81 protein-coding genes and 1 pseudogene (2 of these 82 running past the window's edge) are annotated in these 115,343 nt (G+C 72.0%); 45 read left to right on the forward strand and 37 right to left on the reverse strand.

Annotated features, from left to right (window positions below; translation table 11 throughout):
- From KHP12_RS44915 to KHP12_RS44975, 13 genes are all read left to right on the forward strand, one after another.
- On the forward strand, positions 1-566 hold the end of the coding sequence (locus tag KHP12_RS44915) for an eCIS core domain-containing protein (protein WP_246648886.1). It extends 6,169 nt beyond the left edge of the window; only the last 566 of its 6,735 coding nucleotides appear in the window; the start codon falls outside the window, past its left edge; the stop codon is at positions 564-566.
- Between the two features lie 37 nt (positions 567-603).
- Complete coding sequence (locus KHP12_RS44920) at positions 604-1,182, forward strand: HEAT repeat domain-containing protein (protein WP_208653269.1); 579 nt, start codon at positions 604-606, stop codon at positions 1,180-1,182.
- Positions 1,179-1,865, forward strand: coding sequence for a hypothetical protein (locus KHP12_RS44925; protein WP_211834553.1), 687 nt, complete (start codon positions 1,179-1,181; stop codon positions 1,863-1,865). The genes KHP12_RS44920 and KHP12_RS44925 overlap by 4 nt, the downstream gene beginning before the upstream one ends.
- A 6-nt stretch (positions 1,866-1,871) precedes the next feature.
- Complete coding sequence (locus KHP12_RS44930; RefSeq protein WP_210608974.1) at positions 1,872-2,261, forward strand: LysM peptidoglycan-binding domain-containing protein; 390 nt, start codon at positions 1,872-1,874, stop codon at positions 2,259-2,261.
- Complete coding sequence (locus KHP12_RS44935; RefSeq protein WP_210608972.1) at positions 2,254-3,393, forward strand: hypothetical protein; 1,140 nt, start codon at positions 2,254-2,256, stop codon at positions 3,391-3,393. The genes KHP12_RS44930 and KHP12_RS44935 overlap by 8 nt, the downstream gene beginning before the upstream one ends.
- 18 nt (positions 3,394-3,411) lie before the next feature.
- Positions 3,412-3,945 carry a phage baseplate assembly protein V gene (locus KHP12_RS44940; protein WP_086883652.1) on the forward strand — a complete coding sequence of 178 codons (534 nt, stop codon included), beginning with the start codon at positions 3,412-3,414 and terminating at the stop codon, positions 3,943-3,945.
- A gap of 58 nt (positions 3,946-4,003) precedes the next feature.
- The gene (locus tag KHP12_RS44945; protein WP_086883651.1) at positions 4,004-4,351 is read left to right on the forward strand and encodes a hypothetical protein; all 348 of its coding nucleotides are present in this window, start codon (positions 4,004-4,006) and stop codon (positions 4,349-4,351) included.
- Positions 4,348-4,776 carry a GPW/gp25 family protein gene (locus KHP12_RS44950; RefSeq protein WP_246643287.1) on the forward strand — a complete coding sequence of 143 codons (429 nt, stop codon included), beginning with the start codon at positions 4,348-4,350 and terminating at the stop codon, positions 4,774-4,776. Before KHP12_RS44945 ends, KHP12_RS44950 begins: the two co-directional genes overlap by 4 nt.
- Complete coding sequence (locus KHP12_RS44955; protein WP_086883649.1) at positions 4,773-7,961, forward strand: putative baseplate assembly protein; 3,189 nt, start codon at positions 4,773-4,775, stop codon at positions 7,959-7,961. The genes KHP12_RS44950 and KHP12_RS44955 overlap by 4 nt, the downstream gene beginning before the upstream one ends.
- Positions 7,958-11,899, forward strand: a complete 3,942-nt coding sequence (locus KHP12_RS44960; protein WP_211834554.1) for a putative baseplate assembly protein — start codon at positions 7,958-7,960, stop codon at positions 11,897-11,899. The genes KHP12_RS44955 and KHP12_RS44960 overlap by 4 nt, the downstream gene beginning before the upstream one ends.
- A complete protein-coding gene (locus tag KHP12_RS44965) occupies positions 11,896-14,097 on the forward strand; it encodes a hypothetical protein (protein ID WP_086883647.1) in 2,202 nt (733 codons plus the stop codon). Before KHP12_RS44960 ends, KHP12_RS44965 begins: the two co-directional genes overlap by 4 nt.
- A gap of 126 nt (positions 14,098-14,223) precedes the next feature.
- A complete protein-coding gene (locus KHP12_RS44970) occupies positions 14,224-15,759 on the forward strand; it encodes a DUF6519 domain-containing protein (protein WP_211834555.1) in 1,536 nt (511 codons plus the stop codon).
- A 79-nt stretch (positions 15,760-15,838) separates the two neighbouring features.
- A complete protein-coding gene (locus KHP12_RS44975) occupies positions 15,839-16,711 on the forward strand; it encodes a peptidoglycan-binding protein (protein ID WP_086883645.1) in 873 nt (290 codons plus the stop codon).
- 214 nt (positions 16,712-16,925) lie between these two features.
- On the opposite strand, the gene KHP12_RS44980 is transcribed toward KHP12_RS44975, so the two are convergent.
- Positions 16,926-17,555 (reverse strand): TetR/AcrR family transcriptional regulator, encoded by a 630-nt coding sequence (locus tag KHP12_RS44980; RefSeq protein WP_244203060.1) that lies wholly within the window; start codon positions 17,553-17,555, stop codon positions 16,926-16,928.
- 262 nt (positions 17,556-17,817) lie between these two features.
- Here KHP12_RS44980 and KHP12_RS44985 point away from each other — a divergent pair, with 262 nt between their 5' ends.
- From KHP12_RS44985 to KHP12_RS44995, 3 genes are all read left to right on the forward strand, one after another.
- Complete coding sequence (locus tag KHP12_RS44985; RefSeq protein WP_086883643.1) at positions 17,818-19,131, forward strand: UDP-glucose dehydrogenase family protein; 1,314 nt, start codon at positions 17,818-17,820, stop codon at positions 19,129-19,131.
- Positions 19,132-19,218: 87 nt separating this feature from the next.
- Positions 19,219-20,436: a glycosyltransferase gene (locus KHP12_RS44990; RefSeq protein WP_210608970.1), complete on the forward strand. Its 1,218-nt coding sequence runs from the start codon at positions 19,219-19,221 to the stop codon at positions 20,434-20,436.
- A 148-nt stretch (positions 20,437-20,584) separates the two neighbouring features.
- Positions 20,585-22,210, forward strand: coding sequence for an MDR family MFS transporter (locus tag KHP12_RS44995; protein ID WP_086880086.1), 1,626 nt, complete (start codon positions 20,585-20,587; stop codon positions 22,208-22,210).
- Between the two features lie 77 nt (positions 22,211-22,287).
- Here KHP12_RS44995 and KHP12_RS45000 read toward each other — a convergent pair whose 3' ends face one another.
- Entirely contained in the window at positions 22,288-23,004 is a 717-nt protein-coding gene (locus KHP12_RS45000) for an SDR family oxidoreductase (protein WP_086880085.1), read from the reverse strand.
- Between the two features lie 81 nt (positions 23,005-23,085).
- Between KHP12_RS45000 and KHP12_RS45005 the strand changes: the two genes are divergently transcribed.
- Positions 23,086-23,928, forward strand: a complete 843-nt coding sequence (locus KHP12_RS45005; RefSeq protein WP_086880084.1) for a helix-turn-helix transcriptional regulator — start codon at positions 23,086-23,088, stop codon at positions 23,926-23,928.
- Here the strand turns inward: KHP12_RS45005 and KHP12_RS45010 are convergent.
- From KHP12_RS45010 to KHP12_RS45035, 6 genes are all read right to left on the reverse strand, one after another.
- Positions 23,917-24,183 (reverse strand): GlsB/YeaQ/YmgE family stress response membrane protein, encoded by a 267-nt coding sequence (locus KHP12_RS45010; RefSeq protein ID WP_037947522.1) that lies wholly within the window; start codon positions 24,181-24,183, stop codon positions 23,917-23,919. The genes KHP12_RS45005 and KHP12_RS45010 overlap by 12 nt on opposite strands.
- A gap of 217 nt (positions 24,184-24,400) precedes the next feature.
- Positions 24,401-25,915, reverse strand: coding sequence for an LCP family protein (locus KHP12_RS45015; RefSeq protein ID WP_208652855.1), 1,515 nt, complete (start codon positions 25,913-25,915; stop codon positions 24,401-24,403).
- A gap of 132 nt (positions 25,916-26,047) precedes the next feature.
- Positions 26,048-26,695 (reverse strand): NADPH-dependent F420 reductase, encoded by a 648-nt coding sequence (locus KHP12_RS45020; protein WP_086880082.1) that lies wholly within the window; start codon positions 26,693-26,695, stop codon positions 26,048-26,050.
- A 32-nt stretch (positions 26,696-26,727) separates the two neighbouring features.
- Positions 26,728-27,552 carry an inositol monophosphatase family protein gene (locus KHP12_RS45025; RefSeq protein ID WP_211834556.1) on the reverse strand — a complete coding sequence of 275 codons (825 nt, stop codon included), beginning with the start codon at positions 27,550-27,552 and terminating at the stop codon, positions 26,728-26,730.
- Positions 27,553-27,761: 209 nt separating this feature from the next.
- On the reverse strand, positions 27,762-29,156 hold the full coding sequence (gene dctA, locus KHP12_RS45030) for a C4-dicarboxylate transporter DctA (RefSeq protein WP_086880080.1): 1,395 nt from the start codon (positions 29,154-29,156) through the stop codon (positions 27,762-27,764).
- The gene (locus KHP12_RS45035; RefSeq protein WP_086880079.1) at positions 29,153-30,271 is read right to left on the reverse strand and encodes a PrpF domain-containing protein; all 1,119 of its coding nucleotides are present in this window, start codon (positions 30,269-30,271) and stop codon (positions 29,153-29,155) included. The genes dctA and KHP12_RS45035 overlap by 4 nt, the downstream gene beginning before the upstream one ends.
- 146 nt (positions 30,272-30,417) lie before the next feature.
- Between KHP12_RS45035 and KHP12_RS45040 the strand changes: the two genes are divergently transcribed.
- Entirely contained in the window at positions 30,418-31,377 is a 960-nt protein-coding gene (locus tag KHP12_RS45040) for a LysR family transcriptional regulator (RefSeq protein WP_086880078.1), read from the forward strand.
- Positions 31,378-31,414: 37 nt separating this feature from the next.
- On the opposite strand, the gene KHP12_RS45045 is transcribed toward KHP12_RS45040, so the two are convergent.
- The 3 genes from KHP12_RS45045 to KHP12_RS45055 form a co-directional block, all read right to left on the reverse strand.
- On the reverse strand, positions 31,415-32,377 hold the full coding sequence (locus KHP12_RS45045; protein ID WP_211834557.1) for an alpha/beta hydrolase fold domain-containing protein: 963 nt from the start codon (positions 32,375-32,377) through the stop codon (positions 31,415-31,417).
- A gap of 433 nt (positions 32,378-32,810) precedes the next feature.
- Positions 32,811-36,608, reverse strand: a complete 3,798-nt coding sequence (locus KHP12_RS45050) for a tetratricopeptide repeat protein (RefSeq protein ID WP_211834558.1) — start codon at positions 36,606-36,608, stop codon at positions 32,811-32,813.
- A 199-nt stretch (positions 36,609-36,807) separates the two neighbouring features.
- Positions 36,808-37,743 carry a D-alanyl-D-alanine carboxypeptidase family protein gene (locus KHP12_RS45055; RefSeq protein WP_086880073.1) on the reverse strand — a complete coding sequence of 312 codons (936 nt, stop codon included), beginning with the start codon at positions 37,741-37,743 and terminating at the stop codon, positions 36,808-36,810.
- 213 nt (positions 37,744-37,956) lie between these two features.
- Between KHP12_RS45055 and KHP12_RS45060 the strand changes: the two genes are divergently transcribed.
- The gene (locus KHP12_RS45060) at positions 37,957-38,883 is read left to right on the forward strand and encodes an SDR family oxidoreductase (protein WP_086880072.1); all 927 of its coding nucleotides are present in this window, start codon (positions 37,957-37,959) and stop codon (positions 38,881-38,883) included.
- 21 nt (positions 38,884-38,904) lie between these two features.
- On the opposite strand, the gene KHP12_RS45065 is transcribed toward KHP12_RS45060, so the two are convergent.
- Positions 38,905-39,873 carry a CPBP family glutamic-type intramembrane protease gene (locus KHP12_RS45065; protein WP_244202547.1) on the reverse strand — a complete coding sequence of 323 codons (969 nt, stop codon included), beginning with the start codon at positions 39,871-39,873 and terminating at the stop codon, positions 38,905-38,907.
- Positions 39,874-40,051: 178 nt separating this feature from the next.
- Entirely contained in the window at positions 40,052-40,441 is a 390-nt protein-coding gene (locus KHP12_RS45070) for a TraR/DksA family transcriptional regulator (protein WP_086880092.1), read from the reverse strand.
- A 159-nt stretch (positions 40,442-40,600) separates the two neighbouring features.
- On the opposite strand from KHP12_RS45070, the pseudogene KHP12_RS45075 reads away from it, so the two are divergent.
- A pseudogene (locus KHP12_RS45075) lies at positions 40,601-41,623 on the forward strand (glycoside hydrolase family 5 protein); the annotation flags it as partial.
- Positions 41,624-41,756: 133 nt separating this feature from the next.
- Here the strand turns inward: KHP12_RS45075 and KHP12_RS45080 are convergent.
- Positions 41,757-42,875 carry an NADH:flavin oxidoreductase gene (locus KHP12_RS45080; RefSeq protein WP_086880070.1) on the reverse strand — a complete coding sequence of 373 codons (1,119 nt, stop codon included), beginning with the start codon at positions 42,873-42,875 and terminating at the stop codon, positions 41,757-41,759.
- Between the two features lie 178 nt (positions 42,876-43,053).
- Here KHP12_RS45080 and KHP12_RS45085 point away from each other — a divergent pair, with 178 nt between their 5' ends.
- Positions 43,054-43,503, forward strand: coding sequence for an RrF2 family transcriptional regulator (locus tag KHP12_RS45085; RefSeq protein ID WP_037947811.1), 450 nt, complete (start codon positions 43,054-43,056; stop codon positions 43,501-43,503).
- Positions 43,504-43,608: 105 nt separating this feature from the next.
- Here KHP12_RS45085 and KHP12_RS45090 read toward each other — a convergent pair whose 3' ends face one another.
- Positions 43,609-44,562, reverse strand: coding sequence for a LysR family transcriptional regulator (locus KHP12_RS45090; protein WP_086880069.1), 954 nt, complete (start codon positions 44,560-44,562; stop codon positions 43,609-43,611).
- An 84-nt stretch (positions 44,563-44,646) separates the two neighbouring features.
- Here KHP12_RS45090 and KHP12_RS45095 point away from each other — a divergent pair, with 84 nt between their 5' ends.
- A complete protein-coding gene (locus KHP12_RS45095; protein WP_086880068.1) occupies positions 44,647-45,408 on the forward strand; it encodes a sulfite exporter TauE/SafE family protein in 762 nt (253 codons plus the stop codon).
- A gap of 46 nt (positions 45,409-45,454) precedes the next feature.
- Here KHP12_RS45095 and bla read toward each other — a convergent pair whose 3' ends face one another.
- Positions 45,455-46,402, reverse strand: coding sequence for a class A beta-lactamase (gene bla, locus KHP12_RS45100; protein WP_086880067.1), 948 nt, complete (start codon positions 46,400-46,402; stop codon positions 45,455-45,457).
- A 177-nt stretch (positions 46,403-46,579) separates the two neighbouring features.
- Between bla and KHP12_RS45105 the strand changes: the two genes are divergently transcribed.
- Together KHP12_RS45105 and KHP12_RS45110 are read left to right on the forward strand one after the other, a co-directional pair.
- Entirely contained in the window at positions 46,580-47,524 is a 945-nt protein-coding gene (locus KHP12_RS45105) for a LysR family transcriptional regulator (protein WP_244202546.1), read from the forward strand.
- A complete protein-coding gene (locus tag KHP12_RS45110; protein WP_086880066.1) occupies positions 47,521-48,423 on the forward strand; it encodes a serine hydrolase in 903 nt (300 codons plus the stop codon). Before KHP12_RS45105 ends, KHP12_RS45110 begins: the two co-directional genes overlap by 4 nt.
- A 56-nt stretch (positions 48,424-48,479) precedes the next feature.
- On the opposite strand, the gene KHP12_RS45115 is transcribed toward KHP12_RS45110, so the two are convergent.
- Both KHP12_RS45115 and KHP12_RS45120 read right to left on the reverse strand, forming a co-directional pair.
- Positions 48,480-49,235 (reverse strand): dienelactone hydrolase family protein, encoded by a 756-nt coding sequence (locus KHP12_RS45115; protein WP_086880065.1) that lies wholly within the window; start codon positions 49,233-49,235, stop codon positions 48,480-48,482.
- 289 nt (positions 49,236-49,524) lie between these two features.
- Entirely contained in the window at positions 49,525-50,133 is a 609-nt protein-coding gene (locus KHP12_RS45120) for a 3'-5' exonuclease (RefSeq protein WP_086880064.1), read from the reverse strand.
- A gap of 198 nt (positions 50,134-50,331) precedes the next feature.
- On the opposite strand from KHP12_RS45120, the gene KHP12_RS45125 reads away from it, so the two are divergent.
- Positions 50,332-51,888 (forward strand): alpha-L-arabinofuranosidase B, encoded by a 1,557-nt coding sequence (locus KHP12_RS45125; protein WP_107471668.1) that lies wholly within the window; start codon positions 50,332-50,334, stop codon positions 51,886-51,888.
- Between the two features lie 50 nt (positions 51,889-51,938).
- On the opposite strand, the gene KHP12_RS45130 is transcribed toward KHP12_RS45125, so the two are convergent.
- The 3 genes from KHP12_RS45130 to KHP12_RS45140 form a co-directional block, all read right to left on the reverse strand.
- On the reverse strand, positions 51,939-52,709 hold the full coding sequence (locus KHP12_RS45130) for an SDR family NAD(P)-dependent oxidoreductase (protein ID WP_086880063.1): 771 nt from the start codon (positions 52,707-52,709) through the stop codon (positions 51,939-51,941).
- Between the two features lie 144 nt (positions 52,710-52,853).
- The gene (locus tag KHP12_RS45135) at positions 52,854-53,735 is read right to left on the reverse strand and encodes an aldo/keto reductase (protein ID WP_086880062.1); all 882 of its coding nucleotides are present in this window, start codon (positions 53,733-53,735) and stop codon (positions 52,854-52,856) included.
- A gap of 207 nt (positions 53,736-53,942) precedes the next feature.
- Positions 53,943-54,806 carry a helix-turn-helix transcriptional regulator gene (locus tag KHP12_RS45140; RefSeq protein WP_244202545.1) on the reverse strand — a complete coding sequence of 288 codons (864 nt, stop codon included), beginning with the start codon at positions 54,804-54,806 and terminating at the stop codon, positions 53,943-53,945.
- Between the two features lie 200 nt (positions 54,807-55,006).
- Between KHP12_RS45140 and KHP12_RS45145 the strand changes: the two genes are divergently transcribed.
- Genes KHP12_RS45145 through KHP12_RS45155 form a run of 3 tightly spaced genes read left to right on the forward strand, consistent with a single transcriptional unit; the run spans position 55,007 to position 57,000 of the window.
- A complete protein-coding gene (locus KHP12_RS45145; RefSeq protein WP_211834559.1) occupies positions 55,007-55,774 on the forward strand; it encodes an SDR family oxidoreductase in 768 nt (255 codons plus the stop codon).
- 45 nt (positions 55,775-55,819) lie between these two features.
- Positions 55,820-56,728: an SDR family NAD(P)-dependent oxidoreductase gene (locus KHP12_RS45150; protein ID WP_211834560.1), complete on the forward strand. Its 909-nt coding sequence runs from the start codon at positions 55,820-55,822 to the stop codon at positions 56,726-56,728.
- Between the two features lie 56 nt (positions 56,729-56,784).
- Positions 56,785-57,000 (forward strand): tautomerase family protein, encoded by a 216-nt coding sequence (locus KHP12_RS45155; protein WP_037947464.1) that lies wholly within the window; start codon positions 56,785-56,787, stop codon positions 56,998-57,000.
- 126 nt (positions 57,001-57,126) lie between these two features.
- Here KHP12_RS45155 and KHP12_RS45160 read toward each other — a convergent pair whose 3' ends face one another.
- A complete protein-coding gene (locus KHP12_RS45160) occupies positions 57,127-58,467 on the reverse strand; it encodes a cytochrome P450 (protein WP_211834561.1) in 1,341 nt (446 codons plus the stop codon).
- A 642-nt stretch (positions 58,468-59,109) separates the two neighbouring features.
- Here KHP12_RS45160 and KHP12_RS45165 point away from each other — a divergent pair.
- From KHP12_RS45165 to KHP12_RS45190, 6 genes are all read left to right on the forward strand, one after another.
- Positions 59,110-59,895: a trypsin-like serine peptidase gene (locus KHP12_RS45165; protein ID WP_143677831.1), complete on the forward strand. Its 786-nt coding sequence runs from the start codon at positions 59,110-59,112 to the stop codon at positions 59,893-59,895.
- A 109-nt stretch (positions 59,896-60,004) separates the two neighbouring features.
- Positions 60,005-60,307 carry a hypothetical protein gene (locus KHP12_RS45170; RefSeq protein WP_086880057.1) on the forward strand — a complete coding sequence of 101 codons (303 nt, stop codon included), beginning with the start codon at positions 60,005-60,007 and terminating at the stop codon, positions 60,305-60,307.
- 18 nt (positions 60,308-60,325) lie between these two features.
- Entirely contained in the window at positions 60,326-61,621 is a 1,296-nt protein-coding gene (locus tag KHP12_RS45175) for a sensor histidine kinase (RefSeq protein WP_143677829.1), read from the forward strand.
- A complete protein-coding gene (locus tag KHP12_RS45180) occupies positions 61,618-62,268 on the forward strand; it encodes a response regulator (RefSeq protein WP_037947457.1) in 651 nt (216 codons plus the stop codon). The genes KHP12_RS45175 and KHP12_RS45180 overlap by 4 nt, the downstream gene beginning before the upstream one ends.
- A 226-nt stretch (positions 62,269-62,494) precedes the next feature.
- Positions 62,495-63,259, forward strand: a complete 765-nt coding sequence (locus KHP12_RS45185; protein ID WP_086880055.1) for an ABC transporter ATP-binding protein — start codon at positions 62,495-62,497, stop codon at positions 63,257-63,259.
- Positions 63,260-63,376: 117 nt separating this feature from the next.
- Positions 63,377-65,908 (forward strand): ABC transporter permease, encoded by a 2,532-nt coding sequence (locus KHP12_RS45190; RefSeq protein WP_211834562.1) that lies wholly within the window; start codon positions 63,377-63,379, stop codon positions 65,906-65,908.
- 28 nt (positions 65,909-65,936) lie between these two features.
- On the opposite strand, the gene KHP12_RS45195 is transcribed toward KHP12_RS45190, so the two are convergent.
- From KHP12_RS45195 to KHP12_RS45215, 5 genes are all read right to left on the reverse strand, one after another.
- A complete protein-coding gene (locus tag KHP12_RS45195) occupies positions 65,937-67,154 on the reverse strand; it encodes a serine hydrolase domain-containing protein (RefSeq protein WP_211834563.1) in 1,218 nt (405 codons plus the stop codon).
- A 96-nt stretch (positions 67,155-67,250) separates the two neighbouring features.
- On the reverse strand, positions 67,251-67,961 hold the full coding sequence (locus tag KHP12_RS45200; protein ID WP_086880052.1) for a response regulator: 711 nt from the start codon (positions 67,959-67,961) through the stop codon (positions 67,251-67,253).
- Positions 67,958-69,103 carry a sensor histidine kinase gene (locus tag KHP12_RS45205; RefSeq protein ID WP_211834564.1) on the reverse strand — a complete coding sequence of 382 codons (1,146 nt, stop codon included), beginning with the start codon at positions 69,101-69,103 and terminating at the stop codon, positions 67,958-67,960. Before KHP12_RS45205 ends, KHP12_RS45200 begins: the two co-directional genes overlap by 4 nt.
- A gap of 18 nt (positions 69,104-69,121) precedes the next feature.
- On the reverse strand, positions 69,122-69,721 hold the full coding sequence (locus KHP12_RS45210; RefSeq protein WP_208652854.1) for a TetR/AcrR family transcriptional regulator: 600 nt from the start codon (positions 69,719-69,721) through the stop codon (positions 69,122-69,124).
- A gap of 42 nt (positions 69,722-69,763) precedes the next feature.
- Complete coding sequence (locus KHP12_RS45215) at positions 69,764-70,237, reverse strand: nuclear transport factor 2 family protein (protein WP_086880050.1); 474 nt, start codon at positions 70,235-70,237, stop codon at positions 69,764-69,766.
- Positions 70,238-70,479: 242 nt separating this feature from the next.
- On the opposite strand from KHP12_RS45215, the gene KHP12_RS45220 reads away from it, so the two are divergent.
- Entirely contained in the window at positions 70,480-71,811 is a 1,332-nt protein-coding gene (locus tag KHP12_RS45220) for an FAD-binding oxidoreductase (RefSeq protein WP_244202548.1), read from the forward strand.
- Between the two features lie 53 nt (positions 71,812-71,864).
- Entirely contained in the window at positions 71,865-72,671 is an 807-nt protein-coding gene (locus tag KHP12_RS45225) for an alpha/beta fold hydrolase (RefSeq protein WP_086880048.1), read from the forward strand.
- On the opposite strand, the gene KHP12_RS45230 is transcribed toward KHP12_RS45225, so the two are convergent.
- Complete coding sequence (locus KHP12_RS45230) at positions 72,611-73,990, reverse strand: MFS transporter (protein WP_086880047.1); 1,380 nt, start codon at positions 73,988-73,990, stop codon at positions 72,611-72,613. The genes KHP12_RS45225 and KHP12_RS45230 overlap by 61 nt on opposite strands.
- 239 nt (positions 73,991-74,229) lie before the next feature.
- Positions 74,230-75,021, reverse strand: coding sequence for a thioesterase family protein (locus tag KHP12_RS45235; RefSeq protein WP_037947425.1), 792 nt, complete (start codon positions 75,019-75,021; stop codon positions 74,230-74,232).
- A gap of 110 nt (positions 75,022-75,131) precedes the next feature.
- Here KHP12_RS45235 and KHP12_RS45240 point away from each other — a divergent pair, with 110 nt between their 5' ends.
- The gene (locus tag KHP12_RS45240; protein ID WP_086880046.1) at positions 75,132-75,788 is read left to right on the forward strand and encodes a YceI family protein; all 657 of its coding nucleotides are present in this window, start codon (positions 75,132-75,134) and stop codon (positions 75,786-75,788) included.
- An 87-nt stretch (positions 75,789-75,875) separates the two neighbouring features.
- Here the strand turns inward: KHP12_RS45240 and KHP12_RS45245 are convergent, their stop codons facing one another.
- Positions 75,876-76,250, reverse strand: a complete 375-nt coding sequence (locus KHP12_RS45245; RefSeq protein ID WP_037947419.1) for a winged helix-turn-helix transcriptional regulator — start codon at positions 76,248-76,250, stop codon at positions 75,876-75,878.
- 138 nt (positions 76,251-76,388) lie between these two features.
- Between KHP12_RS45245 and KHP12_RS45250 the strand changes: the two genes are divergently transcribed.
- From KHP12_RS45250 to KHP12_RS45270, 5 genes are all read left to right on the forward strand, one after another.
- The gene (locus KHP12_RS45250) at positions 76,389-77,357 is read left to right on the forward strand and encodes an NADP-dependent oxidoreductase (RefSeq protein ID WP_372455275.1); all 969 of its coding nucleotides are present in this window, start codon (positions 76,389-76,391) and stop codon (positions 77,355-77,357) included.
- A 65-nt stretch (positions 77,358-77,422) separates the two neighbouring features.
- Positions 77,423-77,743: an NIPSNAP family protein gene (locus KHP12_RS45255; protein WP_086880045.1), complete on the forward strand. Its 321-nt coding sequence runs from the start codon at positions 77,423-77,425 to the stop codon at positions 77,741-77,743.
- A gap of 360 nt (positions 77,744-78,103) precedes the next feature.
- Positions 78,104-78,244 (forward strand): hypothetical protein, encoded by a 141-nt coding sequence (locus KHP12_RS45260; RefSeq protein ID WP_167442362.1) that lies wholly within the window; start codon positions 78,104-78,106, stop codon positions 78,242-78,244.
- A gap of 216 nt (positions 78,245-78,460) precedes the next feature.
- Positions 78,461-79,735, forward strand: coding sequence for a glucarate dehydratase family protein (locus tag KHP12_RS45265; RefSeq protein WP_086880044.1), 1,275 nt, complete (start codon positions 78,461-78,463; stop codon positions 79,733-79,735).
- Positions 79,736-79,964: 229 nt separating this feature from the next.
- Positions 79,965-81,827: a glycoside hydrolase family 9 protein gene (locus KHP12_RS45270; protein ID WP_086880043.1), complete on the forward strand. Its 1,863-nt coding sequence runs from the start codon at positions 79,965-79,967 to the stop codon at positions 81,825-81,827.
- A gap of 77 nt (positions 81,828-81,904) precedes the next feature.
- Here the strand turns inward: KHP12_RS45270 and argG are convergent, their stop codons facing one another.
- From argG to KHP12_RS45290, 4 genes are all read right to left on the reverse strand, one after another.
- Complete coding sequence (gene argG, locus KHP12_RS45275; protein ID WP_086880042.1) at positions 81,905-83,353, reverse strand: argininosuccinate synthase; 1,449 nt, start codon at positions 83,351-83,353, stop codon at positions 81,905-81,907.
- A gap of 228 nt (positions 83,354-83,581) precedes the next feature.
- The gene (locus KHP12_RS45280; protein WP_211834565.1) at positions 83,582-90,142 is read right to left on the reverse strand and encodes a type I polyketide synthase; all 6,561 of its coding nucleotides are present in this window, start codon (positions 90,140-90,142) and stop codon (positions 83,582-83,584) included.
- 71 nt (positions 90,143-90,213) lie between these two features.
- Positions 90,214-93,603, reverse strand: a complete 3,390-nt coding sequence (locus tag KHP12_RS45285) for a type I polyketide synthase (protein ID WP_372455276.1) — start codon at positions 93,601-93,603, stop codon at positions 90,214-90,216.
- A gap of 90 nt (positions 93,604-93,693) precedes the next feature.
- Positions 93,694-107,559: a type I polyketide synthase gene (locus KHP12_RS45290; protein ID WP_211834566.1), complete on the reverse strand. Its 13,866-nt coding sequence runs from the start codon at positions 107,557-107,559 to the stop codon at positions 93,694-93,696.
- 257 nt (positions 107,560-107,816) lie between these two features.
- On the opposite strand from KHP12_RS45290, the gene KHP12_RS45295 reads away from it, so the two are divergent.
- Together KHP12_RS45295 and KHP12_RS45300 are read left to right on the forward strand one after the other, a co-directional pair.
- Positions 107,817-108,197 carry a YybH family protein gene (locus KHP12_RS45295; protein WP_086883383.1) on the forward strand — a complete coding sequence of 127 codons (381 nt, stop codon included), beginning with the start codon at positions 107,817-107,819 and terminating at the stop codon, positions 108,195-108,197.
- A 107-nt stretch (positions 108,198-108,304) separates the two neighbouring features.
- Positions 108,305-108,724 (forward strand): YybH family protein, encoded by a 420-nt coding sequence (locus KHP12_RS45300; protein WP_086883382.1) that lies wholly within the window; start codon positions 108,305-108,307, stop codon positions 108,722-108,724.
- Between the two features lie 288 nt (positions 108,725-109,012).
- Here the strand turns inward: KHP12_RS45300 and KHP12_RS45305 are convergent, their stop codons facing one another.
- Complete coding sequence (locus KHP12_RS45305) at positions 109,013-109,552, reverse strand: flavin reductase family protein (RefSeq protein ID WP_086883381.1); 540 nt, start codon at positions 109,550-109,552, stop codon at positions 109,013-109,015.
- 509 nt (positions 109,553-110,061) lie between these two features.
- Here KHP12_RS45305 and KHP12_RS45310 point away from each other — a divergent pair.
- Positions 110,062-112,239 carry an ATP-binding protein gene (locus KHP12_RS45310; protein WP_308289533.1) on the forward strand — a complete coding sequence of 726 codons (2,178 nt, stop codon included), beginning with the start codon at positions 110,062-110,064 and terminating at the stop codon, positions 112,237-112,239.
- Positions 112,240-112,309: 70 nt separating this feature from the next.
- Here the strand turns inward: KHP12_RS45310 and KHP12_RS45315 are convergent, their stop codons facing one another.
- Entirely contained in the window at positions 112,310-112,966 is a 657-nt protein-coding gene (locus tag KHP12_RS45315; protein ID WP_210608966.1) for a hypothetical protein, read from the reverse strand.
- A gap of 26 nt (positions 112,967-112,992) precedes the next feature.
- On the reverse strand, positions 112,993-115,343 hold the 3' portion of the coding sequence (locus KHP12_RS45320) for an ATP-binding protein (RefSeq protein WP_210608965.1). The gene runs 187 nt beyond the window's last position; the window shows 2,351 of its 2,538 coding nt (coding positions 188-2,538); the start codon falls outside the window, past its right edge; it ends in the stop codon at positions 112,993-112,995.

Below are 115,343 nucleotides of genomic sequence, written 5' to 3' on the forward strand. Positions count from 1 at the left end.
TCACCATCGACCAGCAGGAGACCGAACGCGACCCAATCGCCATGGTCACCAACCTCATGATGGCCCAGCGGCTCGAGAGTGCGACGGAATGGGAGATGCACGGAATTGGTCCGCAGAACTACAAGGGAATATTACTGTCCACACCCGCAGCCTTCCGTGGATCGGAAAGAGCCGGCACTGCCCTCAATGACGCGATAGCTTCGAACCGATCTTTTGAGGAGCTGTACGAGGAGCGCCAACTGCAGCGCGACCTGGAACTTAGTATCCTGAAAAGGGGTGAGGACCCGGCCCAGACGGATCCTTCGCTCGCCGCCACCCGCGAAGAGTCGGACAGAAAATACGACGCACGCAAGAGAGGGATTGACAGCGCACCCAAGCTGGCGAAGCGGCACATACAACAAATTTCGGCCTGGATCAGAGAGTTCGGGATTGAGGACGAGATCCGCAAACATATCCCTGCCGACGGATTCGACACCAAAGAGGAACGCGCGGAATCCATCAAGATGAAACTCTTTGAGATCATTGCGAAGAAGGTACGGGAAGCATATCTGAGCTCCTTGCGCTGACGCCGGGGAAGAGTGAGAAGGTGGTCCCATCACATACATGAGCGATCGACATGTACTCCGTCCGGGGGTGGGCAAATTCGCGGTGCGCGAATTTGCCCAGCTGCTCCGCTGGCCCATGGTTGAAGACATTCCACGAAACGAGGATGAGGGCGTCGACGGCCTGACCGAATGGGAACTCCCGGGCGAAACTTCGTTCTTCTGCTGCGAAGATGCCGACTTCGGAATTCCCTACTTTGCCTTCACGGGTCTGCACCGGCATGCGGTGGCTCCTTTCGTGGCGCAGGTGGATGCTGCCCTAAATCCGTGGAAGCTTGAGGAACTCTTCAAGAAGTACGACAAGACCCAAGATGGGCAGGAAATCGCGGAGGCCACCCTGCTCATCGGAATCGCCGCACCCAACGACTTCCATGATGGCGTCTTTGCGAGAATTAGTGCGTCCTTGGAGAGCGACAATGAGAATGTGCGTTGGATCGGGGTGTGGTCCACGACATACGCAGGATATGAAGAGTTCCTGCCGGGAATTCGGCGGATGTGTGCATCAGATCCGGTCGACTGGGTGAGGAAACGAGCCGAAACCGTATTGGCAGCCTTTGCCGAAGTGGATGGTGAGCAGTGACCCGCTACCCCGATATACCCAAACCCATCCGCTCCGGAATAGTCCTCGTAGACCCCGAACGCGGCACCCCCCAACGCATCATCATCCTCCAGTTCAACCCCGACACGCTGGAGCGGTCATTGGCTCCCCAATCCGCCGGAGACCAAGCCGACAGCGGCGGAGGTGGCAGCGGAAGCGGGGACAAGAACGAGGCGCTGCGCCTCAAGGGGCCCGCACAGGAGACGTGGAAGTTCACCGCCGAGATCGACGCGACCGATCAGTTCGAGGTGGCCGCGCCCGACGGGATACACCCGCAGCTCGCCACGCTCGAAATGCTCGTGCAGCCGACCACGGCCAAGTTGCGGGACGCCATGCGGCTGTCCAAGAAGGGGACCATCGAGATCAGCCCCATCGAGATGCCGCTGACCCTCTTCACCTGGGGGAGTAAGCGGGTCATGCCCGTGCGGATAACGGAACTCTCGATCAACGAATCGGCGTTCGACGTCAACCTCAACCCCATCCGCGCATCCCTCAGCATCGGGCTGAAGGTGCTCACCGTGAGCGATCTGCCCGCCGGCCACCGCGGGGCCGAGCTCTATCTGGCGCATCTCGCGCAGAAGGAGCGGCTCGCGGCGGCGGCGCGCGGCGGTGCGCTCAGCGCGCTGGGGTTGAACAGCGGGGACATCGGGCTGGGGAGGGTGTAGAAGCAGATGGCCGGGTCACAGCCACAGCCGTACGAGAGCGCGCTCGACGCGATTCCGGGGTCGCACCCCTACCCCCGCTCCAGCCGCTACCACGACGCCGAGATCGGGATCCACATCCAACCCGACGGCACGCCCGTCCGGTACGTCAAGCGGCGACTGCTGCCGCCCCTCGGCGAGGTGGCCGAGGACACCGCCACCCACACCGTCAGCAGCGGCGAGCGTCCCGACCACCTCGGTCAGCGCTACTTCGGCGACCCCGCCGCCTGGTGGCGGATCGCCGACGCCAACCCCGTCCTCGACCCCCGCGAGCTGACCGCCGAGCCGGGCGAGGAGATCGAGATCCCCAACGGATTCCCAGGCGGCGGAGGCGGCGGAGGCGGTGGGCGTCATGGCTGATGAGCCCGTCGGACAGGGGCCCATCCACCTCGAATTACGGATGGGGCCCAAGCTCACCCGGCCCGTGCCTCCCGAGGTCACCGACGCGCTGCTGTCCGCGCAGATCACCACCACCGCGGGCGAACGCAGCGGCTTCCAGATGGCGTTCGACCTCACCAAAAGGGGCGCGATCATCGATCGACTGCTCCCCGAGGGGTTCTTCGACCCCCGCACCCGCGTCATCGTCACGGCCGCCGTCAAGGGCACGCCGATCGTCCTCCTCGACGGGCTCATCGTGCGCCACGAGGTGGGGGCCAGCAATCAGCCCGGGCAGACGACCCTCACCGTCACCGGCGAGGACCTCACCCTCCTTATGGACTTGGAAGAGCGGGCCGACCGTTACCCCAACCTCTCACCCTGGCAGCGCGTCACCCGCATCCTCGCCAAGTACACCGACTACGGGATCGACGCCCACGTCGTCAAAGAGAAGATCCTCCAACCGCCCAACGCACAGCGCCGCGTGGACTACCAGACCGGCACCGATCTCCAGTACGTCACCGATCTCGCCCAGGCCAACGGCTATGTCTTCTACCTCATCCCCGGGCCCGTGGCCGGCGTCTCCACCGCCTACTGGGGGCCCGAGAAGCGCGTCGGCACGGCCCAGCACGCCCTCACCGTCAACATGGACGTCAACTCCACCGTCGACCAGCTGACGTTCGCCTACGACGGGACCGCCCGCGAGGAGCCCCAGGCCCGCTGGCAGGACCCCACCACCCGTACCTCCACCCTCCTCGCCCAGCCCGACATCAGCCCCCTCCGGCCGCCCCTCGGCAAGCGGGCCACCCCGGCCCTCAAGCGCAAGACGCTCTCCGGCACCGCCAAGAAGGACCGGGCGCAGGCCGAGGCCGAGGCCCTGGCGAGGGCCGCCACCACCGCCGACGCCATCTCCGGATCCGGCTCGCTCGACGTCAACCGGCACGGGTACATCCTCCAGCCGCGCCAGCTCGTCGGCGTCCGGGGCGCCGGGGTCACCTACGACGGGGAGTACTACGTCAAATCCGTTACCCACCACCTCCGGCCCGGCTCGTTCCTGCAGAACTTCACGCTCACCCGCGAAGGGCTGATCGCCCGGAGCGACACCGTTCGGCCCTAAGCCCTCAAGGAGCCCCCTATGGCGGCCACGTCCAACAACCGCTTCCTCGGCAAGTTCCGGGGCCGGGTGCGGGACAACCAGGACCCGCTCGGCATCGGCCGGATCACCGTCGAGGTGCCCGATGTCCTCGGCGATGAGCCGTCGACCTGGGCCATGCCCTGCTTCCCCTTCACCGGGGAGCAGCAGCGGCCCGCCGGGCAGTACGTCGTGCCGTCCGTCGGGGCCGGGGTGTGGGTGGAGTTCGAGCAGGGCGACCCCAGCTTCCCCATCTGGACGGGGTGCTGGTTCGGGGCCAGGGAGCAGCTCCCGGAGGACGCGCGGACCGGTCCGGCGACCGCGCACCCCGTGGTGATCCAGACGCCGGGGAAACACAAGATCGTGATGTCCGACGTTCCGGCCGAGGGCATTTTGCTGCAAGCGCCCGGCGGCGCGTTCATACGGATCGACGCGACCGGAGTGCACATCGACAACGGCCAGGGGGCGTCCGTTTCCCTGGTCGGAGACCAAGTCGACCTGAACCAGGGCCGGTTGACCGTGCCCAAGAAGCGATAGCCACAAGAGATAGCCACAAGAAGCGATAGTCAGCAGCCAACGGGGAGGGACAAGCGACGTGTCCGGGAATTCCGGGAACCTCGTCAGCCATACCGCCGTGATCAGTTGCCCGCACGGCGGACGCGTACAGGCGGCATCCGGTGCGTCGTCGTCCGATGTGCGGCTCGACGGGCAGCCCGTGCCGACCGCCGACGACGTCTTCACGGTCGTCGGCTGCCCGCACACCGTCGACCGTGTCCCGCTGCCGTGCACCACCGTCCGGTGGACTCCGGACCGCGACACGGTGCTGATCGACGGCGTGCCCGTCCTGCTCGACACCTCCTCGGCACAGTGCTTCAGCGCGGGGCTCGTGCCGCAGGGGCCACCCGTCGTCTCCGCCGCGCGGCAAGGAGTCATGTGCGGATGAGGACACCGACAGGCAGGACACCGACAGGCAGGACACGGACCGGCAGGACACACACCGTACGGACCGATATCGCCTTCCCGTTCCGTATCGACCGGCGCGGGCGCACCGCGCACGCCGACCACGACGACCACATACGCGATCTGATCGAGCAGTTGCTCTTCACCAGCCCCGGCGAACGCGTCATGCGGCCCGACTTCGGCTGCGGGCTGCTCGACCTCGTCTTCACACCCAACAGCCCCGAACTGGCCTCCGCCGTCGAGCTGTCCGTCCAGGCGTCGCTCCAGCGCTGGCTCGGTGAGCTGATCGAGGTGGAGTCCCTGGACGTGGTCAGCGAGGAGAACGTCGTACGCGTCCATCTGCGGTATGTGGTGCGCGCCACCGCCGGGCTGCGCGATGAGGTGTTCGAGGGGAGGGGCGCCGCGTGAGTCACCCCTCCACCGCGTCACGGCGCGATCGCATCAGGGCCGCCCACCTCAACGGGGTGGACGCCGTCGAGGTCGGCGACGACGGCATCACCCTCGCCGTCACCTTCCTCGGCAAGGCCCCGCACGGCCTGTGCCCGGAGAACGTACGCATTGACGGCGGCCGCCGGATCACCGGCATCGAGGTCATGGAGATCTCCGTCGAGCGCGAGGAGGACCCCGAGCTCGACGACAAGCTGTACGTCACGGTGGACCGGGCCGGGGACACCTCCGTCTACCGGCTCTCCCTCGTGGACACCGACCCCTACGGGCGGCCCGGTACCGAGCCCTTCCCCGGCTTCGACCAGCGGTACTTCTCCGCCGAGTTCACCTTCCGGCCCGATTGCCCCAGCCCGTTCGACTGCAAGGACGAGACCCCGAACCTCCCCGCCACCTTCCACCCCGCCCCCGTCATCGACTACACCGCCCGTGACTACGAAACGCTCCGCCAGGTCGTCCTGGACCGGCTCCGCCTCACCACCCCCGACTGGGCCGAGCGCAACGCCGCCGACCTCGGCATCACCCTGGTCGAGCTGCTCGCCTACACCGCGGACCAGATCAGCTACCAGCAGGACGCGGTGGCCACCGAGGCGTATCTCGACACCGCCCGCCGCCGGGTGTCCGTACGCCGCCACGTACGGCTCATCGACTATCCGATGCACGACGGCTGCAACGCCCGCGCCTTCGTCACCGTGGAGACCGTCGAGCCGCTGACGCTCAACCCGGGGGAGTACCGCTTCGCCGCCGTGGACATCCGAACCCTCGGCCCGCTGGACCGGCCGGACATCGGGGCCGTGCTGGACGACCGGGAGCTGGCCGTGCTCGATGAGCGCGGATCGGTGGAGGTGTTCGAGCCCGTCGTCACCGGCCAACCCCTCCACCTGCGGCCGGAACACCACCGCATCCGCCTGTGGACCTGGGGCGGCGAGGTGTGCTCGCTGCCCGTGGGCGCCACGTCCGCGACGCTGCGCGACGCGTGGGCCGACGAGGAGTGCCGGGACCGCGTGATCGATCTGCGCCCCGGCGATCTGCTGCTCTTCGAGGAGGTGCGGGGGCCGCGCTCCGGGACGCCCGGCGACGCCGACCCCTCGCACCGGCAGGCCGTGCGCCTCACCTCCGTCACCCCCGCCGTCGACCGGCTCGCCGAGCAGCCGGTGCTGGAGGTCACCTGGGCGCGGGAGGACGCGCTGGCCTTCCCGCTGTGCCTGGCCACCCGGGGCGGTCCGGACTGCGCGCCCGTCGAGGACGTCAGCGTGGCGCGCGGAAATGTGGTGCTGGTCGACCACGGCCGCTCGCTCACCTTCTGCTGCGGCACACCGGAGACCCTCACCGTGCCGCCCGTCCCCGCCGTCGCCGGGTCCTGTGACCCACCCGCCTTCGGCTGCTTCGACAAGGACGCCGGGAACGCGCCCGCGCGGCTCATCGACTCCCTGCTGGACCGGGCCCGCCACGGGCGGCAACTCACCCCGGACGACGTACGGGAGCTGTTCACCACCGTCGGCCCGGAGGCCACCGGCCGGGCCGGGATCGGCCTGGAGTCGGCCGGGCAGCGGCGCGAGAAGGTCGTGCCCGGCACCGCGTACGCCCAGGCCGAGGCACTGCGGACACTTCTCGCCCAATCCGTCTACCCCGGGCTCGTGCCGCGCTTCCGGCCCGTACTGCACCAGGCGCCCGTCACCCAGGCCGTGCCCTTCCCCGATCCGCGTCATGTCGCGGCCGGGCAGGCCGAGCACCTGGCCGCCATCCCGGGGCGGGTGCGGGAGCGGCTGACGGAGCTGTGGCGCAGCGCCCGGGACCGCGACGGGCTCTCGGACGCGGAGATCGCCGAACTGGCCGTCCTGTTCGGGCTGCGCGTCCTGGAGCGCCTCGAACTCGCCCGCCACCCCGTCCGCGCGCTGCGCGAGCTGCTGCACCGCTGCGACCGGCTGCTCGACACCAAGCTGGGGCGCCTGGCCGCACTGACCGCCAGGGCCCGGGCGGGCACCGTCCTGGACGGGCGCATCGCCTGGGAGATCGCGCACAGTTGGGGCCGGGCGTACGCCGCCGGGCTGCGCCCGGAGGATCCGGTGCTGCACGGTCCGGCCGCCGCGCTCGTCCAGGACCCACGGGCCGCGCTTCCCGCCGTGACGATCGAGGACGGCGACGAGACCTGGACACCGCGCCGCGATCTGCTCACCTCCCGCCCCCGGGACCGCCACTTCGTCGGCGAGCTGGAGGACGACGGCCGTATCGCGCTGCGCTTCGGCGACGGCCGGTACGGCGCCACGCCGAAGCCCGGGGCGCGCCTCGCGGTCCACTACCGGACCGGCGGTGGCACGGCGGGCAACGTCGGCCCCGAGGCCATCAACCACCTGGTGCTGTGCCGGGATCCGGAAGCGGCGGACACCGGACGGCCCCTGCCCGTGGCCGGGGTGCGCAATCCGCTGCCCGCCGTCGGCGGCACCGAGCCCGAGCCGGTCGAACAGGTCCGCCAGCTCGCCCCGCTCGATCTGAAACGCACCCGGCACCGGGCCATCACCGCCGAGGACTACGCGGCGCTCGCCGCCGAACTGCCCGGGGTGCGGCGCGCGGCGGCGGAGATCCGCTGGACCGGCAGTGTGCGGGAGGCGCACATCGCCATCGACGCGTACGGGACCGGGACACCGCCCCCCGCCCTCCTGGACGCGGTCGCACACGCCCTGGAGGGCTACCGCCGGATCGGACACGACCTGGTGGTCGGCCCGGCCCGCGCCGTGCCGCTGGACATCGCGCTCGAGGTGTGCGCCGCACCCGGACACCAGCACGGGCAGATCCTCGCCGAGCTGTACCGGGCGCTGGGCAGCCGTCGGCTCTCCGGCGGGCGGCTCGGCTTCTTCCACCCCGACGCGCTGACCTTCGGCGAACCGGTGCGGCTCAGCCGCCTGGTGGCCGTCGCCGCGGCGGTGCCGGGGGCGCTGAGCATCGAGGTCACCCGGCTGCGGCGGCTGTGGCACGAGGGGCTGGAGGGGCCCAAGGAGCCCGATGACGGCACCTCGTACGAGACGTCACACGGCGAGGCGCTGGAGGAGGGCATCCTGCGCATCGGCCCCCTGGAGATCGCCCAGTGCGACAACGACCCCGACCGGCCCGAGAACGGCCGCCTGGTCATCGAGCTGAAGGGGGCCCGATGAGCGACCACCCCGACCACCCCGACCACCCCGATCACGTCAACTCCGGTGGCTGCGGCTGCGGTTGCGGCGGGCACGACGAGCGCCGGGCCGCCCCCGGCATCCCGCACAACCCGCCCGGCCGTACCGCCCTGGACTATCGCGTCGGCGACTACGGCTCGTTCCTGGCCGCCATGCTCGACCGGCTCGCCTCGCCCGCCTACCCCGCGCTGCGCGGCCTGACCGTACGCACCCCGGACGACCCGGCCATCGGGCTGCTGGACGCCTGGGCGGTCCTGGGAGACCTGCTGACCTTCCACTCCGAGCGGATCGCCGACGAGGGCTATCTGCGCACCGCCCACGACCCCCGCTCGCTCGCCCTCCTGGGGCGGCTGGTGGGGCATGTGCCACGGCCGGGCGTGGCCGCCGACACCCACCTCGCGTACACCCTGGACCGGGATCCGCGCGCCGAGGACGTCGTGGTGACGATTCCGCGCGGGGCCATCAGCCACAGCGTCCCGGCGGCCTCCGACGAGGAGTCGCAGACCTTCGAGACCAGCGAGGACCTGACGGCCCGCTGGGCGTGGAACGAACTGGCGGTGCGCCGCCGCCGGCCCGCCCTGATCGGCCCCGACGACCTGAAGCGCCGCTCCGAGCTGCTGCTGTCCGGAACCTCGCTCGGGCTGACCGTCGGCGACAAGCTGCTCTTCGTCTTCGGCGGGACGGCGGAGTCCGGGGGCGGCGGCCGGAGGCTGCTGCTGCCGGTCGCGCGGGTGACCGTCGACCGCGACGAGGACGTGACGGCGATCGGGCTGCCGCGGTCCGCCCCGCCGTCGCTCGGGGAGCTGGTGGACGAGGTACGGCGGTGGATCACCGACCCGGAGGCGGACGAGGACCCGGACGACCGGGGGGACGCCGAGCCCACGCCGGACCACCCCGATCCGCGTCCCGTCAGCCGCCTGATCGAGGAGTTCGACGCGCAGGTCCTGGCGCCGCTGCGGGGCGACCTGGACGGGATCACCACGCCCGGGCAGCTCGCCCGGCGGCTCGCCGAACCGCATGACCGGCTGGCGGAGGCGCAGGTGCTGGCCGCCCCGTACGAGGAGGTCGCCGCCTGGTTCGAGCGGCTGGAGGCGGTGATCGGCGAACTGCGGGAACGGGCGGGGGAGTTGGACGCCTCCGGGTCCGGCGAGGTGCGGCTGCGGTCCCAGCTCGCCGAGGACCGTCCCGCGGCCGACGGCGCGACCGGAAGCCACGGCCCCGCCGCCGGGACCCACGGCCCCGCCCACGGCACCGCCGCCGTACGAGCGCTCGGCGCCGTCCTGCCCGCCCTGCGCACCCGTGTCGTACGGCCCCCGTCCGGCGCCCGCGCCACGGTGGCGCACGATCCGCGGCGGCTCTTCGGGCCCGGCTCGGACCTGGCCGCCGGGCTGCTCTCCGCCCTCGACCCGAGGGTGGCGAGCGGGATGTACACGGCGTGGCGTCGGGCCGCCCCGGCCGCCACCGCCCCGCCCGGTACGGTCCCGCTGCTGCGCGAGCTGCTGGCGATGCGGGTGACGGCCGCGCCCTTCGGGGCGATGGCGCCGCTCAAGCCGGTGCAGGACGACCGCGGCCGGGTCATCCGGCAGACCGACTGGCCGCTGACCGGCGGTGAGCTGACCGCCGTACGGATCGTGTACGACACGGCGGTCAAGGCGCCGGTGAAGGCGGAGTTCCAGCACATCGAGACCGGGACGTCCTGGCAGCGCAGCGAGAACCTGCCGCAGACCGCCGAGTTCGAGCTCGGCCCGGGACGGGTGCAGCTGTCCACCCGCGTCGGTCAGGACCACGACCTGGGGTGGCTCCGGGGCCGTCCCACCGACTCGCAGGAGCCCGGTGTCACCGCCACCCTGCTGCCCGGACTGCCCGCGCTCACCCTGTTCGTGTCCCGGCCCGCCGAGGACGGGCGGGTGCATGTGGTCGTGGACGACGGAGAGCCCAAGCAGTGGATGCTCAGCCGTGGCGAACCCGCGAAACAGATCGGCTACGGCGCCTATGAGCTGACGCTGCGGTTCACCCCCGGCAGTGAGCCCCCGGCCGTCGAGATCGGCATCGCCACCGTGCCGGAGCCCACCAACCGCTATGTGCTGCCGCTGGATTCGGTCCAGGACTCCATCACGGTCGGCAGCTGGGTGGCCGTCGAGCGCCCCCGCAAGGGGTCCGGCGAGCCGGACGGCATCCCGGGCGACAAGAAGCTCGCCTCCGTCACCACCCGCGTCGTCGCCGTGCGCACCGCCGCGTACACCAACTACGGCATCACCGGCCGCGGCACCCGGCTGACCCTCGCCGACCCGTGGCTCGACGAACACGATGTGCTGCTCTCCGCCATCCGCGACACCACCGTGCACGCGGGCGGTGAACCGCTGCGCCCGGCGGACGAGCCGCTGGGCGAGGACGTGCACGGCAACGAGATCGAGCTCGCCGAGCTGTACGACGGGCTGCGGCCCGGCCGCCGGATCGTGGTCTCCGGCGAGCGCACCGACATCCCGGGTCCGGCCGGTCCGGGCGCCCCGACCGGGGTCCGGGGCACGGAACTGGCGGTCATCGCCGCCGTGGACCAGCGCGTCGACCCCGACCTGCCCGGCGACCATGTGCACACCACCCTCACCCTCACCGCCGATCTGGCCTACCGCTACCGCCGCGAGACGGTCCGGGTCCAGGGCAACGTCGTGCCCGCCACGCACGGCGAGAGCCGGGACGAGGCCATCGGCAGCGGCGACCCGGCCGTGGCCAACCAGACCTTCACGCTGTGGCAGTCGCCGCTGACCTGGCTTCCCACGGACAACCCCCTGGGCGCCACCCCCGCCCTCGAGATCCGCGTCGACGGGCTGCTGTGGCACCGGGTGGACAGCCTCGCCGGACGCGGACCGCACGAGCGCGTCTACGTCACCGGGACCACCGGCGACGGGCGGACCACGGTGACCTTCGGCGACGGGGCGCACGGCGCCCGGCTGCCCGGCGGCCACGAGAACGTACGGGCCCGCTACCGCTTCGGCACCGGTGAGGCCGCCAACGTGCCCGCGGACCGGATCACCCAGGCCCTCACCCGGCCCCTCGGCGTCACCGCCGTCACCAATCCGCAGCCCGCCACCGGCGGCGCGGACGGCGACGGCCCGGGCCTGACCCGCCGCACCGTCCCGCTCGCGGTCTCCGCGCTCGACCGGCTGGTCTCCCTCCAGGACTACGAGGACTTCGCCCGGTCCCGCGCGGGCATCGGCCGGGCGGCCGCCCGCGAACTCTTCGACGGGCGGCGCAGGGTGCTCCATGTGACCGTGGCCGGGGTGGACGACGCGCCGATCGGCGCGGACGCGGAGGTGCTGCGCGCCCTGCGCTCCTCGCTGGCCGCCTACGGGGACACCCGGCTGCCGGTCCGGGTCGATGTGCGGGAGCTGGTGCTGCTGGTGCTGGTGGCACGGGTGAAGGTGGCGCCGGACCACTCCTGGGAACTGGTCGAACCCCGGCTGCGCCAGGCCCTGCTGCGCGAACTCGGCTATCCAGGACGTGAGTTGGGGCAGCCCGCCGCGCTCTCCGAGGCGCTGGCCACCGCACAGTCGGTGCCCGGAGTGGACTATGTGGACGTGGACGCCTTCACCGGTGTCCCGGCCTCCAGCACCCCGCGGGAACTGGCCGACCTGGCCGCCCGGCTGACCGAGCCCGGCGCCGTGGTTCCCGCCCGGCCCGCCGAGTACGCCGAGGACACCTACCGGGTCACCGCCACGGACGGCGAGACGCTCACCGACGTCGCCGGACGCCACGGCATCCCGCTCGCAGAACTGCTGCGCCTCAACCCCGACATCACCGACACCCGCCGCCTGGCCAAGGGCCGCTCGGTGTCCGTCTTCCGCGGCATCCGCCCGGCGCGGCTCGCGATGTTCTCACCCGATGTGCCGGACACGCTGATCCTTACGGAGGTCACCTCATGAGCAGGGAGCCGGACGGGCTCGCCGAGCTGCTTCCGCAGTGGCATCGCCTCAGGGACGCCGAGGCGGGCGAGCCGCTGCGCGCCCTGCTCGCCGTGCTCGCCGAGCAGGTCGATCGGGTACGCGACGGGGTGGAGCAGAGTTACGACGACTGGTTCGTGGAGACCGCCACCGCATGGGTGCTGCCGTACTTGGGCGATCTGGTGGGCTACCGTCCGCTGCCCGGCTACGAGCGGGTGCGGGCCACCGGACTGCGCGACGGCGGGCCGCCGGACACCTCCCTGGCGCGGCTGGCCGAGGCGCTGGCGCCGCGCCGGGACGTGGCCGCCACCGTGGCCCACCGGCTGCGCAAGGGCACGCTCGCGCTGCTGGAGGAGCTCTCCGCGTCGGTGGCCGGATGGCCCGCCCGCGCCGTCGAACTCTCCCGGCTCACCGCGCACCAGCAGCCGGTCAAGCTCTACGGCGGGACCGGCGGCGCGGCGGCTGACCTGCGCAGGCTCTCCCGGGGCCGGCTCGCCGATCTCCGGGACGGGGCGGCGCTTGACCTGGCGGGCGGGCCGTTCGGCACGCTGGCGCGCTCGGTGGACGTACGGCGCGCGGGCTCCCGCCGCAGACAGGGCGGCCACACCCCGGCCGGGGTCGGGCTGTTCGTGTGGCGGCTGAAGCCGTACCACGTGACCAGGGCGCCCGCGTACTGCATCGACCGGGCCCGCAACCTCTACACCTTCTCGATCCTCGGCAATGACACCCCACTGGTGACCCGCCCCGAACCCGAGCCGTCCGCCGCGCGCCCCCTACCTTCGGCGGGGGGACCCCCGGCCGCTGCCGACAACGTGCCCGCGTACATCCGCCGCCGTCAGCTCGCGGACCACCTTCTCGACACTTACGGACCCGGCAAGAGCTTCACCATCTGGCGGGACGGCCACGACGAGCCCGTGCCACCGTCGGACATCGTCGTGGCCGATCTGACGGACTGGCGCTACCGCGCCAAGCGCGGCCAGGTGGTCATCGACCCCGAGCTCGGCCGGATCGCCTTCGGCTCGCGCACCGCGCCGCGCCACGGCGTCTGGGTCACCTACCACTACGCGTACGCCGACGACATGGGCGGCGGGGAGTACGACCGGGACGACCGCGAGACCTCCCCGGCCGCGGAGGTCTACCGGGTCGGCCCGGGGTGCGCATACCAGCGGATCATGGACGCGTACCGGCAGTGGCAGCACGACCGGCGGGGCGGACGATGCGGCCCCGAGGGCATCATCGAGATCACCCACAGCGGCGCCTACCAGGAGCAGCTGGACTTCGACCTGGACCCGGGCGACCGGCTCGAACTGCGCGCCGCCGAGGGCACCCGGCCGGTGATCCGGCTGCTGGACTGGTACAGCAACCGCCCCGACGCGCTCAACATCCGGGCGCGGGAGGAGCACGGGAACACCGGTGGCGAGGCGCCGCGCATCGTGCTGGACGGGCTGCTGATCGCGGGGCGCGGCCTCAATGTCACCGGGCCGGTCGGCGCCGTGGTGCTGCGCCACTGCACCCTCGTCCCCGGGTGGTCCCTGGAGCCGGAGTGCGAGCCGCGCTCGCCCGACGAACCCAGCCTGGTCCTGGAGCACACCACCGCGTGTGTCCAGATCGAGCGCAGCGTTCTCGGCACCATCGAGGTGATCGGCGAGGAGGTGCACACCGACCCGCTCGCCCTCCACATCCGCGACTCCATCCTGGACGCCACCGGACACGACCGCCCGGCGCTGTCCGCCCCGGACTGCCGCCACGCCCACGCCGTACTGCACGCCCACCGCACCACCGTCATCGGCGAAGTGCACACCCACGCCGTGCGGATCGGCGAGAACAGCCTCTTCACCGGGCGGATGCACGTGGCCCGGCGCGGTGTCGGATGTCTGCGGTTCAGCTATGTGCCGCCGGGCTCGCGCACCCCGCGCCGCCACCGCTGCCAGCCGGATCTGGTGGGGGCCGAGGAGGCGTGGCGGGTGCGGCCGCTGTTCGGCGGCGAGCGCTACGGCACCCCCGTGTACGGGCAGTTGGCGGCCGGATGCGCGGAGGAGATCCGCCGGGGCGCCGAGGACGGCGCCGAGATGGGCGCCTTCCACGACCTGTACCAGCCGCAGCGAGAGGACAGCCTGCGGGCGCGGCTCGCGGAGTACACGCCGGCGGGCACGGACGCGGGAGTCATCGCCGTGACATGAGCCGACGCCCCTGCCGACATCCGCGCCGAAGCCCGCTCGCCCGAGCACGAGCCGGGCCGGGCCGGGCCGAGCCGAGTCCGAGCCGCGCCCGCCAGACTTCCGAACCTTCCGAGGGGGACCCCTTCCATGTACGCCGATCTCTCCCGACTCACCTTCCGGTCCGACCGGCGCTACTCCGCCGTCGTCGCCCAGCAGGGCCGCGTATCGCTCGACGCCGACGCCAACGAGCAGACCGCGATCCAGCTCCACCAGGCCCGTACGCTCGCCGCCGACCTGATCGGACAGCACGGCGGCCCGTCCGGGGACGCCGGTTTCCACATCCGGTTCAAGGGCGGCAGCCGCGATCTGGACGACCTGATCATCGAGGGCGGCCGCTACTACGTGGACGGCATCCTGTGCGACGCGACCCGGCCGCTGCCGGGTGCGGCGGTCGACGACGAGGCGGCGGACGGGGCGTCCGGCACGGAGGGCGAGGCCGACCCGCCCGAGCCCGACGAGCCGCCCGCCACCTGGACCTACTGGGACCAGCCCGACGCCTACCGGGACCCGGAGCGGCCGGGCGACCGGCTGCCGGAGCAGCGCCCGTTCCTGGTCGCCCTGAAGGTGTGGGAGCGGTCGGTGACCGCCGCCGAGGACCCGGCGCTGCGCGAGGTGGCCCTCGGCTCGGCGATGCCGGACACGGCGGCGCGGGTCAAGGTGGTCTGGCAGGTGCTGCCGGTGGAGAGCGCGGCCCTGGAACTGGAGAACCCGGGAGGGGCGAGCAAGGAGCAGGTCGGCAAGGCGTTCGAGGCGTGGGCGCGGAAGGCCACGGCGCCCGGGTCCCGGCTGGCGGCGCGCGCCGAGCGGCCGGAACACGCGGACCAGGACCCCTGCCTGGTCCGCCCGGACGCCCGCTACCGGGGGCCGGAGAACCAGCTGTACCGGGTGGAGATCCACGAGGGTGGCACGGCGAAGGAGGCCACCTTCAAATGGTCCCGGGAGAACGGCTCGGTGGTCTTCCCGGTCGATGAACTCGACGGCACCTGGGTGGAGTTGGCGTCGCTGGGCAGCGACGACAAGCTGGACCTGGGCGTCGGGGACCTGGTGGAGTTCGTGGACACCGCCTACACCAGCCGGGGCGAACCGCTGCCGCTGCTGCGGGTGGAGGAGGCCGACCTGCCGGGGCGGCGGGTACGGCTGTCCGGTGAGCCCGAGCCGGGCGTCGGCCGCCGCCCCGAGCTGCGGCCGTTCCTGCGCCGCTGGGACCACCGGGAGACCACCCGGCGCCCCCGCAAGGGCGCGGCGGCGCGGCTGAAGCGCGGTGCGCTCAAGGTCGAGGAGGGCCGCTGGCTGCCGCTTGAGGACGGTGTCGAGGTGTACTTCGCCCCCGACGGCGCCTACCGCTCCGGGGACCACTGGCTGATCCCGGCCCGCACCGCCACGGGCGGCGTGGAGTGGCCGGTGAACGCGGCCCGCAAGCCGCTCCTCCAGGCCCCGGCCGGGATCCAGGCGCACTACGCGCCCCTGGCGTGGGTGACCGCCGAGCAGGCGGAGCTGGACCTGCGGATGGTGTTCGGGCCGCTGGCCGCGCCCGCCCCGGCCGCGGACGCGTCGGCGCTCGCGGCGGAGGCCGAAGCGGCGGCCGAGACCAGGGCCAGGGAGGACACCGAACCGGAAGCGTAGGCCCGGCGCGGAGCCGATTGAGTTCCACGCCCGTGGCATCCGTACATCACCATGCCTCATCCTTAAGGAGCACACCACCATGGCCACGCCGCTCACCGCCGACCGTCTGCTCAAGGCGCTTCGCGACGAGGGACTGGAAGTCCATGAGTACCGCGACTGGCGGACTCACAACCGCAACAGCAAGGGCCCCTGGGGGCCGGTCAACGGGGTGATGATCCATCACACCGTCACCAAGGGCACGGACTCCTCCGTGGAGCTGTGCTACGAGGGGCACTCCTCGCTGCCGGGGCCGCTGTGCCACGGCGTCATCGACAAGTCGGGCGCGGTCCACCTGGTCGGCAACGGCCGCGCCAACCACGCGGGCCTGGGCGACAGCGACGTGCTCAGAGCCGTCGTCGACGAATCCGCGCTGCCCCCCGACAACGAGGCCGACACCGACGGCAACCGCCACTTCTACGGCTTCGAGTGCATCAACCTCGGCGACGGTGAGGACCCCTGGCCGGAGGCGCAGAAGCTGGCGATCGAGAAGGTGTCCGCGGCCATCTGCCGCGCCCACGGCTGGACCCAGCGCTCGGTGATCGGCCATCTGGAGTGGCAGCCGGGCAAGGTCGACCCGCGTGGCTTCACGATGGACAGCATGCGCAGCCGCGTCGCCAAGCGGCTCGGCGCCAAACCGGACGGCCCGGCGCCCAAGCCACCGGCGACTTACGAGCCGTTCCCGGGCACCGACTTCTTCCGCAACGGCCGCGAAAGCAAGATCATCACGGCGATGGGCAAGCGGCTGGTGGCCGAGGGCTGCGGGCGCTACGAGGAGGGCCCGAGCCCGGAGTGGACCGAGGCGGACCGCAAGTCCTACGCGGCATGGCAGCGCAAGCTGGGCTACTCCGGCGACGACGCGGACGGCGTCCCCGGCAAGACCAGCTGGGACAAGCTGCGCGTGCCGAACGTCTAGGGGTGTCCGGCGGATCTTGGCGCCTGCGGCGGGCTGCTCCCCTCCCCGCCCCCGGGTCCAGGGGCGAAGCCCCTGGTAACGGGAAGGGGCGGGGAGGGGAAAGTGTCGATATGCGGCTCCGCCGCGTGGTCCGCCGGACACGCCGTAGCCGTCCACCAGTTCCCCTGAGGTCGCCATAGCGGCTTCTCCGCCCCGGGGGCGGAGCGAGGAGAGGTCAGCCGTCCTCGCTCCCGCCCCCGGGGCAGCCCGCGTCCAGCAGCGGGTCGATACCCGCCCGGAGGAACCGCAGGAGGGTGTCGTCCGGTGTGGCGGCCAGCGCCGGTGAGCGGATGGCCAGGCGCAGCAGGGTGATGCCCATCAGCCACGCCGCCATCAACTCGGCCCGCAGTTCGGCGTCTTCGCCCTCCAGGCGCCGCGCGAACCCCTCCGAGAACACCTCGGTGATCTCCTCGCGGAGCCGCCCGACGGTCTCCTCCCGGCTGGAGGAGCGCAACTTGGTCAGCAGCGGATGCGGGGCCTCCTCCTCGGTGGGCCCCGTGGAGACCACATCGCAGATCCACGCCGACACCTCGTCCAGCGGCAGATGGCGCAGCGGCTCGAACATGCCGGTGCTGGTCGACACGGCGTCGAACAGCGCCTCCTTTGAGCCGAAATAGCGGTAGACCAGGGCGGCGTCCACCCCCGCGTCCTTGGCGATGTCGCGCACGCTACAGCCGTCGTAGCCGTACCTGGCGAACCGCAGCGCGGCGGCCCCCAGCAGGGCGCTGCGCGTGCCCGCCGCGTCGTATCTGCGGGCGCGGCGAGGGTGGTCGTCGCACCCTCCTGTGTCGCTTGCCCGGTTCACTCGTCGTACCTCCGCCTGGACCGTGCCGTACATGCTGCCGGTTCAGCCTCGCATGTCCAGAAGTCATCCACTGTTGTCATCACTTGTTGACCAAGCTGTGGGTCGGCGCGTTATGTTTTGTCAACGCGTGGTGACTTTGGTCGCCGCAGCGCGCGCTCCCGGCCGGACGACGGTGTCCGGCCTGCTCGTCTCCCGACCGGGCGGCCCGTGCCGCCCTCGCCACGCACCCGCATCTGACCCCCAGCAGAAGTGGTGATTCCCTGTGCAGATACGACGCGTCGCGGTGGTGGGCACCGGCTATGTCGGACTGACCACCGGCGCCTGTCTGGCCACCCTCGGCCATCGAGTGGTGTGCGCGGACACCGACCACCAGAAGGTCGAACGGCTCCGGCGCGGACAGGTCGACATCCTCGAGCCCCGGCTGCCCGAACTCGTCCGGGAGGGACTGGACTCCGGGCGGCTCGCGTTCATCCGCGACACCCGGGCCGCAGTCGCCGGCGCCGACGTGGTGTTCCTGTGCCTGCCGACCCCGATGGGCGTCGGTGGCGCCGCCGACCTGGCCGCCGTCGAGGCCGTGGCGGACCAGATCCGCGACGCGCTGCCGCGCGGCAGCGTGGTGGTCAACAAGTCCACCGTGCCCGTGGGCACCGCCGAGCGCGTCGCCGCGCTGCTGGACCGCCCGGACGTGACCGTGGTGTCCAACCCGGAGTTCCTCCGCGAGGGTTACGCGGTGCGCGACTTCCTCCACCCCGACCGCATCGTGGTCGGCGCCGCGGACCGGGACGCGGCGCGGCGGGTGGCGGACCTGTACGCCGGTCTTGACGCCCCGCTGGTGCTCACCGACGCCGCGGGCGCCGAACTCGCCAAGTACGCGGCCAACTTCTTCCTGGCCATGAAGCTCTCCTTCGCCAACAACCTCGCCACGCTGTGCGAGCACTTCGGCGCCGATGTGGACGATGTGCTCACGGGCATCGGCCACGACCCGCGCATCGGCTCGGCCTTCCTCAAACCGGGCCCCGGCTGGGGCGGCTCCTGCCTGCCCAAGGACACCCACGCCCTGCTGACGATCTGCCAGGAGTCGGGCGTGGACTTCCCGCTGCTGGGCGCCACCATCGAGACCAACGTCGAACACCAGCGGCGGCTCGTCGAGCGCGTGGTGGCCGGATGCACCCCGGGCGACGGCTCGCTGCGCGGCGTACGGCTGGCCGTGCTGGGCCTGGCCTTCAAGGCGGGCACCTCCGATCTGCGCGACTCACCGGCCCTGGCCATCGCCCGGCTGCTCAAGGAGCGGGGCGCCGAACTCCACGCCTACGACCCCGCGCTCAGCGAGACCCGCCCCGACCTCAGCGATCTGCTCACCCTCGCGGACACCCCCGAGGAGGCCCTCCGGGGAGCGCGCGCCTGTCTGGTGCTCACCGAGTGGCCGGAGTTCCGCGCCCTCGACTGGGAGCGTGCCGCCGGGCTGCTCGGGTCCCCGGTCGTCTACGACTTCCGCAACCTCCTGGAGCCCGAGCGGCTGCGCCGCGCCGGACTCAGCTGCGAGGGCATCGGCCGCACGCCCGCGATGGCGCGCTGACCGCCCCGCCCCCTCTCGCGCCGTACCTCTCGCCGTATCTCTCCCGTACGAGACCCTTCCCACAGAAAGGCCCCTGCGTTGCGGGTTATGTTCACCACGCTCGCCAGCCCCTCCCACGGCCGGGCGCAGCTTCCCCTGGCCCGGTCCCTCGCGGCGGCCGGCCATGAGGTGCTGGTGGTCACCACTCCGGCCCTCGTCCCCGTCTTCGAACGGGAGGAGGTGCGGGTGACGAGCGCCATCAGCGACTTCAGCCCGTCCTCCCTCCTCGGCCCCGTCCTGGCCGAGGAGACCGAACGGGCCGGTCTGCCCGACATGGACGACGAGCAGCGGCAGGCGTTCATGCTGCGCGTCATGTGCAAGGTCGTGTCCGGCCCGATGGCCACGATGCTCCTGGACGCCGTGCTCCCCGTGGCACAGGACTTCCGCCCCGACCTCATCCTGCGCGACGGCATGGACCTCAGCGCCTGTATCGTCGCCGAAACCCTCGGCGTACCCCAGCTGCCCACCCCCTCCGGGGCCGTCAACGGCTTCGACCCGGCCGCATTGCTGCCGGGCCTCAACGCCCTGCGGAAGCGGCGGGGGCTGCCCTCCCTGGAGGACCCGCTGTCGATCGTGCCGCACGGCCGCATCGACTACGTACCGCCGTCCTTCTCCTTCGCCCGCCACGTGCCGGCCACCTGGGCCTACCGGCAGACGGTGGACGTGGACCGCGGTGCCGTGCTGCCGCGCTGGGTCGCCGAACTGCCCACCGACCGGCCCCTGATGTTCGCCGCCATCGGCACCGCGATCCCCATGTTCCACGACAGCTCACGCGGGGCGGACTCCGGGCCGCCGCCCATACCGATGCCGGACCCGGTGGACACGCTGCACGCCATGGTCCAGGGCGTGTCGCGGCTGGCGGAGTGCACTGTCATCCTCGCCACCGGGGGCATCCCCGTGGACACCGACGGGGTGCCGCCGCATGTGCACATCACCGATCGGCTGCCCCAGCCGCTGCTGCTGGAATCCGTGGATCTCTTCCTCACCCACGGCGGCTTCAACAGCATCCGCGAATCGCTGCGCACGGCGACGCCGATGGCGGTGCTGCCCCAGTTCGGCGACCAGCCCGGCAACGCTCAGCGGGTCGAGGAGCTCGGCCTCGGCCGGCGTATCACCGATGCCACACCGGACGGCATCACCGCCGTCTGCCGCGAGGTGCTGGCCGACGACGGCTGCCGGGCCCGGGCCCGCCGGGCGCGGCTGGAGATGCTGGCGCTGCCGGAGATCGAGAGCGCCGTCCCCGACCTGGAGAAGCTCGCCGGATAACCCCCAGCTCCGGAGCCCGGGCCCCCGGCGCCCGGGCTCCGGGCCCCGCTCTTCCCCGCTGGTATCCAGCCCCCGCTACGTCCTCTTCCCGGCGGTATCCAGCCCCGCTACGTCCCCCACGCGCGGCAGAGAAGGTTCGCAGGTACGTATGTCGTCCTCATCCACCACCACCGAGCCCACCGAGCCCACCGAGCCCCGGACCCCCGCCCGGCTGACCCACCGCCAGGTCGTCACCGTGCTGTCCGGGCTGGTGCTCGGCATGTTCCTCGCCGCGCTCGACCAGACCGTGGTCTCCTCGGCGCTGCGCACCATCGCCGACGATCTGCACGGCCTCACCGCCCAGGCATGGGTGACCACCGCCTATCTCGTCACCGGCACCATCGTCACCCCGCTGTACGGAAAGCTCTCCGACATCTACGGCCGCCGCCCGGTCTATCTGTCCGCGATCGTGCTGTTCACCTTCGGATCGCTGCTGTGCGGATTCGCCACGTCCATCCATCAGCTCGCGGCGTTCCGGGCGGTGCAGGGCCTCGGCGGTGGCGGGCTGATGTCCCTCGCCATGACGATCATCGCCGACATCACCTCGCCACGGGAGCGTGGCCGCTACCAGGGCTACATCACGGCGGTGTTCGCCGGGTCCAGTGTCATCGGCCCCCTGGTGGGCGGGGTGTTCGCCGGGCGCGCCACGCTGCTGGGGATCGACGGCTGGCGCTGGATCTTCCTGGTCAATGTGCCGCTGGCGGCCCTCGCCATCGTGGTGATCCTGCGTGTGCTGCACATACCCCACCAGCCCGTACGGCACCGGCTTGACTACGGCGGGGCGCTCACGCTCGCGGTCGGGATCGTGCCGCTGCTCGTCGTGGCCGAACAGGGCCGGAGCTGGGGCTGGGCCTCGCCCCGGGCGCTGGTGATGTACGCGGTGGGAGCGGCCGGGCTGATCTGCTTCGTCCTGCTGGAGCGGCGGATGGCGGATGCCGCGCTGCTGCCGGTCAGGCTGTTCCGCATCCGCGCGTTCCGACTGGGCACCGTGCTGCACTTCACCGTGGGCATCACCATGTTCGGCGCCATGACGACCCTTCCGCTCTATCTCCAGCTGGCCAAGGGCATGAGCCCGATGGGGGCGGGCCTCGCCACGCTGCCCACCATGGCGGCGAATGTCACGGTGACCCTGGTGGTGGGCCGGCTGATGTCACGGACGGGCCGGTTCAAAATCCATCTGGTGGCGGGCGTCGGCTCCCTCACCGTCGCCATGCTGGTGTTCGCCACGCTGAGGGACGACAGCCCGCTGTGGTACGTGGCCATCGGCATGGTGTTCATGGGTGCGGGCCTGGGCGCGGCGATGCAGACGATCACCACCCTCGCCCAGTCCGAGGTGCCCGGCCGGGACATGGGGGCGGCCACCGCGTCGGTGAACTTCTTCCGGTCCAACGGCGGCACGGTGGGCGCGGCCGCCTTCCTGTCCATCCTCTTCTCCCTGGCCGGTACGCGGATCAGCGACCGCCTGGCGGTGGCCTCCGAGCACGCGTCGTTCCGCAGGCTGGCCGGGGAACCGGCGAACGCCGAGGCGCTGAAGGGCGTGGTACGGCCCGACGGCGGGGTCAACCTGGAGGACTCGGCCTTCCTCCACCACCTCGATCCGGCCGTGGCGCAGCCGTTCCTGGAGGGCTATGTCAGCGCCCTGCGCGTGGTCTTCCTCACCGGGGCCGCGGTGGGCCTGATCGCCTTTGTGATCGCCGCCTGGCGGGTGCCGAACACCCAGCTCTCCGCCGACTGACGCGGTCGGCGGGAGCGGGTGGGGACACCGGGGCGGCGGCGAGAGGACCACCGCACGGCCCGTGTGATGCCGGGGTTCTACCAGGGCGCCGGAGTGCCGTCCCAGGAGAAGAATCCGCCGGTGGGCCCGGTGTCCGGGAGAAGGGCGAGCCGGACCGCGCCCGCCGCGCCCTCGGCCGGATCCCCGTCGCTCCCGGCGGCGCGGGCGTTCAGATCGGTCCTGCGCAGCCCCGGGGCCAGCGCGTTGACCTTGAAGCCCTCGGAGGCCAGGGCCTGTGCGGTGTAGAGGGTGAGAGCGTTCAGGGCCGTCTTGGAGGAGCGATAGGCCGCGGCCGACCCGGCGGACACGGCGAACTGGTGCTCCGGGTCCGCGCTCCAGGTCAGCGAGCCGGTGCCACTGGAGACATTGACGATCCGGGGCGCGTCCGAGCGGCGCAGGGCCGGGAGGAAGGCGTTGGTGACGGCGAGGACACCGAAGACGTTGGTCTCATAGGTCCGGCGGAAGTCCTCGAGATCGGCCTCGGGCGCCGTGGCGCCGCCCACCATGATGCCCGCGTTGTTGACCAGGATGTCCAGCCGTTCCAGCTGGGCCGCGGCGGTGGCGATGCTGTCCGCGTCGGTCACGTCGAGCACCATCGGCCGGGCGTCGCCGCCGATCTCCTCGGCGGCCCGGCGCCCCCGCTCGGCGTCGCGCGAGCCCACGTGGACGGTGAGCCCCTCGGCGGCGAGCTGGCGTGCGATTTCCTTGCCGATGCCCTTGTTGGCACCGGTGACCAGTGCTGTGCGATTGTTCATGGCACCAAGGGTTCCCCGGCCCCGTTCACCCTGCCAGGGACAACCTGTCCCAGGCAGCACCCGTCAGCCGAAGGAGGCAGCATGGCGAGGCACGAGCTGGCCCGCTTCCTGCGGGACCGCCGCGAGGGGCTGCGTCCCCAGGACATCGGCCTGCCCGCCGACCCCCACCGCCGCACGCCGGGGCTGCGGCGGGAGGAGGTGGCGGAGCTGGCCCATATGTCGGTCGACTACTACACCCGCCTGGAGCAGGCCCGTGGCCCCCGGCCCTCGCCGCGCATCCTGGACGGGCTGGCGGCGGCGCTGCGGCTCGCGCCCGCCGAGCGCAGCCATCTGTTCCGGCTCGCGGGGACGAGCGCGCCCCCGGGCGCCCGGGCGGTCCGGCGGGTCCGCCCGCATGTGGCCCAGATGCTGCGGCGGCTGCCCGACACCGGGGCGATCGTCACCGACGCGGCCTATGACGTGGTCGCCTGGAACCCGCTGGCGCAGGCCCTGCTCGGCGACGACCTCGGCCGGCACGGCAACCTCGCCCGCCGCCGTTTCCTGGGCCGGGGCCACGCGTACGAGAGCTCCAGCGCCGAGGAGTTCGGCCATATCGTGGTCGCACGGCTGCGCCGGGCCGCTGACCGCTACCCCCATGACACGGCGCTCACCGCGCTGCTGGGCGAACTGCGCACCGGCAGCGAGGAGTTCCGGCAGATCTGGGACGAGCGTCCGGTGCACGCCCCCGGCCACCGGACCAAGACCATCGACCACCCCACGGCCGGGCCACTTAGGCTGAACTGCGATGTCCTGCTCGTCCCCGAGGACGACCAGGAAGTGGTCCTGATCACGGCCGACCCCGGGTCCCCCTCCGCCCGTACGATCCGCGGGCTCGCGGACGCGGTGGCGGACAGGACGAGCGCGATGGATGCGTCAGTTCCGTGAATTGCCGAACAACAGGCGGTACACAACGAGGAGGACGAAGGCGCCACCGATCGCCGCGCCCCAGGTGGCGGGGTCGAAGAACTCCTTCTGGACCGGGCGGTCGAAGAACTTCGCGGATATCCAGCCGCCCACGAACGCTCCCGCGATGCCGGTGACCGTGGTGCCGACCAGCCCGCCCGGGTCACGCCCGGGGAGGAGGATCTTGGCGATGACTCCGGCCAGCAGGCCGAGGATGATCCAGCTCACGATACCCACGTTGTTCGTCCCCTTCGTCGTGCTGTTGTGCTGTCGTGCAGTGGTGCCGGGGTGAGTGAGCCCGGTCCGATGACGTGTTCGGTCGGTTGCGCAGGTGTACGGGCGTCAACGAAGACGCGGTCCGCCCGGCGGTGGTTGCGAGCGGCTTGATCTTCCTGATGCCCGGGGAGTGGTGGGCCATGCCTGAACGGGATGTGAGGACCGTGCGGGGATCCGGTCAGCCGTAGGACAGATTGGAGCAGGGGTCGTCGTCGGCGGAGCGGGCGTCGTCGGCCACGTGGGAGGACGGCGTGGAGGGCGCGGAGGGTGTGGAGGCGTCGGGGGAGGGCGCGGTGAGGTACGTACGGCCCAGGGTGAGGCTGATGCCCGAGGTGGTGGCGGGGCGCAGTCCGGCGCCGGGGAAGAGCCGCGCCACGGTCTGGGCCCGGTCCCGCTCACCGGGGCCGTAGCCGACCACGGTGGTGGCGTGGTCCTGGGTGTCGGCGTTCGTGGCGCCGGTCACGGTGAAGCCGTGGGTCCGAAGCGTGTCCGCGGCGCGTGCGGCGAGGCCCGGGGTGGTGGTGCCGTTGTAGACGTTGACGCTGATGCCCGCGCCCGACACGGTGGACGTGGCACGTGGCGTGGCGGGGTCCCGGGGCTCGTCCTTCTTCCCGCCGGCCGCCTTCCCGTCGATGGTGCGGTCGGCCCTGATGTCCGCCCAGAGCCCGTCGGCGTCGGGCTGGACGATGGCGACCCGTTCGCCCTGGTAGCGCCAGGGGATGGTGACGAACTTGGTGTTGTGCAGATCGATGTCCTTCATCGACATGGCGAAGGACATCAGCTTCTTCGCGGAGCCGAGCCCCGGGTCCACGGTCATGGACTTGGTGGCCGCGTCCGCCAGCGGATACAGCGTGGTCGGGTCGATTCCCCGGCTCTTCACCTTCTTGAGCAGGGCGGAGATGAACGCCTGCTGCCGCCGTATGCGCCCGATGTCGGAGCCGTCGCCGATCCCGTGGCGGATGCGCACGTAGTCCAGCGCCTTCTGCCCGGAGACCGTCTGGACCCCCTTGCTGAAGATGCGCTTGCCGCGGGTGGTCCGGCTGGGGCTCAGATCGCGCTCGTAGACGTCCTGGGGCACGCACACCTGGACCCCGCCGACCGCGGAGGTCATCCGGGAGAAGCCCTCGAAGTCGATGACCACGGTGTGGTCCATGCGCAGCCCGGTGAGCTTCTCGACGGTGTTCTGGGTGCAGGCCGGATTGCCCTGGGCGGTCTCGCCCACGGAGAACGCCGAGTTGAACATGGCGTTCCGTTGTGTCCTGGTCCATTTGCCGTCGGGCAGCCGGCACGGCGGGATGTCGACCAGGGTGTCGCGGGGTATCGACACCCCGACCGCGTGCTTGCCATCGGCGTAGACGTGCAGCAGCAGGGCGGTGTCCGAGCGGCCCACGTCTCCGGTGCCGCCGCCCAGCTTGCTGTTGCCGCCCGACCGGGTGTCCGAGCCGATGACCAGCACGTTCTGGCCGGCGGCGTTCCCCTCCGGCCGGTTGTCGGAGAGGCCGTCCGCCCCGAAGGTGGTGATGTTCCCGTTCAGCTTGAAGTAGAGCCAGCCCACTCCGCCGCCGAGCAGCACGAGGAACGACACCACGACCACCAGAGCGATCCGCAGCGGGCGGCGCCCCTTGCGCTGCCGCCCGGCGTCCGTCCGTTCCGCGGTAGCACTCCCCGTCGTCTCCCCGTCTCTGCCTGTCATGCGCGTCCTTCGTCCGGCGGCTGTTCGGATGAGAAGACGGTCGATGCTGGCCTGAGGTTCTATCGATGCGCAAGGGCATGTTTCCTGGCGTGTGGTACGACACGTCCCCGCGGGGCCGGAGGTGCGGGGTGGTCAGCGGGCCAGGGAGACGGCGAACGGCCGGAATCCATGGCGGCGCAGCACATGGGGCACCAGCAGCACGAGGGCTTCGGTGGCACGGGCGGTGGTGATGTCGCCGAGGTCCTCGATCCACTCGGGCTTCCAGCCGAGGTCGGCGAGAAGGCCCGCGGTGATGGCCTTGGCCTCCGCGTCGTCGCCGGAGAGATAGGCGGTGGGCGGGGTGGACAGCTCGGCGGGGGCCGTCATGACCGGGAAGAGCATGGTGTTGAGGGCCTTGACCACCCGGGTTTCGGGCAGGGCCCGCTGGAGCCGCTCGGCCAGGCTGCTGCCGGGGTAGCACAGGTCCGAGGGGAGTCCGTCGGGCGTGTGCCGGGTGGCGTTGGAGACATCGATGAGGATCTTGCCCGCCAGCTCGGTGCGCAGGGCGGAGAGGCGTTCCAGGGCGGTGTCGCCCGGGGTGGCGTTGATGACGATGTCGGTGGTGGCGGCGGTGGTGCGCTGGTCGGTGTGGCGGATCGCGGGGACGGCGCCGGTCTCGTCGGCCGGGGTCTCCTGGGCCGGCTGCCGGTGGCCGAGGGTGATCTGGTGGCCGGCGGTGGCGAGTGCGCGGGCGAGACCGCTGCCGACGCGCCCGGTGCCGAGGATGCCGATGCTGGTCATGCGTGTGAACTCCTTGCTCGGGGGGCGGGCGGTCAGACGATGGGCGACAGGACGGAGACGGCCTCGGCGTGGATGCCGGGGGCGGTGGCCAGGAAGTCAGGACTGGCCAGGTCCCAGGGATTGCCTTGGACGTCGGTGACGGTGCCACCGGCCTCGGCGACCAGCAGCGCGCCGGCCACCAGACCCGAGCGCACATCGGAGAACTGCCAGAACGCGTCCATGCGTCCGGCGGCCACATGGATCAGCTGGAGGGTGGCGGGCACGGAGACCCGGACGACGAGGCCGTGGATCAGCATCCGGGTGACCGACGCGCCGATCCGGTGGAAGGTGTGCTCGTCCTCGCCCGGCCGGGCCTGGCCCGTGCCGACCAGGGCCGCGCCCAGGTCCGTCTTGGCCGACACCCGCAGGGGCGCGCCGTTCAGCAGGGCGCCGTGACCGGCCACCGCGGTGTACCAGTCGCCGGTCAGCGGAAGGTGGACGACGGTGAGCACCGGGTGGTTGTCGCGGACGAGGGTGGCGGTCACGGCCCAGTCGGACATGCCGTGCACATGGTTGATGTTGCCCTCGGCCGGGTCGACGATCCACCACTCGCCCGGCGGCAGCGCGCCGCCTTCCAGCTCGTCCTCGGCCCAGCGCGCATCGGGCCTGGCGGCCATCAGCGGCGCCTTCAGGACATCGAGCACCGCGTCGTCGTTGGCGTGGATCTCGGTGACGATCTCGTCGAGCGCCACCCCGCGGGCCTGTGGGGTGTGGCGATCCCGCAGCAGGTCACCCGCGGTGCGGACGGCCGTGGTGACCCGGGTGAGCAACGCGGCGTCGAGGCCGGTGTCGGTGGTGGTGCCGGTGGACATGGACATGAGTGCTCCCGTGAATGGTGAAGGAGGGGGAGGCTTGGCGCGCGCTTCGCCGTCTGTGCCTCGACCGTAGGCACCCCTGTCGATAACGGCAATTGCACATATGGCACTGCTGGGTTTACCCGCGTGCAACGGAAAACGGCGGGCCGACAAGCGACGCCCGGGCCGAAGCGTTCGCTTCGGCCCGGGCGGTTCGCCAGGTGGCGGCGTGGTCAGCCGATGGCGGGGACGGGTTCGCGGGGCGATCCCGCCGGCTCCTCGGGAACGAGGCCGTCGGTGGCCGTGTCATCGGGGTTGAAGGGCAGGTCACCCCGGAGCACCGCCCGGACCCGGGCCTCGTCCAACTGCCCCTCCCAGCGGGCCACTGCCAGCGTGGCGACACCATTGCCCACCAGGCTGGTCAGCGCCCGCGCCTCGGACATGAACCGGTCGATGCCGAAGATCAGCGCGAGGGCCGCCACCGGGACATGGGGGACGGCGCTGAGCGTGGCGGCCAGGGCGACGAAGCCCGAACCGGTCACCCCCGCCGCGCCCTTGGAGGTGAGCAGCATGACGGCGAGCATGGTCAGCTGCTGGGTGAGGCTGAGATCCACCCCCACGGCCTGGGCGAGGAACACCGACCCCATGGTGAGGTAGATGGCCGTTCCGTCGAGGTTGAAGGAGTACCCGGCGGGCAGGGTGATGCCCACGACCGGCTTCGAGGCGCCCGCGTGCTCCAGCTTGGCCATCATGCGCGGCAGCACCGGTTCGGTGGACGAGGTGCCGAGCACGATCAGCAGCTCCTCCTTGATGTAGCGGAGGAACGGCAGCAGGCGCAGTCCGCCCAGGCGCATCACCCCACCGAGGACCACCAGGACGAAGAAGAGGGCGGTCAGCCAGAACGAGCCGACCAGCAGCGCCAGATGGCGCAGGGTGCCCAGGCCGTAGTTGCCGATGGTGAAGGCCATCGAGCCGAAGGCGCCGATGGGGGCCAGCCGCATGATCCAGCGGATGAGCCGGAACAGCACCGTGGAGAGCTTCTCGATGCCCGCGGCGATGCTCGCCCCGGCCTCGCCACTGGCCTGGAGACCGAAGCCGAACAGGACCGCCACCAACAGCACCGGCAGGATCTCCTCGCCGGTCAGCGCGCTCACGAGGGTGTCCGGGATGGTGCTGAGGACGAAGTCCGTGAAGCTCCCATGGGCCTGGGTCGCCTCCGCCGGGAGGCTGTCGGTGCTGAGGGTGGAGACATCGACGTGCAGTCCGCTGCCGGGCCGTACGACGTTGACCACGACCAGCCCGATGACCAGGGCGATGGTGGTCAGGATCTCGAAGTAGACCAGGGCCTTGAGGCTCACCCGGCCGACCGCTCTGCGGTCGCTCATGGCCGCGATGCCGTGGACGACCGTACAGAAGATGATCGGCGCGATCATCATCCGCACCAGCGCGACGAAACCGTCTCCCAGCGGTTTCAGCTCCGCCCCGAAGGAGGGCCACAGCGAACCGACGACGACCCCGGCGAGGACCGCGAGCAGGCACTGGACATAGAGGCGGGACAGCAGCAGGCGGATGCGGCCGGGTCGGTCGGGGGCGGCGACGGTGCCCGGCGCTGCGGCGTTGCGGCTCATACGGGGCGTCCTTCCGGGACGGGAACGAGAAGTTCGGCTCGGGCGATGCGCCGGGCGGCGCGGTGCAGGAGCACCGTGGGGGACGCGCCGTCCGGTGCGGGGACGGCTCGGGCGGTGATGACGCCCGCGGGGGTGCCCAGCCGCAGCGTGCCGTCGGCGGTCTGCCGGGTGACGCGGTGGGCGAGGGTGCCGGGGGTCGCGGCGGCCGTCGCCAGGGCGACGGCGGAGGTGAGGCCGATCGCCGGATGCGGGGCGTGCATGGAGACCATGCGCACGGCCACGTCGTACCGGTCCTGAGTGACCAGGTGACCGTGGGTGGTGCGATATGTTACGGGCCCGCTGACGACACCGACCTTGGGCACCGCATGGCTGACCGGGGCGCCCTCGCGGACCAGCCCCATCGCGAGCGCCGCCTTGCGGCGCAGCACGGTGAGCGCGGGCACCACGGCGGCGAACGCGGCCAGGGACTCGGAGCCGTCGAGGCCGAACGCCTTGGCGTCGAAGAGCGCGGCGGGCGCGCCCGCGTCCACGAGCGAGGCTTCGACGGGGCCGTCCGGCCCGGTCAGGGTGTCCAGCGGGCGGCCGGTGGGCAGGGCGCGGCCGGTGGTGGACCCGGCCGGGTCCTGGAACCCCAGCAGGACCGGCACCCCGAGCGCGTCGGTGCCGGGCACCACGGCGGTGCCCTCGTCGGGCGCGGTCCGGCCGGGGGTGGGGATGGTGCCGGTGAGGCGGGCCCCGGTGTTCACGTTGAGCATGCGGACGGTGGTGGTGTCCGAGGTGATCGGCACCAGACCGCGGTGGACGGCGTACAGCGCGACCGCGGTGGCGCAGTTGCCGCAGTTGCTGGTCCACTCCACTCGCTCATCGCCGATGCCCACCTGCGCGAAGGCGTAGGAGACATCCACGCCCGCCACGTCCGACAGCTGGACGATCGCTGCCTTGGAGGTGGTGGACGAGGCGCCGCCCACCCCGTCGATCTGGCGGGGGTCGGCCGCGTTGAAGGCGGCGAGCAGCAGGGTGTCGGCATCCACTCCGGTGGCCACCACATCGTGGTGGTCGAAGATCCAGCACTTGCTGGTACCCCCGCGGATCATCTCGCCCCGCACACGCAACACAACGGACTCCCCATGGCCGTGGAATGGACACCCCGCCGACGGCTCCTCCGTGGGCGGTGGCATCTACGGTGTGTTACGGCAGCGTGAAGTACAATCTCGGAAATCTGTAGGGGTATTAAGCAGAGCTGAAGGCTCGAGGTGATGCCGTGCTGGACGTCCGGCGCATTCTGCTCTTCGCCGAAGTGGCCAGGCGCGGCTCCGTGACGGCCACAGCCCGCGCCCTGAACTACACGCCATCAGCGGTGTCCCAGCAGGTCAGCCGACTGGAGACGGAGGCCGGCCAGCCGCTGCTCGACCGCCACGCACGGGGTGTCACCCTCACCGACGCCGGGCGCGCCCTGGCCGACCGCGGGGAGCGGATCGCCCGTGAGCTGAAGGCCGCGGAGAGTGAGCTCGCCGACTTCGCGGGGCTCCGCGCGGGCACTCTGCGCATCGGCACCTTCCCCACCGTCGGCGCCTCGCTGCTGCCACCCGCCGTCATCGCCTTCCGCGACACCCACCCGGACGTACGGCTGACCGTGCGCAGCGCCCGTATCGCCGGACTGTGGTCGATGCTGGAGAACCGGGAGATCGAGATGTCGCTGATGTGGGACTACGACTGGTGCCGCATCGACCGCGAGGACGTGGACATCACCCCGCTCCTCGACGATCCGCCCGCCCTCCTGGTCGGCGACCGCCACCCGCTGGCCACCCGTACCGACGCCACGCTCGCCGATCTCGCCGACGATTCGTGGATCACCCGTGCCGACCGCCATCCGGTGGCCGAGGCCCTGGTGCGCAGCTGCCGGGCGGTCGGCTTCGAACCGCAGATCGCGTATGAGGCACACGACTACCAGGAGGCGCAGGCGATGGTGGCCGCCGGTCTGGGCGTGGCGCTGGCCCCGACCCTGGCCCTGGAGGGCATCCGCCCCGGCGTCAGCGTGCTGCCCCTGCGGCCGCCCGCGCCGGTGCGCCGGATCCTGCTCGTGCGCATGGCCGACCACGCCCTCACCCCCGCCGCCGGGGCGTTCCTCGGCTCGCTCCGGGAGAGCGCCGCGGCCCGGCGGACCGACGCCATGGGCGCGGGTGGACGAGCGGTGGTGCCGGATCCCCGCACCGGCTCATGACGGATCCTCTCATGACCGGCTCTCTCATGACGGACTCTCACAGCGAGGAGATCACCCGCCTGCGGTCCTCCATGGCGCGGTGGGCGAGCCGGGAGGCGGGGGCGAGGCGGTCGTACTCATGGATGGCCCCGCTGTGCAGATGCAGTTCGATGGGGACGTCGGCGTCGGCGAGCCGCTGGGCGTAGGTGACGGCCTCGGCGCGGAAGATGTCGAGCTCGCCGACCTCGACATAGGCCGGTGCCAGGCCCTCGGCGGTGGCGACACGCGCGGGCGCCACCTGCGGCGGGACATCGTCGGTGCCGAACGCCGCACCCAGCAGGGCATGCCAGCCGGTCCAGTTGTCGTCCCAGGTCCAGGCCACATACGGGGTCAACCGGGGATCCGGGGCGAGCGTGCGGTCGTCCAGCATGGGATACAGCAGGGCCTGGCGGGCGAGCGGAACGCCCCGGTCGCGGGCGAGGATCGCCACTCCGGCGGCGAGCCCGCCCCCGGCGCTGTCGCCCATGACGGCGATGCGGCGGGGATCGACCCTCAGCTCGGGCGCCTGGTCGCCCAGCCAGGTCAGCGCGGCGAACACATCCTCCACGGGGCCGGTGCCGGTGGCCGCGTCGGGGGCCAGACGGTAGTCCACGGACACGAACGGCACTCCGGTGGCCTGGACATACCCGGCCACCACGGAGTCATAGAGATCGACACTCCCGGCGATCATCCCTCCGCCATGGGCGTAGACAACCGCGGAACCCGGCGCGGACTCGGCCTTCTCGTACCAGCGGACGAGGATCTCCGCCCCGTCCGCGGACCGCACCTTGTGCGAGGACGCCTTCACCAGCGGATAGCCGGACGGGTACGCCGGGAGCAGTGAGGCCATCCACCGCATCGAGGCCGTGCCCCTGGCGCGCAGCGTCCGCCAGTCGTCGCGCTCGGGCGGGGGAGTGGGGTCGCTCTGTTCGGCGAGGGCCTGGAGAACCGCGGCGAGCTCAGGGTCGAGGGTGAAGGCCATGGTCGGCTCCGTTCGAGGACGGCGGGGCCGCTGCCCCAACTGTCCTCCCAGACTGCCGAGTTGCGCTCAAGTTCCGGTACAGAGACTGGCGGCGGCATGAGGACTGCTACGGGGTGTCCGGCGGATCTCTGCCCCTCCCCGCCCCTTCCCGCGGTATCGGTATACGGCTCCGATATGCGGCTCCGCCGCGTTGCGGGGCTCCGCCCCGGACTCCGGGGTCCAGGGGCGAAGCCCTTGGTGACGGGAAGGGGCGGGGAGGGGAGCAGCGCGCCGCAGGCGTCAAGACCGTCGGACACCTTCAGGGGCGGGCGCCCGTTCGCTGCGGTGCGCCCGCCCCTGACCCTCGGCTCTCCCGATCATCGCTTTCCCCGCCTCCGCCTCCGTACTCCCGGGAAACGTGGGATTGAGACAAGGTGTCGGATCCCTGACCGCCTCATCCGGGCCGCAGCGAGTCCCTCAGCTTCCTGGCCGCCTCGGTCTCGGCGATGTACTCGCCGGGGCTGGCCGCGCCGAGCTCCTCGTACAGCGTCACCGCCTGTTCGGCCGCGGCCAGGGCCTCCTCGCGGCGCCCGTCCGCCACCAGCAGCGCCGCCTGCCGGTACGCGGCCATGGCCAGCAGCGGGCGGTAGGTGCCGGGCACGGTGGCATCGAGCCGCTGGTAGATCTCGCGCGCCTCCCGCCAGGCGTCGGCGCCCGCGCCGGGTTGACCCGCGGACTGCAACAGGGCGCCCAGATTGCCCAGCGCCCAGGCCAGATTGGGCAGATCCGCGCGGCGGCGGTAGACCGCCACCGCGTCGCGTCCGGCCGTCACGGCCTCCTCATGGCGGCCCGCGTGCTGGAGATACATCCCCAGGAACACCAGCGTCTTCGCCATCGCCGTCTCGAAGGCGGGGTTGGCGGCGGCCAGGACCCGGTAGGCGGCCACCGCACGCCGCTGCGCCTCCGCGGCCTCCTCCGGGCGGCCGGCCTCGTAGAACCGGGCGGCCAGGTTTCCCAGCGCCCATGCCACGTGCTCCTCGTCCCCGATGGCCCGGTACTCGGCGACGCCCTCCTGGCCGATCGTGATCGCCTCGTCATGGCGCCCGACCCGGGACAGATACATCCCGAGGATGACCAGCGTCTGGGCCACGTCCCGGCGGGCCGGGGCGGACACCGTGGCGAGCTGGAGATACGCGTCGCGGGCCTGGAACTGGACCTCGACGGCCTCGGCGTGGCGACCGGCGTTCGTCAGCACGGCGGCGCGCTGCCGGAACGTGTTCGCGAGCAGGTTCATACGAGCCAGGTCGGCGGGCCGGGGGACGTAGTCGGCGGTCCGCCAGTAGTGGACCGCGGCGGGGCCGCCGTCCGCCCGGGTGGTGTAGAGCTTGTGGTTGTCCGGCCGGAACACGGCCAGTTCGGCCTTGCCGTCGCCGTCGTAGTCGGCCGGTACGGGGATGTCGCCGGGCCGTCCCCAGGGCAGTGAGCGCGGCGCGGCGCCGGACGACGGCCGGATCTGCCAGGAGCCCTCGGCGGACGACCAGGTGGCCTCGTCGGCCACGCCGTCCCCGTCGTAGTCGGCCCGCACCGGCATGGGCGCGACGGGCTGCGCCGTGGCGGCGGGCGCGGTGAAGTACCAGTACCAGATGGTGAGTTGGAGCGCGCTCAGCCGGTCCAGCTTCAGGCCGCCCTCCCGCGCCGATGTCGGCTCGACGGTGACCGTCCAGGTCGTGGCGGGGCTGCGGCCCCAGTAGGACGGCCGGGGGTCCGCGGGGTCGGTCGGGTCGCTCCTGTCGAACGTGGCCTCCACGGTGGCGGTCAGGGGGCGCCCGCTCGGACGCTCCTCCGTGCCGCTCCGCCGCCGGTTCACGGCCGCGCCTCCGTGCTGGAGGAACAGGACGACGGCCGGTGTCTCGGCGGTGGCCCCGACCAGGCCCAGATGAACCCGGTCGATCTTGAATTCCGAGAAGGCGGCCGGGAAACCGTCGAGGGAGACGGTGAACGTCGCCTGCCCGGTGGTCCGCAGCGAGGTCAGCACCTCGGGCGCGGTGATGTTCACAAAGCGCACCGTGTGGTCGAGAAGCGCCTTGTACTCCATGTACCTGGTGCGCAGGGGCTCCAGTTTGAGCATCGCGTTCCACGACTGGTGGTAACGGTCGAACAGGCCGGGCACCCTGCTCGCATCGCCCCGGGCAAGCGGCTGATAGGCGTTCTCGACCTCGTCCGGGTGCAGATGGCCCCAGTCGAAGCTGTAGGCCGGGGCCTCGTTGCCGAAGGTGAAGATGTCCAGCGCCCGGTGTGCGTAGAACGAGTACCGGATGAGGACGTCGACATAGAACTGGGTCTGGGTGACCAGGCGGCGGGCGGTCGCGCTCAGCACGGTGATGTCGGAGGCCCAGTCCCCGTCGAGCCTCCGCATCGCCTCGAGGTCGGCCTCATTCCGGGCGATCTTGGCCTCGGCCGCCCGCTTGAGCAGCTGCTTCTGCTGGACTTCCAGGATCTGCACGCCGAGCTGCCGGACCAGGTCGAGGTGGCGGGCCACCAGATCCCGCTCCCTGCTCTCCAGCTTGCCGTCGATCGTGGTGGCGGCCAGCTCCGCGATGGCCCGCCCGGCCTCGATGAACTTCGCGCTCTTCTTGACGAGATCGCTCAGCCCGCCCATCACCTTGGCGGCTTCCGGCTTGGGCTTGGGGCTGGTGGGGTTGGACCAGTCGATGTAGTTGATGAGATAGGCGCCCTCGCCGTACCGGCCGGTGGCGGTGTCGAACCCCTCGAACGAGGCGCTGGAGGTGGCGATCGCCTCGGCCGCGGCGACGAACGCCACGGCGGTGGCACCGGCGGAGACGATCGCGGACGCGGCGGCGGCCACCGCGATGGCGGCGCCCACCAGCGGACCGAGGTCGTTGCCCGGCGGGAACTGCATGCGCTGCCGGGTCATCTCCTCGCGGACCTGCTGGATCTGCTGGTTGACCTCTTCGATCTGCTGGTTGATGATCTTCTGTCGGCCCTCGGCCCCCTCCAGCGCCAGCCCCGCCGCCTTCTCCTCCAGGACCAGCACATCGCGCATACCGGCCAGCTGCTCCATGTCGGTCTTCAGCAGCTCACGCTTCTGGCCGGTGCTGAGGACGGAGAGCAGCAGATTCATGGCGTCGGTGAAGCGGCCGTGCACGATCGCGTCGTAGTCGACGACCACGTCCTCGAAGTTCGGGAAGTCCGGCATGAGGTCGAGGTTGTACGGCTGGCCGATCGGCGAGAGGTTGGTCGCGATGTACCGCGACAGCTCGGCGGCCCGCTCCTGCCCCGGGTCGAGCGCGAGGGCCCGGTCGAACTCATGGGCCGCGGTGTCGCGGTGGCCGCTCCGCTCCGGCAGCCCCGGGGCGTAGGAGCGGAAGAGAAACTCGCCCACCGTCGTCCGGTAGTGGGCCCACTCCGCAGCGCGCCCGCCCAGGCGCGGCCGCACCACGCCCCACCAGTCGGCGTCGGAGTGCACCAGGAGCCTCGGCTCCACCCCCGGACCGGCCGTGGACCCGGTGGTGCCCGGTGGTCCACCGGGCCCGTTCTCGCCGCCGTGCCTGCCTCCGGTGCCGCCCCTGCCGCCGGACCCGGCCGCGCCGGGCGCTCCGCCCGCCCCGTCGAGCGACAGGCCCGAGTACGCGACCGTCTCGACCACGATCTCCGCGGCCGGGCCGCCGGCGCCCCCGGTGCCACCCGGTCCACCGGGGCCGCCGTTGCCGCCCGGGATGGAGTCGGGCGGGTCCGGCCGGTTGGGCGGGCGGGCGCCGTCCTTCCCGCGACCGCCGAGCCCGCCCGTACCACCCTGACCACCTTGGCCGCCGCGGGCGGCGATCCGCAGGTCGGTGATGGTGTGCGCGAGCACCATGACGGGCGTGGCGGCGCCGCCCGCGCCTCCGGTGCCACCCGGTCCGCCGGGGCCGCCGTCCATGCCGTTGTCGCCGACACCGGACGGGCCGGTGGCGCCGTACGCACCCGCGGCACCGGGCGCGCCGCCGCTGTCCAGCGCGCCGCCGTTGCCGCGGTAGGTCTCGGCGACCACGATGAGGGGGTGGCCCGCGAGCCCGGTGAGGACGTACTGGGGGTCGTGGACCACCTCGCGCGCGATCAGCGCCAGCCGCGCCTCGGGCGGCAGCTGTGTGAGCTCGGCCCTGATCTCGGCGAGCAGTGCGTCATTGACCTGGATGGTGTCCCTGATATGGACCCAGTCGACCGTGATCTCCCCACCCGCGGGCATCGTCATCGCGGAACTCCCCCTTTTCGCGCCGCCTGACCCGAGGTCATTCTTCGGCAGCGCCGGGCTCCTGTGATGTGTGTACCCGCTACATCACCCGATCGGGGTACGTCGCTCAGATGTGCCGGGCTCCTGCCCCGAGCACCGGTGCCCCGGCCGGAACGAGTCCGGCCGGGGCACCGCGCTGTCGCCTCACGGGGCTTGTGGATCAGTCCCGCTGAGCGTCCTTGGGAAGCCGGCGCCACTTCACCTCGGTGGTGGTGTCGTACGTCCAGTCGAGCATCTTCTTCGCGTCCGGGTAGCGGTCCGCGTCGTTGAGGATGACTCCCACGACCGTCTTGTCGCCGCGCTTGGCGGCGAACACCAGGCAGGGGCCGGCGGGGGTGGTGGTCCCGGTCTTGACACCGATCGCGCCCTGGTACGAACCCAGCAACTGATTGGTGTTGTCCCAGGAGTAGTACCGGGTGCGGCCATTGGCCGCCGGTGCCTCCTGCTTGGTGGACACCGACTTGACAACCGTGTCGAACGTCGCGTTGTCCATGGCGCGCCGGGTCAGCTGCGCCAGGTCATGGGGCGTCGAGTAGTTGTCGGCGTCGGCCGAGACACCGTCGAAGGAGTCGTACTTGGTGTTGGTCAGCCCCAAGTCCTTCGCCTTCGTGTTCATCTTGGAGATGAACGACTTGGTCCGCTCGGCGGTGGTGTCGCCGGTGCCGAACGTGTCGGCCAGCGCCATCGCCGCGTCGCAGCCGGACGGCAGCATCAACCCGTACAGCAGCTGGTTGACGGTGAGTTTGTCACCGGTCTGGAGGTCCGCGGTGCTGGCACCGGACTTGGTCACATAGTCGCGGTACTCCTGCTTGATGGTGACCTGCTGGTTGAGGTCCAGACCTCGGGTCTCGAGCACCACGAGGGCAGTCATGATCTTCGTGGTGCTCGCCATCGGACGCCTGGTGTCGGCGTCCTTGGCCATCAGCTCCTTGTTGGAACCGGTGTCGAGCAGGTAGGCGCCCTTGGCGCTGACCTCCGGTGGCGGTTCGGCCGAAGCCTGGGCCATCGCCACCGGGACCGCGATCGCTACGGCCACCGTGGACGCGACCGCCGCGACTCTCCAGCGGCGGGTCACGGTTCCACGACGTTTATGCATTCGCCCTCCGTTTCGCTTGTTGAGGTGTGTTTCGGGCGAGCGCATCGTCTCACCAGGCGAAAATCGGCCATGCTTCGGGGTGGCGGGCGCGCGGTGGCTCTGGGGAAACAACTAGGTTCCGCACCAGCGCCGTTGACCCGACGGCGGATCCGGGGCGGCCGTGTGCGGCCCGGAGCGCGCGCCCGCTGATCCGCGATCTGCCACACTCATGGTGTGAGCGGGACACTCGATCACGATGCGCTGCGCGGACGTGTCGCCGTGGTGGCCGGGGCCACCCGTGGCGCCGGGCGCGGTATCGCGGCCGCGCTGGGCGAGGCCGGAGCGACCGTCATCTGCACCGGACGCAGCAGCGTGTCGGGCAGGGGCGGGTCGGACTACGACCGGCCCGAGACGATCGAGGAGACGGCCGAGCTCGTCACACGGCTCGGTGGCACCGGTGTCGCCGTACGGACCGACCACCTCGACCCCGGGCAGGTCGGGCGGCTGGCCGAGCGCATCCGCCACGATCACGGCGGCATCGATGTGCTGGTCAATGACATCTGGGGCGCCGAGCGGCTCAAGGGCGGGCCCGCCGACTGGAACACACCGATCTGGGAACACAGCCTCGAGGACGGACTGCGCATCCTCCGGCTCGGGCTGGACACCCACCTGATCACCTCGCACCACCTGCTGCCACTGCTGATCGGCAGGCCGGGCGGGCTGCTCGTGGAGATGACCGACGGCACCGCCGCGTACAACGCCGGGCGGTACCGCATCTCGGTCTTCTACGACCTGGTCAAGGCCGCCGTGAACCGGCTGGCCTTCTCCCAGGGCCACGAGCTGGCGCCGCACGGGGCGACCGCCGTCGCCGTCACCCCGGGCTGGCTGCGCTCGGAGATGATGCTGGAGGCGTACGGGGTCGGCGAGGACAACTGGCGCGACGCCTTGCTCCCGGACCGTGGCGAGGGCCGCCCGACCGCCCCCGAGGCCTTCGCGTCCTCCGAGTCACCGCGCTACGTCGGCCGCGCCGTCGCCGCCCTGGCCGCCGACCCCGGCCGGGCGAGGTGGAACCAGCGATCGGTGAGCTCCGCCGAGCTCGCCCGGGAGTACGGATTCACCGACACCGACGGCTCGCGGCCCGACAGCTGGTCCGCCACCTGACAGAGCGCCCGTCAGGGCCGGTCAACGCCTCGCGCGCGGCTCCGGCCGCTCCGCCACGGCCCGGGGCGGCTCGGCGCCACGCCGTCGCACGGCCCGCCGGCACACCGCGAAACCGGCGGTGGCCACCAGCAGATAGGCGGGGACGAGCAGCACCGCGTCCGGTGTCGTCTGCTCGATGTGCCAGCCCGCGCCGCGCCGGTCGCCCTCCAGCACGATCCGGTTGACGGTCAGAAAGGTCAGATGGGTGCCGACGGCGGCCCACAACGGGGCCCGGACCAGGGCCGTCCGGGCCGCGACGAGCGTCAGTCCGAAGACGGTCAGGAGGACCAGATAGTCGGCGGGGTGCTGCCCGTCCGGCGCGATCCCGATCGGAGCCGGATCGCGGCCGGCCAGACGCGAGGCCGCGGCCCCGGCCACGGTCGATGCCCCCGGTACGAGCAGAAAGACCGCCGTCGTGCCGAGGGCCGACACGGTACCGCCGAACCGGGTGCGCAGTGCGGCCCAGGCATGGCCGCGCAGGGTCGTCTCCTCCGGCAGGGCTTCGAGGAGGAAGGCGACCACCCCGTTCGTGAGGACGAACCCGGCGAGGGTGGCGGGCTCGGGACGCGACCAGCGCAGCATGCCCGCGGCGGTACCCGCACCGAGGACGACGGCGGCCGCTGCCGCCGTCACCCCAGCCCCGGTCAGCAGCGCCCGCAGGCTCGCGCCCGCCCCGCCGAACCCGAGCCACGCGGGGGACCGGCGCTCCCGGCGTACGAGGAGGAGGACGAGCGGTACGGCCAGCGCGGTGACCAGCGCGCCCGGGAGCACCCGGGCCGCGAAACCGGTGAGGCCGAGGGCGTCGGCGGCGGCCGGGCCCAGGGCCGTGCCGACGCCGAGCGCCGTGGCCATCACCAGCCCACCGGTCAGCGCCCGGACCAGGGCGACGGCGGTCGAGGGGGCGGGCGTAACAGGGTGCGGCTCGGTCATGGAGGGGTGCGGCTCGGTCATGGAGAGATGTCCTCGGGGCGGGCGGTGACTCCCGCCATCCTCACGCCCCGCTTCGCCACGCGGCTCGTAGCCACTGATGAAACGCCCGTACATCCTTCGGTGTACCGCGCGTGCGTGGAGTGGCCCCATCGGCCGGACGGCCGCCCTCCCGGTGACCGTCCGCCCGGGGCCCAGCCGCTCAGCGGGGATGGCTGGCCGCGCAGCGTACGCAGGTGGTCGCCGTGGGGCGCGCCTCCAGGCGCTCGGCGGGGATCGGCTCGCCGCACACCTCGCACCGCCCGTAGCCGCCGTGGTCCAGCCGTTCCAGCGCCTCCTCCAGGGCGGTCAGATGGTCGCGGGCCTGGGCCAGCAGGGCGGCGGTGTGGGCCCGCTCGAAGGCGGTGCTCGACCCCTCCGGGTCGTGCTCGTCGTCCACCGCCACCAGGGCGTTCGACGCGACGATCGCGTCGAATTCACGGGTCAGGGCAGCGATCCGCGTGCTGGTCTCGGCGCCCTCGGCCGCCAGTCGTTCGCGGATGGCTTCGCGCTCGGCCGGAGAGAAGGCGGCATCGCCGGATGAATCGCTCATGACCGGCATAACCCCGGCAGGCCCGGTCCGCATTCCGGTGGCCGCCCTTCCCTCGGGTCTTGACGTCTCCCGGGCTCGATGCAATGGATGGGAGCGCTCCCAAACCGACCGCACGCCCACCGTACGGACGCCACCGCGCGTTCACTCCTTGGAGTCACGATGAGACGGAAGAGATCCTCAGCCGCCTTACTGGCCCTGTTGGCCGTTCTCTTCGGGATCGCGGGTCTCGGCCGGACCGCCCATGCCGAACCGGCCCGCCCGCGGGCCCCCCTGGCCACGGGTCTGCACATCAGCGACGGCCGCCTGCTGGAGGGCAACGGCAACGACTTCGTGATGCGCGGTGTCAACCACGCCCACACCTGGTATCCGGGCGAGACGCGGTCGCCGGCCGACATCAAGGCCCTGGGCGCCAACACCGTCCGCGTCGTCCTCTCCGACGGCCACCGCTGGACCAGGAACAGCCCCGAGGACGTGGCCGCCATCATCGACCAGTGCAAGGCCAACCGGCTCATCTGCGTACTGGAGGTGCACGACACCACCGGCTACGGCGAGGATGCCGCGGCCGGCACGCTCGACCAGGCGGCCGACTACTGGATCGGCCTCAAGAGCGTGCTCACCGGCCAGGAGAACTACGTCATCATCAACATCGGCAACGAACCCTGGGGCAACACCGACCCGGCCGGCTGGACCGCCCCCACCGTCGCCGCCGTCCAGAAGCTGCGCAACGCCGGATTCCAGCACACCATCATGGTGGACGCCCCCAACTGGGGGCAGGACCTCCAGAACGTGATGCGCACCAACGCGCGGACCGTCTACGACGCCGACTCCACCGGCAACCTGATCTTCTCGATCCACATGTACAGCGTCTATGACACGGCGCAGGAGATCACCGACTATCTGAACGCCTTCGTGAGCGCCGGACTGCCCCTCCTCATCGGTGAGTTCGGCGGTCCCGCCGACCAGTGGGGCGATCCGGACGAGAACACCATGATGGCCACCGCCCAGCGGCTGAAGCTGGGCTATCTGGCCTGGTCCTGGAGCGGCAACACCGATCCCATCCTGGACCTGGCCACCGACTTCGACCCGGCCAGGCTCACCGACTGGGGCAAGCGCGTCTTCAACGGCCCCGATGGCATCGCCGAGACCTCCCGCGAGGCCACCGTCTACGGCGGCGGCTCCGGCTCCGGCTAGCACCGGGAATGCGCGATAGTGGTGAAATGTTAAACTAACTAGCGCACCCCGTGCCCGGCGCCGGCCAGATCCCCCCGTGCTGGCCGGCGCCGTCCCCATCGGTGTGGGGTTTCGGTGCGGGGTTTCAGTGCAGGGACTCCACCGCGTCCCGGCTGAACGGGGCGAGCTCACTCACCCGGCCGGTCAGGACCTTGTCGGCCCACTCGGGGTCGGCGAGCAGTGCGCGGCCGACCGCGACGAGGTCGAATTCATCCCGCTCCAGAGGCTCCAGGAGCCGGTCGATGGACTCCACGGCCGCGTTGGCGCCGGAGAGGGAGCCGGGCTGGAAGGCGCTGTCCAGGCCGACCGAGCCGACGGTGATCACCGGCTTGTCGGTGACCTTCTTCGCCCATCCGGCGATGTTCAGATCCGATCCCGTGTCGGGGAACTCCGGCTGCCAGTAGCGCCGCCCGGAGGCGTGGAACGCGTCGACACCGGCCTCCGCCAGCGGCGTGAGCACGGCTTCCAGCTCCTTGGGGTTCTCGGCGAGCCGGACGTCGTAGTTGTCGGACTTCCACTGGGAGAACCGGAGGACGACGGGGAAGTCGGGCGCGACTCGCTCGCGGATGGCGGCCACCAGGTCGGCGGCGAACGTGGTCCGGGAGGCCGGGTCGCCGCCGTAGGTGTCGGTGCGCCGGTTGGTGCGCTCCCAGAGGAACTGGTCGATGAGATAGCCGTGTGCGCCGTGCAGCTCCACGCCGTCGAAGCCGATCTCCTCGGCCGCCCGAGCGGCCTTCGCGAAGGCGTCGATGACGTCGTCGATGTCGGCGAGGGTCATCGTCTCGCCCGCTCCGGGCGTGCCGTCCAGCGCGATCCCGGACGGGCCCACGGACGGGGCGTCGGGGAACGGCGGCGCTCCCGCGGTGCGCTGTATGCCCACGTGCCAGAGCTGGGGCATGATCGCGCCACCGTGGGTGTGCACGGCGTCAACGACCTTTTGCCACCCGGCCAGTTGCTCCTCGCCGTGGAACCGGGGGACGCCGTCGATATAACCGGCGGACCGGTGGTCGACGGTGGTGCCCTCGGTGATGATCAGGCCGGTCCCCGCCGCCGCCCGGCGCGCGTAGTACGCGGCGACGTCCTCACCGGGGATGCCATCGGGGGAGTGCCCGCGGGTCATGGGTGCCATGGCGATCCGGTTCGGCAGCTTTGCCGAACCCAGTGTGAACGGGCGGGACAGTGCCGTGGCCAGGCGAGTGTTCACGGTGTCGCTCTCCAGACGTGTCGTGCCGAGGAGGCTTCCCCCGGAGCCTCGAAAGTGTGAGTCTGAAAGGTACAGTTTTCACGGCGTAAACTGCAACTGTATCGATTGCTTTTTAGGTGAGGGCGGAACGGCACCGTCGAGTAGGCTGTGCCCCGATCTGCGGGCGGAGGTGGAGAAGGTGCTGGACATCCGGTTCTCCCGTGCGCTCCAGGTGATGCTGTTCCTCGCCGTGGCCGCCGAGAACGGGCACGGGCCGCTGAGCTCCGCCGAGCTGGCCCATAAACTCAACGCCAACCCGAGCCTGGTCCGGAAACTCCTTGTCCCGCTGACGGACGAGGGGCTGGTCGTCTGCGTCAAGGGCCGCACCGGTGGGGCGCGACTGGGGCGGCCGGGCGACCGGATCACCCTGGCCGAGATCTATCGCTGTGCCGTCGGCGACAAGCCCCTGTTCGCCCCCTCGCCGGGGGTGGAGCCCGTGTGCCCGGTGACCGCGCACGCCGGTGAGTACTTCGCCACGCTCACCGCCGAGGCCGAGGAGGCGGTCCTCGAATCGCTGGGCGACCGCACGCTCGCGGACAGCGTGGGTGAGCTGCGCCGCCTCTGCACCGGGCACGTCCGGCAGGGCTGATCCGGGCCCGGCCCGGTGTTCATCCCTCGCGTGGTCAGGAGCGGTCTCCCGCGGCGCCTCGGTGACCCGGCTGGTGCGGGCCACCGCAGACCCGGGTGACGGATATCAGCCCGGCGTCGGCGGTCGGCTTCGGGGTGCCGGAAGGGGAAGGCCATCGCCCCCGTCCGGTTCGGACATGGCCGCGCGGCGCAGATGGTCGGCGAGTGCCGCGGTGGCGGTGGACGAGGCTCCGGCCTTCGCGCCCCAGGCCAGCAGATGGTGGCGGCGTGCCCAGGGATCGCGAAGGTCGCACACGTCGAGCGGATGGTACGGGGCGATGGCACGGCGTGGCACGACGGCGAGTCCGACACCGGCGGCCGCGAGGGAGACCAGGGTGTTGAGGTGGGCGACGGTGGTGCGGTAGCGCACCGCCGGAGCGTGCGGACCGAGGTTCTTCTCGATCGAGCGGCGCAGCGAGGAACCGGCGTCGAGCCCCACGAGCGGATGCTCGGCCACCTCGCTGTACGTCACCTCGGTACGCCCCGCGAGGATCCCGCCGCACTGGCCGATCACCACCAGCGAGTCGTCGCCGAGGGGTTCCATGGTGAGACCGCAGTCGCGGGCCTCTCGGTCGAGGACGACGCCCAGGTCCGCCTCGCCGTCGGCGAGCATCCGCACGGTCCGTGGGGTGCGGCTCTCGGACACCTCGACGTCGACGTCCGGGTGTGCGCGGAGGAACGAGACCAGGGCCCGTGGCACCAGGCGGTGCATCGCGGAGCCACCGCCCAGCAGGGTCAGCGGGGCGGTCGGCGGCCGGGCGTAGCTCGCCACGGCGCTCTCCAGGCGCGCCGTCCGGTCGAGCACGTCCCGTGCGTGGCGGGCCAGCGCCGTCCCCGCCGGGGTGGGGCGCACCCCCCGCCGGCCGCGGATCAGCAGGTCCACGCCCGCGTGGTGCTCGAGCGAGCGCACCCGCGCGCTGGCCGACGGGAGGCTCAGATGCATCCGGCGAGCGCCCGCCGTGATCGAGCCCTCCGCCACGATATGAAGGAAGAGCCGCAGGTCGTCCAGGTCGTACCGCACACTGATGAGCCTAAGGCAGAGCCTTGGGCTCGCTACGCGGATCACGCATTGTGGGCCCACGGGCCGAGGGGCGATGCTCGGCGGGTGTCCGAGACAGTGCTTGTTCTGCTGGCGGGGGTTGCCGCCGGGGCGTTGAACGCCATCGGGGGCGGCGGTACGTTCGTGGCGCTCCCCGCCCTGGTGGCGGCCGGTCTGCCCCCGGTGACGGCGAACGCGTCCTCGACCGTGGCCCTCGTCCCCGGGAGCGTGGCGAGCGCATGGGTGTACCGGCGCGAGCTCGCCCCGGTCGGGGACACGTCCACACGGGCCCTGACGACGGTCAGTGTGGTCGGTGGCGGGCTCGGCGCCGGTCTGCTGCTGGCGCTGCCCGCGGTGTCGTTCGACGCCGCGGTGCCCTGGCTGCTCGCCTTCGCCACGGTGGTCCTCGCGTTCGGGCGCCGCGTCTCCCGCGCGGTGAGCGAGGCGAGGGGCCATGCGGTCGGCATGAGCCCCCGGGCCGTCCTGTTCGGCCAGTTCCTCCTCGCCGTGTACGGCGGATACTTCGGCGGTGCCGTAGGCATCATGATGCTGGCCGTGTGGAGCATCGGCCTCGGCCTCGACACCTCGACCGGCAACCCGATGCGGGTCGCCCAGATCACGGCCATCTACCTCAGCGCGACCGGGCTGTTCCTCATCGCCTCGGACGCGCTGGGCGCGCCGCGGCTGCTCGTCGCCATGCTGGTCGGGGCGGTGGCCGGTGGCGTGGCGGGAGCGCGGATCGCCCGCCGTCTGCCCGCGTGGCTGTTGCGGGCCGTCATTCTGACCACCGCCGTGACCATGACGGTCCTGTACTTCCTGCGCGGCTGAGGTACGCGGCTATTTTCTGCGCGGCTGAGCTACGCGGCCGACCGCGTTACGACATCGTGTCGGCCACCACGGACGCCGCGTCCGCGATCAGCTTGTTGTCGAACGGGGTGTCCTTGTCACCGCGGTACGACATGATCGCCATGACGAGGGGAGCGGCGCCGGGCCGCCACACCACGGCGATGTCGTTGCGGGCGCCGTAGTAGCTGCCGCTTCCGGTCTTGTCGCCGACCTGCCAGCCCTTGGGCATTCCGGCCCTGATGAGCTCGTCCCCGGTGGTGTTGGTCCGCAGCCACTTCGTGAGCTGTGCGCGCTCTCCCTTGCCGAGGACATCGCCGAGGACGAACGCGCGCAGGTCCTTGGCCATCGCCCGTGGGGTCGTGGTGTCATGCGTCTCGCCCGGCACCCACCGGCTCAACTCCGGCTCGATGTTCTCCATTTGGATGACGTCGTCGCCCAGCTTCTCGAGGGTGGCGTCGAGGCCCTTGGGCCCGCCGAGCTGGTCGAAGAGCAGATTGGCCGCGGTGTTGTCGCTGTAACGGACGGCGGCGTCGCACAGCGCGCCCAGGCTCATCCCGGTGTCCACGTGCTTCTCGGTCACCGGGGAGTTCTCGACCAGATCGTCCTTGGAGTACCGGATCACCCGGTCCAGCCCGCTCAGCTTGTACTTCCGCAGCACGGCGCCCGCCTCCAGCGCCTTGAACGTGGAGGCGAAGGCGAACCGTTCGCCATCGCGGTACGCCACCTCGTGTCCGGTGCCGGTGTCGATCGCGTAGACCCCCAGGTGCGCGTCGTAGGAGCGCTCCAGCTTCTTGAACTCGCCGGCGACCGCCTTCGCGTCCGCGCCCGTACTCGCCCTCTCGGCGGAGGTGGACGAGGAGCTCGACGGCGCCGACGCGTCCGGGGAATCCCCTTCGCTACAGGCCGTCAGCGGGACGAGCAGCGCGAGCGTGGCGAACGCGCTGACAGCGGTGTGCCGGGTACGGGTGAATCGCATGGTCCGAACCTCCGGTTGGGTCCCCGTCACGCGGGGCGCACACGGGATGGGATGACCGAGCCGAGCCCCTCTTCCGGGGCGTGGTCATCGGCGTTGGGATCACCCTCGCCGCCCGGCGGCTATGCGGTCCAATACGCTCATGCGCTTCTTCATGCCAATCTGGCATAGAGTGCGGCTGTGGATCTGGTCGGAGTGTGCCGGGCGTTCGTCAGCGTGAGCGAGCGGGGAAGTTTCACCGTCGGGGCGGCCGCCGCCCGGATGTCGCAGTCGGTGGCCAGCCGTCGCGTGGCCGCGCTGGAGGAGCGCTTCGGGGAGCAGCTCTTCGAGCGCACCTCGCGGCGGGCCGTCCTCACCCCGTTCGGGCGGGAGATGCTGCCGGTGGCCAGACAGCTCGTACAGGCGGCCGATGTGCTGCTGCACGAGGCGGAGGCGGCCAAGCGCAAGCCGTGGCGGCTCGCGGTGCCCGGCATCTGCTCCACGGCCGGTCTCGCCCACCTCGTCGCCGAGGCGCGAGGGCACGGGGTCACCCTCGATCTCCGCGTGGCGGCGCCCGCGCGGCGCCTGGAGCTCATCCATGCCCAGCAGGTGCGGGCCGCCCTGCTCGCGGTGCCCGCGGACGAGGCCACGTGGTCCGTGCCGCTCGGGCTCGCCGGGGTGCGGGATCCCGGGGTGCGGCGGGTCTATCTCGAGACGCTGCGGGTCGGCCGGTCCGCCCGGGGCCCGGCCCGCCGGATATGGATCCAGCCGGAGGACGATGTGCCGCATATCCGCGACCCGCTCACCCGGCTGCGCGACGCGGTCGGTCTGCGGCCCGCACAGCTCGTGGCCGCCACCGATCTGACGACCGCCGCCGCCGAAGTCCTCTGCACCCGCGACCTGTTGCTGTGTTCTCCCGCGCAGGCCGAGGAACTCGCCCTGACCTGGCGGCCCATCGGTGAGATCGCGCTCAGCCGGGGGTTCGCCCTCGCCGCCGCGGCGGACGGCAATCCCCAGCATCTCGAAGGGCGCCTGGGCGGTGCCATCGCCCGCTGCCTCGGCGCGGGCACCGAGGAGTCGCGCACACCGGTGGACACCGCGGAAGCGGCCACCCGGGCAGGCACCGCGGAAGGAGCCGGGGCATGAGCACCGAGCCACTGCTGAGCGATCTGCGCGGGCAGTTGCGCGACGGCGGACTGCACGGCTGTCTGCTCGTACGGGACCTCCACACGGGGGACGAGCTGGGGATCGACCCGGACACCCAGCTGCCCTCCGCCTCCCTGGTCAAGGTCCCGCTCGCACTGGCCACGTTGGAGCGCATCCGGCGTGGCGAGCTCGACGGGGCCACGATGCTCGATGTGCCACCCGGTCGGATCACCACGCCCGGCCCCACCGGGCTGAGCCGGTTCCGCCACCCCGTCCGGATCGCGGTCGACGATCTGCTCTATCTGAGCACCTGTGTGAGCGACGGAACGGCGGCCGACGCGCTGTTCGACCTCACCCCGCCCGCCCAGGTGGCCGAGATCCTCCATGAGCTCGGGCTGCGTGGCATCACCGTCCGGCACGGTATGCGTGAACTGAGCGAAACCCCTGTGGAGCGCTTCGATGCCGCACAGGTGCATCTCGCCCACGCCCTCGCCATCGACGCCGGAACCAGCGGCCGCGGCCATCGGGTGCCACAACTCGACACCACCCGAGCCAACACCGGCAGCGCACGCGCCTGGGTGGAACTGCTCCAGGCCCTGTGGACACCGTCGAGAATCCACCCCGAAGTGGCGCTGCGGGTACGCGACCTCATGGCCCACAACGTGCTGCGGCACCGACTCGCCCCGGACTTCAGCTCCGACGCCACCACCTGGTCCTCCAAGACCGGCACCCTTCTCAACCTCCGCCACGAGATCGGGATCGTCGAGCACTCCGACGGCCAGGTGTTCGCCGTCGCCGTGCTCACCGAGTCGCTGGTGCCCGCCAATAGCCAGCCCGGCGCCGAGGCCCTGATGGCGCAGGTGGCCCGTACTCTGCGGGACCATCTCCGGCAGCTCTAGGCCGGAGTGTGGTGGCCGGCCCGGGGCGGCCGGTCACCAGCCATGGCCCACCACGGTCAGAGGGTGCGGCCGAGCAGGTCGAGCAGGGCCTCCCAGTGGCGTTCGGCGGCCTCGGCGTTGTAGGCGGAGGTGTCGGCCTGGGTGAAGCCGTGCTGAGCGCCCGCGTAGACCTCGGTGCGGTGGCGGACACCGGCCTCGTTGAGGGCCTTGTCCAGGCGCTCGATCTGCTCGGGGGGAAGGGACTGATCCTGGTCCGCGTGTCCGAAGTACAGCTCGGCGGTGATCTGCCGGGCCACCGTGTGCGGGCTGTCCGGCGCCTCCGTGGCCAAGAAGGCACCGTGGAAACCGGCCGCCGCGGCGACACGACCGGGGTGCGCTCCGGCGGTCCGCAGGGCCAGCCCGGCGCCCAGGCAGTAACCGGTGAGGCCCATGGGCCCGTCGGTGGCCTGCGCGCAGGAGGCCAGCCAGTCGAGATACGCGCCGGCGTCGCGCACGGCACGCTCGGGGGTGAGCTCCTGCGCCATCGGCGCGATGTGCTCGAAGACCGCCGAACGCGCCGTCGGGTCGAGGAAGTCGGGCAGCTCCACCACGGGAGCGCGACCGTGGCGGTAGAACACGTTGGGCACCAGCACGGTGTAACCGGCCGCGGCCAGACGGTCGGCCATCCCCCGCAGATGGGGCCGGAGGCCGAACGCGTCCATGTAGAACAGAACGGCCGGATGGCGGTCAGTGTCGTCGGGATGGGCCAGATAGGCATCGGCGATGCCGTCCTGGGTGGGGATGTCCACGGTGGTTCCGCGTACTGCGGTCATGTGGGGGTTCCTTCCTCGATGCGTACCGGACGGCGCGCGAGCACCGCCGAGCAAGATCTCCGGCCTCTCCGGCGGATTGTGCCACTCGCCGTCAGCGCGTCGGACACCACGCTCGCCGATGGCCGATGCTTTCCCCTCCCCGCCCCTTCCCGCTACCGGGGGCTTCGCTTCTGGACCCCGGGGTCTGGGGCGGAGCCCCCCACGCGGCGGAGCCGCATATCGTCAGGTGTCGGGAAGGGGCGGGGAGGGGAACAGCCCGCCGCAGGCGTCAAGATCCGCCGGTCGGCCCCTAGAGGCACCCCTCGGGCAAGGTGGCCCCACCGGCGCGGACGTGTCCGATCGCGGCGGCGATCGAATAGCAGTCGAAGAGCGCCGAATGCTCCTTGCCGGCCGCGGGTTTGGGCAGTCCGAGCGCTTCCCACAGCCGACCGGAATTGGCCGAGGCCGTCGTCGGCGCGAGGGTGTTCAGCCATGGCCGGATATTGAGGAAGGGGGTGGTGAGGAAGCCGTTCTTGACCTCCTCGCCGCGGGCCCGGGCCCACCCCACGTTCTCCCCGAGGACGACCATGTCATTGCCGTAGGAGAGAACGGACTGCCCACGGCAGAACGCCAGGAAGTCACCGATCGCCTCGGCGGGTGCGACTCCCTCGCGGTCCACGGTCCGCTGGTCGATGCCGGTGAGGCCGGTGAAGAACGGGGACAGCCGAGGGTTGACCACCGGTCTGACCAGCGCTTCGTATTCCTCGACAACGGAGTAGGCGTCAGCGGAGGAGCCGGTGCTGATGCGCAGCGCGCCGATCTGGACGATTTCGCGAAGCTGCCCCGGTTCCGACCAGTCCTGCTCAAGCGCTCCCGGCCATGTGGTGAACTCAAGGTCGAACACGACAAACGTCGACAAACGGTCTCTCCTCGATATGCGGTGGGGGCGAATGAACCGTACGAGTCGCCGCGCAGGAGGCTACTCCTCCGCGCGTGGCCATTGACGCCGGCGGTCCCCAGTCCTACGGTCAGGTTCGATTTCACGGTCAACGTGCGATATATCGAACGCACGCATATGGCATGCCCCTGACATTCCGACAACGGGAAGGGCACCACCATGAAGGTTCCTCCGGGTCTCGCGAGGGTGAGAAGAGCGCTGCTGTCGGTGGGCGCGACAGCCACCCTCGTCCTCGGGCTCCTGGCCGGCGGCACGGGGACATCCCAGGCCGCGGCCTCCCTGCCGTGCGACATCTACGCCGCGGCCGGTACGCCCTGCGTGGCCGCGCACAGCACCACCCGGGCGCTCTACGCCTCCTTCAACGGCCCGCTCTACCAGCTCAAACGCGCCTCCGACAGCGCGGTGACCGACGTGGGAACGCTGACGGCGGGCGGCTACGCCGACGCCGCCCGGCAGGACTCCTTCTGCGCCGGAACCACATGCGTCATCAACGTCATCTACGACCAGTCACCGCGCCACAACCACATGCCCATCGAACCGGCCGGCACCGCGGGCCCCGCCAACTCCGGGGTGCCCGCGGACGCGTTACCCGTGACCGCGGGCGGCCACCAGGTCTACGGCGCGTCCTTCTCCGGCCGCATGGGCTACCGCCACACCGCGGCCTCCGGCGTCGCCGTCAACGGCCGGCCCGAGGGGATGTACATGGTCACCTCCGGCACCCATGTCAATGGCCTGTGCTGCTTCGACTACGGCAACGCCGAGGTGCAGATCGCCGACACCGGCAACGGCCACATGGACGCCATCAACTTCGGTACGGAGTGCTGGTTCCCGCCGTGCGGCGGATCCGGGCCCTGGGTGCAGGCGGACCTGGAGAACGGCCTGTTCCAGTCGGACAGCGGCTACAGCAAGAACCCCTCGAACACCGGCAACTCCGCGCCCTTCGTCACCGCCCTGCTGAAGAACAACGGACAGAACTACTTCGCCCTCAAGGACGGCAACGCCCAGTCCGGCAGGCTCACCACCCAGTACGCGGGTCCTGAACCGTCCAGGCCGGGCTACTCGCCGATGCACCAGGAGGGCTCCATCGTCCTCGGGACGGGCGGCGACAACAGCAACGGGTCCATCGGCTCGTTCTTCGAGGGCGTGATGACCAGCGGCCTGCCGACCGACGCGGCCGACGACGCCGTGCAGGCCAACGTCGTCTCCGTGGGTTACGGCGCGCCCAGCCCCGTGGCGGGCGGCACCCTCGACGCGGGCTCGACGATGTCCCTGCGCGCCACCACCCCCGGCTACACCGACCGCTACGTCCGCCACCAGGCCAACAGCGCCGTCACCTCCGTGGTGTCCTCCGGCAGTTCCGCGCTCGACAAGGGCGACGCGTCCTGGATCGTCCGCCGCGGCCTCGCCAACGCCTCCTGTGTGTCGTTCGAGTCGCGCAACTACCCCGGCGACTTCCTGCGCCACTACAACTACCAGCTGCTCCGGCAGCCGATGGACGGCACCGCCGTCTTCCGGGCCGACGCCACGTTCTGCCCCCAGACCGGCAAGAACGGCCAGGGCACCTCGTTCGCGTCCTCCAACTACCCCGACCGGTTCATCCGCCACTACGAGAACAAGGTCTACATCGCCTCCAACGGAGGGTCCAACCCCTTCGACAGCGCCACGTCATGGGCCGACGACGTGAGTTGGCGAGTATCCGGGCCCTGGACGCCGTAGGAGGCCGTAGGGCGACCTTGGCCCGCCGCAAGACGGTCCCGGGGGAGCCCTCAGTCGCGCAGGCTCATGCCGCCACAGACCGACCACACCTGGCCGTTGACCCACTCGGCGTCGTCCGAGAGGAGAAACGCCACGGTGCCCGCCACGTCCGCGGGCTCGCCCAGCCGCGGACTGCGGGCGATCTTCAGCGCCATGGCCTGTAGCCGCTGGTCGTCCCGCTGCTTCTGGGTGTCGCCCATGACCAGCCCGGGCGCCACGGCGTTGCAGCGGATGCCCTCCTTGCCCCAACGGGAGGCGATATGGCGGGTCAGCGCGTTGATCCCGGCCTTGGATGCGGCATACGCGGGACGCCGGGGCTCCCCTCCCCAGGCCGCGCCGGAGGAGGTGTTGACGATCACGCCGCCGCCCTGGGCCAGCAGCCGCGGGATGACCGCCCGGCAGGTGAGGGCGTAGCCCAGCAGATTCACCTCATGGGTGCGCCGCCACACGGCCGGGTCCATCTCCAGCAGATCGGTGTCCCGGCCCAGATGCCCGTCCGAGAGGTCGGCGCCGACGTTGTACAGCCCGTCGACCCCGCCGAGTTCGGCGGCGGCCCGATCGATCAGCGCGCCGATCGACTCCTCGTCGGCGAGGTCGAACGGCACGGCGACCGCGGTGCCGCCGGCCTCGGCGACGCGCTGGGCGGTGGCCTTCGCGCCCGGGAGGTCGATGTCGCCGACGACGACCGAGGCACCTTCCCCGGCGAGCCGCTCGGCCGTGGCGGCGCCGATCCCGGTGGCGCCCCCCGCGATGACGATCCTCTTGCCCTGAAGTCCCCGCATGCCTCTCTCCCACCGACAGAGGTCTGGAACCGACAAAAGCACGCGCCATCATTCCACGAAGGAACTCAGTAGTCTCCTGTCCTGACGACCTGGTGCGGGGCGGCCGGTGGCCGCCCCGCACCCGTGTCCCGGAAGAACCGGGTCTCAGGAGAATGTGTCGAGCTCGACCCGGTCGGGGTCGGGTCCGCCCCGTGTCCCGGTGTCGAGCGCGTCGATGGCGGCCACCTCATGGGGGGTCAGGGAGAAGTCGAAGATCCCGATGTTCTCCGCGATGCGGTGGGGTTTGACGGACTTCGGGATCGCGCACAGTTCGTGCTCGACGTGCCAGCGCAGGATGATCTGGGCCGGGCTCCTGCCGTACTTCTCGGCGAGGGCGGTGATGGTGGGTTCCTGGAGCGGATCCCTGACCTTGTCCGCGCCCTCGCCCCCGTAGCGGTTCACCCCGCCGATGGGCGACCAGGACTGGGTGACGATGCCATGGCGGATGTCGAACGCGCGCAGCTCGGGCTGGCTGAAGTACGGGTGCAGCTCGACCTGGTTCACCGCGGGCACGACCTCGGTGCGCGCCATGAGAGCGGTCAGGTGTTCGGGGGTGTGGTTGCATACGCCGATGGCCCGCACCCGTCCGTCGGCCAGCAGCTTCTCGGCCGCCTTGTACGAGGCCACCGTGGTGTCGTACGTGGACGGGACCGGCCAGTGGAGCAGATACAGGTCGAGGTGGTCCAGGCCCAGCTTGGTGAGGCTGGTGTCGAAGGCCCGGAGGGTGGAGTCGTAGCCGTAGTCGGTCAGCCACAGCTTGGTGATGACGAAGATGTCCTCGCGCGCGATGCCCGAGCGGGCGATGCCCTCACCGACCTCCTTCTCGTTGCCGTAGGCGGCCGCGGTGTCGATCAGGCGGTAGCCGTGCTCGATCGCGGTCGTCACCGCGGGGACGGTCTCGTCGGGCGGGCTCTGGTAGACACCGAGGCCGAGGGCGGGCATCCGCACGCCGTTGTTCAGGGTCAGAAGCGGGGCTGGTCCATTCATACGGGGTCCTTGGGTGAGTCGGAGACCGGCGGGCCCACCGCCGGTGCCGTGGCCCCGGCACCGGGCAGAGCCCGCGCGTACTGCGACAGGGGTTCCCAATGACGGGCCGCTTGCTCGCTCCGCACCCCGAACGTCACCATGTTGGCGCGATCAGGGGGCCGTGGCCGGTCTCCGAGGCCGCCGGACCGCCGTCGTGTCGCGGGGGATTCACCCGGACGCGCTGTGCTCGCCGGCCGTCATGTCCTGCATGCCGATCACCGAGAGAAGCTCCAGCTGGGCGGCGCCCTCGGTGCCGGGCGGGGCGCTGAACCACAGCAGCCGCTGGTGGCCGTCCTCGCTGAACAGGGAGTGGCAGTCCAGCTCGATGACGCCCAGCGAGGGGTGGACGATGCGCTTGTGGTCGGTCCGCCGGAGGGCCACGTCATGGGTGTCCCAGAGGGCGGTGAACTCCTCGCTGCGGCGGCGGAGCGCCGCCACCATCCGCCGTACCTCGGAGTCGCCGCCGCGCCGGGCGGCGACGGCCTGGAGATCGGCCACGAAGACCCGGGAGTGGTGGGGGTGGTCCTCGGGCGGGTAGAGCCCACGGGCGTCCGGATCGGTGAACCAGCGGTAGACGAGGCTCGCCGCGGGGCCGCGCACCGCCGGGGGACGGCCGACCAGCGCCGCGGCCAGCTCGTTCTGTACGAGGGTCTGGTGCAGATCGGTGATGACCTGGGCGGGGGTGGTGGTGAGCCGGTCCAGCAGGCCGAGCAGGGCCGGCTGGACCTGAGCGGCCGGGCCGTGCGTCGCCGGGGGAACGGGACGGTCGGCGAGGTGGAACAGATGGTCGCGCTCGTCGCCGTTCAGCCGCAGCGCCCGGGCGAGCGCGGTCAGCACCTGGGCGGAGGGCTGGGCGCCGCGCCCGCGCTCCAGCTCGGTGTAGTAGTCCGCGGACAGCCCGGCCAGCTGGGCGACCTCCTCGCGCCGCAGACCGGGCACCCGGCGCCGTGGACCGGCGGGCAGACCGACGTCGGCCGGGCGGATGCGGTCGCGCCGGGACTTCAGGAAGGCGGCGAATTCGGAGTGGTTCACGCCCTCCATGGTCGCTTGTGCCGGTGAGCTGAGCCAGGGGCTGACAACCCCTGGGTGGAGAGAGCCGTGGCTGGCCCTGCGATCCCGGCCCAAGCTGGGAACACCCAAGGGGCACGGCGCCGAACGACGCCGGCGCCCCGGGGGCCACGGCCCGTACGCCGTGGCATCCGCCCGTCAGCACCTGTCCCCCAGGAGTCTCCATGTCGCCTCAGGAAGCCGCGCCCCAGCACCCCGCCGACCGGCCCCGCGTCGCCATCGTCACCGGAGGCTCCCGCGGTATCGGCCACGAGTCGGTGAAGCGGCTGGCCGCCGACGGATACGCCGTCGTGATCGGCTACGCGGGCCACCGCGAACCGGCCGAGGCCGCCGCCAAGGACATCGCCGCCGCCGGTGGCCGGGCCGTCGCCCTCCAGGCCGACGTCGCCGACGAACAGCAGGTGGCCGCGCTCTTCGACACCGCGGAGTCCGAGTACGGCGGTGTCGACGTCGTCGTCCACGCGGCCGGCCGGATGTATCTGGCGCCCATCGCCGAGCTGGACCTCGCGGAGCTGGACACGCTGCACCGCACCAACATCCGCGGCACCTTCGTCGTCGCCCAGCAGGCCGCCCGCAGGATCCGCGGCGGCGGGGCGCTCATCACCTTCTCCACGTCCATCGTGGGCCTGGCCCTCCCCGGCTACGGCGCCTACAGCGCCAGCAAGGGAGCGGTCGAGGCGCTCACCATGATCCTGGCGCGCGAACTGCGCGGCCGGGACGTCACCGTCAACACCGTGGCCCCCGGCCCCACCGCCACCGATCTGTTCCTCGACGGCAAGGACGAGGAGACCATCGCCCGGATGGCGGCCCAGCCCCCGCTGGAGCGCCTGGGCACCCCCGCCGACATCGCCGAGGTCGTGGCCTTCCTCGCCTCCCCGGCCGGCCACTGGGTCAACGGCCAGCGCGTCCGCGCCAACGGCGGCATCATCTGACCGCCACCGCACACCATTCCCCCTTCTCCCGCCCGTAAGGACCCCATGCCCTCCGACACCCCCACGACCGTTCTGGTCACCGGCGCCTCCAGCGGCTTCGGGGCGCTGACCGCACGCGCCCTGGCCCGCGCCGGGCACACCGTCTACGCCGGGATCCGGCAGCCGGCCACCCGCAACGCCCCCGCGGTGGCCGAGCTGACCCGCTACGCCACCGACCACGACGTCGACCTGCGCGCCGTGGAGCTCGACGTCACCTCGCAGGACTCCGCCGACGCCGCCATCGCCCGCATCCTGGCCGACCGGAACCGGCTGGACGTGATCGTCCACAACGCCGGACACATGGCCACCGGCCCGGCGGAGGCGTTCACCCCCGAGCAACTGGCCCAGCTGTACGACGTCAACGTCCTGGGCACCCAGCGCGTCAACCGCGCCGCGCTGCCGCATCTGCGGGCCCAGGGGGACGGGCTGCTGGTGTGGATCGGTAGTTCCAGCACCCGCGGCGGCTGCCCGCCCTTCATCGGGCCCTACTTCGCCGCGAAGGCTGCCATGGACGCCCTGGCCGTCAGCTACGCCGCCGAGGTGGTCCGCTTCGGCATCGACACCGCGATCGTCGTCCCCGGCGCCTTCACCTCCGGCACCAATCACTTCCGCCACGCGGGCGCGCCCGCCGACCCCGACCGCGCCACCGCCTACGACGAGCGCTACGGCACCCTGCTGGCCGATCTCGACCAGCGGCTGGCCGCGCTGATCCCGCCGGACGCGGACGCCGCGCACGTCGCCGACGCCGTCGTACGCCTGGTGGCCCTCCCGGCCGGCACCCGGCCGCTGCGCACCCACATAGACCCCAGCCGCGACGGCAGCGAAGTCGTCTCCGCGGTCGCCGACCGCGTCCGCGCCGAGTTCTTCCGCCGGGCCGGGCTGGACGATCTGCTCACCACGGGCAGCTCACTGTAATCACCCCCGAATCACCCTCGAACACACCGAAATCCACGGACGAAAGAGAAACGACCATGCCCTTCGCGAACTTCAAGGTCCCTGCCGGATCCCTCGACGAGAAGCAGAAGGAGGAGATCGTCACCCGTGCCACCGAGCTGTACGTCGACATCTACGGTGAGCGCGCCCGCGCCACCACCCTGGTCCTGGTCGAGGAGGTCACCGACGGCGGCTGGGGCATCGGCGGCAATGTCCTGACCCTCGCCATGCTCCAGCAGCCACCCGGCAACTGACACCACCGGGCCCCAGGGCTCCGGCGTCCCCTCCTCCCCCGGGGGGACGCCGGATCTCCCCGGGGGACGCCGGATCTCCCCCGGGGGGAGGAGGACGGCACGAACGCCGGGTTGTGGCTTCGCGCGCTAGCCCGCGGTGACCGGGGCGGGGCTGAACGTGACGGGCAGCGACTCCAGGCAGCGGTACCAGAACGAGTCCACCCATCTCAGCTCGTCCGGCGCGACCGCCAGCGTCAGGTCCGGAACCCGGTCCAGCAGCACTTCGATCGCCGTCTCCGCGATGATCCTGGCCGTTTCGGGACCGCCCGCCGGGCAGCCGTAGTCGCCCCCGCTGAACGCGACATGGGAGTGGTTCCCGGCGTGGCCGACGGGGGAGTCGGGCCACAGCAGCGGATCGGCGTTGGCGGCGGCCAGGCCGAGGACGACGAGGTCACCGGCGTGGATGTGCCGGCCGCCGAGGTCGGTGTCGCGGGTGGCGTACCGCCCGATGAGGTTCTGCAACGGGGAGTCCGCCCACAGCACCTCGTTCATGGCCTCGCCGATGCTGCGGCGGTTGCCCGAGAGGGTCATGGCGAAGCGCTCGTCGGTGAGCATCAGCCGCAGGGTGTTGCCGATCCAGTACGAGGTCAGCGGCAGCGCCGCCGCCATCAGCACCATGACGTCCGCGGTGTGCTGCTCCTCGGTGAGGTCCGGGGTGTTCAGGATGAAACGCGAGGTGAGGTCGGGGCCCGGATCCGCGCGCTTCGCCCGCACCAGCTCCGTCACATACGCGGCGACCCGCTGCTGACCGGCGATGGCCTCCTCGTTGGAGAGGAACGACATGGTCAGCCCCGCCGCCAGGGCCTCCAGCCCGGCCTCGTCCTGGGACAGGCCGAACAGCTCGGCCGTGGCGAGGGTGGGCACCGAGTAGATGTAGTCGTACACCAGATCCGCCCTGCCGCTCCCGGCGAACTTGTCGATCAGCTGATCGGCGAGCCGCTCGCAGTGGCCACGCAGCACGAAGGGATCGACCGTGGCGAGGGCCTCGCTTGCCGCCGTTGCGCGCCGCTGGTGCTCCTCGCCCTCCGTGAAGGTCATCATCGGGCTGTACGCCACCCACGGCGTCAGCGGCCAGTCCGGCGGCACGCTGTCCCAGCCGTTCCAGCGGCGCGGGTCCCGGCCGAACGTCTCGGTGTCGGACAGCACTTGACGGGTCTCGCGGTAGCCGAGGACGAACCAGGCGTCGATGTCGCCTTCGAGCAGGACCGGGGCGACCGGTCCGCTGTCCTGCCGTATCCGCTGGTAGGTCTCGTCCGGACGGCGCCGGAAGTCCGGCCCGTACAGCCGCGCGGCGTGGGCGGGGCAGCCCGGAGGCGGCGTGTCAGGTGCCTCCGGTGCGTGCTGCGGCGCCGGTGTGTCCTGGCTGTCCTGGGCGTCCTGGGCGTCCTGGGCGTCCTGGTCGTCCTGGTCGTCCTGGAGGTTCGTCACCAATGGTCTTCCTCGGAGCGGCGGGCCTACGGGGATGCCGGGAGGCTAACAGCATCCGCTGCGGCAGGCGGGCCCATCGCGTAGCGCGGGACTGCCGTGAATGCGTGAATACTTCCGTGAATTCGACGAGGGAAATGCGAATACAGGTTCCGGACACTGTCGGGGATCGGGTGGCCGTCGCCGTCTGGGAGAAGGTGGCCGTTGACGCGCGTTGACGCGTCGGAATTCCTCGTTCAATGCGGCACACGCCCCATTCCGCTTTTGCCGAAAAGGGCAGTCCAGCGGTCGCGAGGCGATTTTCCGTACCGGACCGGGGGCGCCATGCCTGGCCGGATACCGTTCTGACCACCTGCGGGATCTTGGCGTGCACACTTCATCACGCGATACGGTGCGCCCGGGATTTCACCGGGGGCATCCGCTCCCTGTCCCGATCAAAAACTTGGGGGACTGGTGCAGATTCGCAAGGTCGTTTTAGCGGCGAGCGGAGTGGTTTTCGCGTTCGCCCTGACGATTCCGGCGGCCGCGTCCGCCGATTCGCACAGCACCGTCACACACGGCGCGGACACCGCGGTGTCCGCGCACAAGAGTGCAGCGTCCCGCTCATCCGCGGAGTCCGCCGGGAAATACTGGACCCCGCAGCGTATGCGCAGAGCCGTCGAGGCCGACACGCCCGCCGACGCCAAGGCGTCGCGGAAGGCGGCCAACGACGCGGCGGCCGAACCCGCTCAGCTCGCGAAACCGCAGAAGGGCACCTCGCAGAAGGCCCGTGGGGTGCGGATCGCCACCTCGATCGTGCAGGGCAAGGTCTTCTTCCACAACCCGACCAACGGCGGCGACTACGCCTGCTCCGCCGCGGCGGTCAACAATCCCACGAAGAACATGGTGTTCACCGCGGGGCACTGCGTCCACGGTGGCGCCGGTGGCACCTGGGCCACCAACTGGGTGTTCGTGCCCGCCTACTACAACGGCTCGCGGCCGTACGGAACCTGGTCCGCCAAGACGCTGACCACGTTCAACGGCTGGATCAACAACAGTGACCTGAACTACGACATCGGCGTGGTCAACGTCTGGGACAACGGCGCCGGCAAGCTGGTCAACACCGTCGGCGGCATGGGGCTCGGCTACAACTACGGGTACTCCAACACCGTGACCGTCTGGGGCTATCCGGCCGCCTTCGGCTACGACGGCGAGCTGCCCTACGTATGCCAGAACATCCCCACGTGGCAGGACGGCTCCCGGGTGCAGAACGGGTGCACCATGGTCGAGGGCGCCAGCGGCGGCCCCTGGCTGCGGGACTACAACGAGACCACCGGCCTGGGGACCGAGATCGGCGTCACCAGCACCCGGACCGATCCGCCCGCCTACATCGACAGCCCCTACTTCGACAACAAGATCCAGACGATCTACGACAACACCGCCAACGGCTGAGCACCAGAGCACCACACACACCGCACTCGGCCGGGGCCCCGCACTCAGGGGCCCCGGCCTCCGGCATCCGCAGCGGCCCACCATTGGGAGAGAATCGGGAGAGAACGTCATGCGCCCGCTCACCGCAGTCCTCATCACCGCGGCGGCCGTGGGAACCGGCATCGCCGCGGTCCTCGCCGTCACCGCCCGGGGCGACGACACCGGCGATCCCCCCGCCCCGGACATCCCACGGAGCCACCGGGCGGATCCGCCGGACCCCTCGTACTGGACACCGGAGCGGGTGCGCGACGCACGGCCCGCGCCCATGCCCACCGACCCGGGCCAGGGCCGGGGCGTGGGCCCGGACACGGGACCGGACACGGGCCCGGCCGAGGGCCCGGGCGCGGGAGACGGGCGGCAATCGCCGCCGTAGGTGCGTAGGGTGGCGCGGGTGCGAATAGCTGTGTCCTCCGGCCGGCGCGCCGGTTATCGACGTTGGCCGGGGCGGATCCTGATCCCCGCGCTGGCCCTGTGGTTCCTCTTCTCCGTCTACCAGGACGTGCGGGAACGGCTCGTCCTCGACCCGGACTTCGACACGGAGGCGTTCGCCGGGGACTGGGTGCCGATCGCTTCCGGGGTTCTGGCCGGGGCGATGGCCGTGCTGGCCGTCGTGCGCGATGTCCGATGGGTCCCGAGGGCCGCGCTGGTGGCCTGCGCCGGTACCTTCGCGGCCACGGTGGCCTACCACCTGATGCCGGTGAACATGGTGACCAGCGAGTCCAGCGGCACCGAACTGATGGGCCTGCTGTTCCTCCTCGCCGTGGGGGTGCGGCGCTGCACACCCTGGTGGGCCCTGGTGTCCGTGGCGGCGATGAGCGTCAGCGTGTTCTCCATCCCGCTCCTGCGGGACTCCGATCCCGGTGACTTCTCCGACAACACCGCGCTGTTGCTGGCGCTGGCCTTCGTCTGCGGGCTGGTGCTCCGGCTCTACGACGTCCAGCAGGAACGCACCGGACAGCTGGTGCGGCAGGAGGAACGGCTCGCGCTGGCCCGGGACCTGCATGACACCGTGGCCCACCAGGTGACCGCGATCGTGGTGCAGTTGCAGGCCGTACGCCATGTCACCGGGCGGGGCACCCCCGACCCGCAGGCGCTGAACGAGATGCTCGAGGCCGTCGAGAACGCGGGCGGCGAGGCGCTGACATCGATGCGGCGCCTGGTGGGCTCGATGCGCGGTGACGAGACCCCGCGGCATCCGGAGAACCTGGGTGAGGTCCTGACCCGCATCGTGGACGAGGCACGGGGGACCGGGCTCCCGGTCCGGCTGGACCTCGGGCGGGATCTGCCGGAGGACGTACCGGCCGAGGTCACCGGCGGGCTGAGCCGCGTTCTTCAGGAGGCCCTGACCAATGCCCAGCGCTATGCGCGCGGAGTGCGGTCGGTGGATGTGTCCGCCCGGGTGGCGGCACGCCACGCCGAACTGGTCGTGGAGGACGACGGACACGGCTCCCCCTCCGGACACCGCGGCAGCCTCGGCCGGCTCGGCGGCGGCTTCGGCATCATGGGCATGCGGGAGCGGATCGAACTGCTCGGCGGCGCCTTCGAGGCGGGCCACCGTACTGAAGGCGGATGGCGGGTCCGCGCCTCCGTACCGCTGCGCCCCGACGAGGCCGCGCGCACCCCGCGGACCCGCGGGCGGCACGCCGTACGAAGCGGGTTGCGGCTACGGGAGGGCAGGACGGCATGACCATACGCATCCTGGTCGCGGACGACCAGCATCTGGTGCGGGCCGGGTTCCGCATGGTGCTGTCGGCCGAGTCCGACATGGAGGTGGTGGCCGAGGCCGCCGACGGGGCCTCGGCCCTGTCGCTGGCCCGCGAGACCCAGCCGGACGTGTGCCTCGTGGACATCCGGATGCCTCCGCCCGATGGCCTGGAGGTCACCCGCCGACTGGCCGGCGGCGGTCGGCCCGGAGCCCCGAAGGTGGTCGTGGTCACCACCTTCGACCTCGATGAGTATGTGTACACGGCGCTGTCGAACGGCGCGTCCGGCTTCCTCCTGAAGGACGCCGGTCCGGCGCTGCTGACCGAGGCCGTGCGGGCGGCCGTGCGCGGGGACGCGATGGTCGCCCCGCAGATCACCCTCCGGCTGCTCCAGCACTTCACCAAGAGCCGGCGGCGCGCCGCACATGAGCCGGCCGAGCCGCTGACCGACCGCGAGGAGGAGGTCATCCAGGGCATTGCCCGCGGACTGACCAACCCGGAGATCGCCGCCGAGCTGTACATCGCACCCAGCACGGTCAAGACGCATCTGGGCTCGGTCCAGGCGAAGCTGGGCCTGCGCAACAGGGTCGAGATCGCGGCCTGGGCCTTCCGCACGGGGCGCGCGGAGTAGCGGTCCCGCGGGCGCCGAGTGGTGATTCCGCGGGCGTTCCGAGTGGTGGTTCCGCGGGGGTGCCGAGTGGTGGTTCCGCGGCGATCTCCCCCGATCGGGGGATGCGGCTCCGGATGGTCGGGGGATCCGCGCGGGGGTGGCCGGGCGGGAGGCTCATGGGTGTCGCCATCAGCGGCGACGCCCTCCGCCACGAGGGCCGTCCACCGAGCGCTCACCGAGGACCGGCATGCACGCACACCAGCCCCCTTCCGCCCCGGAGTCCTACGCGGCCCACGCCACCGACCTGACGAAGGTGTACGGCACGGGGGACACCCGTGTGGTGGCCCTCGACGCGGTCACGGTCGGCTTCGGCAAGGGGCGGTTCACCGCGATCATGGGGCCGTCCGGGTCGGGGAAGTCCACCCTGATGCACTGCATGGCCGGTCTCGACTCGCCGTCCTTCGGCTCGGTCCGCCTCGGTGACACGGAGATCGCCTCCCTGAACGACCGTCAGCTCACCCGGCTGCGCCGCGACCGCGTCGGTTTCGTCTTCCAGGCGTTCAACCTGCTGCCGACCCTGAGCGCCCTGGAGAACATCACCCTCCCCATGGACATCGCGGGCCGCAAACCGGAGCGGGCCTGGCTGGAGAGCATCATCCAGACCGTCGGCCTGGCCGACCGGCTCGGCCACCGGCCCGCCCAGCTCTCCGGCGGCCAGCAGCAGCGCGTCGCCGTCGCCCGCGCGCTGGCCGGTCGGCCCGACATCGTCTTCGCCGACGAGCCCACCGGCAACCTCGACTCCCGCAGCGGCGCCGAGGTCCTCGAGTTCCTGCGCGGCTCCGCGAGCGCGCTGGGCCAGACCGTCGTGATGGTCACCCATGACCCCGTCGCCGCCTCCTACGCGGACCGCGTGGTCTTCCTGGCCGACGGCCGCATCGTCGACGAACTCCACGCGCCCACGGCCGAGGCCGTCCTGGAGCGCATGGGCCGCCTGACCCCGGCGCACGCCTGACGCCCGCGCAAGCTCGATGACCGCGCACGCCTGACGCCCGCGCCACTTCACTCACCTCCGACGCCCACCCCGCTCTCCGAGCACCTCACACCCGGCACCCTCCCGGAAGGCCGCCCCGTGTTCCGTACCGCCCTGCGCAACGTCCTCGCGCACAAAGCCCGTCTGCTGATGACCATGCTCGCCGTGCTGCTCGGCGTGGCCTTCGTCGTGGGCACCCTCGTCTTCACCGACACCGTCGGCAACGCCCACAAGGAGCGCTTCCTCACCACCCTGCGCGATGTCTCGGTCCAGGCCACACCGCCCTACGACGAGAAGGCCGGCGAGCGCGGAACGGTGGCGGAGGACACCCTGCGGCGCCTCCAGCGGCTGCCCGGCGTGGCGTCCGTCACCGGCTCCGTCGAGGGGTTCGCCGCCGTGGCCGCGAAGGACGGCCACCCCCTCGGCGAGGACCATGTGACCGCGGGGGGCAACTACTTCCCCCAGGCCGACGGCAAGGACACCCGCCACCCGCTGACCGCCGGGCGAGCCCCCACCGGGCCCGACGAGGTGCTGCTGGACACCGCCACCGCCGGCCAGGGTGGTTACCGGATCGGCGACACCGTCCGGCTGGCCGTCGACGGACCGGTGCTGCACAAGAAGCTCGTCGGCATCGTCCGCACCGATGACACCCACGGTTCCGGCGGCACCCTGGCGCTCTTCGACGACGCCACCGCGCAGAAGCTGTTCCTGAAGCCCGGCCGGTACGACGGAATCACCCTCGAGGCCGACCGCGGCACCTCCGAGGCGAAGCTCGCGGCCGAAGCCCGCCATCTGCTGCCCGGGGACTCCGACATCAGCACCGGGGCGCAGCTGCGCGAGCGGCAGCGGACCGAGGCCGCCGAGGGGACGCGGGGGCTGAGCCAGGTGCTGCTCGTCTTCGCGGCCATCGCCCTGTTCGTCGGCATCTTCGTCATCGGCAACACCTTCACCATGCTCGTCACCCAGCGTTCGCGGGAGATGGCCCTGATGCGGGCGGTCGGCGCCGAGCGCCGCCAGGTGACCCGCTCCGTCCTCGTCGAGGCCGGCCTGCTGGGGCTGTGCGCGGGCGCCGCGGGGTTCCTCCTCGGCATCGGGGTGGCCATGGGCATCCGGCAGCTGTTCGCGTCCACCGGATCCGGCTTCCCGGACGGGCCGCTGGTCATCTCGCCCGGCACGGTACTGATCTCGTTCCTTGTGGGCGTCGTCGTCACCATGCTCGCCGCGTATGTGCCCGCCCGTCGCGCCGCCGCCGTGCCTCCCGTGGCCGCCATGTCCGCGATCCACACGCCCCCGCCCGCCCGCGGCCTCCGCAGGCGCAACGCGATCGGCGTCGCCCTGATCGCGATCGGTGTGCTCGGCGTGGTGTTCACGGCGTCCAGCGGCGAGCAGGGCAGGACCGTCGTGCTCCTTCCGGCCGCCCTGCTGCTCATCGGCATCATCGTGGTGACACCGGCGCTCTCCGGCCCGGCCGTCGACCTGGCCGGACCGCTGCTGCGCCGCTTCGGCGTCCCGGGCACGCTGGCGCCGCGCAACGCCCGGCGCAACCCCCGGCGCACCGCCTCCACGGCCTCGGCCCTGATGATCGGGCTGTCCCTGGTCACCGGTCTTACGGTGGTCGCGGTGTCCGCCACGACATCGCTGCACGAGCGGGCCGAGAACTCCGTCACGGCCGACTTCGAGATCTCGTCGAAGAACAGCGGCCACCTGCCCGCCTCGGTCCACCAAACCCTGGCGAAGTCCTCGGCTGTGACCTCCTCCAGCCCGCGGCGCCAGGGCGCCGTGCGGATCGGTGGCGACGAGGTGACCCTGACCGGTGTGAACCCCCGGACCATCGGCGACCTCCTCGACCCGAGCTTCGTCTCGGGCTCGCTCGCGGCCCTGGGCTCGGGCGGAGGCAAGAGCCTGCTGATCGACACCTCCATCGCCGACATCTACGGATGGACCACGGGCCAGCGGGTTCCGGTGGTCTATGACGACGGCAGCCGGGGATCGCTGGAGATCGGCGGCGTCTACCACGACGACGAGTACCTCCCGTCCACCATGATGCCGCTGGCCACGCTCCAGCCCCATCTGAAGGAGATCGAGGACGCCTCGGTCCTGGTGCGCACCAAGGCCGGTGACGGCGACGCGGCACGCCGTTCCCTCCAGCGCACCCTCGACCAGAACCCCGTCATCCAGGTGCAGAACACCGACGACCTGGCCGAGGCGGCCGGTGGCGAGGCCATCACACTGCTCCTCAACGTCCTCTACGGGCTGCTGGCCATGGCGGTGGTGATCGCGGTCCTGGGAGTCGTCAACACCCTCGCGATGTCGGTGTTCGAGCGCACCCGTGAGATCGGGATGCTGCGCGCGGTGGGGCTCCAGCCCGAGCAGACGAAGCGGATGATCCGTCTGGAGTCCGTGCTCATCTCGCTCTTCGGGGCCCTTCTGGGCATCGGCGCGGGCATCTTCCTCGGCTGGGCCGCGGGCAAGCTCGCCTCCGACAGCATCCAGGGGTACGAGATGGTCATCCCCTGGGGCCGTATCGCCGTGGCCCTCGCGGGCGCCGCGGTCGTCGGAGTGGTCGCCGGACTCTGGCCCGCCCGCCGGGCGGCCCGGCTGAACATCCTCACGGCCCTCAAGGCGGACTGAGGCACGGCTCAGGGGACCGAGGAGCCGCTCAGCGGCTGCCGTAGGCCGCCACCATGATGTCCCGCACCACCGTGCTCATCTCCTGGCCCTTGGCGTCGGTGGAGTTGACGCTGTAGACGAGGGTGCGCGAGCCGTCGCGGGTGGAGACGATGCCGGTGTTGTAGCCCCAGCGGCCGCCCGACTTCCCCCACACCTCACGGCCGCCCAGCTTCTTCATCGACAGGCCGACCGAGTACGCGGCCGGGTCGCCGGTGGTGAAGTCCGCCACCTTCGGCAGCGTGAACATCTCCCGCAACAGCGGGCCGCGCACCACCCGCCCCCGGAACAGGGCCTTGGTGAACCGCTCCAGGTCCGCCGTGGTCGAGATGATGTCCCCGGCCGCCCAGCCGTCCGTCGGCCCCCACACCGACACATCGCGCAGCCCGGTCGTGCCGTCGTCCAGCCGCATCGTCTGGTAGCCGTGGTTGTGCGGGCCGGCGATGTGCGGATCCGTCCCCGGGAGGTAGGTGTCGCGCAGCCCCAGGGGCTTCAGGATCCGGTGGGTCACCTGGTGTTCGTATGTGTCGCCGGTGATCCGCTCGATGACCAGGGCGGCGATGGTGTAGCCGATGTTGAGATAGTGCTGCTTCTCGCCGGGCGCGAACTCGCGCTTCTGCGCGGTCGCCGAGCGGACCATCTCCTCCGGGTCGTGGATCCGGAAGCGGTCGGCGTACCGCTCCTCGACCGTGTCCCCGGGGAGATCGGCGGCGGGGATGCCGTGCGTGTGATTGAGCAACTGCCGTACGGTGACCGCCCCGTACGACGCCGGGATCAGCTCCGGGAGATACGAGCGAGCGGTGCGGTCCAGGTCGAGTGTGCCCTCGGCGGCCAGCTGGAGGGCGACCGCGGCCGTGAAGACCTTGGTCACCGAACCGGCGCGGAAGCGGCCCGCCGGATCGGCCGGCCGGTTGGTCGTCAGGTCGTGCACGCCCGAACTGCCTCTCCAGACGCCGTCGGTGCCCCCGAGCCGTACCAGCGCGGCCGTGGCGTCGCTCGTCGGCAGATCCGCGATGGCGGCCTCCAGCTCGGGAATCCCGGACCGCTCGGAGGCCGCGGGCGACGAGGTGGTCGCGGGTGACGAGATGTCCGCGGGTGACGAGATGTCCGAGGGCGACGAGGTGGCCGCGAGGACCGGCGGCGCCGCCGGGCCCGCCACGACGCCCAGGACGAGCGCCGCGGCCAGCAGGGTGCGGCTGGTGTTCTTCATGGTCAACTCCAGTGCGATGAGCCGTTGTTCTCGATGGCTCCATCCTGGTGACCGGCGGTCCGGCGCGGATCGCCCGCGCGAGCGGTGTTCCGGGGGTCAGTTCCTCGCCGACGCGGGGGAGGAGCCGGGCCCGGCCGCTCCCCCGGGCGGGGGATCCCCGGCCGTGATCAGGCCCGTCTCGTAGGCGCAGATCACCGCCTGGATCCGGTCCCGCAGCCCCAGCTTGGCGAGCACATTGCCGACGTGCGTCTTGACCGTGTGCTCGCTGACGACCAGCTCCGCGGCGATCTCGGCGTTCGACAGCCCCCGCGCGAGCAGCAGCAGCGTCTCCCGCTCCCGCCCGGTCAGCGCGTCCAGCCGGGGGTCGGGCCGCCGAGGCCGGGCGGTGGCCCGGGTGTACTGCTCCACCAGCCGCCGGGCCACCGACGGGGCGAGCAGTGAGTCGCCCCGCGCCACCACCCGTACCGCGTGCACCAGATCGTCCCTGCGCACATCCTTCAGGAGGAAGCCGCTCGCGCCCGCGTGCAGCGCCTCGTAGACGTACTCGTCGGAGTCGAAGGTCGTCAGCATCACCGTCCGGCAGGCGCCGGACGCGGCGATCTCGCGGCAGGCCCCGATACCGTCCAGACGTGGCATCCGGATGTCCAGCAGGGCCACATCCGGCGTGTGCCGCCGCACCGCCTCGACGGCCTCGGCCCCGTCGCCCGCCTCCGCGGCCACCTCGATGTCCGGCTGGGCGTCAAGGATCATGGCGAAGCCGCTGCGCACCAGCTCCTGGTCGTCGGCCACCACCACCCGGATCGTCAACGAGCCACCTCCGCCGCGGCGGGTACGGGGAGTTGGACCCGTACCTCGAAGCCCCGGCCGTCCGGGCCCGGCCCGGTGGCCGCCGTACCGCCGTGCGCCGCCGCCCGCTCGCGGACCCCGATCAGACCGTGGCCGCCACCGGAACCCGACCGTGGTCCGCGCCCGTCGTCCAGCACCCGGATGTCCACCGTGCCTTCGCCATAGGTGAGTTGGACCGAAACGCTGCGGGCCGCCGCGTGTCTGACCACGTTGGTCAGGGCCTCCTGGACGATCCGGAAGACGCTCGCCCCGGTGGCCTCCGGCAGCGGCCGCACGGCCCCCGCCGACCCGTACGCCACCTCGAGACCACTCGCCCGTATCCGGTCGAGCAGCTCGGGCAGACCGGCCAGGCCCGGCTGCGGCTCGCGCGGGGCGCGGCCCGGCTCATCGCCCTCGCGCAGCACACCCAACATCCGGCGCAGCTGGGCCATGGCGTCCCGGCCGGTCGCGGAGATGGCGTCGAAGGCGGCCTCGGCCCGCTCCGGAGCCGTCCGCACCGCCACCGGACCGGCCTCCGCCTGCACGATCATCAGACTCACCGCATGGGAGAGGATGTCGTGCATCTCCCGTGCGATCCGGGCCCGTTCGCGCGCGGCGGCCCGCTCCGCCTCGATCCGGTGCTCCCGCTGCCGGGCATCGGTCAGCCGCCCGAAGACATAGGCCGCCGCGAACACGAAGAGGGAGAAGGTCAGCTCCCGTGCCGTCCGGGTGTTGAGCCACACCGACACCGGCACGGCGACCGTCAGCAGACCCCCGGCGACCAGCCGCTCCCACGGCGGTGAAGCGGCGGCGATCGTGTAGATGATGACGAGCCCGGTGTACGGCAGCGGCTGCCCGGGCCCCTCCACGGCCAGCTTGTACAGCGCGCTGGTCGCGATGATCACGGTCAGCACGGCCAGGGGAGCGCGCCGACGCCAGATCAGGGGGACGACGGTGAGCGTGGTCAGCCCGTAGGCGGGCCAGGTCGCCGGCTCCAGATCAGGGGGCCGCTCCACCACGAACGGCATCGTCATGGCCGCCTGGACCAGGAGCGCGATCCCGATGTCCACGGCCTGGGGGTGGGCTGCTCCCAGCGCTCGGCCCCGCTCCCACCACCCCCGCATGAGACTGGATGGTAGCGGCTATGCCCCTCCTGCTGGTGACGGCTGTGCCCTTGATGCTGACGGCTGTGCCGCCTCCAGCAGGACGCGCGCGGCCGCTTTCGCCTGATGCGCGGGTTCGGCGCTGCCCGTGATCGCCGCGGTGGTGATGGCGCCTTCGGCCAGCAGGGCCAAGTGGTCGCCCAGCGCGGCCGGTTTGCCCGCGGCCGCCGTCAGCTCGGCGAGGTAGCGGAAGAACGCCTCCTTGTGCGCCCGGGCCGTCTCGGCGACGGCCGAGGAGGTGGCGCCGAGTTCTCCGAAGGAGTTGCTGAAGGCGCAGCCGCGGAAGTCCGGCTCGCCGAACCACTCGTGGAGCCAGTCGAAGACCGCCAGGATGCTCTCCTCGGGGGTGGTCTGTGCATCGGCGTACGCGGCCAGCTTCTGGCGCCAGCGGATGTCGCGCCGCCGCAGATACGCCTGGATGAGCTCACCCTTGGACGGGAAGAGCTGGTAGAGCCGCTTGAGGGAGACGCCTGACGCGGAGCGGATCTCGTCCATGCCCACCGCCTGGATGCCCCGTCCGTAGAACAGGGTCTCGGCCGCGTCGAGGATCCGGAGCTCCGCGGTCTCGGGACTGATCATGTCATCGCTCTCCTGGTGTCCGGCCGGCCGGAAGCCGAGGTCTCAGAGGCCGAGGTCGCTCAGCTCGGGGTGGTCGTCGGGGCGGCGCCCGAGCGGCCAGTGGTACAGGCGCTCCGACTCCTCGATGGGGAGGTCGTTGATGCAGGCGTAGCGCAGACGCATCAGACCGCTGTCGTCGAATTCCCAGTTCTCGTTGCCGTAGGAGCGGAACCAGTTGCCGGAGTCGTCGTGGGATTCGTAGGCGAAGCGTACGGCGATGCGGTTGCCGTCGAAGGCCCACAGCTCCTTGATGAGCCGGTAGTCCAGCTCCCTCGCCCACTTGCGGGTGAGGAAGGCGACGATCTCCGCGCGCCCGGTGACGAACTCCGCGCGGTTCCGCCAGCGCGAGTCGACGGTGTAGGCCAGGGCGACCTTCTCCGGGTCACGGGAGTTCCAGCCGTCCTCCGCCAGCCGGACCTTCTCGATGGCGGTCTCGCGGGTGAACGGGGGGAACGGAGGGCGTGCGGCGTCGGTCATGTCGACTCCTCGAGTCGCGGCGGGGAGAGGGGAGAACGAGCATTCTCTCCATTGGGCCCGACCCTAGGAGAACGGTGGTTCTCGCGCAAGTCCCGACCCGCCACCGCCCCGGACCAGGGGGTGGTGATCACGCTTTCCGATGGCGGTGGGTACCGTGCGAGCGGGAAGTACCGTGCGCGACGACGAGGCAGGGGACCGGCGTGTTGATCGATGATCTGCGGCAGGAGCTGCCGGACGGCCGGATGGTCGAGGACCCCGGTGTCGCCGCCGGGTTCGTCCACGACGAGGCGGAGTGGGCGCCGTACGGCACGCCCCGCGCGGTGGTGCGGCCACGTACGGCGGCGGAGGTGCGCTCGGTGGTGCGGGCCTGCGTACGGCACGGCGTACCGCTGGTCACCCGGGGCGCCGGCACCGGTCTCTCCGGTGGTGCCAACGCCGTCGAGGGCTGTGTGGTGCTCTCCACCGAGGCCATGGACACCATCCACGAGATCGACCCGGTGGAGCGCCTCGCGGTCGTCGGACCCGGGGTGGTCAACGACGATCTGCGGGCCGCCTGCGCCGAGCGGGGGCTGTGGTATCCGCCGGACCCGGCGAGCGCGCCCTGGTCCACCATCGGCGGCAATGTGGCGACCAACGCGGGCGGGCTGTGCTGTGTGAAGTACGGCGTCACCCGCGACTATGTGCTCGGCCTGGAAGTGGTGACCGGCACCGGTGAGCTGGTGCGGCTCGGCCGCAGGACCGCCAAGGGCGTGGCCGGGTACGACCTGGCGGGGCTGATGGTCGGCTCCGAGGGCACCCTGGGAGTGATCACCGAGGTCACGGTGCGGCTGCGGCCGCGGCGCGAGGCCGAGCGCACGGTCGCCGGATACTTCTCCTCGGTCGTGGCGGCGGGACGCGCGGTCGCCGCGATCGGGGCCGCCGGGCTCACCCCGTCCGCGCTGGAGCTCATCGACCGGCACTGCCTGGCGGCCGTCGACAAGTGGAAGAACATGGGCCTGTCCGTCGACGCGGACGTGGTCCTCCTCGGACGTACGGACGCCCCGGGACCGGCCGGCGCCCAGGAGGCCGAGCGGATGCTCGCCTGTTTCGAGGAGGCGGGGGCGACCTGGGCCGCGCAGTCCACGGACCAGGAGGAGGCCGACGCGCTGTTCGCGGCCCGGCGGCTCGCCTATCCGGCGCTGGAGCGGCTGGGCCCGGTGCTCACCGAGGACGTGTGCGTGCCCAAGGCGGCCGTACCGGAGATGCTGGCGCGCATCGAGCGCGCCGCCACCCGCCATGACACGCTCATCGCCAACATCGCCCACGCCGGTGACGGCAATCTGCATCCGCTGCTGATCACCCAACCCGGCGACACGGCGGCCCGGGAGCGGGCACAGGCCGCGTTCCACGAGATCATCGCGGACGCCATCGACCTCGGCGGCACGGTCACCGGTGAACACGGGGTGGGCCTGCTGAAGCGGGACGGTCTGGAGCGGGAGCTCACCCCGGCCGTTCTGGACATGCACCGAGCGGTCAAGGCGGCCCTCGACCCGCACGGGATCCTCAACCCGGGCAAGGTCATCGCCCGCGGCTGAGCGCGGACCGCCCGCGCCGGCAACGCCCGAAGCCTGAAAGGCAAGAGACACCCATGCCACACACCGACGTCCCCCAGCAGGTCAGCGGTCACGCCCGCGCACTGGACGGCACCCTCCTCGCCTACCAGCGCCAGGGCACCGGGGCGCCGCTGGTGCTCCTGGCCGGCCAGGCCAACAACCACCACTGGTGGGACGGCGTACGGTCGGACTTCCATGCCACGCACTCCACCCTCACCATGGACTGGCGCGGCACGGGGGAGAGCGGAAAGCCCGACCACCCCTACGCGACACGGGACTTCGCCGGCGATGTGATCGCCGTCCTCGACCATCTGGGCATCGAGTCCGCCGATCTGTACGGGACCTCCATGGGCGGACGGGTCGCCCAGTGGGTCGCCGCCCGCCACCCGGAGCGGATCCGGCGGCTCGTCCTCGGCTGCACCTCACCCGGCGGACCACGGGCGACGGAGCGCGACATGGCGGTACGGCGCTCCCTGGCCCAGGCCGACGCGCGGGCGGCGAGGGAGGCGCTGATCGACCTCATGTACACCCCGGCCTGGCGGTCCGGGCACCCCGGGCCGTATGCGACCCTCGGCGATCCCGGTATGCCCCCGTACGCCCGGCGGCGCCATCTGGTGGCGAGCAATGAACACGACGCCTGGGACGTCCTCCCGCTGATCGGCGCGCCCACGCTGATCCTGCACGGAGCGGACGACCGGCTCACCCCGGCGGCCAACGCACCGCTGCTCGCCTCCCGCATTCCCCGGGCACGGACGCACATCTTCGAGGGCGCCCGGCACGGCTACTTCGAGGAGTGCCGCCCGGAGGCCGGAGCCATCGTGTCGTCGTTCCTCACCGACTGACATGCGGAGTGGGTGTCGGCGGTGTGCTGGTCCCGGCGTATCGCCGTGGTGGTGCCGCGCGGTGCGATGTGGGCGCGCAGGGACACCACCGTCAGCAGGGCCAGGGCCGTGCCGACGAGCGGCACGGTGAAGGCGGCGCTCGCGCCGAAGCCGTCCGCCACCTGTCCGCCCGCCGTCACCGCCGCGGCCTGCCCCAGCGCGACCGAGCCGGTCAGCCAGGTGAACGCCTCCGTCCGGGAGGCGGTCGGGACCAGCGCGTCCACCAGGGTGTACCCGGTGATCAGCGCGGGTGCGATGCACAGGCCCGCCAGCAGTCCCAGCCCGCCCAGCGGCAGTGGCGCGGACACCGCCCACAGCGTCGAGCAGATCAGCGTCAGTGCGGCGTAGGCGGTCAGCAGCCGCCGGCGCGGGGAGGTGCGCCAGGCGATGGCGCCGCAGGCCACGCCCGCGAGCATGTTGCCCGCCGCGAACACCCCGTACAGCACACCGTTCAGGCCCGGTTGACCGTGCTCCTGGGTGAAGGCGGTCAGGGCGACCTGCATCCCGCCGAACACCGAGCCGATGCCCAGGAAGGCCACGGCCAGGACCCGTACGCCCGGCACGGACAGGGCCGAGGCGTGCGGCTCCCGCGCGTCCGCCCGCGCCGGGTTCGGCGGTGGCGCGGTACGGCGCCGGGCGGCGAAGAGCAGCCCGCCCACCAGCGTCAGCGCGGCCTCCGCGATCAGGCCGGAGGCCGGGTGCACGGCGGTGCTCAGGGCGGTGGCGAGCACGGGGCCGATGACGAACGTGAGCTCGTCCGTCACGGACTCGAACGCGGCCGCGGTCGCCAGCAGCGGATGGCGCCCCGGGCGCGGCCCGGATCCGCCCGGCGCGCCGTCCCCGAGGGCGGCCGCCCAGCGGGCCCGCACCATGGGCCCGACCTGCGGGACGGAGGCGCCCGTGGGCACCGCGGCGGCGATCAGCGCCCACAGCGGCGCGTGGGCCAGTGCGAGCGCCGTCAGCAGGGCCGTGGCCGCCGCGTGGAGCAGCACACCAGGCACCAGGACCGCGCGCTGCCCGTGGCGGTCGGCCAGCTTGCCGCTCTGGGGCGCGAACAGCGCCATGGAGACGCCGGTGACGGCCGCGACCGCACCGGCGACGCCGTACGACCCGGTGGTGTGGCGCAGCAGGAGCACGATGCTGATCGTCAGCATCGCGAACGGCTGCCGGGCGGCGAACCCGGGCAGCAGGAAGGTCCACGCGCCCGGTGTGCGCAGCAGTTGCCGGTAGCCGACGCGCTGTGCGGGGGGAGGGGTGTCGCTGGAGACCGCGGATGCCACGGCCGATGCCTTTCCGCCGCCTGGTAGCGCACCCGGGCCGGCATGGCGGAGTGCGCCGAGAGCTGTCCTCTCGCGCTGGACCGGGGTAGATACCGGGTCCGCGCCGATCAGGGGCTTGCAGGACCGCGGCCGCCGTGCGGTCGCGCCAGCTCTGCGTCAGGCAGAGTGGTTCGTTGCTTGCGGGCTCATCGTACAGGGGGAGCCGCCACCTCGCCGGTGGCGGCCTGTCCCGTGCGCGGTCAGGTGCCGGGCAGGGGCCGGACGGTGAGGATCTGCTGGGCGTGGCCGACCGGACCGCGCAGGTCGTGCAGCACGGTGCTGGTGATGCCCTGACCGGTGCCGCCGAAGGTGACCGTGGTGTCCAGCCCGGTCCAGCGGCCCTCGGGCTGCCGGTGGAGGTGGATGGTCAGGTCGACGTTGGGGAACATCCAGGTGGTGGGCGACTGCCGTACGGCGATGCCGTTGGCGGTGTCCACGAGCGCGATGTACGAGGCCAGCGGGGTGCTGGTCTGTCCGGCCACCAGGTCGAGCGGGGTGGAGACCCAGAGGGTCGCGCGGCCCGGCTCGCGCGGTGCGAGCGGACGGGAGTCCAGGGAGGCGATGTACCCGCCGGGCCACAGCGAGGCCATCGACCAGGGGGCGAGCTGCTCCGGAGGGGTGAGCCGGTCCCCGGGGCCACCGGCCACGGCGGCGGTGTCCACGGTGGCCAGGAGCCAGGCGCGCGCCCGGACCACGGGACGGTCGGCGATGAGCACCACGGCCTCGAGGAGCTCGATGGTGCGGCCGGGCCGGATGGTCTCCACCCGGATCTCGCACTCGTCGAGGGCGAGGCGCCCGAGGATGTCGAAGCTGATCCGGCTGAGCAGCAGCCCGGTCTGCGGCCGGGTGGCGAGGTGGCGGTCGATGGCGTGGACGATGAGCCCACCGAGCGGGCTGAAGTGCTGTTCGTCGGTGCTCCAGGCGCCACTGACATGGGAAGTGGGCTTGTAGCGGTACTCGTCGATCGGCTCGTAGTAACTGTCGGTCGTCAACGGGGGCTTCTCCTCGGAGGGTACATCGCAGACACTTACTCAAGATCCTTGAGTATCTGCTCTTGATCAAGGGTTGCGTCATCCCGTAAGTTGAAATAACAACGGGTGGCATGAACCTGTTCAGCCGCAGTACCTCCCGCCGCGCGATCGCCAGCGCCGCACCGGAGGCCCCCTCTACTCGGGCGACGTCCAGCGCCGTCGCTCTGCCGGACCCCGGCCTCGCGGCTCTCACCGGAGAGTGGATCGTCGACCCGGCGCACAGCCGGATCGGTTTCTCCGTCCGGCACGCCATGGTGAGCACGGTGCGTGGCGCCTTCACGCAGTTCGAGAGCCGACTCTACTTCGACGGCCGTGACCCGCGCCGTTCCCGGGCCGAGGTCCTGCTGTCCACCGCCAGTGTCCAGACCGGTGTCGAGCAGCGCGACGACCACTTGATGGGCCGGGACTTCCTGGACGCCAGAACCTTCCCGCACATCCGGTTCGTCAGCACCGCCGTGGAGGTCTCGGGCCCGGACGTCTACCGCATGGCCGGGGAGCTCACGATCAGAGACATCACCCGCCCCGTCGTCCTGGAGCTCACCTACATCGGACATGTCACGGATCCCTTCGGCTACCAGCGGGCGGGCTTCGACGGCACGACCACCATCAACCGCTCCGAATGGGGGCTGACCTACAACGCCAGGCTGGCCGAGGGCGGCGCCCTGGTGAGTGAGAAGGTCCGCCTCCAGTTCGACATCGCCGCCATCCGCACCGCCCCCACCGCCTGACAAGGCCCGGAACAGGGCGCCCTCTCGCTTTGCGAGGAAGGTGCTGAGGGGGGGGCCGGGCGGCGACCGGCAGGGGAGCCGGCGCCGTCACATCGGCTTCGCGGCCGAGGCGGTGAGATCCAGATTGTCCTCCACCCACAGACGCAGATTCCTGAGCGGGACGGACGCGCTGTGGCCCAGGGAGGAGAGCTCGTACTCCACATGGAGCGGAACGGCCGGGTAGACGGTCCGCTCCACCAGACCGGCGTCCTCGAGGCGCCGCAGTGTCTGGGTGAGCACCTTGGGGCTGATCCCCTGAAGCCGGCGCTGTAGCGCGCCGAATCGGAGGGGGCCGTCCTCCAGGGCGCCGATGGCCAGCGCCGACCATTTGTTCGCCAGCAGATCCAGCATGGCGCGGCACGGGCACTGGGCCTCGTACACATCATGATGGGCATGCTGGCCCGTGTGGCATCGCGTACTCATGGAGGAAACCTTCCGGGCTACGTCGTACTATCCAAAAGGTAGCAGTGTCCCTTGTGGGTAACCAGGTCCCTGAGGTTAGCGTGCGAGCGCGTTCGGAGAGCGGGCGCGAGAGATACGGATGAGCTCAGGAGGCAACACGTGTCCAGGTCCATGATGCGTGCGGTGGTACAGGACGCGCCCGGCGGCCCGGAGGTGCTGCGCGTCGCGGAGGTCGCGCGGCCGGAACCGCTGCCGACCGAGGTGCTGGTGCGGGTGCACGCCGCCGGCGTCAACCCGGTCGACTGGAAGACCCGTCAGGGCGGCGGTATGGCGGGCGTGCTAGGCGAGCCGCCGTTCACCCTGGGCTGGGATGTCTCCGGTGTGGTCGAGGAAGTGGGATTCGGGGTGACCACGCTGGCCCCGGGCGACGAGGTGTACGGAATGCCGTGGTTCCCCCGTCAGGCGGGCGGCTACGCGGAGTTCGTGACGGCCCCCTCCCGCCAGTTCGCCCGCAAGCCCGCCACGTTGAGCCACGAGGCGGCGGCCGCCGTGCCGCTCGCGGCGCTGACGGCCTGGCAGATCCTGGTGGACACGGCCAAGGTGGAGGCCGGGCAGCGGGTTCTGGTGCACGCCGCCGCCGGTGGCGTCGGCCACTTCGCCGTCCAGTTCGCACGGCACCTGGGGGCGACGGTCGTGGGGACCGCCCGGCAGAGCCGCCACGAGTGGCTCGGCAGGCTCGGCGCGGCGGAGCTGATCGACTACACCGAGCAGCGCTTCGAGGACGCGGTCGAGGACGTCGATGTGGTGATCGACCTGCTGGGAGAGGAGCACGACGCCACCAGTACCCGTTCCCTGGAGGTCCTCAAGAAGGGCGGACTGCTGGTCGCCGTCCCCGGTGGCGTCAGCCCCGAGCTGCAGGAGGCCGCGGACGCCCGCGGTGTGCGCACCAGCCCCTTCCTCGTCGAGCCGGACGGCGCCGCCCTGACGACCATCGCCGGACTGATCGACCAGGGTGCGGTGGAGGTCGAGGTGGCGGACGTCTTTCCGCTGGAGGAGGCCGCCCGCGCCCACCGCCAGGGTGAGGACGGCCACACCCGCGGCAAGCTGGTGCTCCGCACCGGCGCCTGACCGTTCCCCGGCCGACTGCCGAGGCCACTTCGTACCACCCCTCACACCAGACCCAGGAGACGTGCATGTTCTACGAGATCCGCCGCTACCAGACCAGGCCCGGCCGCCGGGAGGAATGGGTCAGCTTCATGGAGGAGGTGATCATCCCCTTCCAGACGGCGCAGGGGATGAACGTCATCGCCTCGTTCATCGACGAGGAGGACCCCGACGGCTATGTGTGGCTGCGGCGCTTCGCCGACGAGGCGGAGCGGGTGCGGCTCTACGAGGCCGTCTACCAGAGCGAGCGGTGGCAGCAGGAGATCGGCCCCCGGGTCGACGAACTGCTGTTCCGGGAGAAGATCCAGGTCACGCGGGCCGTGCCCACGCCCGCGTCCGGGCTTCGCTGACCGCGACGGCGCCACCGACGCGACGGCCGTCCGACGATGACGGCCGCGGCCCCGTAACCGCACGGCCCCGCCCGTAGCCACATGGCTCCGGGCGGGGCCGCGCCATGGTCACCCGGAGGCGGTCCGGACGGGGGCGGGCGCTGCGGCCTCGGCCCCGCCTCGGCCGCTGCCGCGGCGGATGAAGTAGACGCCGCCGGTGGCGAGCAGCGAGACCGCAGAGAGCGCGTAGAGCGCGTAGAGGCCGCCGTTGGTGCTGCCCGTCGTCTCCTCCAGATAGCCGAAGAGGGTGGGGGAGACGAAGCCGCCGAGGTTGCCCAGGGAGCTGACGACGGCCAGGTGATCGCGTATCCGGTGAGCGCCATGGCGAAGAACACGCCGGTCAGCAGCGCCACCTGGGGGTGGACCACCAGCCGCAGCCTGGACACCTGGGGCTCGCGGCTGCGCGCCTCGCGGTCCCGCTCGCCCGCCGCGCTGAGGGCGGCGACTTCGAGCAGGGCGTAGCCGATGAAGCCGACGTTGGTGCGGTCCATCTGGTTGACCACCAGCATGATGACCAGGATGGGCATCACACGTCGCAGAAACTTGGTCACGGACCAACCCACTGGCAGTGGGGTGCAGACACATGAGATGTGGCGGGCGTTTTGGCTGCTCGTCGGCGGGGCAGCCCCTTAAGGGTTCACACACCTACCATCTGTTCAGCCATATGAATGGACGTCGATGTCTGACGGAGCACCCCTGCGCATCACGGATGTCACCATCACGCCCGTCGCCTTCCGCGACCCGGCCCTGCTCAACTCCGTCGGCGTCCACGAGCCGTTCGCGCTCCGCTCGATCGTGCAGATCCACACCGACGGGGGCCTGACCGGTCTCGGCGAGACCTACGCGGACGAGCTCCACCTGGAGCGCCTGGCGGCCGTCGGACACGAGATCGTCGGGTTGGACGCCTTCGCCACCGAGGAGCTGCACCAGCGCGTCCAGCGGGTCATCGACCGCGTGGGCGGCTCCGGCGGCTCCGGGCTCACCGGCATGATCACCACCAGCAGCACCGTCGACCGCGTCGTCTCCCCGTTCGAGGTGGCGCTCCTGGACATCCAGGGCAAGGCCATCGGCCGCCCGGTCAGTGACCTGCTCGGCGGCGCCGTGCGGTCCGCCGTCCCGTTCAGCGCGTACCTCTTCTACAAGTGGGCCGCCCACCCGGGCCAGGAGCCGGACGAGTGGGGCGAGGCCCTCGACCCCGACGCCATCGTGGCGCAGGCCCGCCGGATGGTGGACGACTACGGCTTCACCGCGATCAAGCTGAAGGGCGGCGTCCGGCCCCCCGAGGAGGAGATCGAGGCGATCCGGGCACTGCGCCGCGCCTTCCCCGACCATCCGCTGCGCCTGGACCCCAATGCCGTCTGGACGACGGAGACCTCGGTGAAGGTCGGGCGCGCGCTCGAGGGCGTGCTGGAGTATCTGGAGGACCCGACCCCCGGGATCGACGGCATGGCCGCGGTCGCCCGCGAGGTCCCCATGCCGCTGGCCACCAACATGTGCGTGGTCGCCTTCGACGAGCTGGCCCCAGCGGTGGCCGCCGACGCCGTCCAGGTCGTCCTCTCCGACCACCACTACTGGGGCGGGCTGCGCCGCTCCAAGCTGCTCTCCGGCATCTGCGACACCTTCGGCATGGGCCTGTCCATGCACTCCAACTCGCACCTGGGCATCAGCCTGGCCGCGATGACCCACCTCGCCGCGGCCACCCCGAACCTCACCTACGCCTGCGACACCCACTGGCCGTGGAAGACCGAGGACGTGATCGTGGACGGCGCGCTGACCTTCGTGCACGGCGCGGTGCCCGTGCCGGGCGCCCCCGGCCTCGGTGTGGAGCTGGACCCCGACGCCCTGGCGCGCCTGCATGAGCAGTACGTCCGGTGCGGACTGCGCAACCGCGATGACACCGGGTACATGCGGCGCTTCGACCCGTCCTTCCAGGCGGATCTCGCCCGCTGGTAGTCCGCCGCCACCACGGCTCACCTCCCGCGATACCTCGATCGAAGGAGGCCGGCCTCGGTCACCTGGTGTATCCGGATTTCGGCTAAGCGTACGAAGCTCCAGGCCAGGCCCTCTTCCTAGCCTCTGAGGGACGGAAAAGACGCCGAACCCCCGGAAGTGCTGAGTCTTGTCTGCTACCGCTCCTCGCGTACGGATCACCCCTGATCGGACCGACCGCCGCCGCCGGCGCATGGTGGGCGCGGCGGTCGCGGCCGGACTGACCCTCGGTGCCCTGGCCGCACCCGCGGCGAGCGCCGCGGACCACCACGCGCGGCACACCGCCGGGACGGCCGCTCCCAAGGCCGACACCGGCTCGCCGGTGCGGGTGAACCAGGTCGGCTATCTGACCCACGGCCCCAAGAAGGGCACCGTCGTCACCCCCGCCACCAAGCCGCTGACCTGGACGCTCCGGGCCGCCGACGGCACCGAGCGGGCGAGCGGCACCACCACCCCCGCGGGCGTCGACCCCAGCTCCCGGCAGAATGTCCAGACCTTCGACTTCGGCAAGGTCACGGACGCGGGCCAGGGGTACACCGTCACCATCGACGGGAAGAAGAGCGAGCCGTTCGCCATCGGTGATCACCTCTACGACTCGCTGCGGAGCGACGCGCTCGCGTACTTCTACCACAACCGCAGCGGCATCAAGATCGACGCGGACCTCGTGGGCTCCACGTACGCCCGTCCCGCGGGCCATGACAAGGCGGCCCCGCACCGGGGCGACACCGACGTGCCGTGCGTCAAGGGCGTGTGCGACTACCGCCGGAATGTCGCCGGTGGCTGGTACGACGCCGGCGACCAGGGCAAGTACGTCGTCAACGGCGGTATCTCGGTGGCCCAGCTGATGTCCGCCTACGAGCGCACCCGCACCACCAAGGGTGCCGACGCCGCGTCGCTGGGCGACGGCAGGCTCCGGGTGCCCGAGCGTGGCAACGGCGTCCCGGACATCCTGGACGAGGCCCGCTGGGAGATGGACTTCCTGCTGCGCATGCAGGTGCCGAAGGGCAAGCCGCTCGCCGGTATGGCGTTCCATAAGGTGCACGACAAGCAGTGGACCGGGTTCCCGACCCGGCCGGATCAGGACCAGCAACAGCGTGAGCTGCACAAGCCGTCCACCGCGGCCACGCTCAACCTGGCGGCGTCCGCCGCGCAGAGCGCCCGGCTGTTCAAGTCCTACGACCCGGAGTTCGCCGCCCGCTGTCTGCACGCGGCCCGGGCCGCCTGGGACGCGGCCAAGGCACATCCGAAGATCTACGCCAGCGACAAGGACTCCACGGGCGGCGGTGCCTACGGCGACCGCTCCGTCGGCGACGAGTTCTACTGGGCCGCGGCCGAGCTGTTCATCACCACCGGCGACCACGGCTACGCTAAGGCGGTGCTCGACTCGCCGCTCCACCGCGACGTGGGCGCGCTCTTCCCGCGCGGCGGCGGCATGTCGTGGGCCTCGACCGCGGGCCTCGGCGCGCTGGACCTGGCCACCGTTCCCAACAAGCTCACCGAGCGGCAGCGCGCCGAGGCGCGCGCGATGGTGACGAAGGCCGCCGACCGCTACGCCGCCGACTCCGCGAAGTCGGCCTACGGGGTGCCGTACGCGCCGAAGGACGGCACGTACGAGTGGGGCTCCAACAGCCAGGTGCTCAACAACATGGTCGTGCTCGCCACCGCACACGACCTGACGGGCAAGGACCGCTACCTCGACGCGGTGCTCCGCGGCATGGACTATCTGCTGGGCGGCAATCCGCTCAACCAGTCCTATGTCACCGGCCACGGCGAGCGGGACTCGCACAACCAGCACCACCGCTTCTGGGCCCACCAGCGCGACCACCGGCTGCCGCATCCGGCGCCCGGCTCGCTGGCGGGCGGCCCGAACTCCGGGCTCCAGGACCCGGTGGCCAAGAAGAAGCTGAAGGGCTGCGCCCCGGCGATGTGCTACACCGACAGCCTGATGGCGTTCTCCACCAACGAGATCACCATCAACTGGAACGCCCCGCTGGCCTGGATCGCCTCGTACGTCGACGGTCTGGGCGGCGGCACGGCGGAGCGGCCCGTGCGCTGACCCGGCCCGGCCGTAACACGCCGCCGCCCACGCGCGCTCGGGCGCGGGTGGGCGGCGGACCAGTAGGAGCGGGGAGGTCAGTCGGCGCCGAACTCCATCGCGGCGCGGTCGAGCAGCTTGTCCTGTCCGGACACGTGGCCGTCCGAGGCGATCGCCTCGGAGGCGCCCTGCGGCATCGCGCCGATCAGCCCGGTGGAGGCCGCCTGCGCGGCGCCGATCAGCGCCGGATGCGAGCTGCCGACCATGCCGAGACCGGCGTACTGCTCCAGCTTGGCGCGCGAGTCGGCGATGTCGAGGTTGCGCATGGTCAGCTGGCCGATCCGGTCCACGGGACCGAAGGCGGAGTCCTCGGTCCGCTCCATGGAGAGCTTGTCCGGGTGGTAGCTGAACGCCGGTCCTGAGGTGTCCAGGATGGAGTAGTCCTCACCGCGTCGCAGCCGCAGGGTCACCTCGCCGGTGATCGCCGCGCCGACCCAGCGCTGGAGCGACTCGCGCACCATCAGCGCCTGCGGGTCCAGCCAGCGGCCTTCGTACATCAGCCGGCCGAGGCGGCGCCCCTCGGTGTGGTAGGTGGCGACGGTGTCCTCGTTGTGGATCGCGTTGACCAGCCGCTCGTAGGCCGCGTGCAGCAGCGCCATGCCCGGTGCCTCGTAGATGCCCCGGCTCTTGGCCTCGATGACGCGGTTCTCGATCTGGTCGGACATGCCCAGCCCGTGGCGTCCGCCGATGGCGTTGGCCTCCAGCACCAGATCGACGGCGGAGGCGAACTCCTTGCCGTTGATCGTCACCGGCCGGCCCTGCTCGAAGCCGATCGTGACGTCCTCGGCCGCTATCTCGACCGACGGGTCCCAGAACCGCACGCCCATGATCGGCTGGACGATCTCGATACCGGTGTCGAGGTGCTCGAGCGACTTGGCCTCGTGGGTGGCGCCCCAGATGTTGGCGTCCGTGGAGTACGCCTTCTCCGCGCTGTCCCGGTAGGGCAGGCCATGGGCGAGCAGCCACTCCGACATCTCCTTGCGGCCGCCGAGCTCGCTCACGAAGTCGGCGTCCAGCCACGGCTTGTAGATCCGCAGGGAGGGGTTGGCCAGCAGGCCGTAGCGGTAGAACCGCTCGATGTCATTGCCCTTGAAGGTGGAGCCGTCGCCCCAGATCTGCACATTGTCCTCGAGCATGGCGCGCACCAGCAGGGTGCCGGTGACCGCCCGCCCGAGCGGGGTGGTGTTGAAGTAGCTGCGGCCGCCGGAGCGGATGTGGAACGCCCCGCAGGCGAGGGCCGCGAGCCCCTCCTCCACCAGGGCCTCCCGGCAGTCCACCAGACGGGCGACCTCCGCGCCGTACGTCGTGGCGCGCCCGGGGACCGAGGCGATGTCGGGCTCGTCGTACTGGCCGATGTCGGCGGTGTAGGTGCAGGGCACCGCGCCCTTGTCGCGCATCCACGCGACCGCTACCGAGGTGTCGAGGCCGCCTGAGAAGGCGATCCCGACGCGTTCGCCGACAGGGAGGGAGGTGAGAACTTTGGACACAGCAGGAGTATGCAGGGTTACGCATGATCATGCAAGGCCCTGTCCTCACCCGGCGGCTGCGACCGGTCTCCGGGCCGAGCCCGCCGCAGCCGGGGCCGCTGTCCCCTCCGCCCCAGCCCATGACGGCATGACGGCCACACACGACCGCCGTCCGCCCCTACCCGGCCGCACACGACCGCCGTCCGCCCCCACCCGGGGGCGGACGGCGGCCTGCTCAGGGCGGTGGCGTCAGGTGGCGGCGGCCGGGAAATGGCCCTCCCGCACGAAGAACTCCACGTAGGTGGCGAAGAGCTCCCCGGTCAGCGGCGGGCAGCTGATCCCGGTGCCCTCCAGCGCCGCCTCCGTCTCGGTGGTGTCGAAGGGCGGATAGAAGGAGTCGGTGTCGGAGGCCATCATCTCGAACGCGTGCAGCAGCGGCAGCAGCGCGTTCTCCCGGTCGGCCCGCACCGCCGCGCTCCACCGCTCCCAGTCCGTCTCGTCCAGCCGGTAGCCCAGGCGGCGCAGCTGGGACACGCAGTCGGCGAGGCTCAAGGAGCTGCGGTTGAACAGGTGGAACGTCCCCCCGGAGGTCTCCGGTCGCAGGGAGATGCCGAGGATCGCCGCGCTGACGTAGTCGACCGGCAGCAGATGGAAGCGGCCCCCGGCATCGGCCGGGACGCTCCCCGCCTGGAGCAGCCCCTTGAGGCTGAGCCATACGAAGTCGCGGGTCTGGCAGGCGCCGTTGCGCTGGTCGCCCGAGATCACATCGACCCGGTAGACCGAGACCGGCAGACCCCGGTCGCGGGCGAGGCCGATCAGCTGTTCGGCGACCCACTTGCTCTGAAGATAGCCGCTGGGCAGCGTCTCCGCGGGTCCGGTCGGGTCGGTCACCTTCAGCGGTACGCCCTCGGTGACCGGGCCGTTGAACACGCCGACGGTCGAGACGTGATGCACGGGCACCGTACGGTGGCGGGCCGCCAGCCGGAGGATCTCCTCGGTGCCGCGGACGTTGGCCGCCCGCAGCGCCGGATACGGATGCAGCCAGTGCACCGTGGCCCCCGCGTGGTAGACGACGTCGACCGTGCGGGCCAGGGAGTCGAAGACCTCCGGCGGAAGGCCGAGCCCCTCCTCGGCGAGGTCGCCGACGACCACCACCAGCCGGTCGGGGTCGATGGCGTCCCAGACCCGGTACCACGTGAGGCTCTCGCGCAGCCGCCGGTACGCCGCGGCCTCGTCCGCGCCGCGCACCAGGCAGTGGATCCTGGCCCGGGTGGTGCGCATGAGGTCCCGCAGCAGGAACGCGCCGAGAAAGCCGCTCGCGCCCGTCAGCAGGATCTCCCGCGGGTCCGCGCAGCCGCGTACGACCTCGGACGCGGGCCGGATGTCCGCGCCGAGCCGGATGTCCGCCGCGAAGTCGACGGGGTCCTGGGCGGCGCCGTCCCGGACGCCGGTCCCGCCGTCCGCCGCGAGCATCTCCGCCTCCAGATACCCGGCCAGGGCGTCCGGGGTGGGATGGTCGAAGACCACGGTGGCCGGCAGCCGCAGACCGGTGAGCGCGGCGAGCCGGTTGCGGAGTTCCACGGACGTCAGGGAGTCGAAACCCAGCTGCGGGAAGGGACGCTCCGTGTCGATGGCCGTGGCTCCGCCGTGGCCGAGGGCGCCGGACACCTCCTTCAGCAGCGACTCCAGGATCACCTCGCGCCGGCGTGCCGCGGGCAGCCCGGCCAGCCGGTCGGACAGCGCCGTGCCCTCATCGGCCGCGGCACGGGCGACCGCACGCGCCGGGACCGGCACCAGGGAGCGGAACAGCGCCGGGACCGGTGGCTGGTCGCGGAGCGTCCCGAGGTCCAACGGGGTGGCGACGGCGTACGGAAGGCCGAGGCGCAGCGCGAGGTCGAGCAGCGCGGGACCCCGCTCGGCCGGGACCGGGCGGAGGCCGCTGCGGGCGATACGCCTGAGGTCGGTCTCGGTCAGCCCTCCGGTGAGGCCGGTGGCCTGCGCCCACAGACCCCAGGCGAGGGAGGTGGCGGGCAGCCCCCGGGCGGCGCGGTGCTGGGCGAGCGCGTCGAGGAAGGCGTTGGCGGCGGCGTACGTGGACTGACCGGGCCCGCCGACCGCGCCGGCCACGGACGAGAACAGGACGAAGGCGGTGAGGTCCAGCTCCCGGGTGAGGTCATGCAGATGCCAGGCCGCGTCGGCCTTCGGCCGCACCACACCGTCCAGCCGCTCGGCGGTCTGGGACGCGATGAGCCCGTCGTCCAGGACACCGGCGGTGTGGACGACCCCGGTGAGCGGATGTGCCGCCGGGACACGGGCGAGCACCGCGGCGAGCGCGTCCCGGTCGGAGACATCGCATGCCTCGACCGCGACCTCGGCGCCGAGTGCGGTCAGCTCCGCCACCAACTCGGCGGCCCCCTCGGCCCGTTCACCGCGCCGACTGACCAGCAGCAGATGGCGCACCCCGTGCTCGGCCACCAGGTGGCGGGCGAACAACCCGCCCAGTGAGCCGGTGCCACCGGTGATCAGCACCGTACCCGCGCTGTCCCAGACCGGCGGGGCGGTGCGGTGGTCATGGGCCACCCGGGCCAGCCGGGGCACCAGCACGGTGTCCCCCCGCAGCGCGGCCTGCGGCTCGCCCGAGGCCACGACGGCGGACAGCGCGGTGTCGGTGAGCGACGCGGGTGGGGCGTCGAGGAGGACGATGCGGTCGGGGTTCTCCGACTGGGCCGAGCGCAGCAGCCCCCAGGCCGCGGCGGCGCCCAGGTCGGTGACGTCCTCGCCGGGGGTCGTGGCCACCGCGCCCGCGGTCACCACCACCAGCCGGACCTCCGCCAGCCGTTCGTCCGCCAGCCACTCCCGCACCAGGCTCAACGCGCGCCCGACGGTGGCGCGGCCCCAGCCGTCGGCGTCGCCGCCGTCCCGGGTGCCGAGGGTGACGCGGACGGCGTCGAGCGGGGCACCGGAGGCCACCGCCGCGGCCGCCGAGGCCACATCCGGGAAGACCATGGCCCCCGGGGCCGGGTCCGCTTCACCGAGCACGGCCCAGCGGGCGGCGGGGCCCGCTTCGGCCGGTGCGAGGGGCCGCGCGATCCAGTCGAGACGGAAGAGCGCGTCGTGCGGGCGGGCCTTCGAGACGGTGAGCTCGGCGACGGGGAGCGGACGCACCGTCACGGCCGCCGCCTCGGCGACGAGCTGACCGGACGGATCGGTGAGGTGCAGGGCGTACGTACCGCCACTCGCCCCCGGCGCCTCGTCCGCCGCGGCCACCGTGACCGGGGACAGGCGCGCCCGGAGCGTGGTGGCGCCGGTGGCGTACAGCCGCACGCCCCGCCACCGATCGGCCCACGCGGCGGACGCGCCGGTGAGTGACAGTGGGTGCAGCGCCGCGTCCAGCAGGATGGGATGCAGCCCGAAGCCGGCCCCTCGATCCGCCACCTCGGCGGGCAGCCGGAGCTCGGCGAAGAGCTCTTCGCCGAGCCGCCACACCCCGGTGAGCCCCTGGCAGGCCGTCCCGTAGGTGGTGCCCGTCCCGTCGGGCCGCTCGTAGAAGCCGTCCACCGGGACCGGTTCCGCGTCCTCGGGCACCGACCACGGCGCGGTCGGCGGGGCGGCCGGAGCGCCGGGGCCCAAACTGCCGTGCGCGTGCCGCAGCCAGGAGACGCCGCCGTCCTCCGGCCGGGAGTGGATGGTGATCGCGCGCCGCCCGGATCCGTCGGGCGCCCCGATCCTCACCCGCAGCCGGACCGCGCCGCCGGACGGCAGGGCCAGGGGCGCGTCCGGTGTGAGCTCCTCCAGTACGGGGCAGCCGACCTCGTCACCCGCCCGCATGGCCAGCTCGACCAGTGCGGCACTCGGCAGGACGGCGGTGTCCGCCACCGTATGATCCGCGAGCCAGGGGTGGGTGCGCGACGACAGCCGGCCGGTGAACACGGCCTCGTCGGTGTCGTCGAGCAGCAACGCCGCTCCCAGCAGCGGGTGTTCGGCGGGCTGGAGGCCGAGCCCGGCGGCGTCGGTGTGCGGTGTGGCCGCGTCCACCCAGTAGCGCCGGTGCTGGAAGGCGTAGGTGGGCAGGTCCACCGTGCGGGCCCCGGTGCCGTCGAAGAACGCCCGCCAGTCGGGACGTGTTCGCGTGCCGTGCAGCCGGGCGAGACCGCCGACCAGGCTCCGCGTCTCGGCCTGGTCGCGCCGCAGCAGCGCGATGGCGGTCGTGGTCCCGGACAGGTCGGCGAGGACGTCCTGGGCGAGAGCGGTGAGCGCACCGCTGGGGCCGATTTCGAGGAAGGTCGTGGCTCCGTGCTGGTGGAGGGTGGTGATCGCGTCGGAGAAGCGTACGGGTTGGCGGAGTTGTGCGGTCCAGTAGTCGGGGGTGCGGAGGTCTTCGTCGGTGGCGGGTTGTCCGGTGAGGGTGGATATGACGGGGAGGTTGGGGGTGGTGTAGGTGAGTTCTTTGGCGGTGGTGCGGAGTTCTTCGAGGATGGGGTCCATGTGGGGGGAGTGGAAGGCGTGGGAGACGGTGAGGTGGTTGGTGCGTCGTCCGAGGGTGGTGAAGTGGTGGGCGATGGTGGTGACGGTGGTGTGGTCTCCGGAGATGACGAGGGAGGTGGGGGTGTTGAGTGCGGCGATGGTGGCTTGGTGGTGGTGTTGTTCGAGTAGGGGTGTGAGTTCGGTTTCGGTGGCTTGTATGGCGATCATGGTTCCGCCGTGGGGGAGGGCTTGCATGAGGCGGGCGCGGGTGGTGACGAGGCGGGCGGCGTCGTGGAGGGTGAGTGTGCCGGTGATGTGGGCGGCGGTGAGTTCGCCGATGGAGTGTCCGGCGACGAGGTCGGGGGTGATTCCCCAGGATTCCAGTAGCCGGTACAGGGCGGTTTCGAAGGCGAAGAGGGCCGGTTGGGTGTATCCGGTCTCTTGGAGCAGGGCGGCTTCGGGGGTGTCTTCTTCGGCGAACATCACTTCTTTCAGGGGGCGTTCCAGGTGGGTGTCCAGTGCTTCGCATACCGTGTCGAGGGCCGTGGCGAACGCCGGGTAGGTGGCGTACAGCTCGCGTCCCATCCCGGCACGCTGGGCCCCCTGACCCGAGAACAGGAACGCCGTACGGCCCCGGGACCGCACTCCGGTCACCACATCCGCCTCCGGCCGCCCCTCCGCCACCGACCGGAGCCCCGCGATCAGACCTTCCCGGTCGGCACCCACCACGGCCGCGAGATGGTCGTGTGCGGTGCGGGTGGTGGCCAGGGACCAGCCGATATCGGCGGCGTTCGCCTCCGGGTGGGCGATGGCGTACGCGGCCAGCCGCCCGGCCTGGGCCCGCAGCCCCTCCTCATCGCGCGCCGACACCAACCAGGGCAGCGTGGGGGTCGCTCCGGTCCGGGCGGGTTCCCCGCCCGGGACGTCCTCCTCCGGCTCGGTGTACTGCTCCAGGATCACATGGGCGTTGGTGCCGCTCACCCCGAACGCGGAGACGGCGGCGCGCCGGGGGCGGCCGGCCTCCGGCCAGTCGGTCGGCTCGGTGAGGAGTTCCACCGCCCCGGCCGACCAGTCGACCATGGGTGTCGGCTCGTCCACGTGCAGGGTCTTGGGCAGCAGACCGTGCCGCATCGCCTGCACCATCTTGATGACGCCACCCACCCCGGCGGCGGCCACGGTGTGCCCGATGTTGGACTTGAGCGAGCCGAGCAGCAGTGGCCGCTTCCGGCCCTGTCCATAGGTCGCCAGCAGGGCGCGCGCCTCGATGGGGTCGCCGAGCCGGGTTCCGGTGCCGTGGGCTTCCACCGCGTCCACTTCGGTGGCGTGGAGCCCGGCGTCGGCCAGTGCCTGGCGGATCACCCGTTCCTGGGAGGGGCCGTTCGGCGCGGTGAGGCCGTTGCTCGCACCGTCCTGGTTCACCGCGCTGCCCCGGATCACGGCCAGCACCCGATGGCCCTTGGCGCGGGCGTCCGAGAGCCGCTCGACCACGAGCAGCCCGACCCCCTCGGCCCACGAGGTGCCGTCGGCCGCCGCCGCGAACGACTTGATCCGGCCGTCGGGAGCCAACCCCTTCTGCCGAGAGAAGTCGACGAAGCCACCGGGGGTGGCGGTCACGGTGACGCCTCCGGCCAGGGCGAGCGTCGACTCTCCGCTCCGCAGCGACCGCATCGCCAGATGCAGGGCGACCAGCGAGGACGAGCACGCCGTGTCCACGGACAGCGCGGGGCCCTCCAGCCCGAAGGCGTAGGCGACACGGCCACTGGCGACACTGCTGAGCTTCCCGGTCAGCAGATAGCCCTCGAACTCCTCGGGTCCCTCGAGCCCGAGATAGCTCTGTTCGATCACACCAGCGAAGACACCGGTCCGTGACCCCTTGAGCGTGGCCGGGTCGATCCCGGCGTGCTCGAACGCCTCCCACGCGGTCTCCAGCAGCAGCCGCTGCTGCGGATCCATCGCCAGCGCCTCACGGGGCGAGACACCGAAGAAATCGGCGTCGAACAGCGCCGCCCCGTCGAGGAATCCGGCCTCGCGGGTGTACGAGGTGCCCGGGCGCTCCGGGTCGGGGCTGTAGAGCGCGTCCAGATCCCAGCCGCGATCGGTGGGGAAAGGGCTGATCGCGTCCCTGCCGTCGGCGACCAGCCGCCACAGCTCATCCGGCGAGGCGACCCCGCCGGGGAAACGGCACGCCATGCCCACGATCGCGATGGGCTCCGCACTGGCGCCCTCCAGCTCGGCGATCCGCTCACGCGCCTTCTGGAGGTCGGTGGTCACCCACTTCAGATAGTCGACCAGCTTCTGTTCTCTGGATTGGGCCTGGTTCTGCTCGTTGGACTTGTCAGCGGACACGCGGAATCAGTCTCTCCTCCGTGCGGCGAGCACATTGCCGGGAACGCGGTGGGGGGCGGGGTGGCGGCGGTTCAGCCGGCCGCGCGGCCGAGTTGGGTGTCGATGAAGTCGAAGATCTCGTCCGTCGAGGCGGCCGTGAGGGGCGTCGGCAGCGACTCGACCGTCGCGGGGGCGCTCTGCGGCCCGGACAGCTCCGCCAGGAGCGCCCGCAGCCGTACGGAGATCCCGGAGCGGGCCTCCTCGTCCGGCGGAAGCTCCGCCATCGTCCCCTCGAACCGGTCCAGCACGTCATGGACGGCACGGACCGGATCCACCGGCCGAGGGGCGGTCTCCACCAGCAGGTACGCGGTGAGCGCGGCGGGGTTCGGATAGTCGAAGACCAGGGTGGGCGGCAGGTCCGCGCCCGTCGCGGCGCTCAGCCGGTTGCGCAGCTCGACACCGGTGAGCGAGTCGAAGCCCAGCTCCTGGAAGGGCCGGTCGGGGGTGATACCGGCAGGGTCGGCATGTCCCAGGACCGAGGCCACCATGGCGGTGACGGTGTCCAGCAGATACCGCTCCCGCTCGGGCTCGGACAGCACCGTCAGCCGCTCGGCCAGGGTCGGCGGCCCGGCCTCCTCCGCGGACTCCTCGGCCCACACCCCGGCCGGGCCCCTTCGCGGCGCGGCCCCCGCGGCGTCATCGGGGTCGGGCAGCAGCCAGTGGCGCCGGTGCTGGAAGGCATAGGTGGGCAGGGGCACCGCGCGGGCGCCGGAGCCGTCGAAGAACGCCCGCCAGTCCACCGCGACGCCCCGGGTGTACAGGGTCCCGAGCGCACCCGTCAGCACCTCGGCCTCGGGGCGCCCGGTACGCCCGGTGGGCACGGCCACGACAGCGTCGGGCCGCGCGACGGCCTGCGGCACCAGCCCGCTCAACACCCCGGCCGGGCCCAGCTCCACGAAGGTGGTGACGCCTTGGGCCTCCAGCTCGGCGATCGCGTCGGAGAAGCGTACGGGTTGGCGGAGTTGTGCGGTCCAGTAGTCGGGGGTGCGGAGGTCTTCGTCGGTGGCGGGTTGTCCGGTGAGGGTGGATATGACGGGGAGGTTGGGGGTGGTGTAGGTGAGTTCTTTGGCGGTGGTGCGGAGTTCTTCGAGGATGGGGTCCATGTGGGGGGAGTGGAAGGCGTGGGAGACGGTGAGGTGGTTGGTGCGTCGTCCGAGGGTGGTGAAGTGGTGGGCGATGGTGGTGACGGTGGTGTGGTCTCCGGAGATGACGAGGGAGGTGGGGGTGTTGAGTGCGGCGATGGTGGCTTGGTGGTGGTGTTGTTCGAGTAGGGGTGTGAGTTCGGTTTCGGTGGCTTGTATGGCGATCATGGTTCCGCCGTGGGGGAGGGCTTGCATGAGGCGGGCGCGGGTGGTGACGAGGCGGGCGGCGTCGTGGAGGGTGAGTGTGCCGGTGATGTGGGCGGCGGTGAGTTCGCCGATGGAGTGTCCGGCGACGAGGTCGGGGGTGATTCCCCAGGATTCCAGTAGCCGGTACAGGGCGGTTTCGAAGGCGAAGAGGGCCGGTTGGGTGTATCCGGTCTCTTGGAGCAGGGCGGCTTCGGGGGTGTCTTCTTCGGCGAACATCACTTCTTTCAGGGGGCGTTCCAGGTGGGTGTCCAGTGCTTCGCATACCGTGTCGAGGGCCGTGGCGAACGCCGGGTAGGTGGCGTACAGCTCGCGTCCCATCCCGGCACGCTGGGCCCCCTGACCCGAGAACAGGAACGCCGTACGCCCCGCCGACCTGGCCCCCGTCACCACGTTCGGCCCCGGCTGTCCCTCCGCCACCGACCGCACCCCGGCGATCAGGCTTTCCCCGTCGCCGCCGACCACCGCCGCCCGGTGGACGAAACCGGTGCGCGTGGTGGCGAGGGAGTAGGCCACGTCCTGGACGGCGGGGGCGTCCTCGGATTCGACCAGCGCGAGCAGTCTGCGCGCCTGGCCGCGGAGGGCCTCGGGGGTACGGGCCGACAGCAGCCAGGCCACGGTGGCCGGGCCCTTCGCCGATGGAGCCGAAGGGAGCCGGGCGACTTCCGCGGACGCGGGCTCCGGTTCCGGGATGGCCTCCTCCAGGATCACATGGGCGTTGGTGCCGCCGAAGCCGAAGGATGAGACGGCGGCGCGGCGGGGGTGGTCGGTGTGGGGCCAGGGGGTGTGTTCGGTGAGGAGTTGGATGGTGTTGGGTGTCCAGTCGACGTGGGGGGTGGGTTCGTTGATGTGGAGGGTTTTGGGGAGGGTGCCGTGGTGGATGGCTTGGATCATTTTGATGATGCCGCCGACGCCTGCGGCGGCTTGGGTGTGGCCGATGTTGGATTTGAGGGAGCCGAGGAGGAGGGGGTGTTGGCGGTTGTGGCCGTAGGTGGTGTGGAGGGCGTTGGCTTCGATGGGGTCGCCGAGTCGGGTGCCGGTGCCGTGGGCTTCGATGGCGTCGATGTCGTGGGGGTGGAGTCCGGCGGTGGTGAGTGCTTGGTGGATGACGCGTTCTTGGGCGGGGCCGTTGGGGGCGGTGAGGCCGTTGCTGGCGCCGTCTTGGTTGACGGCGCTGCCGCGGAGGAGGGCGAGGATGCGGTGTCCGTTGGTGCGGGCGTCGGAGAGTCGTTCGACGAGGAGGAGTCCGACGCCTTCGGACCAGCCGGTGCCGTCGGCGGCCGCCGAGAACGACTTGCACCGGCCGTCCGCCGCGAGCCCGCGCAGCCGCGAGAACTCGATGAACGCGACGGGTGTGGACATCACGGTGACGCCGCCCGCGAGTGCGAGATCGCATTCGCCGGAGCGCAGTGCGTTCGCTGCGAGGTGCAGGGCGACCAGGGATGAGGAGCACGCGGTGTCCACGGTGATGGCGGGGCCCTCGAACCCATAGGTGTACGAGAGGCGGCCCGAGGCGATGCTGCCCGCGCTGCCGCTGAACAGATAGCCCTCGAAGTCCTCCGGCGGTACGTGTGGGCGCGAACCGTAGTCGTTGTACATCACCCCGGTGAACACGCCCGTGCGGGAGCCGCGCAGGGTGTCCGGGTCCAGCCCGGCGCTTTCGAAGGTCTCCCACGCGGTCTCCAGCAGCAGCCGCTGCTGCGGGTCGATCGCGGTCGCCTCACGCGGCGCGATGCCGAAGAACTCCGGATCGAAGCCGTCGGCGTCGTACAGGAAACCTCCCTCGCGTCCGTAGGAGGTGCCGATCCGGTCGGGGTCCGGGTCGTACAGCCCCTCCAGGTCCCAGCCCCGGTCGTCGGGGAACGGGCCGATGGCGTCCGTGCCGTTCATGACCAGCCGCCACAGGTCCTCCGGCGAGGCCACCCCGCCCGGATAGCGGCACGCCATCCCGACGATCGCGATCGGTTCGCATTGTCTCTCCTCGACCTCGCGCAGCCGCAGGCGCGCTTCACGGGCGTCCGCGATGGCCTTCTTGAGGTAGTCGCGGAGCTTGCCCTCGTCCGCCATGGTGCTCAACTCCCCAGATGTGGTGTGATCGATGGCTCGGATGTCCGAAAGCGGGGCGATGACCGCGCGTGGTCGTGGCCATGGCCCGGTCCGGACCGCTCAGTCGAATTCGTCGACGAGGGCGAAGAGTTCCTCGTCGGTGGCGGATTCGAGATCGTCCGCGTCCTCGCCGCCCGCTCCGGTGCGGCCGCCCGCCGGCTCGGCGGCGTCGAGCAGTTCGCGCAGCTGGGCGGCGATCCGGTCGGCCGTCCCGGCGTCGTCCGACGCGGCCCGCCTGATCGCGGACCTGAGCCGGGAGAGCTCGGCGAGGACGGCTCCGGCTGGGCCGATGTCCCCGGCGGTGTCCTCGACGGCGAGCTGCCCGAGCAGGTACGCCGCGAGCGCGCCCACCGAGGGGTGGTCGAAGACCAGCGTGGTGGGCAGCCGCAACCCGGTGGCCGTGCCGAGCTGGTTGCGCAGCTCGACCGCGGTCAGCGAGTCGAAGCCCAGCTCCTGGAGCGGCCGGTCGGGGTCGACGGCCCCTGGGTCGGTGTGGCCGAGGACGGCCGCGACCCGTCCGCGGACGAGATCGGTGAGTGCGGGGCCGCGGTCGGCCGGGGACAGCGCGGCGAGCCGTTCGACGAGCCCGCCGCCGCTGTCCTGGCCGTCGTCCGCCGCCGCACGCCGGGGAACGGCGCGTACCAGGCCGCGCAGCAGCGGGGGAATTCCCCCGCCGGACGCCCGGAGCGCGGCGGTGTCCAGACGGGTGACCGCGAGCACCGGCTCGCCGGTGGCAGACGAAGCGTCGAAGAGCCCCATGGCGTCGGCCGTGGCCAGCGGCAGCAGCCCGGAACGGGCCAGACGGCGAAGGTCGGCCTCGGCCAGATGGCCGGTGAAGTCGCTGGTCTCCTCCCACAGTCCCCAGGCGAGGGAGAGGGCGGGCAGTCCTTGGGCGTGGCGGTGGGCGGCGAGGGCGTCGAGGAAGGTGTTGCCGGCGGCGTAGTTGGCCTGGCCGGCGGTGCCGAGGAGGCCGGAGACGGAGGAGAAGAGGACGAAGGCGGTGGGGTTGAGGTCGCGGGTGAGTTCGTGCAGGTGCCAGGCGGCGTCCACTTTGGGGCGCAGGACGGTGTCCAGCCGTTCCGGTGTGAGTCCCTCGATGGTGACGTCGTCCAGGACGCCCGCGGTGTGTATCACGGCGCCGAGTGGCCGGTCCGGGGAGAAGCGGGTCAGCAGCGTGGCCACCGCTGTGCGGTCGGTCATATCGCACGCGGCCACATCGACGTCCTCCGCGCCCAACCGGCGCAGTTCGGCGATGAGTTCGGCCGCTCCGGGTGCCTGCGGGCCGCGGCGGCTCACCAGCAGCAGCCGCCGTACACCGTGCGACACCACCAGATGCCGGGCCAGGAGGGTGGCGAGCGCACCGGTGCCACCGGTGATCAGCACCGTGCCCTGGTCCCACCGTGGTGTCGGCTGCGGCGCGGGCTCCGGTGCGGGGCGGGTACGAGCCAGCCGGGGTACGAGCAGGGTGTCGCCGCGCACCGCCAGCTGCGCCTCGCCACTGTGCACCGCGCGCACCAGGAGGTCGGTCTGCGCGGCGGGCCCGCCGGGCGTGGCGCTGAGGTCGATGAGCTGGACGCGCTCCGGGTTCTCGGTCCACGCGGAACGCAGCAGCCCCCACACCGGGGCATGGACCAGATCCGTCACCTCCTCCCCGGACCGGGTGGCGACGGCGCCCCAGGTCACCACCGTGAGCCGGGTGCCGGCGAGGCGTTCGTCGGCCAGCAGAGTCCGGACGTCCGCCAGCACACGGCGCAGGGCCGCCCGGACCGCGTCCGGGACATCACCGTCCGTCGTCGCCGTGTCCGCGTCCGGGCGGCAGGGCAGCAGCAGAACGGACGGCGGTTCGGCACCCTCGTCCAGCGCCTGGACGACGGCCCGCCCGTCGGCGTACGACCGCACCGCGTCCTCGGGCAGCCCGAGCACGCCGGTCCCCTCGGCGCGGAGGACGGCCCAGCCGACCGGTTCCACGGCGGTGGACGGCTCGGGCAGCGGTGTCCAGCCGACCTTCAGCAGACCGTCCCCCGAGGTGTCGGCGGCTGCCCGCAGCGCGTCGGCGGACAGCGGCCGCAGGGTGAGCGCCTCGACCGAGGCGACCGGCGCGCCGGTGGCGTCGGCCACGGTCAGCGCGACCGTCCGAGCGTCGGCTCCGGTGTCCGCTCCGGTGTCCGGACCGGTGAAGGCGAGACGGACGCGCAGCGCGGTGGCGCCGGTGGCCCGCACGTCGACACCGGACCAGGAGAACGGCAGCCATGAGGTGCCCCCGTCCCGGGCGACCCCGGGCAGCAGCGTGTGGAGCGCGGCGTCGAGCAGGGCCGGGTGGAGCGTGAAGCGCCCCGCCTCCGAGCGCGCCTCCTCGCCGAGCACGACCTCCGCGTACAGCTCGCGGTCCGCCGTCCACACCCGGCGCAGGTTCCGGAACGCCGGGCCGTAGTCGTAGCCCCGTTCGGCGAGCCGTTCGTAGGCGCCGGTGAGGTCGGTCTCGGTGGCGCCGGGCGGTGGCCATGCCGTCAGCCCGGCGACGGGGGCCGCGTCGGCCTCGGCCGCGCCGAACAGTCTGCCGTGGGCGTGCAGTGTCCACGTGCCGTCCGCGTCCTCGGTATCGGGCCGCGAGAAGATCTGTACGGCGCGCCCGCCCCGGTCGTCGGCGGCCCCGGCGACCAGTTGCAGCCGGACCCCGCCTCGTTCCGGCAGTACCAGGGGCGCGGCCAGCGTCAGTTCGTCCACACCGCCCGCGCCGAGCTGGTCACCGGCCCGGAGGGCCAGCTCCAGCAGCCCGGTGCCGGGCAGCAGTGCGGTGTCCGCGACCGTGTGATCGGTCAGCCAGGGGTGGGTGCGACGCGACAGCCGCCCGGTGAGGACGTGCTCATCGCGGTCGGCGAGGGTCACGGCGGCGGGGAGCAGCGGATGGTCGGCGGGGGACAGGCCGAATCCGGCGGCGTCACCGACGGTGGCCCGCTCCTGGAGCCAGTACCGCTGTCGCTGGAAGGCGTATCGGGGTAGTTCGACCGTACGGGCGCCGGGGAACACCGCGTCCCAGCGCACCGGCGCGCCCCGGGCCGCCAGCCGGGCGACGGCGGTGGCGAAGGAGCGGTCCTCGGGCCGGCCCCCGCGCAGCGCGGGGACCAGGGTGCCGGGGTCACCGGTCAGCGAGTCCTGGACGAGCGCGGTCAGCACTCCATCGGGGCCCAGCTCCAGCCACTCGGTGACGTCTCGGCCCTCCAGCAGCCGCACCCCGTCGAGGAAGCGGACGGCCTCGCGGATGTGCCGGGCCCAGTAGCCGGGTGAGGTCAGCTGCTCCTCGGTGGCCAGCTCACCGGTGACGTTGGACACCACCGGGATGCGTGGCGGACGGAAGGTGACCCCTTCGGCCACGGCCCGGAACTCGTCGAGCACCTCGTCCATATGGGGCGAGTGGAAGGCGTGGCTCACCGGCAGCCGCTTGATCCGCCTGCCTTCTCCCCGCCAGTGCGCGGCCACCTCGTCCACGGCCGACGTGTCACCCGAAATCACCGTGGAACGGGGGCCGTTGAGCGCCGCGATGGCGACGGCGTCGCCGTATCCGGCGAGCGTGGCGCGCACCTCGTCCTCCGACGCCTCCAGGGCGGCCATCGCACCGCCCTCGCGGACGGACTGCATCAGCCGTCCCCGCTCGGCGACCAGAACACACGCGTCGGGCAGGTCGAGCACCCCGGCGAGATGGGCGGCGGTGAGCTCGCCGATGGAGTGGCCGAGCAGGAAGTCCGGGGTGAGGCCATGGTGTTCGGCCAGCCGGAACAGCGCGGTCTCCAGCGCGAACAGCGCGGCCTGGGTGAACGCCGTCTGGTCCAGCAGCGCAGAGTCGGCGGCCCCCTCCGGGGCGAACAGCACGCTCTTCAACGGACGGTCGAGAACGGTGTCCAGATGAGCGCACACCTCGTCGAGGGCCGCCGCGAACACCGGTGACGACGCGTACAGCTCACGGCCCATGCCCAGACGCTGCGAACCCTGACCGGTCAGCAGAAACGCGGTCCGGCCGCGCTGCCGTCCCGGACCCGCGTGGACGACGGAGGGCGACGCCTCGCCCCGCGCCAGCGCCTGGAGCCCCGCCAGGAGTTCGTCCCGTCCGGCGGCCACAACGGCCGCCGCATGGTCGTGGCGGGCGCGGGTGGTGGCCAGGGAGAGCCCGATGTCCGCGGCCTCCAGCTCGGGGCGGGCGGCGACGAAGTCGGCCAGCCGGGCGGCCTGGGCGCGCAGCGCGGCCTCACCACGGCCCGAGACCAGCCACGGCACCGCGGACGGCGCGGGGTCCCGCGGCGGCTCGGGCCGCTCGGCGGCAGCGGGCGCGGCGTCCTCCGGGGCGGCCTCCTCCAGGATCACATGGGCGTTGGTGCCACTGATGCCGAAGGATGAGACGGCGGCGCGGCGGGGGTGGTCGGTGTGGGGCCAGGGGGTGTGTTCGGTGAGGAGTTGGATGGTGTTGGGTGTCCAGTCGACGTGGGGGGTGGGTTCGTTGATGTGGAGGGTTTTGGGGAGGGTGCCGTGGTGGATGGCTTGGATCATTTTGATGATGCCGCCGACGCCTGCGGCGGCTTGGGTGTGGCCGATGTTGGATTTGAGGGAGCCGAGGAGGAGGGGGTGTTGGCGGTTGTGGCCGTAGGTGGTGTGGAGGGCGTTGGCTTCGATGGGGTCGCCGAGTCGGGTGCCGGTGCCGTGGGCTTCGATGGCGTCGATGTCGTGGGGGTGGAGTCCGGCGGTGGTGAGTGCTTGGTGGATGACGCGTTCTTGGGCGGGGCCGTTGGGGGCGGTGAGGCCGTTGCTGGCGCCGTCTTGGTTGACGGCGCTGCCGCGGAGGAGGGCGAGGATGCGGTGTCCGTTGGTGCGGGCGTCGGAGAGTCGTTCGACGAGGAGGAGTCCGACGCCTTCGGACCAGCCGGTGCCGTCGGCGGCCGCCGAGAACGACTTGCACCGGCCGTCCGCCGCGAGCCCACGCTGCCGCGAGAACTCCACGAAGACACTGGGCCCCGCCATCACGGTGACGCCGCCCGCGAGTGCGAGATCGCATTCGCCGGAGCGCAGTGCGTTCGCCGCGAGGTGCAGGGCGACCAGGGATGAGGAGCACGCGGTGTCCACGGTGATGGCGGGGCCCTCGAACCCGTAGACGTACGAAAGACGGCCGGACACGACGCTGGAGAGGTTACCGGCGAGCAGAAAGCCCTCGTACTCCTCGGGACTGGCGGACAGCCGGGAGGCGTAGTCGTCGTACATGGCGCCGGTGAACACGCCCGTGCGGGAGCCGCGCAGGGTGTCCGGGTCCAGCCCGGCGCTTTCGAAGGTCTCCCACGCGGTCTCCAGCAGCAGCCGCTGCTGCGGGTCGATCGCGGTCGCCTCACGCGGCGCGATGCCGAAGAACTCCCGGTCGAACTGGTCGGCGTCGTGCAGGAATCCACCGTGCCGCACATACGAGGTGCCGGTCTTCTCGGGATCCGGGTCGTAGAGCGCGTCCAGGTCCCAGCCCCGGTTGACCGGGAATTCGCTGATCGCGTCCGTGCCGTCCATGACCAGCCGCCACAGGTCCTCCGGCGAGGCCACCCCGCCCGGATAGCGGCACGCCATCCCGACGATCGCGATCGGCTCGTCCGAGGGGACGGAGCGGGACGGGGCGATGGTCCGGGAAGGGGCGGGAACGGTGTCCGACATCTTGGAGAGCAGGTGCTCGGCCAGCGCCTGCGGCGACGGATGGTCGAAGACGGCCGTCGGCAGCAGCCGCAGCCCGGTGGTGGCGTTCAGCCGGTTCCGCAGCTCCACACCGGCGAGCGAATCGAACCCGATCTCCTTGAAGGCCCGCCGGGGGTCGAGCGTTGTGGTGTCGGCATGACCGAGTACAGCCGCCACCGTGTCGCGCACCAGCTCCTGCACCGCGTCCCGGCGCTGCTCATCGGGGAGTGCGGCGGTGCGCTGTGCCCAGACCGGCTCGCCCGGTGCGGCGGACCGCGCGGCGGCGCGGCGGGGGCGGGACCGGGTGCCGAGCCCGCGCAGCAGGGCTGGTGGCTCATCGGTGAGCGCCCGCAGGGCGGGCAGGTCCAGGGCGACGGGGACGCGCAGTGCCGGACCGCCCGCGAGGGCCGCGTCGAACAGGGCGAGCCCCTGGTCCGGGGTGAGCGCTCTGACACCCGCACGGCTCCAGCGGGCGAGGTCGGCCCCACCGAGCGAGCCGCCCATGCCATGGGTGCCGTCCCACAGTCCCCAGGCGAGGGAGAGGGCGGGCAGTCCTTGGGCGTGGCGGTGGGCGGCGAGGGCGTCGAGGAAGGTGTTGCCGGCGGCGTAGTTGGCCTGGCCGGCGGTGCCGAGGAGGCCGGAGACGGAGGAGAAGAGGACGAAGGCGGTGGGGTTGAGGTCGCGGGTGAGTTCGTGCAGGTGCCAGGCGGCGTCCACTTTGGGGCGCAGGACGGTGTCCAGCCGTTCCGGTGTGAGTCCCTCGATGGTGACGTCGTCCAGGACGCCCGCGGTGTGTATCACGGCGCCGAGTGGCCGGTCCGGGGAGAAGCGGGTCAGCAGCGTGGCCACCGCTGTGCGGTCGGTCATATCGCACGCGGCCACATCGACGTCCTCCGCGCCCAACCGGCGCAGTTCGGCGATGAGTTCGGCCGCTCCGGGTGCCTGCGGGCCGCGGCGGCTCACCAGCAGCAGCCGCCGTACACCGTGCGACACCACCAGATGCCGGGCGAACAGCGCACCGAGCCCGCCGGTGCCGCCGGTGATGAGTGCGGTGGTGTCCGGGGCCACGGCGACGGGCGCCGCGTCATCGACCCGGCCCGCCCGGACCAGCCTGGGCACCTTCAACCGGTCCGCCCTGACGGTGAGTTGCGGTTCGCCCGTGGCGAGGACGTTGGGCAGCAGCCGCTCGACCCCGGCATCGGAGGTGTGCGCGTCCAGGTCCACCAGCACCAGACGGCCGGGGTGCTCGGACTGCGCCGCGCGGACCAGTCCCCACACGGGGGCGGCGACGGGTGCGGCGAGGGCCTCGCCGTCGGCGGTCGCCACGGCACCCCGGGTGACGACCATCAGCCGTTTCCCGTCGTACCGTTCCTCGGCGAGGAACCGCCGCACCAGGTCCAGCACCGCCACCGCCGTCTCCCGGGCGGCCGCGGGCACATCCCGGCCGTCCGTGGGCAGGCCCCCACCGGGCGCGGGTGTACGGAGCCGGTCGACGTGGACGCACACCGCGTCCGCTCCGTCCGGGTCGGGCAGTTCACCCTCGACGGCCTCGGCGATCCGCACCGCGCCCGCGTCGGGCGCGGTGACGTCCGTCCACTCGACCCCGAACATGGCGTCGAGGTCATGGCCGCCACCGCCCGGGGCCGTCCGGTCCCGGGCGACCGGCCGGAGCGCGAGCGACTCGACCGACATCACGCGTCGGCCGGTCGGGTCCGCCACGGTGAGCGCGAACGTGTCGGCTCCGGTGGGGGAGATGCGCACCCGCACGGTAGCGGCACCGGTCGCGTGCAGCGTGGTGTCGCCCCAGGCGAACGGCAGTCTGATCGACTCGGCGGCGGTGTCCCCCGCCGCGTCGGCGGCATGCAGCACCAGCGGATGGAGGACCGCGTCGAGCAGTGCGGGGTGGATGCCGAAGCGAGCGGCGTCCGCCCGGTGCGCGTCCGGCAGGGACACCTCCGCGTACCGGACCTCGCCCGCGCGCCACAGGGCCGTGAGCCCCTGGAAGGCGGGGCCGTACGTGTATCCCAGCGTGGCGAGACGCTCGTAGACACCGTCCAGCGGCTCGGGCGTGGCATCCGCGGGCGGCCACTGCGACAGCGTCTCGTCCGGCCCGCCGTGGTCCGGGCCTGCCGCGTCGCCCAGGACACCCGAGGCGTGGCGGGTCCACGGCGGGGTGGCGTCGTCGGTGCCGTCGCGGCGGGCGTGGACGCTGAAGGCACGGGCCCCGGAGGCATCGCGGCCGTCCACCGTCACCTGTACCCGGACCGAACCCTGCGCGGGCAGTGCCAGCGGCGCCTCCAGCGTCAGCTCCTCCACCCGGTCGGCGCCGAGGCGGCCGCCCGCGGCCAGGGCCAGTTCGAGAAAGGCCGTGGCGGGCACCAGGACCGTGCCGTCGATGGCGTGATCGGCCAGCCATGGATGGCTGCCCGTGCCGAGGCGGCCGGTGAGGACCAATTCCTCGCGCCCGGCCAGTTCCACCGTGGTGGACAGCAGCGGATGATCCGCCGAGTCGAGGCCGAGTCCCCGGGCGTCGGCGGGTGGCGCGGGGGAGAGCCAGTAGTGCTCGCGCTGGAAGGCGTACGTCGGCAGGTCGATCCGGCGCGCACCGGGGAAGAACGAACCGGCGTCGAGCGGGGCGCCGTGCGCGTGCGCGGTGGCGAGGCCCGCGGCGAGGGTCTCGGGCTCGGAGCGGCCGGAGCGCAGCAGCGGGACGGCGGTGGCCTCACCGGTGAGGGCGGCACGGACCGGCGGGGTCAGCACGGCATCCGGGCCCACCTCCACGAAGACCCCGGCACCGTGCCGCTCGAGGGTGCGCACCGCGTCCAGGAAGCGGACCGTGGCGCGGATCTGGCCGGCCCAGTAGTCGGGTGACGCGAGGGTGGCGGCGTCGGCGAGTTCACCTGTGACGGTGGAGACGATGGGGATCGTGGGCGCGTGGAAGGCCAGGCCCCCGGCGATGTCGCGGAACGCGTCGAGGATGCCGTCCATATGCGGTGAGTGGAAGGCGTGCGAGACCGTCAGCCGGCGCGTCCTGCGGCCCCGCGACCGCCAGTCGGCCGCGATCCGCTCGGCCACGTCCTCGTCGCCTGAGACCACCACGGAGGTGGGTCCATTGACGGCGGCGATGCCGAGTCGGCCGGTGTGCTCGGCGAGGTCCGCGGCCAGCTCGGACTCCTTGGCCTCGATCGCGATCATGGCTCCGCCTGGCCGCGCCGCCTCCATCAGCCGCCCCCGGGCGGCGACCAGCGCGGCCGCGTCGTCGAGCGAGAACACCCCGGCCGCGTGGGCGGCGGCCAGCTCGCCGATCGAGTGCCCGGCGAGCAGGGCGGGGGTGAGCCCGTGGTGCGCCAGCAGCCGGAACAGCGCCACCTCGATCGCGAACAGCGCGGGCTGGGTGTACCCGGTCCGGTGCAGGGCGGCGGCCTCGACGCTGCCCTCGGCGGCGAACATCACATCGCGCAGGGGCCGTTCGAGGTGGGGGTCGAGCGCCGCGCAGACCTCGTCGAGGGCGGCGGCGAAGACGGGGGAGGCCGCATGGAGCTCCCGGCCCATACCGGCCCGCTGGGCACCCTGCCCGGTGAAGAGGAACGCGGTCCGGACCGCCCCGGTGGCGCTTCCGGTCACCAGCCCGGGAGCTTCGGCGCCCCGGGCCAGCGCCTCGAGGGCCGTACGGTAGCCCTCGGCCGTGTTGCCGAGAACGACCGCCCGCTGGTCGAGTGCGGTCCGTGTGGTGGCCAGGGAGAGCCCGATGTCGGCTGCCGCCGGTGCCGGATCGGCGAGGGCGAAGTCGAGCAGCCGGGCGGCCTGGGCGCGCAGGGCCGTCTCGTCGTGGGCTGTGATCACCCAGGGGGCGGGAACGGCGGAGGCGGCCGGCCCGCCGGCGGGGGCGGCGGGCACCTCCGCCGGGTCGTGTTCGAGGATCACATGGGCGTTGGTGCCGCTGATGCCGAACGCGGAGACGGCGGCGCGCCGGGGGCGGCCGGCCTCCGGCCAGTCGGTCGGCTCGGTGAGGAGTTCCACAGCCCCGGCCGACCAGTCCACCCGTGGTGTCGGCTCGTCCACGTGCAGGGTCTTGGGCAGTACACCGTGCCGCATCGCCTGCACCATCTTGATCACACCGCCGACCCCGGCCGCCGCCTGGGCGTGCCCGATGTTCGACTTCAGCGAGCCGAGGAACAGCGGCCGCTCACGCCCCTTCCCGTAGGCGGCGATGAGGGCCTCGGCCTCGATGGGGTCGCCGAGCCGGGTTCCGGTGCCGTGGGCTTCCACCGCGTCCACTTCGGTGGCGTGGAGCCCGGCGTCGGCCAGTGCCTGGCGGATCACCCGTTCCTGGGAGGGGCCGTTCGGCGCGGTGAGGCCGTTGCTCGCACCGTCCTGGTTCACCGCGCTGCCCCGGATCACGGCCAGCACCCGATGGCCCTTGGCACGGGCGTCCGAGAGCCGCTCGACCACGAGCAGCCCGACCCCCTCGGCCCACGAGGTGCCGTCGGCGGCGGCCGCGAAGGACTTCGAGCGCCCGTCGGCGGCGAGTCCGCGCTGCCGGGAGAACTCCACGAACATCCCCGGCGCCGACATCACCGTGGCGCCGCCCGCGAGGGCGAGCGTGGTCTCCCCGGAGCGCAGCGAACGCACCGCCAGGTGCAGCGCCGTCAGCGACGAGGAGCACGCGGTGTCCACGGTCACGGCCGGGCCGATCAGTCCCAGGTGATAGGCGATCCGGCCGGACATCACGCTCGGCGTGGTGCCGGTCAGCACATGGCCCTCGACGCTGTCGGGTGCCTCGTGCATCCGCGGCCCGTAGTCGAGCGTGGTGGCGCCCACGAAGACGCCCGTACGGCTGCCCGCCAGTGTGGCGGCGTTCAGCCCGGCCTGCTCCAGGGCCTCCCACGCGGTCTCCAGCAGCAGCCGCTGTTGCGGATCCATCGCCAGCGCCTCGCGCGGTGAGATCCCGAAGAAGGCGGCGTCGAACCGGGCGGCGTCGTGGAGGAAGCCGCCCTCGCGCACGGAGCTCTTGCCGCCGCGCGACGGGTCCCGGTCGAAGAGGTCCTCGTCCCAGCCCCGGTCGGTGGGGAACCCCGAGATGGCGTCGCCGCCGTCGGCGACGAGCCGCCACAGGTCCTCGGGCGAGGCGACTCCGCCGGGGTAGCGGCAGGCCATCCCGACGATGGCGATGGGCTCGGCGGAGACATCGGCACCGGGCCGTCTCTGCTCGGCCACGTCGTCCGGGACCGGGTCATCGGCCAGCAGGGTGCGCAGATGGTCGATGAGCGCGGCGGGCGTCGGCCGGTCGAACAGCAGTCCGCTGGGCAGTCGCAGCCCGGTGGCCGCGGACAGCGCGTCGCGCAGCTCCACCGACATCAGCGAGTCGAAGCCCAGGTCCTTGAAAGAGGTGTGGATCCCGACGCGCCGCTCATCGGTCAGTTCCAGTACGGCGGCGATCCGGGCGGTGACGAGCCCTTCGAGGTCCGCCACGGTCTCCGCCCGGACGGCGGGGACGGGGGGCGCCACGGGGGCCGGGGGAGCGGCGGGGAGCGCCGCGGCCCGGGCCGCGCCGCCGATCCAGTACGGCTCGCGCTGGAAGGCGTACGTGGGCAGGCCGACCCGGCGGGCGCCGCTGCCCGCGTAGACCGCCCCCCAGTCCACCCGCCCGCCCCGGACGAACACCGTGGCCAGGGCGGTGAGCAGGGTCCGGGCCTCGGGACGTCCGGACCGCAGCGCCGCGACCGACGCCACGGTCTCCGCGTCGGAGGCACATTCGGCCGCCATCGCCGAGCAGACGCCGTCCGGGCCGAGTTCGAGGAAGGTGGTGGCGCCGGCGTCCTCCAGGGCGCGTACCGCGTCGAGGAACCTCACCGGGCGGCGCACCTGCTCCACCCAGTACTCCGGCGACGACCACTGTCCGGGCCCGACCGGCTCACCGGTGACGGTGGACACGGCCGCCAGCCGCGGTTCGTGGAAGGTCAGGCCCTCGACGACGCGGCGGAACGTGTCCAGCATCGGGTCCATCAGGTGGGAGTGGAAGGCGTGCGAGACCGTCAGCCGGCGGGCCTTGACACCCCGTTCCACCAGCTGTGCGACGATTCGGTCGACGGCGTCCCCGGTGCCCGAGACCACCGTGGACCGCGGGCCGTTGACGGCGGCGACCTCGGCCTCCGGCTCATCGGCGAGCAGCGCCCGCAGCTCGTCCTCCTCGACCCGCACGGCGGCCATCGCACCCCCGGCCGGGAGCCGTCCCATCAGCCTGCCCCGCGCGGCCACCAGCGTGGCGGCGTCCGCCAGCGAGAGCACCCCGGCGGCGTGCGCCGCGGCGATCTCGCCGATGGAGTGGCCCGCGACGTACTCGGGCACCAGGCCCCACGAGGTGACGAGGCGGTACAGCGCCACCTCGACCGCGAAGATCGCCGGCTGGGTGAGATGGGTTTCGTCCAGGCCGTCGCCGGAGGCGATGAGCTCGCTCAGCGGGCGGTCCAGCAGCGGGTCGAGATGGGCGCACACCTCGTCGAGGGCGTCGGCGAACACCGGGAAGGACCGGCGCAGTTCGAGACCCATGCCGACGCGCTGCGCGCCCTGACCGGTGAACAGCAGCGCCGGGCCGCCCGGCGACTCCGCGCCGGTGGGCGCGCCGCCGATCACGACGCCCGGGGAGGAGGCGGCTCGGGCCACGGACGCGAGCCCCTCCAGCAGCGCCGCGCGGCTTTCGCCGAGGACGACGGCGCGGTGGCCGAAGAGGGTGCGATGTGCCGCGAGGGAGAGGCCGATGTCCGCCGGGTCGAGGGTGTCGTCGGCCGCGACGGCCTCGACCAGCCGCTCGGCCTGGGCGCGCAGGGCGTCCGCGGTGCGGCCGGAGACCACCCAGGGGATGACGGCGGGCCCGGCCGGTGCCCGGTCCCGCTCGGGCGCGGGTACGGGGCTCTCGGCGAGCACGACATGCGCGTTGGTGCCGCCCATGCCGAAGGAGGACACCCCAGCCAGCAGCGGGCGGTCGGGCGCGGGCCAGCCGGTCAGCTCGCGCTGCACCTCCAGCCCGAGCCCGGCGAGGTCGATCGCCGGGTTGGGGCTTCGGAAGTTGAGGCTCGGGGGGAGTGCGCGATGGCTGAGCGCCAGCAGGGTCTTGAGCAGGCCCACGATGCCCGCGGCGCCTTCGAGATGGCCGACGTTGGTCTTCGCCGAGCCGACCCGCAGCGGCCCGCCCCCGGCCCGCCCCGCGCCGAGCACCGTGCCGAGGGCCGCGGCCTCGATCGGGTCGCCGACGGGTGTGCCGGTGCCGTGCAGCTCCACGTACTGCACCGCCCCGGGGTCCACTCCCGCCCTCTCGTACGCCTCGCGGAGCACCTGCTCCTGGGAGTCGCGGCCGGGGACGGTGAGGCCCGGCGTCGCCCCGTCATTGTTGACCGCGCTGCCCACGATGACCCCGTACACGCGGTCGCCGTCGCGGACCGCGCGGGAGAGCGGCTTGAGGATGACGGCTCCGCCGCCCTCGCCCCGTACGAATCCATTGGCGCGGGCGTCGAAGGTGTAGGAGGTGCCGTCCGGGGACAGCCCGCCGAACCGCTCCTCGGTGACCGCACCCTCGGCGAGGATGTTGAGGTTGACCCCCGCCACGATGGCCGCCTCCGACTCACCACCGCGCAGCGACTCGCAGGCCAGGTGGACGGCGACCAGCGACGACGACTGGGCCGAGTCGACGGTCAGGCTGGGGCCCCGCAGTCCCAGGTGATAGGAGACGCGGTTGGCGATGACGCCCCGGTTGACACCGGCCATGGTGTGCTGGGTGATCGCCTCCACCCCGTGCTGGTAGAGCAGGGCCGCGTAGTCGTCGCGCAGGGTGCCGACGAAGACGGCGGTGCGGCTGTCGCGCAGCGCGGCCGGGACGATGCCCGCGTCCTCGAGCGCCTCCCAGGCCAGCTCCAGCACCAGCCGCTGCTGCGGGTCCATGGTGGCGGCCTCGCGCGGTGAGATGCCGAAGAAGGCGGCGTCGAAGGTGTCCACCCGGTGCAGGAAGCCGCCCCGGCGCATCCCCGGCACGGTGTCCTCGGGCGCGGCGGCACCGGTCGCGGACTCCCAGCGTCCCTCGGGCACCTCGGTGATGGCGTCCGTTCCGCTGCGGAGCAGATCCCAGAAGGCCCCCGGGCTCGGGGCTCCCGGAAGGCGACACGACAGGCCGATGACCGCGATGGCCCCATCGGGTGCGTCATGTGCCACGGGGTGCTCAAAGGGGTGCTGATTCGTCATCGCGCTCGACTGCCCTTTCCGGCCGATATAACCGACAACCAAAAGCATTGAGGCTTAAAGAAAACTGCTCCGGAAGCGTAAGAAAGGACGTTCTCCCGTATCTCAGCGCCCGGCCTCGACCAGGTAATGAGCGAGACTGAAGAGGGCCGAGAGCGAGGCATTACCCGGTGATGGCTGGGCCCTGAACTCGGCGGCATATCCTCCGGAACACCGCACACACCAATCGAGCCTCAGGGAAAGGCAGGTCGATTCGCGCCATGTCGCAGTCCACCGATATCGTGGAAAAGCACACTTCTCTTTACGTCGAGGCTTTCAACTCCGGGGACTTCGAAGCCGTCGACGGTTTCTACACCGAGGAGGCCGTCGTCGTCTGGGAGCCGGGCAAACCGCTGACCGGCCAGGCCCGCAGGGACTACCAGCGGGAATTCCTCGCACGGGGCGCCAAGATGACCGCCACTCCCCGCCAGACCTTCGTGACCGGCGACACCGCCCTCGCGATCGTCGACTGGGTGATTGACACCGTCGACGACGAGGGTCGGCCGGAGCGCCTCTCGGGCATCGGCGTCGATGTGCTCCGGCTGTGCGAGGACGGCGTGTGGCGGTACGCCGTCGACGACCCGTACGGCCAGGCCGCCTGAGACTTCTGGGCCGAGTTCCCCTCCGATCCGGCGCCGAAGCCGCTGCCACGGCCCGGCCGGTACCCCACACCCATCCAGCCCATCACAGAGAGGCGGGCCGGTTCATCATGGCCTTCACCGTCGCGTTCGATCCCGAGAACCCCGATCTGACCAGTGACACCGAAACGCAGAACGAGATTTTCATCCAGGTCTTCAACTCCGCTGACGGGGAGCTGTTCAACCGTCTGTACCTGGAGGACTCCATTTCGAACTTCTCCGGTGAGCCCCTCACCGGAGCGGCGCGGCTGAAGTTCTTCAAGGAATTCCTGGCCAACAAGCCCAGTCTGAAGGCGAAGGTCACCCATTCGTATGTCGCGGGTGATGTGGCGCTGATCGGTGTCGAGTACAGCATCGAGACCACCGACCCGGACGGGGAGCCGGTGTTGCTCGAGGGCAACTGCACCGATGTGCTGCGCCGGCTCGAGGACGGCCGCTGGCTGATGGCCATCGACCGGCCGGTGGCCTCCACGGGCCTGGTCGCCGAATAGCCGGCGCGGGGCCGCTCCCACGTGACCTGGAAGCGGTCCCGCGCCATATGAGGAACACAAGGAACAAGAGAAACCCCCTTGGGAGACCAAGGGGGTTTCTCTTGTGCGCCGAGACGGCCGACAGGGAGGGGCGCGCGGGAACGGGCGGTTCATGACCGGGAATCGGCCGGTATCCGGCACGCCGTTCCCCTGTCGCCGCTCGCCGCCCGCCGCGGTGGGCCGCCGCTGGGGCCTGCCGTCAAAGGGGGGCGCCCTGCTCCCGGCGCCCGCACCCTTTGACGGCAGACCCTAGGCGGCCGCGCGGCCGAACCGGCCGTTGACGAACAGCAGGCCATGGCCCTCGACGTCGCGGGCGGCCTCCAGAACCGTACCGATGAAAATCGTGTGATCGCCGAAGGAGTGCGCGGCGGTCAGCTCGCACTCCATCCAGGCCAGCGAGCCCGCCAGCAGTGGGGCCCCGGTGTGCTCGCCCGGCCGCCACGCGACTCCGTCGAACTGCGCGGCGCCCAGGGTCCGGTTCTTGTCGGCGAAGTGCCGGGCCACATCCTCCTGTTCGGCGCCGAGAATGTTGACCGCGAATCGGCCGGCGGAGGTGAGCGCCTGGTGCATCACCGCACCGTGTCCCACACTGCACAGCACCGACGGCGGATCGAGCGACACGGAGCTGAAGGCGTTGGCCGTCATGGCGTGCAGATGTTCCCGGCCCACCGTGATCACGGTGACCCCGGTCGCGAAGCGGGACATCACTTCCCGCAGTCGGCCGGGGCCCACCGGTTGCGGCCTGGAGTGCGAAGCTGTGGGGTCGAGTTCAGCGGACGCGGAATTCATGCCACCCTCTCCGAATTTATTGGGGCAATCCCGGCCTATTCTGGTGCGGGACAAGGGGCCGGATTCCTCAACGTACCGGTGGATTCCCGGCGGGACTCCACGGTCGGGTAACGCCGCTCCCTCCCGGCCGCACGGTGGGTATATGACTGCACGATGACCGAGATTTGACCCGCCGGGCGCACTCTGGGCGCATGGGCGAGATGGGCGAGTCGGCCGCCCGTCCGGAGTCGGCCGGGCATCTAGGGCAAAAGGCTCGTACGTGGCCGGTCTGTTGACCGGGGCGACTCTCCCCTGCTCGGCCGTTGCCTTCGGCGCATTCCCGTCGGCCTGTGCCAACGGTCTTGGACACTGGAGTTCTCATATTTATAGCGTGCGGGTATAGAGCGTGGGGATGCATGATATTTCGCCTTTTAGGCCCATTGGAGGCCGAAGTCGCTCGTGGCCCGATCGACCTCGGCGGCACTCGGCAACGGGCCGCCCTCGCGTTCCTTCTGCTTCATGCGAACCGTGTGGTACCCACCAGCCGATTGGTCGAGGCGTTGTGGCCGACCGACCAACCCCCCACCACGGCGCGCAAGATCCTCCAGAACGCGGTCTGGCGACTGCGTCGCGCACTGGCCCACTTGCCGGATTCCGGAGGCACTCCGGAACTGGTGACCCGGGCTCCCGGCTACATGGTGCGGGTCCGTGGCGAACAGGTCGATCTGCTTGTCTTCCAGCAGCAAGTGGACCGGGGGCGGGCAGCGCTGGCGGTCGGAGATCCGTTCACCGCCGGCCGGGTGCTGAGCGAAGCCCTGTCGCTGTGGCGCGGTCCGGTCCTCGCGGATCTGGTGGAGGACGGTATGGCGTGGCCCGAACTCACCGCCATCCAGGAAAGAAGGCTCGACGTCATGGAGGACCGCTTCGAGGCCGAACTCGCCAGCGGTGGACACCATGCGATCCTTCGGGAACTGGAAGCGTTCGTCCAGGACGAGCCGCTGCGGGAGCGGGCCGCCCAACAGCTGATGCTCGCCCTCTATCGATGCGGCCGGCAGGCCGACGCGCTCGGCGTCTACCGCCGGGTCCGGACCGCCCTCGTCGACGGGCTCGGACTGGAGCCGGGCCGCGAGATGCAACTGCTCCGGCAGTCGATCCTCACCCATGATCCGGCGCTGGACCTGCTCGCCGAGGTGACCGCCCAGCGGGAAACGGCCACCGTGACCGGCGGTTCCGGCACCATGGTCATCGGAGGTGAGGATCCGCCGACGGCGACCTGGGAGCGGGCGGCCGCGGCCCCGCCCGACGTGCCGGAGCTCACCCTCGCCGTGGCGGCCGAGGACTCACCGGCCGGCCGGCGGCCGGCCAGTGTCCTGCTGCTGCGCTTCTCGCTCGGAGCGGAGTTCGTCGAGACGCTGCCCGCTGACGACGTCGACCGGGTGCTGGAGGCGGTGTCCACGATGGCCTGCGAGACGGTCGAGCGATACGGCGGCCTGGCCACGACCTCCATCGGCTCCGTCCAGCTGAGCCTCTTCGATCCGCGCCCGGGCGAGCCCGACAGCGCGGAGCGCGCGGTGCTCGCGGCCACCGCCGTACGCGACCGCCTCAGCGCTCCGGCGGACCCGCTCGCCGCGTCCGCGCCGGTGGCCGCCGGTCTCGCCGTGCATGCCGCCGTCACCACGGGAGAAGCCGTCATCTGCCGCTGGCCCGTCAGCGGGACCGTCCGGCCGTGGGTCGGCGGCGATGTGGTCGACACCTGCCGGACCTTGCTGGACCGGACGCCGCTGGGCGAGGTGCACGTATGCGATGAGACCCGGCGGCTGACCGCGCGGGGCCACACCTATCAGCGGGTCTCCGCCTCTCCCTCGGCCTGGCGGGAGGGCACGGTCGGCGGGGGCGCGGAGAACCCCAGGGGCTGGAGCGCGGACGCGATGGCGATCCCCGACGGGGAGGCGGAGAACCCCGGGGGCTGGAACGCCGACGCGATCGGGACCTCCGACGGCGAGTGTGAACTGCACCTGATGCACGGCGTGTGGCGCCGCACCCGGCAGCGCTCCATCCCACATGTGATCACGGTTCTGGGTGAGCACCTGCTCGGCAAGACCCGGCTGCTGCGGGAATTCCGGCGCGGGCTCGCCACCGAGTCGACGGACGTACGCGTCCTGAGCTGTGACCTTCCGCCGGATCCGGGCGGGGCCGACGCACGGTCCATGGCGGCCGGTGTCTTCGCCGCCTACTGCGGTATCACCGGCCAGGACACCGCCGATGCGGCGTTCGCCAAGGCCCGCGCGACCATCATGCGGGTCGCGGAGAGCGAGGAGGTCGCCGAGACGATGCTGTCGCTGCTTCGGCCCCTGATCGCCGCCGAACCGCCGCTCCACGGAGGGCCGGGCCTCCGCGCCGCCCTCTCCGCCTGGCGGAGCTTCCTCGGCCGGGCCGCGCTCGAACAGCCCCTGGTGCTCATCTGGGACGATGTGCACCGGGCTGATGACCTCCTGCTGGAGACGGTCGAGCACCTCATCGAAGGCTGCCACGGAGTGCCCCTGTTGAACGTCGTCGGCGCCCACACCGCGCTGCTCGAACGCCGCCCCGACTGGGCGGGCGGCAGGTCGCACGCCATGACCATCAGCCTCACCCAGGCCGCCGCAGACCCCCTGGAAGAGCTGCTGAGGTCCCTCCTGGCGCCCGGCGGAAACGCGGACGTCGTCTAGCCCAACCCAGACGTCCCCCACCCGCGTTCGCCACGTCGCGTCGGCCACGCCCCGTCCGCCACGTCGGCGCTCAGCCGGTGGAGCCGGGAGGTGCCACCGGGCCGGCGGGGAGCGTACGGATCGCCCGTGCCAGGATCCGTACCGCCTCGGAGGCGGCCGGATGGCCCGCGGGCAGCGCGGCGGCCGCGCATTCCAGCAGCAGGGCGGCCGCGATCACCTGCTGGTCGGCGGCGGGCGGCCGGGCGGTGGTCCGGGCCCCGGCGCCACGGCGCAGGGCGGCACGCAGCGCGGCACCCGCCCAGCCGACCAGCCAGAGCCTGGACACCCGCCCCGCCCCCGCCCGCTGCCTCATCACCAGCGGCAGAGCGGTCTCGAAGTCCCGGAGGATCGCGGCGGCGTGTTCGCCGAGCAGCGTCACGGCCAGGGCCGCCAGGTGTTCCGGGGTCGGCTCACGCCGCGGGACGACCGCCCCGGTCCCGGTGTGAGCGGGTGTGGGGCGAGTGGCCCCCGGCTCGGGCTCCCCCGGAGCGGCGTCCGGCGGTTCGGGGGCGATGCGGTGGTACGGGCGGGACGCGGTGTGCGTCCCGCCCGGATGCCCGGCTCTCGCCCGGCGCAGCCCCGCTCCCAGGGCCTCGACGAACTCCCGGCCCACGAGCGCGGCCAGAGGGGGAATGGCGTCGGGGGAGGCGGAGGCAGGGGAGATGATGCGGGAAACGTTGTCAGCCATGGGATCCAGCGAAACAGATCCCGTACTCAAGCGTTCCAATCGCCGGTCATCACGCGGCGATCACTCGGCGCGAACGGTTGATGACCGGAGTGTGCCCAGCCATGGGCACGCCGCAGCAGGGGTCGCCCCGGGAGACGGGACGGCCTCCGTCCCAGCCGCGACGGCCGGTCCAGCGTCAGGGTGCCGGCGTGGCGCTGACCGCTGCCCCAGAACGGCCGTCGCTCCAGCAGTTCCGGCTCACCGCAGGCCACCACGAACAGCGGGACGTCCTGGGCGGTGAAGACCAGCTCCTCGATGACGTCCAGTAGCTGTTCATCGGCTTGGTGGACGTCGTCCAGGCAGAGCACCACCGGCTCCTCCCGCGCGACCAGCACCAGCAACTCCACCCAGCTCTCGATGAGTTCCTCGCCGCTGCGGATGTGCGGCGCGGGCCCCATGAGGGGGTTGAGGCTCCGCTGGAGTCGTTCGGCGGTCGCGCCCGGCCCGGTGATCGCCCGTACGGCTTCGGCGAATCGGCCGTCAGCGCTGCCGCTGGGCGGCAGCCCGAAGCGGGTGGCCAGGGTGTCCCGCGCCAGCCGCAAGACGTCCGACTCATACTCCGAGACGTTCAGCCGCATGATCCACGTCGAGTCAGGCTGCCGGTTGGCCCGGCGCTCGAACTCGGCCAGGAAGCGGCTCTTACCGACCCCGCGCTCGCCCAGGATCGTCACCAGGTGCGGCGTTCCCTGGCACCGGGTGCGGTCCAGCAGGCTGGAGACGATGCTCAGTTCGGGCTCGTGCTCGGTGGGAAGGCCCTCGCCGCCCGGCCGTCCACCGTCCACCGCTCGCACCTGCCGCACATCGGCGACCCCTTCCGGACGGGTCGGCACCGGCCGGTGCCGGAGCCCGACGCCGGTGACCCGCGCCGCGTCGCCGCCCACGTACACCTCGCCCCACGGTGTCGAGGCCAGCAGCGACTGCGCCTCGTCGAGCAGTTGGCCGACCACCGTGACCGGGGCGGTGGGGTCGTGGGGGTCATGACGGACCAGCGCCTCGCCCGCCACCACCGCCGCCCGGAAGGAGGCGCCGGGCAGCTCGGAGAACCGGTCGCGCAGAGTCAGCGCCGCCGTCACCGCGTCCAGCGACGCGGCGGGCCGGTCCGCCGTGAGCCCGAACAGCGCCAGGGAGTCGTGACCGAGGGAGCCTATGACCGCGCCGCCGAGCTCCTCGACGCTCTCTGCGATCGCGTGGACCATGTCGCGCAGTGACAGGCCGCCCGGTTCACCGGCGAGCGCTTCGTCCTCGCCGGCGCATACGGTGCGGGTCAGCAGCACGCTGACCTGACGCCGCTCGGACACCGGCCCCCCGGAGGCGGTGCGGCCGCCGGGCGCCGTTGGGGCGGCCACCCGTCTGGACAGGCGGCGCTCCGGGCGCACGGCCTCGGCGCGGGGCGGTGTCCGGACGGCGCTCGGTGCCCGCTCGTGCGCGATTCCGACCGGCGGTCTCCTCATGAGGGGCGGGACCTCGAGCGCGGGTGTCCCGACCGGGTGGGGGTTTTCCGGGGCGGCCGTCTCCACGGGGCACGACGCTCCGAGCGGCGGTGTCTCCATGAGGTGCGGTGCCCCGGCAGGCCGTATATCCACCGGGTGCGGCGTCCCGGCATGCGTGGTCTCGGCGGAGTAACGAGGATCGGTGCGCGACGGCTCGGGATGCCGTGGCTCGGGGGTGTGGGGCGGCTCGGTGTGCGGCGGCCGTGCGGCCACGGGTGCCGTCGTCGACGATGTCACCGGCGGCGGTGTCACGGGCGGCACCAGCGTGGGGTCGTGGGTGAGGATGTTCTGCTGGAGGAGCTGGAGGTCGCGGGAGGGCTCGAGCCCGTACTCGTCGACCAGTGCCCGGCGCACGCTGCTGAACACCCCCAGCGCCTCCGCCTGGCGACCGCAGCGGTACAGGGCGAGCATCAGCTGGCCGCACAGCCGCTCCCGTAAGGGCTCCGCGGCGGCCAGCGATACCAGCTCCCCCAGGATGGCCTGGTGTCGGCCGCATGCCAGTTCGGCCTCGAAGCGGTCCTCCATGACGTCCAGCCGCTGCTGGTGCAGGGCGGTCAGTTCCGGCCATTCCACGCCCTGTTCGGCGAGGTCGGCCAGGGCCGGACCGCGCCATTCGTCGAGCGCCTCGTGCAGCAGGCCCGCCGCTTTCTCGGCGTCGCCGGCGGCCAGCCGGGACCGTCCCTCGGCGACCTGGCGTTCGAAGCGATGCACGTCGAGCCGCTCGGGCGCGACGTGCAGGACATAACCGGGGGCCTGGGTGAGCAGTGCCGGCCGGTCCCCGTCCGCCGGGCCGCCTCCCCCCAAGGGGTCCGCCAGCATGGCGCGCAGTCCCCACACGGCGTTCTGCA

It is taken from the genome of Streptomyces asiaticus (genome assembly GCF_018138715.1).
In the GTDB taxonomy this organism is placed as follows: domain Bacteria; phylum Actinomycetota; class Actinomycetes; order Streptomycetales; family Streptomycetaceae; genus Streptomyces; species Streptomyces asiaticus.

Excerpts from the sequence above, each read along its gene's own strand:
- KHP12_RS44920 (WP_208653269.1), top strand. The coding sequence starts at position 604 with ATGAGCGATCGACATGTACTCCGTCCGGGGGTGGGCAAATTCGCGGTG.
- KHP12_RS44930 (WP_210608974.1), top strand. The coding sequence starts at position 1,872 with ATGGCCGGGTCACAGCCACAGCCGTACGAGAGCGCGCTCGACGCGATT.
- KHP12_RS44935 (WP_210608972.1), top strand. The coding sequence starts at position 2,254 with ATGGCTGATGAGCCCGTCGGACAGGGGCCCATCCACCTCGAATTACGG.
- KHP12_RS44940 (WP_086883652.1), top strand. The coding sequence starts at position 3,412 with ATGGCGGCCACGTCCAACAACCGCTTCCTCGGCAAGTTCCGGGGCCGG.
- KHP12_RS44950 (WP_246643287.1), top strand. The coding sequence starts at position 4,348 with ATGAGGACACCGACAGGCAGGACACCGACAGGCAGGACACGGACCGGC.
- KHP12_RS44960 (WP_211834554.1), top strand. The coding sequence starts at position 7,958 with ATGAGCGACCACCCCGACCACCCCGACCACCCCGATCACGTCAACTCC.
- KHP12_RS44965 (WP_086883647.1), top strand. The coding sequence starts at position 11,896 with ATGAGCAGGGAGCCGGACGGGCTCGCCGAGCTGCTTCCGCAGTGGCAT.
- KHP12_RS44970 (WP_211834555.1), top strand. The coding sequence starts at position 14,224 with ATGTACGCCGATCTCTCCCGACTCACCTTCCGGTCCGACCGGCGCTAC.
- KHP12_RS44975 (WP_086883645.1), top strand. The coding sequence starts at position 15,839 with ATGGCCACGCCGCTCACCGCCGACCGTCTGCTCAAGGCGCTTCGCGAC.
- KHP12_RS44990 (WP_210608970.1), top strand. The coding sequence starts at position 19,219 with ATGTTCACCACGCTCGCCAGCCCCTCCCACGGCCGGGCGCAGCTTCCC.
- KHP12_RS44995 (WP_086880086.1), top strand. The coding sequence starts at position 20,585 with ATGTCGTCCTCATCCACCACCACCGAGCCCACCGAGCCCACCGAGCCC.
- KHP12_RS45000 (WP_086880085.1), bottom strand. The coding sequence starts at position 23,004 with ATGAACAATCGCACAGCACTGGTCACCGGTGCCAACAAGGGCATCGGC.
- KHP12_RS45005 (WP_086880084.1), top strand. The coding sequence starts at position 23,086 with ATGGCGAGGCACGAGCTGGCCCGCTTCCTGCGGGACCGCCGCGAGGGG.
- KHP12_RS45015 (WP_208652855.1), bottom strand. The coding sequence starts at position 25,915 with ATGACAGGCAGAGACGGGGAGACGACGGGGAGTGCTACCGCGGAACGG.
- KHP12_RS45020 (WP_086880082.1), bottom strand. The coding sequence starts at position 26,695 with ATGACCAGCATCGGCATCCTCGGCACCGGGCGCGTCGGCAGCGGTCTC.
- KHP12_RS45025 (WP_211834556.1), bottom strand. The coding sequence starts at position 27,552 with ATGTCCATGTCCACCGGCACCACCACCGACACCGGCCTCGACGCCGCG.
- dctA (WP_086880080.1), bottom strand. The coding sequence starts at position 29,156 with ATGAGCCGCAACGCCGCAGCGCCGGGCACCGTCGCCGCCCCCGACCGA.
- KHP12_RS45045 (WP_211834557.1), bottom strand. The coding sequence starts at position 32,377 with ATGGCCTTCACCCTCGACCCTGAGCTCGCCGCGGTTCTCCAGGCCCTC.
- KHP12_RS45050 (WP_211834558.1), bottom strand. The coding sequence starts at position 36,608 with ATGACGATGCCCGCGGGTGGGGAGATCACGGTCGACTGGGTCCATATC.
- KHP12_RS45055 (WP_086880073.1), bottom strand. The coding sequence starts at position 37,743 with ATGCATAAACGTCGTGGAACCGTGACCCGCCGCTGGAGAGTCGCGGCG.
- KHP12_RS45065 (WP_244202547.1), bottom strand. The coding sequence starts at position 39,873 with ATGACCGAGCCGCACCCCTCCATGACCGAGCCGCACCCTGTTACGCCC.
- KHP12_RS45070 (WP_086880092.1), bottom strand. The coding sequence starts at position 40,441 with ATGAGCGATTCATCCGGCGATGCCGCCTTCTCTCCGGCCGAGCGCGAA.
- bla (WP_086880067.1), bottom strand. The coding sequence starts at position 46,402 with ATGCGATTCACCCGTACCCGGCACACCGCTGTCAGCGCGTTCGCCACG.
- KHP12_RS45110 (WP_086880066.1), top strand. The coding sequence starts at position 47,521 with ATGAGCACCGAGCCACTGCTGAGCGATCTGCGCGGGCAGTTGCGCGAC.
- KHP12_RS45115 (WP_086880065.1), bottom strand. The coding sequence starts at position 49,235 with ATGACCGCAGTACGCGGAACCACCGTGGACATCCCCACCCAGGACGGC.
- KHP12_RS45125 (WP_107471668.1), top strand. The coding sequence starts at position 50,332 with ATGAAGGTTCCTCCGGGTCTCGCGAGGGTGAGAAGAGCGCTGCTGTCG.
- KHP12_RS45130 (WP_086880063.1), bottom strand. The coding sequence starts at position 52,709 with ATGCGGGGACTTCAGGGCAAGAGGATCGTCATCGCGGGGGGCGCCACC.
- KHP12_RS45135 (WP_086880062.1), bottom strand. The coding sequence starts at position 53,735 with ATGAATGGACCAGCCCCGCTTCTGACCCTGAACAACGGCGTGCGGATG.
- KHP12_RS45145 (WP_211834559.1), top strand. The coding sequence starts at position 55,007 with ATGTCGCCTCAGGAAGCCGCGCCCCAGCACCCCGCCGACCGGCCCCGC.
- KHP12_RS45150 (WP_211834560.1), top strand. The coding sequence starts at position 55,820 with ATGCCCTCCGACACCCCCACGACCGTTCTGGTCACCGGCGCCTCCAGC.
- KHP12_RS45155 (WP_037947464.1), top strand. The coding sequence starts at position 56,785 with ATGCCCTTCGCGAACTTCAAGGTCCCTGCCGGATCCCTCGACGAGAAG.
- KHP12_RS45165 (WP_143677831.1), top strand. The coding sequence starts at position 59,110 with ATGCGCAGAGCCGTCGAGGCCGACACGCCCGCCGACGCCAAGGCGTCG.
- KHP12_RS45170 (WP_086880057.1), top strand. The coding sequence starts at position 60,005 with ATGCGCCCGCTCACCGCAGTCCTCATCACCGCGGCGGCCGTGGGAACC.
- KHP12_RS45180 (WP_037947457.1), top strand. The coding sequence starts at position 61,618 with ATGACCATACGCATCCTGGTCGCGGACGACCAGCATCTGGTGCGGGCC.
- KHP12_RS45185 (WP_086880055.1), top strand. The coding sequence starts at position 62,495 with ATGCACGCACACCAGCCCCCTTCCGCCCCGGAGTCCTACGCGGCCCAC.
- KHP12_RS45195 (WP_211834563.1), bottom strand. The coding sequence starts at position 67,154 with ATGAAGAACACCAGCCGCACCCTGCTGGCCGCGGCGCTCGTCCTGGGC.
- KHP12_RS45205 (WP_211834564.1), bottom strand. The coding sequence starts at position 69,103 with ATGCGGGGGTGGTGGGAGCGGGGCCGAGCGCTGGGAGCAGCCCACCCC.
- KHP12_RS45210 (WP_208652854.1), bottom strand. The coding sequence starts at position 69,721 with ATGATCAGTCCCGAGACCGCGGAGCTCCGGATCCTCGACGCGGCCGAG.
- KHP12_RS45215 (WP_086880050.1), bottom strand. The coding sequence starts at position 70,237 with ATGACCGACGCCGCACGCCCTCCGTTCCCCCCGTTCACCCGCGAGACC.
- KHP12_RS45220 (WP_244202548.1), top strand. The coding sequence starts at position 70,480 with ATGGTCGAGGACCCCGGTGTCGCCGCCGGGTTCGTCCACGACGAGGCG.
- KHP12_RS45225 (WP_086880048.1), top strand. The coding sequence starts at position 71,865 with ATGCCACACACCGACGTCCCCCAGCAGGTCAGCGGTCACGCCCGCGCA.
- KHP12_RS45240 (WP_086880046.1), top strand. The coding sequence starts at position 75,132 with ATGAACCTGTTCAGCCGCAGTACCTCCCGCCGCGCGATCGCCAGCGCC.
- KHP12_RS45245 (WP_037947419.1), bottom strand. The coding sequence starts at position 76,250 with ATGAGTACGCGATGCCACACGGGCCAGCATGCCCATCATGATGTGTAC.
- KHP12_RS45255 (WP_086880045.1), top strand. The coding sequence starts at position 77,423 with ATGTTCTACGAGATCCGCCGCTACCAGACCAGGCCCGGCCGCCGGGAG.
- KHP12_RS45260 (WP_167442362.1), top strand. The coding sequence starts at position 78,104 with ATGGCGAAGAACACGCCGGTCAGCAGCGCCACCTGGGGGTGGACCACC.
- KHP12_RS45265 (WP_086880044.1), top strand. The coding sequence starts at position 78,461 with ATGTCTGACGGAGCACCCCTGCGCATCACGGATGTCACCATCACGCCC.
- KHP12_RS45270 (WP_086880043.1), top strand. The coding sequence starts at position 79,965 with ATGGTGGGCGCGGCGGTCGCGGCCGGACTGACCCTCGGTGCCCTGGCC.
- KHP12_RS45290 (WP_211834566.1), bottom strand. The coding sequence starts at position 107,559 with ATGACGAATCAGCACCCCTTTGAGCACCCCGTGGCACATGACGCACCC.
- KHP12_RS45295 (WP_086883383.1), top strand. The coding sequence starts at position 107,817 with ATGTCGCAGTCCACCGATATCGTGGAAAAGCACACTTCTCTTTACGTC.
- KHP12_RS45300 (WP_086883382.1), top strand. The coding sequence starts at position 108,305 with ATGGCCTTCACCGTCGCGTTCGATCCCGAGAACCCCGATCTGACCAGT.
- KHP12_RS45305 (WP_086883381.1), bottom strand. The coding sequence starts at position 109,552 with ATGAATTCCGCGTCCGCTGAACTCGACCCCACAGCTTCGCACTCCAGG.
- KHP12_RS45315 (WP_210608966.1), bottom strand. The coding sequence starts at position 112,966 with ATGGCTGACAACGTTTCCCGCATCATCTCCCCTGCCTCCGCCTCCCCC.